Source organism: Nocardia sp. NPDC127606 (assembly GCF_042671725.1).
GTDB lineage: Bacteria > Actinomycetota > Actinomycetes > Mycobacteriales > Mycobacteriaceae > Nocardia.
On record NZ_JBHXWQ010000008.1, the window covers coordinates 225515 to 340857 of the forward strand.

Annotated in this window: 105 protein-coding genes (2 of these 105 running past the window's edge); 36 read left to right on the top strand and 69 right to left on the bottom strand. The window is 68.3% G+C overall.

Annotated features, from left to right (window positions below; translation table 11 throughout):
* Together ACFVJ5_RS29115 and ACFVJ5_RS29120 are read left to right on the top strand one after the other, a co-directional pair.
* Positions 1-521 carry the end of a hypothetical protein gene (locus tag ACFVJ5_RS29115; protein ID WP_379224936.1) on the top strand. The gene continues 808 nt to the left of window position 1, outside the view, so only the last 521 of its 1329 coding nucleotides appear in the window; the start codon falls outside the window, past its left edge; the stop codon is at positions 519-521.
* Positions 508-1278 (top strand): ESX secretion-associated protein EspG, encoded by a 771-nt coding sequence (locus ACFVJ5_RS29120; protein WP_379224938.1) that lies wholly within the window; start codon positions 508-510, stop codon positions 1276-1278. The genes ACFVJ5_RS29115 and ACFVJ5_RS29120 overlap by 14 nt, the downstream gene beginning before the upstream one ends.
* Before the next feature lie 82 nt (positions 1279-1360).
* Here the strand turns inward: ACFVJ5_RS29120 and ACFVJ5_RS29125 are convergent, their stop codons facing one another.
* Together ACFVJ5_RS29125 and ACFVJ5_RS29130 are read right to left on the bottom strand one after the other, a co-directional pair.
* Positions 1361-2326 carry a DUF1152 domain-containing protein gene (locus ACFVJ5_RS29125; RefSeq protein WP_379224940.1) on the bottom strand — a complete coding sequence of 322 codons (966 nt, stop codon included), beginning with the start codon at positions 2324-2326 and terminating at the stop codon, positions 1361-1363.
* An 81-nt stretch (positions 2327-2407) separates the two neighbouring features.
* Positions 2408-3382, bottom strand: coding sequence for a hypothetical protein (locus ACFVJ5_RS29130; protein WP_379224942.1), 975 nt, complete (start codon positions 3380-3382; stop codon positions 2408-2410).
* 103 nt (positions 3383-3485) lie between these two features.
* Between ACFVJ5_RS29130 and ACFVJ5_RS29135 the strand changes: the two genes are divergently transcribed.
* On the top strand, positions 3486-4094 hold the full coding sequence (locus ACFVJ5_RS29135; protein WP_379224944.1) for a TetR/AcrR family transcriptional regulator: 609 nt from the start codon (positions 3486-3488) through the stop codon (positions 4092-4094).
* A 110-nt stretch (positions 4095-4204) separates the two neighbouring features.
* Complete coding sequence (locus ACFVJ5_RS29140) at positions 4205-4957, top strand: LGFP repeat-containing protein (RefSeq protein ID WP_379224946.1); 753 nt, start codon at positions 4205-4207, stop codon at positions 4955-4957.
* Position 4958: 1 nt separating this feature from the next.
* Here the strand turns inward: ACFVJ5_RS29140 and ACFVJ5_RS29145 are convergent, their stop codons facing one another.
* The 9 genes from ACFVJ5_RS29145 to ACFVJ5_RS29185 form a co-directional block, all read right to left on the bottom strand.
* Entirely contained in the window at positions 4959-5564 is a 606-nt protein-coding gene (locus tag ACFVJ5_RS29145; protein ID WP_328660139.1) for a response regulator transcription factor, read from the bottom strand.
* Positions 5561-6724 (bottom strand): sensor histidine kinase, encoded by a 1164-nt coding sequence (locus ACFVJ5_RS29150; RefSeq protein WP_379224948.1) that lies wholly within the window; start codon positions 6722-6724, stop codon positions 5561-5563. The genes ACFVJ5_RS29145 and ACFVJ5_RS29150 overlap by 4 nt, the downstream gene beginning before the upstream one ends.
* Positions 6725-6816: 92 nt before the next feature.
* Entirely contained in the window at positions 6817-7602 is a 786-nt protein-coding gene (locus ACFVJ5_RS29155; RefSeq protein ID WP_379224950.1) for an ABC transporter permease, read from the bottom strand.
* A gap of 1 nt (position 7603) precedes the next feature.
* On the bottom strand, positions 7604-8527 hold the full coding sequence (locus ACFVJ5_RS29160) for an ABC transporter ATP-binding protein (RefSeq protein WP_379224952.1): 924 nt from the start codon (positions 8525-8527) through the stop codon (positions 7604-7606).
* Positions 8528-8602: 75 nt separating this feature from the next.
* Positions 8603-8956, bottom strand: a complete 354-nt coding sequence (locus ACFVJ5_RS29165) for a YbjN domain-containing protein (RefSeq protein ID WP_379225117.1) — start codon at positions 8954-8956, stop codon at positions 8603-8605.
* Between the two features lie 83 nt (positions 8957-9039).
* Positions 9040-9855 (bottom strand): isoprenyl transferase, encoded by an 816-nt coding sequence (locus tag ACFVJ5_RS29170; RefSeq protein ID WP_378637531.1) that lies wholly within the window; start codon positions 9853-9855, stop codon positions 9040-9042.
* 53 nt (positions 9856-9908) lie between these two features.
* Positions 9909-10691: a DNA repair protein RecO gene (recO, locus tag ACFVJ5_RS29175; protein WP_101463905.1), complete on the bottom strand. Its 783-nt coding sequence runs from the start codon at positions 10689-10691 to the stop codon at positions 9909-9911.
* Between the two features lie 47 nt (positions 10692-10738).
* On the bottom strand, positions 10739-11338 hold the full coding sequence (locus ACFVJ5_RS29180; protein ID WP_379224955.1) for a TetR/AcrR family transcriptional regulator: 600 nt from the start codon (positions 11336-11338) through the stop codon (positions 10739-10741).
* On the bottom strand, positions 11325-12191 hold the full coding sequence (locus ACFVJ5_RS29185) for an alpha/beta fold hydrolase (RefSeq protein WP_379224957.1): 867 nt from the start codon (positions 12189-12191) through the stop codon (positions 11325-11327). The genes ACFVJ5_RS29180 and ACFVJ5_RS29185 overlap by 14 nt, the downstream gene beginning before the upstream one ends.
* A 142-nt stretch (positions 12192-12333) precedes the next feature.
* Here ACFVJ5_RS29185 and ACFVJ5_RS29190 point away from each other — a divergent pair, with 142 nt between their 5' ends.
* Positions 12334-13761 carry an amidase gene (locus ACFVJ5_RS29190; RefSeq protein WP_379224959.1) on the top strand — a complete coding sequence of 476 codons (1428 nt, stop codon included), beginning with the start codon at positions 12334-12336 and terminating at the stop codon, positions 13759-13761.
* A gap of 6 nt (positions 13762-13767) precedes the next feature.
* On the opposite strand, the gene ACFVJ5_RS29195 is transcribed toward ACFVJ5_RS29190, so the two are convergent.
* The 9 genes from ACFVJ5_RS29195 to hrcA all read right to left on the bottom strand — a co-directional run bounded on the left by ACFVJ5_RS29195 (position 13768) and on the right by hrcA (position 24350).
* Positions 13768-16608: an ABC transporter substrate-binding protein gene (locus ACFVJ5_RS29195; protein WP_379224961.1), complete on the bottom strand. Its 2841-nt coding sequence runs from the start codon at positions 16606-16608 to the stop codon at positions 13768-13770.
* Between the two features lie 90 nt (positions 16609-16698).
* The gene (gene era, locus ACFVJ5_RS29200; RefSeq protein WP_358112172.1) at positions 16699-17610 is read right to left on the bottom strand and encodes a GTPase Era; all 912 of its coding nucleotides are present in this window, start codon (positions 17608-17610) and stop codon (positions 16699-16701) included.
* A complete protein-coding gene (locus tag ACFVJ5_RS29205) occupies positions 17603-17938 on the bottom strand; it encodes a cytidine deaminase (RefSeq protein WP_379224963.1) in 336 nt (111 codons plus the stop codon). Before ACFVJ5_RS29205 ends, era begins: the two co-directional genes overlap by 8 nt.
* Positions 17931-19301: a hemolysin family protein gene (locus ACFVJ5_RS29210; protein WP_379224965.1), complete on the bottom strand. Its 1371-nt coding sequence runs from the start codon at positions 19299-19301 to the stop codon at positions 17931-17933. The genes ACFVJ5_RS29205 and ACFVJ5_RS29210 overlap by 8 nt, the downstream gene beginning before the upstream one ends.
* Positions 19298-19846, bottom strand: a complete 549-nt coding sequence (gene ybeY, locus ACFVJ5_RS29215; RefSeq protein ID WP_364410399.1) for an rRNA maturation RNase YbeY — start codon at positions 19844-19846, stop codon at positions 19298-19300. The genes ACFVJ5_RS29210 and ybeY overlap by 4 nt, the downstream gene beginning before the upstream one ends.
* Before the next feature lie 182 nt (positions 19847-20028).
* Positions 20029-21093 (bottom strand): PhoH family protein, encoded by a 1065-nt coding sequence (locus ACFVJ5_RS29220; protein WP_379225119.1) that lies wholly within the window; start codon positions 21091-21093, stop codon positions 20029-20031.
* Between the two features lie 192 nt (positions 21094-21285).
* On the bottom strand, positions 21286-22026 hold the full coding sequence (locus ACFVJ5_RS29225; protein WP_379224967.1) for a 16S rRNA (uracil(1498)-N(3))-methyltransferase: 741 nt from the start codon (positions 22024-22026) through the stop codon (positions 21286-21288).
* A gap of 4 nt (positions 22027-22030) precedes the next feature.
* The gene (gene dnaJ / locus ACFVJ5_RS29230) at positions 22031-23185 is read right to left on the bottom strand and encodes a molecular chaperone DnaJ (RefSeq protein WP_378637506.1); all 1155 of its coding nucleotides are present in this window, start codon (positions 23183-23185) and stop codon (positions 22031-22033) included.
* 130 nt (positions 23186-23315) lie between these two features.
* Positions 23316-24350: a heat-inducible transcriptional repressor HrcA gene (gene hrcA / locus ACFVJ5_RS29235; protein WP_101463915.1), complete on the bottom strand. Its 1035-nt coding sequence runs from the start codon at positions 24348-24350 to the stop codon at positions 23316-23318.
* 357 nt (positions 24351-24707) lie between these two features.
* Here hrcA and ACFVJ5_RS29240 point away from each other — a divergent pair, with 357 nt between their 5' ends.
* Together ACFVJ5_RS29240 and ACFVJ5_RS29245 are read left to right on the top strand one after the other, a co-directional pair.
* Positions 24708-25121 carry a hypothetical protein gene (locus ACFVJ5_RS29240; protein ID WP_379224970.1) on the top strand — a complete coding sequence of 138 codons (414 nt, stop codon included), beginning with the start codon at positions 24708-24710 and terminating at the stop codon, positions 25119-25121.
* On the top strand, positions 25121-26566 hold the full coding sequence (locus tag ACFVJ5_RS29245; protein WP_379224972.1) for a hypothetical protein: 1446 nt from the start codon (positions 25121-25123) through the stop codon (positions 26564-26566). Before ACFVJ5_RS29240 ends, ACFVJ5_RS29245 begins: the two co-directional genes overlap by 1 nt.
* Before the next feature lie 66 nt (positions 26567-26632).
* Here ACFVJ5_RS29245 and ACFVJ5_RS29250 read toward each other — a convergent pair whose 3' ends face one another.
* The 3 genes from ACFVJ5_RS29250 to ACFVJ5_RS29260 all read right to left on the bottom strand — a co-directional run bounded on the left by ACFVJ5_RS29250 (position 26633) and on the right by ACFVJ5_RS29260 (position 28877).
* Positions 26633-26875 carry a hypothetical protein gene (locus ACFVJ5_RS29250; protein ID WP_067456243.1) on the bottom strand — a complete coding sequence of 81 codons (243 nt, stop codon included), beginning with the start codon at positions 26873-26875 and terminating at the stop codon, positions 26633-26635.
* A gap of 301 nt (positions 26876-27176) precedes the next feature.
* The gene (gene hemW / locus ACFVJ5_RS29255) at positions 27177-28397 is read right to left on the bottom strand and encodes a radical SAM family heme chaperone HemW (protein WP_379224975.1); all 1221 of its coding nucleotides are present in this window, start codon (positions 28395-28397) and stop codon (positions 27177-27179) included.
* A gap of 51 nt (positions 28398-28448) precedes the next feature.
* The gene (locus tag ACFVJ5_RS29260) at positions 28449-28877 is read right to left on the bottom strand and encodes an SgcJ/EcaC family oxidoreductase (RefSeq protein ID WP_379224976.1); all 429 of its coding nucleotides are present in this window, start codon (positions 28875-28877) and stop codon (positions 28449-28451) included.
* 436 nt (positions 28878-29313) lie between these two features.
* Between ACFVJ5_RS29260 and ACFVJ5_RS29265 the strand changes: the two genes are divergently transcribed.
* The 6 genes from ACFVJ5_RS29265 to ACFVJ5_RS29290 all read left to right on the top strand — a co-directional run bounded on the left by ACFVJ5_RS29265 (position 29314) and on the right by ACFVJ5_RS29290 (position 36415).
* Positions 29314-31098 (top strand): nitrite/sulfite reductase, encoded by a 1785-nt coding sequence (locus tag ACFVJ5_RS29265; RefSeq protein ID WP_379224977.1) that lies wholly within the window; start codon positions 29314-29316, stop codon positions 31096-31098.
* Between the two features lie 44 nt (positions 31099-31142).
* Positions 31143-31838, top strand: a complete 696-nt coding sequence (locus tag ACFVJ5_RS29270; protein ID WP_358112743.1) for a phosphoadenylyl-sulfate reductase — start codon at positions 31143-31145, stop codon at positions 31836-31838.
* Entirely contained in the window at positions 31835-32794 is a 960-nt protein-coding gene (gene cysD, locus ACFVJ5_RS29275) for a sulfate adenylyltransferase subunit CysD (RefSeq protein ID WP_379224979.1), read from the top strand. Before ACFVJ5_RS29270 ends, cysD begins: the two co-directional genes overlap by 4 nt.
* Before the next feature lie 115 nt (positions 32795-32909).
* Positions 32910-34205: a sulfate adenylyltransferase subunit 1 gene (locus tag ACFVJ5_RS29280; RefSeq protein WP_379224981.1), complete on the top strand. Its 1296-nt coding sequence runs from the start codon at positions 32910-32912 to the stop codon at positions 34203-34205.
* Positions 34206-34243: 38 nt separating this feature from the next.
* Positions 34244-35062, top strand: coding sequence for a sirohydrochlorin chelatase (locus ACFVJ5_RS29285; RefSeq protein WP_379224983.1), 819 nt, complete (start codon positions 34244-34246; stop codon positions 35060-35062).
* 339 nt (positions 35063-35401) lie between these two features.
* Positions 35402-36415 (top strand): hypothetical protein, encoded by a 1014-nt coding sequence (locus ACFVJ5_RS29290; RefSeq protein ID WP_379224985.1) that lies wholly within the window; start codon positions 35402-35404, stop codon positions 36413-36415.
* A gap of 100 nt (positions 36416-36515) precedes the next feature.
* On the opposite strand, the gene ACFVJ5_RS29295 is transcribed toward ACFVJ5_RS29290, so the two are convergent.
* Complete coding sequence (locus ACFVJ5_RS29295) at positions 36516-37139, bottom strand: TetR/AcrR family transcriptional regulator (RefSeq protein WP_379224987.1); 624 nt, start codon at positions 37137-37139, stop codon at positions 36516-36518.
* Positions 37140-37241: 102 nt separating this feature from the next.
* Here ACFVJ5_RS29295 and ACFVJ5_RS29300 point away from each other — a divergent pair, with 102 nt between their 5' ends.
* Entirely contained in the window at positions 37242-38660 is a 1419-nt protein-coding gene (locus ACFVJ5_RS29300) for an MFS transporter (protein ID WP_379224989.1), read from the top strand.
* Positions 38661-38675: 15 nt separating this feature from the next.
* On the top strand, positions 38676-39371 hold the full coding sequence (locus tag ACFVJ5_RS29305; protein WP_379224991.1) for an SGNH/GDSL hydrolase family protein: 696 nt from the start codon (positions 38676-38678) through the stop codon (positions 39369-39371).
* 71 nt (positions 39372-39442) lie between these two features.
* Here the strand turns inward: ACFVJ5_RS29305 and ACFVJ5_RS29310 are convergent, their stop codons facing one another.
* The gene (locus tag ACFVJ5_RS29310; RefSeq protein WP_379224993.1) at positions 39443-40381 is read right to left on the bottom strand and encodes a helix-turn-helix transcriptional regulator; all 939 of its coding nucleotides are present in this window, start codon (positions 40379-40381) and stop codon (positions 39443-39445) included.
* Positions 40382-40475: 94 nt separating this feature from the next.
* Here ACFVJ5_RS29310 and ACFVJ5_RS29315 point away from each other — a divergent pair, with 94 nt between their 5' ends.
* Positions 40476-40886: a VOC family protein gene (locus ACFVJ5_RS29315; RefSeq protein ID WP_379224995.1), complete on the top strand. Its 411-nt coding sequence runs from the start codon at positions 40476-40478 to the stop codon at positions 40884-40886.
* A 44-nt stretch (positions 40887-40930) separates the two neighbouring features.
* Here the strand turns inward: ACFVJ5_RS29315 and ACFVJ5_RS29320 are convergent, their stop codons facing one another.
* Both ACFVJ5_RS29320 and ACFVJ5_RS29325 read right to left on the bottom strand, forming a co-directional pair.
* On the bottom strand, positions 40931-41731 hold the full coding sequence (locus tag ACFVJ5_RS29320) for an HAD family hydrolase (RefSeq protein ID WP_379224997.1): 801 nt from the start codon (positions 41729-41731) through the stop codon (positions 40931-40933).
* A 158-nt stretch (positions 41732-41889) separates the two neighbouring features.
* Positions 41890-44148 carry an Hsp70 family protein gene (locus ACFVJ5_RS29325; RefSeq protein WP_379224999.1) on the bottom strand — a complete coding sequence of 753 codons (2259 nt, stop codon included), beginning with the start codon at positions 44146-44148 and terminating at the stop codon, positions 41890-41892.
* A gap of 524 nt (positions 44149-44672) precedes the next feature.
* On the opposite strand from ACFVJ5_RS29325, the gene ACFVJ5_RS29330 reads away from it, so the two are divergent.
* Positions 44673-45434, top strand: coding sequence for a glucose 1-dehydrogenase (locus ACFVJ5_RS29330; RefSeq protein WP_379225001.1), 762 nt, complete (start codon positions 44673-44675; stop codon positions 45432-45434).
* A 57-nt stretch (positions 45435-45491) separates the two neighbouring features.
* Here the strand turns inward: ACFVJ5_RS29330 and ACFVJ5_RS29335 are convergent, their stop codons facing one another.
* The 7 genes from ACFVJ5_RS29335 to ACFVJ5_RS29365 form a co-directional block, all read right to left on the bottom strand.
* On the bottom strand, positions 45492-47078 hold the full coding sequence (locus ACFVJ5_RS29335) for an FAD-dependent oxidoreductase (RefSeq protein ID WP_379225003.1): 1587 nt from the start codon (positions 47076-47078) through the stop codon (positions 45492-45494).
* A gap of 12 nt (positions 47079-47090) precedes the next feature.
* Positions 47091-48095, bottom strand: a complete 1005-nt coding sequence (locus ACFVJ5_RS29340; RefSeq protein WP_379225121.1) for a diiron oxygenase — start codon at positions 48093-48095, stop codon at positions 47091-47093.
* A 369-nt stretch (positions 48096-48464) separates the two neighbouring features.
* On the bottom strand, positions 48465-49460 hold the full coding sequence (locus ACFVJ5_RS29345; protein ID WP_379225005.1) for a sulfate/molybdate ABC transporter ATP-binding protein: 996 nt from the start codon (positions 49458-49460) through the stop codon (positions 48465-48467).
* A complete protein-coding gene (cysW, locus tag ACFVJ5_RS29350; protein ID WP_379225007.1) occupies positions 49457-50263 on the bottom strand; it encodes a sulfate ABC transporter permease subunit CysW in 807 nt (268 codons plus the stop codon). Before cysW ends, ACFVJ5_RS29345 begins: the two co-directional genes overlap by 4 nt.
* Positions 50260-51111, bottom strand: a complete 852-nt coding sequence (gene cysT, locus ACFVJ5_RS29355) for a sulfate ABC transporter permease subunit CysT (protein ID WP_379225123.1) — start codon at positions 51109-51111, stop codon at positions 50260-50262. The genes cysW and cysT overlap by 4 nt, the downstream gene beginning before the upstream one ends.
* A 92-nt stretch (positions 51112-51203) precedes the next feature.
* A complete protein-coding gene (locus tag ACFVJ5_RS29360; RefSeq protein WP_379225009.1) occupies positions 51204-52256 on the bottom strand; it encodes a sulfate ABC transporter substrate-binding protein in 1053 nt (350 codons plus the stop codon).
* Positions 52257-52466: 210 nt separating this feature from the next.
* Positions 52467-52556 (bottom strand): Ms4533A family Cys-rich leader peptide, encoded by a 90-nt coding sequence (locus ACFVJ5_RS29365; protein ID WP_019045829.1) that lies wholly within the window; start codon positions 52554-52556, stop codon positions 52467-52469.
* A gap of 74 nt (positions 52557-52630) precedes the next feature.
* Here ACFVJ5_RS29365 and ACFVJ5_RS29370 point away from each other — a divergent pair, with 74 nt between their 5' ends.
* Positions 52631-53680, top strand: coding sequence for a M48 family metallopeptidase (locus ACFVJ5_RS29370; RefSeq protein ID WP_378637452.1), 1050 nt, complete (start codon positions 52631-52633; stop codon positions 53678-53680).
* A gap of 111 nt (positions 53681-53791) precedes the next feature.
* Here the strand turns inward: ACFVJ5_RS29370 and ACFVJ5_RS29375 are convergent, their stop codons facing one another.
* Positions 53792-54028 carry a hypothetical protein gene (locus tag ACFVJ5_RS29375; RefSeq protein ID WP_379225011.1) on the bottom strand — a complete coding sequence of 79 codons (237 nt, stop codon included), beginning with the start codon at positions 54026-54028 and terminating at the stop codon, positions 53792-53794.
* Between the two features lie 140 nt (positions 54029-54168).
* Here ACFVJ5_RS29375 and ACFVJ5_RS29380 point away from each other — a divergent pair, with 140 nt between their 5' ends.
* Positions 54169-56136 (top strand): glycoside hydrolase family 15 protein, encoded by a 1968-nt coding sequence (locus ACFVJ5_RS29380; protein ID WP_379225013.1) that lies wholly within the window; start codon positions 54169-54171, stop codon positions 56134-56136.
* A gap of 4 nt (positions 56137-56140) precedes the next feature.
* Here ACFVJ5_RS29380 and ACFVJ5_RS29385 read toward each other — a convergent pair whose 3' ends face one another.
* Together ACFVJ5_RS29385 and ACFVJ5_RS29390 are read right to left on the bottom strand one after the other, a co-directional pair.
* Positions 56141-57943, bottom strand: a complete 1803-nt coding sequence (locus ACFVJ5_RS29385; protein WP_379225015.1) for a hypothetical protein — start codon at positions 57941-57943, stop codon at positions 56141-56143.
* A gap of 44 nt (positions 57944-57987) precedes the next feature.
* Positions 57988-60042 (bottom strand): hypothetical protein, encoded by a 2055-nt coding sequence (locus ACFVJ5_RS29390; RefSeq protein WP_379225017.1) that lies wholly within the window; start codon positions 60040-60042, stop codon positions 57988-57990.
* Positions 60043-60326: 284 nt separating this feature from the next.
* Between ACFVJ5_RS29390 and ACFVJ5_RS29395 the strand changes: the two genes are divergently transcribed.
* From ACFVJ5_RS29395 to ACFVJ5_RS29405, 3 genes are read left to right on the top strand one after another with little or no spacing between them, the layout of a single operon-like run.
* A complete protein-coding gene (locus ACFVJ5_RS29395; RefSeq protein WP_379225019.1) occupies positions 60327-60758 on the top strand; it encodes a hypothetical protein in 432 nt (143 codons plus the stop codon).
* 35 nt (positions 60759-60793) lie between these two features.
* On the top strand, positions 60794-61486 hold the full coding sequence (locus ACFVJ5_RS29400; protein ID WP_379225021.1) for a response regulator transcription factor: 693 nt from the start codon (positions 60794-60796) through the stop codon (positions 61484-61486).
* On the top strand, positions 61483-62769 hold the full coding sequence (locus ACFVJ5_RS29405) for an ATP-binding protein (RefSeq protein WP_379225023.1): 1287 nt from the start codon (positions 61483-61485) through the stop codon (positions 62767-62769). The genes ACFVJ5_RS29400 and ACFVJ5_RS29405 overlap by 4 nt, the downstream gene beginning before the upstream one ends.
* Before the next feature lie 19 nt (positions 62770-62788).
* On the opposite strand, the gene lepA is transcribed toward ACFVJ5_RS29405, so the two are convergent.
* Complete coding sequence (gene lepA, locus ACFVJ5_RS29410; RefSeq protein WP_379225025.1) at positions 62789-64663, bottom strand: translation elongation factor 4; 1875 nt, start codon at positions 64661-64663, stop codon at positions 62789-62791.
* Between the two features lie 125 nt (positions 64664-64788).
* Here lepA and ACFVJ5_RS29415 point away from each other — a divergent pair, with 125 nt between their 5' ends.
* The gene (locus ACFVJ5_RS29415; RefSeq protein ID WP_358187042.1) at positions 64789-65340 is read left to right on the top strand and encodes a type II toxin-antitoxin system PemK/MazF family toxin; all 552 of its coding nucleotides are present in this window, start codon (positions 64789-64791) and stop codon (positions 65338-65340) included.
* Positions 65341-65395: 55 nt separating this feature from the next.
* Here ACFVJ5_RS29415 and ACFVJ5_RS29420 read toward each other — a convergent pair whose 3' ends face one another.
* From ACFVJ5_RS29420 to ACFVJ5_RS29435, 4 genes are all read right to left on the bottom strand, one after another.
* Positions 65396-66172 (bottom strand): aquaporin, encoded by a 777-nt coding sequence (locus ACFVJ5_RS29420; RefSeq protein ID WP_379225028.1) that lies wholly within the window; start codon positions 66170-66172, stop codon positions 65396-65398.
* A gap of 66 nt (positions 66173-66238) precedes the next feature.
* Positions 66239-67081, bottom strand: coding sequence for a transglutaminase family protein (locus tag ACFVJ5_RS29425; RefSeq protein ID WP_101463948.1), 843 nt, complete (start codon positions 67079-67081; stop codon positions 66239-66241).
* Positions 67078-68055, bottom strand: a complete 978-nt coding sequence (locus tag ACFVJ5_RS29430; RefSeq protein ID WP_378952873.1) for an alpha-E domain-containing protein — start codon at positions 68053-68055, stop codon at positions 67078-67080. Before ACFVJ5_RS29430 ends, ACFVJ5_RS29425 begins: the two co-directional genes overlap by 4 nt.
* A gap of 4 nt (positions 68056-68059) precedes the next feature.
* Positions 68060-69685, bottom strand: a complete 1626-nt coding sequence (locus ACFVJ5_RS29435) for a circularly permuted type 2 ATP-grasp protein (RefSeq protein WP_379225125.1) — start codon at positions 69683-69685, stop codon at positions 68060-68062.
* Between the two features lie 308 nt (positions 69686-69993).
* On the opposite strand from ACFVJ5_RS29435, the gene rpsT reads away from it, so the two are divergent.
* Together rpsT and ACFVJ5_RS29445 are read left to right on the top strand one after the other, a co-directional pair.
* Positions 69994-70254: a 30S ribosomal protein S20 gene (gene rpsT, locus ACFVJ5_RS29440; RefSeq protein WP_056821462.1), complete on the top strand. Its 261-nt coding sequence runs from the start codon at positions 69994-69996 to the stop codon at positions 70252-70254.
* Between the two features lie 110 nt (positions 70255-70364).
* Complete coding sequence (locus tag ACFVJ5_RS29445; protein ID WP_378637424.1) at positions 70365-70619, top strand: hypothetical protein; 255 nt, start codon at positions 70365-70367, stop codon at positions 70617-70619.
* On the opposite strand, the gene ACFVJ5_RS29450 is transcribed toward ACFVJ5_RS29445, so the two are convergent.
* The 5 genes from ACFVJ5_RS29450 to ACFVJ5_RS29470 all read right to left on the bottom strand — a co-directional run bounded on the left by ACFVJ5_RS29450 (position 70620) and on the right by ACFVJ5_RS29470 (position 77847).
* Entirely contained in the window at positions 70620-71825 is a 1206-nt protein-coding gene (locus ACFVJ5_RS29450) for an LCP family protein (RefSeq protein WP_379225031.1), read from the bottom strand. It lies immediately after the preceding gene.
* 168 nt (positions 71826-71993) lie between these two features.
* Positions 71994-72404 carry a bleomycin resistance protein gene (locus ACFVJ5_RS29455; protein ID WP_379225033.1) on the bottom strand — a complete coding sequence of 137 codons (411 nt, stop codon included), beginning with the start codon at positions 72402-72404 and terminating at the stop codon, positions 71994-71996.
* A gap of 5 nt (positions 72405-72409) precedes the next feature.
* Entirely contained in the window at positions 72410-73381 is a 972-nt protein-coding gene (gene holA, locus ACFVJ5_RS29460; RefSeq protein WP_379225035.1) for a DNA polymerase III subunit delta, read from the bottom strand.
* Entirely contained in the window at positions 73378-76260 is a 2883-nt protein-coding gene (locus ACFVJ5_RS29465) for a ComEC/Rec2 family competence protein (protein ID WP_379225037.1), read from the bottom strand. The genes holA and ACFVJ5_RS29465 overlap by 4 nt, the downstream gene beginning before the upstream one ends.
* Before the next feature lie 558 nt (positions 76261-76818).
* Entirely contained in the window at positions 76819-77847 is a 1029-nt protein-coding gene (locus tag ACFVJ5_RS29470; protein ID WP_379225039.1) for a ComEA family DNA-binding protein, read from the bottom strand.
* Positions 77848-78026: 179 nt separating this feature from the next.
* Here ACFVJ5_RS29470 and ACFVJ5_RS29475 point away from each other — a divergent pair, with 179 nt between their 5' ends.
* Positions 78027-78989, top strand: a complete 963-nt coding sequence (locus tag ACFVJ5_RS29475) for a DUF2332 domain-containing protein (RefSeq protein ID WP_379225041.1) — start codon at positions 78027-78029, stop codon at positions 78987-78989.
* 5 nt (positions 78990-78994) lie between these two features.
* Here the strand turns inward: ACFVJ5_RS29475 and lexA are convergent, their stop codons facing one another.
* From lexA to ACFVJ5_RS29535, 12 genes are all read right to left on the bottom strand, one after another.
* On the bottom strand, positions 78995-79645 hold the full coding sequence (gene lexA / locus ACFVJ5_RS29480) for a transcriptional repressor LexA (RefSeq protein ID WP_379225043.1): 651 nt from the start codon (positions 79643-79645) through the stop codon (positions 78995-78997).
* Positions 79646-79678: 33 nt separating this feature from the next.
* On the bottom strand, positions 79679-80173 hold the full coding sequence (locus ACFVJ5_RS29485; RefSeq protein WP_379225045.1) for a GNAT family N-acetyltransferase: 495 nt from the start codon (positions 80171-80173) through the stop codon (positions 79679-79681).
* A gap of 72 nt (positions 80174-80245) precedes the next feature.
* Complete coding sequence (locus ACFVJ5_RS29490) at positions 80246-81088, bottom strand: DegV family protein (RefSeq protein WP_379225046.1); 843 nt, start codon at positions 81086-81088, stop codon at positions 80246-80248.
* 3 nt (positions 81089-81091) lie between these two features.
* Positions 81092-82801 (bottom strand): diglucosylglycerate octanoyltransferase, encoded by a 1710-nt coding sequence (gene octT, locus ACFVJ5_RS29495; protein WP_379225048.1) that lies wholly within the window; start codon positions 82799-82801, stop codon positions 81092-81094.
* Positions 82791-83450, bottom strand: a complete 660-nt coding sequence (locus tag ACFVJ5_RS29500) for a histidine phosphatase family protein (protein WP_358071894.1) — start codon at positions 83448-83450, stop codon at positions 82791-82793. Before ACFVJ5_RS29500 ends, octT begins: the two co-directional genes overlap by 11 nt.
* Positions 83447-83863: a ribosome silencing factor gene (gene rsfS / locus ACFVJ5_RS29505; protein WP_067456144.1), complete on the bottom strand. Its 417-nt coding sequence runs from the start codon at positions 83861-83863 to the stop codon at positions 83447-83449. Before rsfS ends, ACFVJ5_RS29500 begins: the two co-directional genes overlap by 4 nt.
* A gap of 46 nt (positions 83864-83909) precedes the next feature.
* On the bottom strand, positions 83910-84551 hold the full coding sequence (gene nadD / locus ACFVJ5_RS29510) for a nicotinate-nucleotide adenylyltransferase (protein ID WP_379225051.1): 642 nt from the start codon (positions 84549-84551) through the stop codon (positions 83910-83912).
* A gap of 44 nt (positions 84552-84595) precedes the next feature.
* On the bottom strand, positions 84596-85594 hold the full coding sequence (locus ACFVJ5_RS29515) for a hypothetical protein (protein WP_379225052.1): 999 nt from the start codon (positions 85592-85594) through the stop codon (positions 84596-84598).
* Between the two features lie 161 nt (positions 85595-85755).
* Positions 85756-86097 carry an MmcQ/YjbR family DNA-binding protein gene (locus tag ACFVJ5_RS29520; protein ID WP_379225054.1) on the bottom strand — a complete coding sequence of 114 codons (342 nt, stop codon included), beginning with the start codon at positions 86095-86097 and terminating at the stop codon, positions 85756-85758.
* A gap of 11 nt (positions 86098-86108) precedes the next feature.
* The gene (locus ACFVJ5_RS29525; RefSeq protein WP_379225056.1) at positions 86109-87500 is read right to left on the bottom strand and encodes a VWA domain-containing protein; all 1392 of its coding nucleotides are present in this window, start codon (positions 87498-87500) and stop codon (positions 86109-86111) included.
* 2 nt (positions 87501-87502) lie between these two features.
* The gene (locus tag ACFVJ5_RS29530; protein ID WP_358071885.1) at positions 87503-88381 is read right to left on the bottom strand and encodes a MoxR family ATPase; all 879 of its coding nucleotides are present in this window, start codon (positions 88379-88381) and stop codon (positions 87503-87505) included.
* Entirely contained in the window at positions 88378-89643 is a 1266-nt protein-coding gene (locus tag ACFVJ5_RS29535; RefSeq protein WP_379225058.1) for a glutamate-5-semialdehyde dehydrogenase, read from the bottom strand. The genes ACFVJ5_RS29530 and ACFVJ5_RS29535 overlap by 4 nt, the downstream gene beginning before the upstream one ends.
* A 154-nt stretch (positions 89644-89797) precedes the next feature.
* On the opposite strand from ACFVJ5_RS29535, the gene ACFVJ5_RS29540 reads away from it, so the two are divergent.
* The 10 genes from ACFVJ5_RS29540 (at position 89798) to ACFVJ5_RS29585 (ending at position 100955) form a co-directional block, all read left to right on the top strand.
* The gene (locus ACFVJ5_RS29540; protein ID WP_379225060.1) at positions 89798-90673 is read left to right on the top strand and encodes a ribokinase; all 876 of its coding nucleotides are present in this window, start codon (positions 89798-89800) and stop codon (positions 90671-90673) included.
* A gap of 81 nt (positions 90674-90754) precedes the next feature.
* The gene (locus tag ACFVJ5_RS29545) at positions 90755-91978 is read left to right on the top strand and encodes an RtcB family protein (RefSeq protein ID WP_379225062.1); all 1224 of its coding nucleotides are present in this window, start codon (positions 90755-90757) and stop codon (positions 91976-91978) included.
* A gap of 62 nt (positions 91979-92040) precedes the next feature.
* Positions 92041-94164, top strand: coding sequence for a RecQ family ATP-dependent DNA helicase (locus tag ACFVJ5_RS29550; protein ID WP_379225063.1), 2124 nt, complete (start codon positions 92041-92043; stop codon positions 94162-94164).
* An 83-nt stretch (positions 94165-94247) separates the two neighbouring features.
* Positions 94248-94637, top strand: coding sequence for a hypothetical protein (locus ACFVJ5_RS29555; RefSeq protein ID WP_378637387.1), 390 nt, complete (start codon positions 94248-94250; stop codon positions 94635-94637).
* Between the two features lie 216 nt (positions 94638-94853).
* A complete protein-coding gene (locus tag ACFVJ5_RS29560; protein WP_379225065.1) occupies positions 94854-95291 on the top strand; it encodes an EXLDI protein in 438 nt (145 codons plus the stop codon).
* Positions 95292-95319: 28 nt separating this feature from the next.
* A complete protein-coding gene (locus ACFVJ5_RS29565) occupies positions 95320-97494 on the top strand; it encodes an MMPL family transporter (RefSeq protein ID WP_379225067.1) in 2175 nt (724 codons plus the stop codon).
* A 63-nt stretch (positions 97495-97557) separates the two neighbouring features.
* A complete protein-coding gene (gene ligD / locus ACFVJ5_RS29570) occupies positions 97558-98517 on the top strand; it encodes a non-homologous end-joining DNA ligase (RefSeq protein WP_379225069.1) in 960 nt (319 codons plus the stop codon).
* A 152-nt stretch (positions 98518-98669) separates the two neighbouring features.
* Positions 98670-99620 carry a D-isomer specific 2-hydroxyacid dehydrogenase family protein gene (locus tag ACFVJ5_RS29575; protein ID WP_379225071.1) on the top strand — a complete coding sequence of 317 codons (951 nt, stop codon included), beginning with the start codon at positions 98670-98672 and terminating at the stop codon, positions 99618-99620.
* A 192-nt stretch (positions 99621-99812) separates the two neighbouring features.
* On the top strand, positions 99813-100544 hold the full coding sequence (locus ACFVJ5_RS29580; RefSeq protein ID WP_379225073.1) for an ESX secretion-associated protein EspG: 732 nt from the start codon (positions 99813-99815) through the stop codon (positions 100542-100544).
* A 36-nt stretch (positions 100545-100580) separates the two neighbouring features.
* Positions 100581-100955 carry a hypothetical protein gene (locus tag ACFVJ5_RS29585; RefSeq protein ID WP_379225075.1) on the top strand — a complete coding sequence of 125 codons (375 nt, stop codon included), beginning with the start codon at positions 100581-100583 and terminating at the stop codon, positions 100953-100955.
* A gap of 61 nt (positions 100956-101016) precedes the next feature.
* Here ACFVJ5_RS29585 and ACFVJ5_RS29590 read toward each other — a convergent pair whose 3' ends face one another.
* The 10 genes from ACFVJ5_RS29590 to ACFVJ5_RS29635 all read right to left on the bottom strand — a co-directional run.
* A complete protein-coding gene (locus ACFVJ5_RS29590) occupies positions 101017-101418 on the bottom strand; it encodes a hypothetical protein (RefSeq protein WP_379225077.1) in 402 nt (133 codons plus the stop codon).
* A 1674-nt stretch (positions 101419-103092) separates the two neighbouring features.
* Positions 103093-104208, bottom strand: coding sequence for a glutamate 5-kinase (gene proB, locus ACFVJ5_RS29595; protein WP_379225078.1), 1116 nt, complete (start codon positions 104206-104208; stop codon positions 103093-103095).
* 105 nt (positions 104209-104313) lie between these two features.
* Positions 104314-105777 carry a GTPase ObgE gene (gene obgE / locus ACFVJ5_RS29600; protein WP_379225079.1) on the bottom strand — a complete coding sequence of 488 codons (1464 nt, stop codon included), beginning with the start codon at positions 105775-105777 and terminating at the stop codon, positions 104314-104316.
* A 122-nt stretch (positions 105778-105899) separates the two neighbouring features.
* A complete protein-coding gene (rpmA, locus tag ACFVJ5_RS29605) occupies positions 105900-106166 on the bottom strand; it encodes a 50S ribosomal protein L27 (RefSeq protein WP_056821498.1) in 267 nt (88 codons plus the stop codon).
* A gap of 24 nt (positions 106167-106190) precedes the next feature.
* On the bottom strand, positions 106191-106502 hold the full coding sequence (gene rplU, locus ACFVJ5_RS29610; RefSeq protein WP_067456085.1) for a 50S ribosomal protein L21: 312 nt from the start codon (positions 106500-106502) through the stop codon (positions 106191-106193).
* A gap of 261 nt (positions 106503-106763) precedes the next feature.
* A complete protein-coding gene (locus ACFVJ5_RS29615) occupies positions 106764-109940 on the bottom strand; it encodes a translation initiation factor IF-2 N-terminal domain-containing protein (RefSeq protein WP_379225081.1) in 3177 nt (1058 codons plus the stop codon).
* Between the two features lie 533 nt (positions 109941-110473).
* Positions 110474-110890 (bottom strand): nucleoside-diphosphate kinase, encoded by a 417-nt coding sequence (ndk, locus tag ACFVJ5_RS29620; RefSeq protein WP_379225082.1) that lies wholly within the window; start codon positions 110888-110890, stop codon positions 110474-110476.
* A gap of 52 nt (positions 110891-110942) precedes the next feature.
* Positions 110943-111341 (bottom strand): DUF4233 domain-containing protein, encoded by a 399-nt coding sequence (locus tag ACFVJ5_RS29625; RefSeq protein ID WP_379225084.1) that lies wholly within the window; start codon positions 111339-111341, stop codon positions 110943-110945.
* Positions 111338-112708, bottom strand: a complete 1371-nt coding sequence (locus tag ACFVJ5_RS29630) for a bifunctional folylpolyglutamate synthase/dihydrofolate synthase (RefSeq protein WP_379225127.1) — start codon at positions 112706-112708, stop codon at positions 111338-111340. The genes ACFVJ5_RS29625 and ACFVJ5_RS29630 overlap by 4 nt, the downstream gene beginning before the upstream one ends.
* A gap of 107 nt (positions 112709-112815) precedes the next feature.
* Positions 112816-115343, bottom strand: the 3' portion of a protein-coding gene (locus ACFVJ5_RS29635) for a valine--tRNA ligase (RefSeq protein WP_379225086.1). The gene runs 151 nt beyond the window's last position; only the last 2528 of its 2679 coding nucleotides appear in the window; its start codon lies beyond the right edge, outside the window; the stop codon is at positions 112816-112818.

The following is a 115343-nucleotide window of genomic DNA, read 5'->3' on the forward strand; positions in this document are numbered from 1 at the left end:
CCTCCACCACAACCTCTTCGACCGATTCCGGCTCGACCACTCCCCAGAGCACCACCACCACACAGCAATCCGCCACCCCCACCACAACAGCTCCGAACACCACCGCGTCTTCCAGCCCTGGCGTAACCACGCCCGGCGTCGGCACACCCGGCGCCCCGGGCATCGGCGCCCCCGGCTCCGGCAGACCCACCGGCAACGGGTCCGGCGGGTCGAGTACCCCGCGCGGCAGTGGCACCCCGACCAGCTCCACTCCCGGCCGAAGCACCCCTGGTACCCCGTCCCCCGCTGCCGCGGCAACGACCGGAACCCGTGCGGGCACCTCCGCCGCCGGTCGCGGCGCAGCGGGCGTGGGCGGCATGGGCGCACCCGGCGCAGGTCGCGGCAACTCCGACGACGAACGAACCAAGGGCATCCCCGACTACTTGATCACTCAGGAAAACGGTGACCTCCTACTCGGCGCGGACCAGATCAGGACCGTGCCCCCGGTGATCGGCGGAGACGACGACAGTGCACCGCGCTGAATTCACCGGCATCGAATTCGAGATCCTGTGGTCCGGCTACGGCCGTGACCGTCTGCCGTACCCCCTCCAATACCGCACCGACATCGCCGAATTCGACGAGCTGAAGCAGCACCGGGAAGCCGCGGTGGACGCCCTCCTCCGCAAATACGACCCGGCGGTGGAACGCGCCCTCGCCGTCCTGCTCGACCCCGAGGCCAGGGTCGAATCCAAAGGCTATGTGGGCCAGGACAACGCGAATATCATCCGCTTCCACGGCGCGATCCGCGGCGCGATCGGCGCCACCCTGCACCAGGCGCCGGGCACCGCGGAAGACACCGGCGCCGACGTCACCCTCACCTACTGCACCCCCAGCCAGGTGGCAGCCCTGACGGTCGCGGCCCTCCCCCGCACGAAACCGGGCAAGAAGGCCCCGGTCGAGGTCCGCCGAGACCACCTGTCCGCCGAAGAAGACCATTTCGAATACCGCGCGGGCCGCCTCAGCTCGGCCGACCAACTCAACAGCATGTTCCACCGCCCCCGCCGAGCCTTCGGCGAAATATCGGCCCTCTCCGGCCCCGCCCTCGACTCGCGCCCCACTCCCGCCCGCACCTTCTGGTGGATGGACTACCCCGACGGCCGCTACTACGTGAAAACCGGCGACCCCATCGTCGCCGAACCCCTCCCCACCGACCGCATGATCGCCGGCATCTACCGCATGCTCACCCGAGCCCAGCGCTACCACCAGGAATTCGGCACCGACGACTACCGCACGGGCTAGTCGGCTCACAATGCACCGATTACGCGCCTATTCGCTTCAGATTTTGCAGCGAATAGGCGGTGGCGTCACCTGCTGCCCCGGCTCACACCGGGATTTCTCGCCACGGACGCAGTGGTATCTCGCTCCGGAAAGCCTCTATGGCGGCAGCGACTTCGAATGGGCTGGCGGCATGCTCGATGTGACTGCGATAGCGGACGCGCTGGGCGACAGCATCGAGATCGAATCCCCACACCATCGACATCAGCGGGTTGATGAAGAGTTCAGCGTCAACGGCCCGGGTGCGGTCGAGCGAATGATGGTCGCCGAACTCCCCGCGGGCCGCATCGGTGATCGACGCGCACACAATGCTCTCGCGGCCAGGTGTATGGCGCTGTACCCAGGAGACGACGTCGAGCCAAGCGTCCACAGCCGGAAGTCCAGGCGTCAGCGCGAACACCCCGTGGTAGGCACCGGCTTTGGCGAGAGCAGCTACGTTCTCCAGAAAGTGGGCATGGCAGACGCCATGGAAGGCGTCGACACCGAACCCGACGCAGACAGCGAGCTTGACCGGTATGTCGAGCGCTGAGGCAGCCAGCAGACTCGTGACATCTTCCACGGGCGTTCCGAGGCCCGCCTCGTCACCGGTCATCAGCAGATCGGTACCGCCGTCGACGAGCACGATGCCGTCGAGGTCCAGCTCGCGCGCCAGCCATGCGTAGGCGGCACGAACCGAGGCGGTGCCGCCTTTGCGAATCATGAACACCTTGTCGGGGTAACCATGGTCGGCAAGCCGAGTAGCAACATGCTTCTCAGGAAAATAATCCGATTGCCCTTCCGTGGCGGCATCCACCTCGAACAGACCCGGTGCGACCGCACGTGCCGTGGTGCGGGTCGCGGCGGTAAAGGTGAGATTCGCCAGGAACACGGTCTTCCCCCGCTCGCGGAGAGCGAACGCGATCGGCAGCCCACTGAGTAGATCGAACCCACCGCCTGCGCCGACCACGAGGACGCGTTCGGCATCAGCGAGTCGAATCAGTACTGAGGTGTCCAGCAGTGAAGGGGTGCGCATCCGCGTTCTTACCGCGTCGAACCCGTCATAGCCAAACGCTCCGCACGAGAGTTGTTCGTGCGGAGCGTTTCACGGAGATGGTCAGACGGGTACGGCCACCGGTTCGGGAGATGCGGTAGGAGTGGTCGCCGGGCGGGCGCGGAGGGCGCCGAGGCCGAGGAGAGCGACTCCTCCTGCGGCCCAGGCGAGGAGGACGGTGAGGGGGGCGAGGGCGTCGGCACCGTCGAAGTAGGCGACCGAGCGGAGGAGGGCGGCGGCGGCGCCCGGGGGAAGCAACTGGCCGAGAGTGCCCCAGGGCTGGGGCAGAAGTTCGGGGGCCGAGGTGGCGGCGGAGAACGGGTTGCCGACCAGCAGCATGGTGAGGGCGCCGAGGCCGATGCCGGGGCGGCCGATGGCGGCGGCCAGGCCGACGATGACGGCGGCGACGGTGAAGGAGGCCAGCCCCGCGATGGCGGCCAGTTCGAGGTAGGAGCCGGGCAGGATCGAGAGCCAGGTGTGGAAGATCAGGGTGCTCAGGAGCCCACCCGCGATACCGAACGCGGCCAGCCCGGCTAGCCGGGCCCCGAAGGCGGGGATCAGCAGAGTGAGCAGGACGCCCGCGGCCATGCCGGACATGACCAGTGGCAGGACCATCGAGCCGAAGCCCGCGCCGCGCTGGTCGTCGGGATCGATGGCGATCACGTCCTCGACGGGAGCGACGGGGATACCGCTGAGCTGTTGCGCGACGGCGGTGAGCTGCTGGGCGACAGCGGGCGAGGCGGCGGAGGCGACCAGGACCTGCGGTGCGCCGTTGCCGGTGACGATAGCGCCGTAGATCTCGTTGTCGGCCATCGCGTTTCGCGCCTGCTCCGCGTCGGCGACGGTGGTGATCTCGAAGGCCTCGGGATCGCGCTGCCGCAGTTGCTGGGCGACCTGGGCGGAGCCGGGACCCGCGACGGCGATCGGCAGATCACGCGGGCCGATATTGACGGCGGGCCAGGCGAAGGCGATGAGCATCAGGGCCTGGATCGCGGTGGCCGCGAGGCCGAGAGCTACTGCTCGGCGGGTGATCGTCATGCGGTTTCTCCCCTTAAAGCGAATGTTCGTTCTTTTTGATGTTCCTACCGTGACACCGCCCACCTCGCTTGTCAAGAACGGACATTCGTTTTACTTTTGACCCATGCCCCGAGTCAGCGAAGAACACCTGGAACGCCGCAGGCAGCAGATCCTCGACGCCGCGCAGCTGTGCTTCGCCAGGAAGGGCTTCCACGAGACCTCGATGCAGGACATATTCGCCGAATCGCAGATGTCGGCGGGTGCGGTCTACCGGTACTTCACCAGCAAGAACGAGATCATCGCCGCGCTCGTGCACCGCACGATGGGGCCGCTGCGCGAGCGGCTCGCCGAGATCATCCGCACCGAGACCCCACCTCCCCCGGCGGAGGTGATCCGACTGCTGACCACCGAGATCGTCAAACGCAGTGGGCCCGAGGGACCACTGCGGCTCGCTCCACAGGCGTGGGCGCTCGCGCTGGTCTCGGATGAGGCGGCCGTCCCGGTACGCGCGGCCATCGCGTCGATGCGCGCGCTGTGGTTCGAGTACGCGGACCGGTTGTGCGAGTCCGGCTGGCTGCCGCCGGGCACCGATTCCGACGCGATCGCCAAAACGCTCATCGGGCTGCTGCCCGGCTTCATCCTGCAGCATCTCCTGCTCGCCGACGTCGACCCGGAGGATTTCGCTCGCGGTCTCGAGGTCATGCTCCCGGGACCACCACACCATCCCAGGTGAGCAAGGACACTGTTGCCACTGCCGCCGAACGGGTAGGTTCGGGTGCGGCAACCGGAGGGGGTCCCGAGCGCCGGACATCGTCGAATACCGATCCGACCAGGGAGTTTCCTGTGACTTTGCACCGTCGAACCCTTCGATCACGCGGCCTGACCGCGCTGGCAGCCGTGACCGTCGCGGCCGCGCTGCCCGCGGCGATGGCAGGCACCGCGCAGGCCAGGATGATCGGCGGATTCGAGGTGGGCGGCGCGATCGAGGCCGAATACGACCAGGCGGGCGGCCCGTCGCTGGGCGAGCCCACCTCCCCGGAAGCCGACGCGGCGGCCGGCGGCAAGTACCAGACCTTCGCCAACAACGCGGCCATCTATTGGCATCCCGACACCAACGCCAACACCGTCGCGGGTCAGATCCGGGACAAGTTCGCCGAGACGGGCAACGAGTCGGGCAAGCTCGGCTACCCGACCACCCGCGAGCAGTCCACCCCGTCGGGCGGCGGCCGGTACAACCACTTCCAGAAGGGCTCGATCTACTGGTCCGTCGGCACCGGCGCGCACCAGATCAGCGGCCCGATCCGCGACAAGTGGGCGGCGTTGGGCTGGGAATCGAGCCCGCTGGGCTTCCCGCTCACCGACGTGTCCGCGGCGGGCAAGGGCGACGGCCAGTTCACCATGTTCCCGACCGGCGCCATCTACTGGACGTCGAAGACCGGCGCGCACGCGGTGTGGGGCAGCATCCAGGCCGACTGGATCCGCGCGGGCGGCGAAAACGGCCGCTACGGCTACCCCACCAGCGACGAATACGACTACCAGGGCGGCAAGGCCCAAGATTTCACGGGCGGCAAGATCACCTGGAAGCCCGAGCGCTGAGCTACAACCAGCCCTGACGTTGCGCCGCCAGGATCGCCTCCGCGCGGTTGCGGGTGCCGGTCTTGCCGATCGCGGCCGAAAGATGGTTGCGCACAGTCCCTTCCGAGAGGTGTAGACGCTGGGCGATGACCCCGGCCGCCGAACCGTCGGCGGCCGCGGCCAGCACTTGACGTTCCCTCGCCGTGAGCGGAGATGTTCCGGCGGTGAGGGTTTCGGTCGCCAGCGCGGGGTCCACGACGCGTAGCCCCAGGTGTACCCGGCGGACCGCGTCGGCCAGTTCCCGTGCGGGAGTGTCCTTCACGACGAAACCGCTCGCCCCGGCGTCGATAGCGCGGCGTAGGTAGCCGGGCCGCCCGAACGTGGTGACCATGAGGATCCGCACGCGCGGGTGCTCGGCGTGCAGGCGGGCGGCGACCTCGATGCCGTCCAGGCCGGGCATGTCGATGTCGAGCAGTGCCACGTCGGGGCTGGTGCGGGTCACCGCGGCCAGGACTTCGTCGCCGCGACCGACCTCGGCGACCACCTCGAGGTCGGATTCCAGACCGAGCAGGGCGACGAGCGCGCCGCGCACCAGTGCCTGGTCGTCGGCGAGCAGCAGCCGGATCATCGGAGACTCCCTTCCGAGGGCACCGTCGCCAGCAGACCGACGCCGCCGCCCGGTGGCGTGGACACGGTCAGCGTGCCACCGGCCGCGCGCAGTCGCTCGGCCAGCCCGCGCAAACCCGAGCCGGAGGGTGCGGTGACATCGAAGCCGCGGCCGTCGTCGGTGATCTCGATGCTGTTCTCGGTGACGACCACGGTGCAGTGTTCGGCCGCGCTGTGGCGCACGACGTTGGTCACCGCTTCGCGCAGTACCCAGCCGAACAGCTCGCTGTGCCGCGTGTCCGCCATCGTCGAATCAGGCAGTACTGCAACGATGTCGGCCGCGGTCAGCGCGGTGCGCGCGGTGGCGAGTTCTCGGCGCACACTCACCTCACGCAGACCACCGACGGTGTCGCGTACCCCGGCGAGCGCCTCGCGGGCCAGTCGTTCCACGTCGGCGAGTTCGGCCTTGGCGCGCGCCACGTCGACATCGATAAGGCGTTGCGCGAGTTCGGTTTTGATGGTGATGACCGTGAGGGAATGGCCGAGGATGTCGTGCACATCGCGGGCGACCCGATTGCGCTCGGCCTCGATCGCCAGGTCGGCGCGTTGACTGCGGGTGATCGCCTGTAGTCGCCTGCCGCGCAGGCCGATCTCTCTGGCGAGCCAGATCACCGGTGGAATCACCGCGAGCACCAGCGCCGTACCGCCGAGCCACCGACCCGGCGCGAACACGGGCATCGCCACCATCGTGGCCGATACCGCCACCACCACGGCCAACGAGAGCCGGGTGGGCAGCGAGAATATCGCGACCGCGGCGATGTAGAGAACGGTCGGGAGCGCGGCCGCGCCGAGCAGCGCCATCATCACCACCGACAACGCGGCCATGCCGGCCAGCAGCGGCCAGATCCACGGATCGACGGACCGCGGATCGTCCTGCTCGTCCCAATCGAGTCTGCGGAAGACGACGAACGCCGTCACGATCAGCCCGCCGAACGCCAGCACGGCTGCCGTCGCACCGACCGCCCGCACCGTGCCGTGCTCGACCCAGCTGTCGTAGATCTGCGGCACCAGGTACAGCAACCATCCCACCGCGAGCGCGGCACCGAACCACCCGCGGCGCATGCCGCTGGTATCGGTCGCCCCGGTGCCGAACACCCGGTCGACGAAGTCACCCGAACTCACGAGCAATCCCTTCTCACAGCACTCACGCAGCCACGCGGGCCGACCCGGCGAGTACCGACGGTACCCACGAATCGGCCCGCGTGATCGGTCGTTCAACGGGCGGTGTCCCGGCGGAACAGCGCGGCCGCGCCCACCACGAACACCGCGGTCCACGCGACGACATTCACCACGGCCAGCACGATGGTGCCCGTATCGGTGCCACCGAACGGGGTGCGCACCAGGGTGGCGACCCCGTTGGTCGGCAGCACCTTCGACACGGTGGCGAACCACCCGTGGATCGGGAAGAACAGCCCGCCCGCGAACGACAGCATCGCCAGTCCGGGGCCGAGCAGTTGCATGACGTTCTCCGAGGGCAACAGGTAGCCCATGAGCAGACCGAAGGCCGCGAACACCAGCGAGCAGACCCAGGCGAGCAGGAAGCAAGCCACCCACGCCACCGGCGTCAGAGCGGCACCGCAGAACGCGCCGACGACGAACACCGTCGTCACCGCCACCAGACCCAGCGACATCGCGACCGCGACCTTCGTCGCCACGTAGGCCACCGGCCGCAGCGGCGTCAGCCGTAGCTGGCGGGTCCAGCCGTGGGCCCGTTCGACCGCCACCATCGCGCCGCCGCTGGTGGTCGCGAGCAGGGCACCGTAGAGCGCCATCGACACCATGATGTAGCCGGTGATGTTGCCCGAACCGAAGGACTCGTCCCGGTTTCCGCCCTGTAGGCCGAAGATCACGAAGAAGACCGGCGGCATGATCAGGGTGAAGATCAGGGTGCGCCGGTTGCGGAGCATGCGGCGAAGTTCGAGCGAGAGAAAGGCCGGGCTGAAGCCGCCGAGGCGAGGTGTGCGCACCGGTTTCGTCGCGGTGCGGGTTGTCTCGATCATGTCAGCGCTCGCCTTCGGGTGCGGAGGTCAGCGCGAGGAACGCCGATTCCAGGTTGTGGGTGGTGATTTCGATGTCGTGGGCCGCGGTGCGGGTGAGCAGGAAACGGGCGATGTCATCGGAGTCTCTGGCCTGCACCAGGATTCGATCGCCGCGCAGCTCCACATGCTCGACACCGGGTAGCGCGGACAGGTGCGCCGGGTCGGCGCCGGGCAGGGTGGCCGCCACGGTGCGGCCGACAGCCAGGTTCTTGATCTGGGCGGCGCTGCCGTCGGCGACGACGCGACCGGCACGCACCAGCACGATCCGGTCGGCGTAGGCGTCGGCTTCGTCGAGGTAGTGGGTGGCGAACAGCACGGTGCGGCCGCTCCCGGCGTCCTCGCGCATGGCCGCCCAGAAATCGCGCCTGCCCGACACGTCCATGCCGGTGGTGGGTTCGTCCAGCACGATCAGGTCCGGGTCGGGCAGCAGGGCCAGCGCGAACCGCAGCCGCTGCTGCTGGCCGCCCGAGCACTTTCCGACGAGACGGTCGGCGATATCGGCGATGCCTGCCCGCTCGAGGACTTCCGGCACCGGCCGCGGCCGGGCGTGCAGGGCGGCGACCAGGCGAACGGTTTCGCCGACGGTGAGGTCGGGCAGCAGCCCACCCGACTGCAGCACCGCGGCCACCCGGCCGGTCCGCACGGCGTCCTCTGGCGCTTCGCCGAAAACCGCGACCGTGCCGGAGTCGGGCGTGGTCAGGCCGAGGAGCAGGTCGATGGTGGTCGACTTACCCGCGCCGTTGGGGCCGAGGAAGGCGACGATCTCCCCCGGCGCCACGGTCAGGTCGAGACCGTCGACGGCACGGACCGGATCCGTGGTTCCGGGAAAGGATTTGCGCAGGTCACGCAGCTCGATGGCCGCGCGGGTCGTTCGTGGTGAAGGCATGGTTCAAGATTCACGCGGACGAGGCCGCGAAACCTGAGCCGACTGTCACCGTTCGCCCATGACAGGTGTCACGGGCTAGGGCGCGAGCAAGCCCTGACGGGCTCGGCTCGCACCGGACAGCGCGAGCAGCAGCATGGTGGTGAGTGCCCCGTCGTCCAGGCCTTCGGCGGGGAAGGTGTAGCGCAGGATGACGTCGCCGAGTTGGCCACGGGCGATCAGCGTGACCGAACCGAACTGGATCTCGTTGTTGCGTTCGGCGACGCGCTTGTGCAGGGCCGTCTTGAGCGGACGATCCCACGCCAGCACGCTGGTCAGCGACAGCACGGTGAGGCCGGGCGCGAGGGTGACGGCGCGGATCGAGCACAGGGCGCCGTCGTATTCGAAACCGAGCGACCTGTCGGCGTCGACGCGGACTTCGATGTCCTGCATCTGCAAGCAGGCACCGGCCCGCGCCTGCAGGTCGAGTTCCGGGGTGAGTAGCGCATCCATGTCGGCTCCGTCTTGACTGTCGCTCATTTGGCGCCACCGAAGCGACGATCGCGCTTGGCGTATTCCAGGCACGCGTCCCACAGGTTACGCCGGTCGAAGTCGGGGAAAAGCGTGTCCTGGTAGACGAATTCGGCGTAGGCGGCCTGCCAGATCAGGAAGTTCGAGCTGCGGAACTCACCGGAGGGGCGAAGGAACAGGTCGACGTCGGGCATATCGGGTTCGTCGAGATATTTCGCGACGGTGGCCTCGTCGACCTTCTCCGGGTCGATCTCGCCCGCGGCCACCCGGCGCGCGATTTCCCTTGCGGCATCGGCGATTTCGGCACGACCACCGTAGTTGACGCACATGGTCAGCGTCATCACGTCGTTGTCCTTGGTGAGCTCTTCGGCCACCTCGAGTTCCTTGATCACGCTGCGCCACAGGCGAGGCCGGCGCCCGGCCCAGCGCACCCGCACACCCATCTCGTGCATCTCGTCGCGGCGGCGGCGGATCACGTCGCGGTTGAAGCCCATCAGGAAGCGCACCTCGTCGGGGCTGCGACGCCAGTTCTCGGTGGAGAAGGCGTAGGCCGAGAGCCACTTCACGCCGATCTCGATGCAGCCTTCGACGGAGTCCATGAGCACGGCCTCGCCGCGTTCGTGTCCAGCGGTGCGCGGCAGGCCACGCTCCTGGGCCCAGCGGCCGTTGCCGTCCATCACCAGCGCGACGTGGTTGGGGACGAGCTCGGGCGGGATCGCGGGCGGACGCGCGCCGGAAGGATGCTGGGACGGCGGCCGCACGGTGCGGGTGCCGTCCTTGCTCGCGGGAGAAGAGTCACGACGCAGGATCACGGCGTCCATCCTGCCTGATCGCCGGGTACGAGCTGCACGGGCTCCGGGTTCGCGCCGTTTGCTCAGCCGACCCGGCCCACGACCGCGGCGTCGGGCCGGTCCGCGGGTTCGATGCGGGATCGCTCGATCAGCGGCAGCGTGCGCAGCTGGCGCTCCAGGTGCCACTGCAGGTGGGCGGCGACGAGACCGCTGGCCTGGCGGCGGACGTTGTCGGGAACGCTGTCGATGTAGGCCCACTCCCCCTTCAACAGGGCGACGAGCAGATCGAGCACCCCGGTGATGGGCGTGCTCGCGCCCGGCGGACGACAGTGCACACAGACCGCGCCGCCCGCTGCCACATGGAAGGCACGGTGCGGGCCGGGAGTCGCGCAGCGGGCGCATTCGTCGAGCGCAGGCGCCCAACCGGCGAAACCCATGGCGCGCAACAGGTATGCGTCGAGGATCAGTTCGTGGGGTCGCTGTTTGGCGGCGATCGCGCGCAGGGCACCCGCGGTGAGTACGTGCAGTTTCGGGGCGGGTGCGCGTTCTTCGCCCGCGAGACGCTCGGCGGTTTCGAGGATCGCGCACGCGGTGGTGTAGCGGCCGTAGTCGTCGATGATGTCGGCGGCGAACGCCTCCACGGTGATGACCTGGGTGACGATGTCGAGTGTGCGACCCGGGTGCAACTGCACGTCGATGTAGGAGAACGGCTCCAGCCGCGCCCCGAACTTCGACTTGGTGCGGCGCACCCCCTTCGCCACCGCCCGGACGAGCCCGTGTTGCCTGGTCAGGAGCGTGACAATGCGATCGGCCTCGCCCAGCTTGTGCTGGCGAACCACCACCGCCTCATCCCGATACAACCGCACGCGCCCAGTCTTCCATGCGCGCCCGACACCGTGGCCACGGACACGGGTCAGGACTGGAGCAGGCCGGTGATGAGCAGCAGCAGCGATTGCTGGGTTTCGACGCGGGCGCGGTCGGGGTCGGCGGCGTGGGCGACGATGAGTGAGGCTTCGGTGATGGCGCTGAGCAGCAGTTGCGCGAGCACCGGGACGGGGGCGACCGGGATCAGGCCCGCGTCGGTGGCGCGTTGCAGTTCGGCGGTGATCAGGCCGAGGCCGTGGCGGGCTTCGAATTCGCGGAAGGCGGGCCAGCCGAGCACGGTCGGTGCGTCCATCAGCACCACCCGCACCATTTCCGGGCGGCCGCAGAGCTCCAGGAAACACACCAGACCCGCGGTCATGCCGCCGATCACGTCGGCGCGGTCGACAGCGGCGACGGCGCTCGCGATCTCCGCGGTGGCCTCGGTCTCGATCTGTTCGAGGACGGCGAGGAACAGTCCGCGCTTGTCGCCGTAGTGATGGTGCAGGGCGCCGCGGGTGACACCGGCGGCAGCCACCAATTGCTCGGCCGAGGTACCGGCGAAGCCGCGCTCGGCGAACAGGCGACGGCCTGCCTGCTCGAGCGCGGCTCGGGTGACGCGGGAGCGATCCTCCTGACTACGGCGCTGCATGCAGCCGAGTGAACTCCACGATCAGTTCGGTGAGCAACTCCGGCCGGTCCTCGGGGATGAATGTGTAGGAATTGTCGAGGGTGCGCAGGCTCGCCCGCGGTAGATCGGCGACCAGCCGTTCGGCCAGCGCCATCGGGAACAGTTTGTCCTCGGTCGACCAGACCACGAGCACCGGGATCTCGACCGTGCCGAAGCGTTCGGCGGCGGCCACGGTGCATCGCTTGTCGACACCGGCGGCGAAGCGGCGCAGGTCGTCGCGGATAGCGGCGTTGCGCCGGGCGGGCCCCAAATAGGACTGCGCGATCTCTTGCGGCAGTGCGTGTTTGGTGACCAGCCCGAATCCGAGGGGCAGTCGCTGCATGAGTTCGAAGCGCATCGGCGCCAGCAGCGGACGGATCACGCCGGGAATCTTCGCCACCTTCAGCAAGCCCGCGAAAGGCTGCGGCGGGAACACTTCGTAGCAGTCGACGGCGGCCAGGACGACGCGGCCGATTCGTTCCGGTCGGCGGGTCATCAGGATCTGGGTGAGCGCACCGCCGGTGTCGTTGGCGACGATCGTGACATCGGTGAGGTCGAGCGCGTCGAGGAACTCGGCGATCAGGTCCGCGATGCCGGTGGGGCTGAGGTCGGCGTCCGGCATCGGGATGGTGTGGGATCCGAGCGGCCAGTCCGGCGTGAGGCAGCGGTGGCCGGCGGCGGCGAGACCGGGCACGACCCCGCGCCAGATGTCGGCGTTGACGAGTAGTCCGTGGACGAAGACGACCGGCGATCCGGCGCCGGTGTCGTGGTAGCGGATGCGGCCGGATGACAGGGCGATCTCGCGTGCCGGGCCGAGTGCTGAGCTGATTCCCATGGGGTCCTCCCCTGGTCGAATGCTGGGCAGGTCCACTGTTACATACATCCCGTATGTATGTCTATACCCACCCTAGGGGATGTGGACGGGTGACCAGGTTCGCGTTACGGTCGAGCCACGTACCTGCAGAGACGGAGCTCATATGTCCGCGCCCGACCACATCGCGCCGAACTCCTCGGCCGATCTCGGCCTCACCGAGCTGTCCTCGGCCGTGGCCGACGGCAGCATTTCCTCGGTCGCCGCCGTCGCCGACGCGCTCGACCGGATCGAGGCGTCGCAGCCGACGCTCAACGCGTTCCGGGTCGTCCGTCGCGAGGCCGCGCTGCGGGAGGCGGCCGAGGCGGACGCGCGGTTGGCGGCGGGTGTGCGGCTGCCGCTGCTGGGTGTGCCGATCGCGGTCAAGGACGACACCGACATCAGCGGCGAGGTCACCGCTTTCGGATGCGGTGGGGAGTTCACGCCGAAGTCCGCGGACGCCGAATCGGTGCGCCGGTTGCGCGCGGCGGGTGCGGTGATCGTCGGCAAGGCCAATACCTGCGAGCTCGGACAGTTGCCGTTCACCAGCGGCGACGCGTTCGGCCACACCCGCAATCCGTGGGATCGGACGCGCACGCCGGGCGGGTCATCGGGTGGGTCCGCGGCGGCGGTCGCGGCCGGATTGGTCCCCGCCGCACTGGGTTCCGACGGCGCGGGGTCGGTGCGCATCCCGGCTTCGTGGACCAACCTGATCGGGATCAAGCCGCAGCGGGGGCGCATCTCCACCTGGCCGCTGGCGGAGGCGTTCAACGGGCTCACCGTCAACGGACCGCTGGCACGCACCGTGCGGGACGCGGCGCTGCTGCTCGACATCGCCGCCGGACCGCACGACGGCGACCGGCACAGGCCCGCGCCCATCGAGGCGAGCGCGGCCGCGGGGCGCGATCCCGGTAGGCTCAGAATCGCGCTCTCCCTGAGCATTCCGTACACCGCCACCAAGACCGCGCTAGATCCGCAGATCGCGGCAGCCGTGCACGCGCTGGCTGCCACCCTGCGCACACTCGGCCATACCGTCACCGTGACAGACCTGCACTACGGGTTGATGATCGGCGCGTCCTTCCTGCCGCGCTCGCTGGCGGGGATCAGCCGGGTGCACCGGGATATGCCGGGCGCGGTCGTCGATCCGAGAACCACCACCAATTCGCGCGTCGGCCGCGTGCTCAGCGGACCCGCGCTCACCGCGGCGCGACTGGCGGAACCCTTGCTGCACAAGCGCATCGGCTCGTTCTTCGACGACTACGACTTGGTGCTGGCGCCGACCACCGCGACCCCTCCCCCGCAGGTGGAAGAGATCGATGGCATCGGCTTCGGTGCGACGAACAATCTGATCACCGCCGCGTGCCCGTACACGTGGCCGTGGAACGTGCTCGGCTGGCCGAGCGTGAACGTGCCTGCCGGTTTCACCGAATCCGGGCTGCCGATCGGTGCGCAACTGATGGGCACCGCCGACAGCGAACCACTGCTGATCTCGCTCGCGGCCCAGCTGGAATCGGAACTGCACTGGGAACGTCACCGCCCCACGCAGTGGTGGTGACAGTTCCTATCGGCCCGGTTCCGTCCACCCTTCGAGGTCGCTCTTCGTACCCGACGGACAGCCGTCCTGGCCGGTCTGCCGGGGAAACATCATCAGGCAGCGCTGCGGTCCCGCGCCGCCGACCGCGGTAGTGACCAGAACCGCGATCGACGAACCGTCGGCCACACGGCTGGTCGAGAAGCCGAGGGTGCCGGTGACGCCGCGATAGTCGGACTCGCGCAACTGGACCGCGATGGCGGTTCGGTTCGGCGGGAGGTCGGCCAGCACGCCACGGCTGTTGCGCACCGCTTGCACGAACAGGCCGCTCACATCGAAGGCCAGACCGGTGCGGTCGCCTGCCCAGGTGGGCCGGTAGTCGGTGAGGTCGGGATAGCCACGCAGGTCTTCGATCAAGCCCGCCAGTTCGGTGCACAGCTGCTCGTGTTCGAACGGCACCGGCTGGTCGCCGAGCTTGCCGATGCCGCTGACACAATCGGCGCCGCCGAGCATCACCGGCGAGGCCTTGGACACGTACCGCACGGTGAGGTTGGCAGGGAGTGCGGCGGTGGCCTTCGGATCGGTGATCAGCCTGGTCACCGCGTCGTTGCCGAGGATCGCCGGGCCCGCGCCACTGAGGCAGCCGCGACTCACCGATTTGGCGAAGGTCGGGAAGTCGTCGTTGCGGCCCGCGAAGAACAGCAGGGTGCGGCGGTCGAATCCGGCGGTCTCGCACGGTGCGGGGAAACGGTAGAGCTGCTGCTGTTCACGCCAGCTCATACTCTGTTGCGCCACACCCCGTTTGGCGAGTTCCTTCTGCAGATCATCGACCAGGGTGGTCACGTACAGATCACCGGCGGCCTCGGGGTGATAGATCGCCACCTTGTCGTAGCGGGACGTGCCGTTGAGATCACGGGCGCCCTGCACATAGTCGGCGACGAGCCGGGCTTGCACCCTGTTGCTCGGTGCCGCTTGAAAATACAGCGGAGATGCTTCTTCCAGACCATCGGCCGACAGTGTCGTGGCTACCGCGGGAACCCCGAGTTCCCCGAGACGGGTGATGGCCCTGCGGGTTTCGTCGTTGCTGCGATCGATCCCGACGACGCCGAGCACGCTGGGATCGTCGGCCACGAGCTCGCGCAGCGCATTGTCGACCACCCACCCGGCCTGACGCATATCGGAACCACCGTTGGCGATGATGATGCGCAGCAACGGTTCCGACTCATCGGAGGCCAGCAACGCCCGACGCTGCTGCACCGCCAGCCCGGCCAGCTCCTCGACCTGCGCGTGCGGGTAACGCACGTTGGTGTCGGCGTAGCTGAGGCCGGCGAAGTACACCAGCGAGATCAGGGGTCGATTCGGGTTGTTCTCGCGCGCGTCGGCCGCGGCGGTGTTGAGCCGGAACACTTCTCGCTGCATCGCCGACAACTCGGGGTCGTCGGCGAAGGTCTGCCGGGGGTTGTCGCTGTAGCCGACACATTCACCGTCGCGCAAACTCACCGAGACACCGTCGGTCCACGGCCAGTGCGAACATTCGGCGCCACGCAGCGGCGGGAAGTAGACCAGCGTCGCGGCCACTGCCAGCACGATCGGGGTCAGGACACACAGACCGACGAACCAGCTGCGCGCGGCCAGCGGCGGCGCGGGCGGCAGTGCGAGACCACGGAATCGGGCATCGCTCACCCGCGGGGTGGTGTCGGGCGGCAGGATCGCGCGCAACGGCAGGAACCAGGCATCGGCCTGACGATGGGTGCGCCGGTTGTCGATCTCGCGCACCCACTCCTGCAGCGGATCGGGCGGCTGCGGGGTCGGCGCGGCGGCGAGGCTTTCCAGGGTGCGCAGCGGGCGCAGATCGCTGATGTGGGAGAGCTCGCCGACCTCACGGTTCGGCCCTTCGGCACGCAGCGCCACCACGACCAGCGGATCGAAAAGGCCGGTCTCGTTCCGGATTTCGTTGATCCAGGTGAGGATGCGCGCACCGTCGCTGCCCTCGGCCAGACCACCGAGCAAGGCCACCGGGTACGCGGTGCGACGCCAGCTCGACGGGCGCCAGATCCGGCGTCTGTAGGCATCGCGCAGGTCCTCGAGAAACGCATGTACGAGAAGCTTGCCGACCTGCTCTTCGTTCTCGTCGACCCGGTGCGACGCGGTGAGGCGGGACGCGAAACCGAGGAAGCTGCCCGACAATTCAGGCGCCAGGTAGCGCTGGTGCAGGAACCACCGCGTCACCTTCGACATGCCGGGAATGCGCCCCGACACCCACAGCCACAACCGCAGCACCGGCCACAGTGCCAGCACACCGAAGACCACCCGCGAAATCGTGTCGCCCGCAACACCTTCGGCGGTATCGGAGTGGCTCGTCGGCGAACCGCTGCGTAGCAGTTTGGGCAGTCTGCGGCGCAGCTCGTCGGGCGCCTCGGATTCGTCGGAGGTCACCCGCTGGCGGGTCAGCCAGTCGGCGGTGCGGTAGCGCGGGAACTTGATCGCGCCCATCGCGGTGTCGTCGGCGGCGAAACCCGCCACCAACTGCTGGACGATCGGCAGGCAGTGGCCGGGGATCTCCTGATCATTGGCGTGCGGGCCCGCGTCGATCGCGTTGAGGTCGGGGGTGAGCAGCGTGCGCGGCAGGTCGGGCGCGTGCAGGTCGATCTTGACGCGCGGCGTGGCCCGCCTGCCGCCGGATTCGCTGAGCCAACTGTAGATTTCGCCGACCAGCGCCGTATGCCCGGCAACGCCGACGACTTCGATGATCGGGCGGGGCAGCGTGCGCCGCCCGTGGACCAATGTGCGCAGCACCCGCGGGCGGGCATCGGGGATCTCGAGTGCCCGCAGCAGCTCCAGCAGCTTGCCGACATCATTGGCATCGGGCACTTCCACGGCCTCCCCCGGACGATCAGCGAACACGCCGAACGAACCGGCGTGTTCGCCGAACGATACCCCGAACCGCCGACAGTCAAACGGTCAAAAGCCCAGCTTCCCCAGCTGTTTCGGGTCGCGCTGCCAGTCCTTGGCTACCTTCACGTGCAGGTTCAGGTAGATGCGCGTGCCGAGAATGTGCTCGATCTGCTTGCGGGCATTCGTGCCGACCTCTTTGAGGCGGGCGCCGTTCTTGCCGATGATGATCGCCTTCTGACTGGGCCGTTCGACGTAGAGCAGGGCATGCACCTCGAGCATGTCCTCGTTCGCCTCGTACGGCTCGATGTCCTCGATCACCACGGCCAGCGAGTGCGGCAGTTCGTCGCGCACACCCTCGAGGGCAGCCTCGCGGATCAGCTCGGCCATGAGGGTTTCCTCCGGCTCGTCGGTGATCTCACCGTCGGGATAGAACGCCGGACCCTCTTGCATCTGCGAGGCGATCACGTCGACGAGCACCTCGACCTGTTCGCCCTTCACGGCCGAGACCGGCACGACCTCGGCTTCGGGGCCGAGCAGCTTCGACAGTGCCATCAGCTGGTGGGCGATCTCGTCGCGACCCACCTTGTCGATCTTGGTGACCACGCCGAGGATCTTGGTCTTGGGCGCCATCATCCTGATCTGCTCGACGATCCAGCGGTCACCGGGGCCGATCTTCTCGTCGGCGGGGATGCACAACGCGATCAGGTCGACCTCGGAATAGGTGTCGCGAACCAGGTCGTTGAGACGCTGGCCGAGCAGCGTGCGCGGACGGTGCAGGCCGGGGGTGTCGACCAGGATCAGCTGGGCGTTCTCGCGGTGCACGATGCCGCGGATGGTGTGGCGGGTGGTCTGCGGGCGCGAGGAGGTGATCGCGATCTTGGTGCCGACCAGTGCGTTGGTGAGCGTCGACTTGCCGGTGTTGGGGCGGCCGACGAAACAGACGAAGCCGGAACGGAATTCCTTGCCGGAATCAGCCACCGTGCACCTCGGTCAGCACGGCGCCGGTGCGGTCGGTGCGGATGACCGAAGCCGACGGCGAGACCTCGCGCACCGCGTCGACGCCCGCGTCCTCGGCGTCACCGCCGACGACGACCGCCGCCTCGAACCCCTCGGCACCGCTCGAGATCGCGGCGGCCACGGCGGCCTGCAACGCGGTCAGGCGCAGCGCGGTCAGCCCGACCTCGCCCGCGGCGTAGGTGCGGCCGTCGGTGTCGCGCACCGCGGCGCCGCTCGCGCCCCCGGTGCGGCCCAGCGCGCCACGCGCCAGTACGAGCAGTTTGTTGTCCTCGGCGTTCAGTTCACTCATGGTGTTCTCCGTTGTCGTCGGGCACGCGCACCGGATCGGTGTCGGCGGTTGCCTCGTCGGTCGTGCCCTTGCGGGGCTTGTCGGTCTTCTTCTCTGCCTTGTCGGACTTGTCCGCGGCTCGGCGCACCAGCACGGTGTTGACCCGCATGCGCCCGCGCGCGTCCGCGCCGCCCTCGCCGCGCAGCACCAGCCCGTAGACGGTCACCTTGGAGCCGGGCAGCGGGACGCGGCCCAGCTCGTGAGCGAGCAGCCCGCCCACCGTGTCCACATCGTCGTCCTCGATGTCGAGTCCGTACAGTTCCCCCAGGTCTTCCACCGACAGCCGCGACGAGACGCGGTAGCGCCCGTCGCCGAGGTCCTCCACGGGTGGGGTTTCGTCGGTGTCGTATTCGTCGGCGATCTCACCGACGATCTCCTCGAGCACGTCCTCGATGGTCACCAGCCCCGCGATACCGCCGTACTCGTCGACCAGCAGCGCCATGTGATTGCGGCGCCGCTGCATCTCGTCGAGCAGTTCGTCGAGCGGCTTGGAATCGGGGACGAAGATCGCGGGCCGCATGACCTCGCGCACCGACACCTTGCGGGCGCGATCGGCGTAGGGCACAAGGTCTTTCAGGTAGACCACGCCGCGGATGTCGTCGACGTTCTCGCCGATCACCGGGATCCGGGAATGGCCGGATCGCACAGCCAGTGACATCGCCTGGGCGGCGGTCTTGTCGTCCTCGATCCACACCATCTCGGTGCGCGGCACCATCACCGCGCGAGCCGGGGTGTCGCCGAGTTCGAAGACCGACTGGATCATCCGGCGTTCGTCGTCGGCCACCACGCCGCGCTCACGGGCCATGTCGACCACCTCGCGCAGCTCGATCTCGGAAGCGAAGGGGCCGTTGCGAAATCCCTTACCGGGAGTGATCGCGTTGCCGAGCAGAATCAGCAGGCGGCTGACCGGGCTGAGCACCGCGCCGATGATCTGCAGCGGCACAGCGGCGGCCAACGCGATCGAATAGGCGTGCTGACGGCCGAGGGTACGCGGGCCGACGCCGATCACGACGTAGGAGACAACGACCATCAGCGCGGCGGTGACCAGCAGCGCCGTGCTCTCGTTCCACAGGTCCAGCGTCGCCGCCGCCAGCAGCACCGTTGCGGTGATTTCGCACAGGATACGCAGCAGGACAACGAGATTCACATAGCGCGGACGGTCGTCGACGATCTTGCGCAATCGCGCGGCGCCGGAACGCTCCTCGCGGACCATGTCGTCGAGCCTGGCCCGTGACACCGTGTTCAGTGCCGAGTCCACACCCGCGAACACCCCGCCGATACCGATCAACACGATCGCCAGCGGGATCAGGGTCAGTGCTGTCACGCGGGGCCTTCACCGGGTGCGGTGAAACCTGCCTTGCCGAGTAGACGGTCGTCACGCTCGGCCAGCTCGGCGCGGCGCTGTTCCTCGCGCAGGCTCACGTACCACTCCTCGAGCAGCTGGGCCTGCAGCGCGAACATCTCCTTCTCCTCCTCCGGCTCGGCATGGTCGTAGCCGAGCAGGTGGAGCACGCCGTGCACGGTGAGCAGGGCCAGCTCGTGGTCGAGCGAATGGTCAGCCTTCTGCGCCTGACCCATCGCGAACTCCGGGCACAGCACGATGTCACCGAGCATCGACGGACCGGGCTCCGGGCTGTCGGGACGACCGCCGGGCTCGAGCTCGTCCATCGGGAACGACATCACGTCGGTGGGACCGGGCAGGTCCATCCAGCGCACGTGCAGGTCGGCCATGGTGTCGAGATCGACGAGCACCATCGACAGTTCGGCGGCAGGATGGACGTCCATCCGGCCGATCACGAAACGCGCGACGCTGACCAGGTCTTCTTCGGGAACGTCCATGCCCGATTCGTTGGCGATCTCGATGCTCACCTGTTCAGGGTACGGTGCTGGCCCGACGCCGCCGGGAGCGGCATCGGGCCAGCTCGATCGTGTCCCGCCCCGATTCTGGACTGACCAGAGGGTGCGACGAAGGAGTACCCGGCGGGAGGGAAGAATCGGGGCCCGCCAGGGACGCGATCGCCGACCCGGTCGGCACAGGGGCACTGCGCACGTCAGCGCCGGTCGCTGCGACCGGCTGCCCTGCGCTGGGCGCGATTGCCCGGGTAGTGCGGGCCCGGCACCGCGCGGGTCTCGGATTCGAAGCGGTCGTAGGCGTCGACGATGTCGGAGACCAGCCGGTGACGGACCACGTCGGCGCTGGTGAGCTCCGAGAAGTGGATGTCGTCGATATCGGTGAGGATCTCCGCGGCCGCTCGCAGGCCCGAGCGCTGCCCGTTGGGCAGGTCGACCTGCGAGATGTCACCGGTGACCACCATCCGCGAGCCGAAGCCGAGGCGGGTGAGGAACATCTTCATCTGCTCGGCCGTGGTGTTCTGCGCCTCGTCGAGAATGATGAACGAATCGTTGAGGCTGCGACCACGCATGTACGCCAGCGGCGCGACCTCGATGACACCGGACGCCATCAGCTTGGGAATGGCCTCGGGGTCCATCATGTCGTGCAGGGCGTCGTAGAGCGGGCGCAGGTACGGGTCGATCTTGTCGTTGAGGGTGCCGGGCAGGAAGCCGAGCCGCTCGCCCGCCTCGACCGCGGGCCTGGTCAGGATGATGCGGGTGACCTGCTTGGACTGCAGGGCCTGCACCGCCTTGGCCATGGCCAGGTAGGTCTTGCCGGTGCCGGCGGGACCGATGCCGAACACGATGGTGTTGTCATCGATCGCGTCGACATAGCGCTTCTGGTTCAGCGTCTTGGGGCGGATGATCTTGCCGCGCCGCGACAGGATGTCCAGGCTCAGCACCTCGGCGGGCGATTCGGACACGCCCTCGTCGGTGAGCATCGAGATGGTGTGACGGACCGCCTCGGGCGTGATCACCCGATTGCGGCCGGTCAGCGCCACGAGCTGCTCGACAACCCGCTCGGCCAGCGCCACATCGCCGGCCTTACCGGTGATGGTGACGGTGTTGCCGCGGACGTGGATGTCGGCCGGGAGGAGTTTCTCCAGCTGACGTAGGTTCTGGTCGGCCGAGCCGAGGAAACCGAAAACCGACTCCGGGGCGAGCTCGATGCTGGAACGCACGGTCCGCGCAGCGGGACCAGCATTGTTACCGCCTGCGCCGATGTCTGATACGGGATTGCCGATCTCGCCTGAGTTCTTCAAAAGTGGCTACAGCCTGCTTCCGGTTTCGACCTGGTGTTCGATGAGATCAGTTTACCGCCGGGCACTGACACCGCACAGTGGTTAAAAATGTGCCCGTGGTATGCCGTTCGCGACCCCGTCGGAATACCCGATTCCGGACGATCCACTCCCGCCTCACCAGCGCGAGGTCAACGCCCCCAGCGCACCGAGCGCGACGGCCGCCGCGGTGGAGGTGCGCAGGACGGTCGGGCCGAGGAGCACGACGTCGGCTCCGGCCTCCGCCAGCGCGGCCAGCTCGGCGTCGTCGAGGCCGCCTTCGGGGCCGACGATCAGCACCACTTCGCTCGCCTCGGCCAGCGGCAGTTCAGTGAATCTGCCCGCGCCGGATTCGTGCAGGGCCGCGACGATCGCGCCGTCCGCCTTGGCTTTTCGCACCAGTTCCACCAGGTCGCGGGTGCGGTGCAGGCCGGCGATCTCGGGGATGTAGGCGCGACGGGATTGGCGGGCCGCGGACTTCGCCGCCGCACGCCACTTCTCGATGCCCTTGGCGGCCTTGGCTTCCCAGTTCGCGACGCAGCGCGCGGCCTGCCAGGGGACGATCAGGTCCGCGCCTGCCTCGGTCATCAATTCGACGGCCAGCTCGGAGCGGTCCGACTTGGGCAGCGCCTGCACCACAGTCACCACCGGGGTGGGCGGCGCGGCGATCCGGCGATCACGCACCGCCAGTTCGAGCCGGTCCTTCTGGGCCGCAACGACTTCCGAGTCGGCCAGCACACCGTGCCCATCGGACAGGGTGATCGGTTCGCCGACCTTGATCCGGCGCACCGTCGCGGCATGGCGACCCTCTGGGCCGTCCAGCACCGCGACAGCGCCCGGCTCGGGGACCTCGTCGAGGTAGAAGACCGTCGCGGCCACGGGCTCAGCGCCCGCTGAACGACGCGCGCAGCCGGGCGAACAGACCGCTGTTGTGCTCGGACTGGGTCGACATCACCTCGGCGCGATCCTTGTCCCGCATGCCCTTGAACTTGCGCAGCAGATCGGTCTGCCTGCCGTCGAGCTTGTTCGGCACGACGATGTCGAGGTGAGCGAGCAGGTCGCCGCGCGCACCCGAACGCAGCCGCGGCATGCCGTGCGCCCGCAGCTGGATGACCTCGCCGGGCTGGGTGCCCGCCGCGATGGTGAGTTCGGTGGGGCCGTCGAGGATGGTGTCCACGACCACGGTGGTCCCGAGGATCGCGTCGACCATCGGCACCCGGACGGTGCAGTGCAGGTCGTCGCCGTCGCGCACGAAGGTGTCGTGCGGCTGCTCGACGACCTCGACATAGAGGTCACCGGCATGGCCGCCACCGGGGCCGACCTCGCCCTGCGCCGCCAGGCGAACCCGCATGCCGCTGGCGACACCGGCTGGGATGGGCGCGGCGATCTCGCGACGGGCGCGCACGCGGCCGTCGCCACCGCACTTGTTGCAGGGGTCGGGGATGGTCTCGCCCGCGCCACGGCAGGTCGGGCACGGACGCGAGGTGAGCACCTGGCCGAGGAACGAGCGCTGCACCGACTGCACCTCGCCCGCGCCGTCACAGGTCTCGCAGCGCACCGGCTTGGAGTTGCCGTTGGTGCCCGAACCCACGCAGACATCGCAGAGGATCGCGGTGTCGACGGTCAGGTGCTTGGTGACGCCGACCGCGCATTCGGCCAGGCTCAGCCGGGTGCGGATCAGCGAGTCGGCGCCGGGCTGCACGCGGCCGCGCGGCTTGCGCTGGCCACCGCCCTGGCCGCTCATGCCGCCGAAGAACGCCTCGAAGACGTCGCCGAGGCCGCCGAAGCCCGCACCGTTGAATCCTGCTCCGCCGCCGCCGTTTTCGAGCGGGTCACCACCGAGGTCGACGATCCGGCGCTTCTCGGGGTCGGTCAGCACCTCGTAGGCGGTGGAGACTTCCTTGAAGCGGGCCTGCGCGCCCTCGTCCGGGTTCACATCGGGGTGCAGTTCGCGGGCCAGCTTGCGGTAAGCGCGCTTGAGCTCCTGGTCGGTGGCATTCTTGCCGACGCCGAGCAGTCCGTAGTAATCCCGTGCCACGTGAGTTCTCTAGTCCTTGGTCGGTGTGGGCCGGCCGAGCGCCGGGCGCATCCTTTAGTCGAATCCACTCAACTTTACCGGCCGAAGTATCGACCTTAACAGTCCGGTTGTCGTGGTTCCCGAGCTGGCATCACCTTTCGGCGAGTACCTCGCCGATGTAGCGGGCGACCGTCGCGACGGATGCCATGGTGCCGGGGTAGTCCATGCGGGTCGGGCCGAGCACACCCATGCCGCCCAGCACGGCGCCCGCCGCACCGTAGCCGGTGGAGACAACGGAGGTGCCGCGCATCTGCTCGACCTGGGTCTCCTCGCCGATCTGCACCATCACCTGGCCCGGCTGCTGCGCGGCGGCGAGCAGTTTGAGCACGATGACCTGTTCTTCCAGGGCTTCCAGCACGGTGCGCAGGGAGCCGGGGAAGCCGAAATCGGCGACATTGCGGGTGAGATTGGCCGTGCCGCCCAGAACCAGGCGTTCTTCGGGGTGCTCGACCAGCGTCTCCACCAGGACGGTCGAGACCCGGACCAGCACATCGCGGATCTTGGCGGGCGCGCGTTCGGGCACGCCGGCTACCGACGCGCTGGCCACCGACAGCAGCTTGCCGTCCATGGCCCCGCCCAGCAGGCCGCGCACGGCGGCCAGGTCCTCGTCGGAGATCACCGCGCCCAGGTCGACGATGCGCTGGTCGACGCGGCCGGTGTCGGTGATCACGACGAGCAACAGCCGGGCCGGGTTGAGCGCGACGACCTCGATGTGGCGCACGATCGAGGCCGAGACGGTGGGGTACTGCACCACAGCGACCTGGCGGGTGAGCTGGGCCAGCAGGCGCACGCCGCGGCGCAGGACATCGTCGAGATCGACACCGGATTCGAGAAATTCCATGATCGCCCGGCGTTCGGCGCCCGAGAGCGGTTTCACCTCGGCGATCCGGTCGACGAACTCGCGGTAGCCCTTGTCGGTGGGGATGCGGCCCGAGCTCGTGTGCGGCTGGGTGATGTAGCCCTCGGCCTCGAGCACCGCCATGTCGTTGCGGATGGTGGCGCTGGAAACGCCGAGGTTGTGCCGTTCCACGAGAGACTTGGAACCGATCGGTTCCTTGGTGGCGACGTAGTCCGCGACGATCGCTCGCAAGACCTCGAAACGTCGATCCTCGGTGCTCGACGCCATCGACCCCACCTTCCTCGCTCGTGCCCGGTACCTCACGCCTACCCGTGCTGCGTTCGCACAGGGTCGCACGCCGACGCTCGCAGCGTCTTGTTGTCCAGTCTAATTGTCTTGTTGCCGATCCCTGGATCGCACGGCTGTCCCGGCATCGAACTGTCATGCGGGGCGATATCCGGCTTCGGGGCGGTGTTAGACCTGTTCAGCTCGGCCGGGCCCGGTGGCAGGTTATCCACAGGCCCGAGTTGTCCACAGTTGCGGTTTCGGGGGTTGTCGGGCTCGGGCGCCGGGCGTAGGTTCGGACTGAATCAGGGGGTCTACCAGCTATTTTCAGCTGACTACAGTGTGCACGGGGAGGGAACTGTGAGGTATCCGGATAGGGCCGGCGTAACGGGGCGAGTCGGGTCGAGCGCGGTCGCGGTGCGGCCCGCGGAGTTCGCCCGGATCGACAGTGCGTGTGCGGAATTTCTGCGGGCGATCGCGCGGGTGCGGGCACTTGCCGTGGAAATCGGCGATCAGGAGCGCTGGGGGCTGGGCGAGGGACAAGCGCGATTGATATCCGGTCGCACATTGGTAGCGCGATTGCGTTCCGCGGCGGCGGCGAACGAGAACAGCGTCACTGCCGTATTGGATGCGCATTCACAGATCGTGGACGACATTCGGCAATCTTTCCGGGCTGCGCGCGATCTGATGGTGGTTGCTGACGAAGAGTGGGCTGATCGACTTCGATTGTCGGAAACCGCTGCAGGGCAACCTATTTCCACGGAGTCAGCGTGATGGGCAGCGCGCCGAGCGGGTTTCGCGGCGAGCACGCATATCCGGACTATTCGAGCGGGGCCGCGGAATCGGGTGTTCCCGGCGGCGGGGAGAACACGCATTCTTGGCGACATCGGGAGATCGTCGCGGCATTCCGGGCGCTCGAGGTGACCGACGCATTGGTGCAAGCGGACAGGTTCGAGCAGATCGCGCGGTGGTGGGACGACGGTCTCCGCACATTCCGGCACGCGGTGAATGGGTCGCTGGCGTCGGCGTGGTCGGGCGTGGGCGCCGCCGCGGCCGGATTCGCGGTCGACGACTATGTCGCGCGAGCGCACGATCTGACTGTCGCGCTGGAGGCGTTGCCGGGCGTGGTTCGAGCGGCTGCCGAGGCGATCGTGGCGACCAAGTACGCGGTCGGGTCGCCGGTTGTCGAGGGAACCGGTGCTGCGGCGTGGTCGGCGAGTGGGGCGGTCCACGCCATGGGCTCGGCATCGGCGCATGGTGCGGCTTCGGCCGCGGAGGAGGACGCGCGAGCGGCGATGCGGCAGCGGTACGTCTTGCCGTTCGGGGAGTTGGTCGCTCGCATTCCGGTGCTACCCGTGCCGGTTGGGTCGTTCGACTCCGGCGGGTCGAACGACCGGCAATCGCTGATCGGCACCGCGGGGCAAACGCGAGGCGAGCGGGGTGCGCTGTCGCCGGAGGAGGTTTCCGCTGGTCGCGGGCAGAACTTGTCCGGCGCGTCCGGGGAGAGTTCGGCTCTGCACGGGGCGATCGGCGACTCGGAGAAGGTGGGGCGCGATGGTCGCGGATCAGGAGTTCCGATCGACGGGCCGGATCTGCTCGACGGCAGATCGGTGGAATCCGATGGCCGGGCGGCACACTCGGGCGGCACTCCGACGGTGGCCTCGGCGTCGGCGGGTGTCACCGGCACGGCACCGACGAGCAGTGCGGCTGCGGTGACGACACCTGTCAGCGCAGGGTTGGTCACAGCGCCCACAGGGACTTCTGCCGCGGCTGTGGAACCCGCGGTCGTTTCGGCGGGGCGCGGTCCCGCTGTCGGCTCGGTGGCTGGGCGGATGGGGGCGAGCGTCAGCACGAGCGGAGGCGGTGACAGGACATGGGGTGGCGCATCGGGGTACCGACCGCACGGTCAGCACGACGCGTCGAGGCCGGGTATCGGGCACAGCATTCCCGGATCGACGGGTGCGGCCATCGGCGCCAACCCGCCGACAGGGCATGCCACGACCAGATCGGTCGATCGCTACTTCCATTGCGGCGGAGCACCGCCGGCGGCGCCCGCGCCGGGCGTGGACGCCGTGCGCGGACTGCCGGAGTACTTGATCACGCTCGCGAACACCGCGGAACTACTCGGTGAGCCACGACCGGCGATAGCCGGTGGGGTGATCGGTGGTGGCGATGACTTCTCGCCGGTCGAGCAGCGCTCAACGGCGACTCCGGGCTGACGGCGATGTCAGCGAGTCGACGAAGGCGTCGGCAGTGGCCGCCCGGGCCGGGCGGCCGGTGCCGGATCAGACTCGGGCAGCAGCGCCGCAGCGAGCGGCGGAGTCGGGGGCGCCGACCTGCTTGCCCGCGAGGGCGTCGAGACCCAACATCGCCAGCAGCGACGTGCAATCTTCGGCGTCGTTCGAGTGCGAAGCGACCGTCCGCGCGGCGACCGCGCATTGACGAGCGTTCTCCGCCTTCTCAGCCGAGCGCGCTTCAGCGAATTCGCTCTGCTCGTGGACGAGGGTGATGTGCCGTTCGGTGGACATATAACTCCCTAGGATCGAGCCGAAGCCTACGCCCCTAATCGTTATCTTCCACCCCGAACCCACCGAACATACCCTTAGAGCACCCCACTGCCGCGGGCCTCCCACCAGGTGTGCATTGGTGGATTACCCCAGGATGACCGGGCAATCTTTGGATGCGATCCCAAGCCTGAGAAATCTCGAAATTCAGATCACGATGACATCACCGCTCGCGCGATTCTCCGACGGGTTCAGCAGCTCCGCGAGGCCGCGGACAACACCACCGCCGATCAGCCGAGACCGGCTCCTGCGAGCACTTCAGCGGTCAGGTGAGGAGGTCGCGGACGATGCCGTCGGCGAGGAGGCGGCCACGGTCGGTGAGGACCAGGTTCTCGCCGGTGACGCGGGCCAGGCCGTCGGCCAGGATGCGGTCCAGAGCCGAGCTTGCCGAGGGGGCTAGATCCGCGAGGGGCAGGCCGGTGCGGAGGCGGACGGTGAGCATGAGGTGTTCGGTGTAGCGCTCGTCGTCGGTGAGGGCCTCCCAGCCCGCGGCGGGGAGACCACCGAGGGCGACGCGGTCGGCGTAGCGGGCGGGGTGTTTGACGTTCCACCAGCGAACGCCGCCGACGTGGCTGTGCGCGCCGGGGCCGGCGCCGAGCCAGTCACCACCGTCCCAGTAACCGAGGTTGTGCTGACAGCGGGCGGCATCGTTCGCGGCCCAGTTGGAGACCTCGTACCACGTCAGACCGGCGTCGGCGAGGCGGGCATCGATGCGTTCGTAGCGGGCGGCGAGGACATCGTCGTCGGGTGCGGGCAGTTCACCACGGCGGACCTTGCGGGCCAGCGCGGTTCCGTCCTCGACGATCAGGGAGTAGGCGGAAACATGATCGACACCGGCGGCCAGCACCGCGTCCAGACTCAGATCCAGATCGGCATCGGTCTCGCCGGGGGTGCCATAGATCAGGTCGAGGTTCACGTGATCGAACCCGGCCGCGCGCGCTTCCTTCGCCGCGGCGACCGCGCGGCCCGGCGTGTGCGTGCGGTCGAGCACCTTCAGCACGTGCTGTGCTGCGGACTGCATGCCGAGCGAGATCCGGGTGTAGCCCGCCGCACGAAGCCGCTCGAAGAACTCGGGCGAGGTGGATTCCGGGTTGGATTCGGTGGTCACCTCGGCGTCGGCGGCCAGGGTGAAGTTCGCCCGCACGGCATCGAGAACCGACGCCAGCCCGTCACCGCCGAGCAGCGACGGTGTCCCGCCGCCGACGAAGATCGTCGACACCGCGGGCGTCGCGCTCGGCAGGGCACCGAACTCGGCCGCGGCGGTCGCGAGCTCGCCGCGCAACGCCTCCAGCCACGACTGCGGCGACGCCGAAGTACCCAGCTCCCCCGCCGTATAGGTGTTGAAGTCGCAGTACCCGCAGCGCGTGGCGCAGAAGGGCACGTGCACGTACACCCCGAACGCGCCGCTTCCGAAATCGCGCAGCACCGGCCGATCGGCATCGGCCGGTGTCACGCCGGGAGCCCCGGAAGCAGCGCTGGTAGTCACCCCTCCAGTCTGCCGGGCCCTGCGAGCGCGCCCCGCCCGGCCCCTCGCACGTCAGTCCGTCACGACGGGCGTGTTCTGGTTGGCGGTGAGCACCCAGGCGCCGTCTTCCTTGGTCATCACGTACATCGGCGTGCCCTGACCGGACAGTTCGCCGTCGAGGGTGAAGTAGCTCTGGCGGATCTTGACGGCGGCGACATCGGGCCGCAGGAACAGCACGTGCTCGACCTCGTAGGTCGTGCTGCCGTGCGTCGTGGCTCCCGGTAGCACCTGCGCCGTGAACTCGGCGATGGCGGGGCGCCCGAACAGCCGCTTGCCGTGACCGGTGGTCCAGATCGCGTCCTCCCGGAAGACGGCGACGAACTCCTCGGCCAGTTCGTTGGCCTGGGCGTGCGCGATGGTGTCGACGACGGCGCGGATGGCCGCGAGTTCGGTGTCGAGATCGGCGGGGGTCTGACCGGCGGCGGTGGCGTCATTGCTCATGGCACTACTGTGCAACCTCGAGCGCGATCCAGGTCAACCGCGCTGTGCGGCACCGCACACCTGCCCGCACGGGCGTATCACAGGTCGGTTCCGGACGGTGGGCTATGACCCCCGTCACAGAACAGGACGGCCGTCCAGGGAATTTCCCCCAAAAGTGCGGGAAATATCTCCTTGCGGTCGGAACGACCAGGCTGACGTGGCACAATAGGCACATGCACGCAACTGGAGTACGACTCGTGGCCCGTCGCCACGTCGACTTCCAGCGTGTCTGCAGCGCCTGTTGTCGGCCCGGTTTCCACCGGTAGCGCAGCGGCGTCCACGCCCGGGTATCCCCCGGTGCCTTCGACTTTCATCGGCCCGCTGACTCCCCTGACGCGAGCCAGCCCCTCGCGCCTTCAGCACGGATGTCCCAACACCCCCGCAGGAGCGACCACCCATGACGTCGAGCACCGACGCCGGTTCGACCGAACAGTCGACGGCGCAGGCCCGCACTGAGCGTTCAGCCGCCCAGCGCCCGGCCCGCCCGAGCACCGATGCCCCGGTCGCGCCGCGCGCCCGCACCGGCAAGCCGGTCCGCCGCCGGTCCGAAGGCCAGTGGGCCCTCGGCTACCGCGAGCCGCTGAACCCGAACGAACAGTCCAAGAAGGACGACAACCCGCTCAACGTGCGTTCGCGCATCGAGAACATCTACGCCAAGGGCGGCTTCGACTCGATCGACAAAGCCGACCTGCGTGGCCGTTTCCGCTGGTGGGGTCTCTACACCCAGCGTGAAGAGGGCTACGACGGCACCTTCACCGACGACGACAACATCGACCTGCTCGAAGCCGAATACTTCATGATGCGGGTGCGGTGCGACGGCGGTGCGCTCTCCGCCGCCCAGCTGCGCACGGTCGGCCAGATCTCCACCGAGTTCGGCCGCGACACCGCCGACCTGTCCGACCGCGAGAACGTCCAGTACCACTGGATCGAGGTCGAGAACGTCCCGGAGATCTGGCGTCGGCTCGAGTCGGTCGGTCTGCACACCACCGAGGCGTGCGGCGACTGCCCGCGCGTGGTGCTCGGTTCGCCGCTCGCCGGTGAGTCCCTCGACGAGATCATCGACCCCACCTGGGCGATCGACGAGATCGTCAAGCGCTACATCGGGAAGAAGGAGTACTCGAACCTTCCCCGCAAGTTCAAGACCGCGATCTCGGGCCAGCAGGACGTGGTGCACGAGATCAACGACATCGCCTTCGTCGGCGTGAACCACCCCGAACACGGCCCCGGCCTCGATCTCTGGGTCGGCGGCGGTCTGTCCACCAACCCGATGCTGGCTCAGCGCGTGGGCGCGTTCGTGCCCCTCGAAGAGGTCCCCGATGTGTGGGAAGCGGTCGTCTCGCTCTACCGCGACTACGGCTACCGCCGCCTGCGTACCAAGGCCCGCCTGAAGTTCCTGATCAAGGACTGGGGCATCGAGAAGTTCCGTCAGGTACTCGAGGACGAGTACCTGAAGCGCAAGCTCATCGACGGTCCCGCGCCCGCGCAACCGGCCAAGCCCATCGACCACGTCGGTGTGCAGAAGCTGCGCAACGGCCTGAACTCCGTCGGCTTCTCCCCCATCGCCGGTCGCGTCTCGGGCACCATCCTGAGCAAGGTCGCCGACGCCGCCGAGAAGTACGGCTCGGATCGTATCCGCTTCACCCCGTACCAGAAGCTGATCGTCCTCGACATCCCCGACGACCAGGTCGACGCGCTGATCGACGAACTCGAACCACTCGGCCTGCAGGCCCGGCCCTCGGTCTGGCGCCGAAACCTGCTGGCGTGCAGTGGCATCGAGTTCTGCAAGCTCTCCTTCGTCGAGACCCGTAAGCGCTCGCAGGTGCTGGCGCCCGAGCTCGAGCAGCGCCTGGCCGACATCAACGCCGAACTCGACGTGCCGATCACCATCAACATCAACGGCTGCCCGAACTCCTGCGGCCGGTCCCAGATCGCCGACATCGGCTTCAAGGGCCAGCTCGTCGACGACGGCACCGGGAATCAGGTGGAGGGTTTCCAGGTTCATCTCGGTGGCAGCCTCGGCCTGGACAGCGCGTTCGGCCGGAAGTTGCGTCAGCACAAGGTGACCAGCGTCGAGCTCGGTGACTACATCGATCGCGTCGTCCGCAACTTCGTCAAGAACCGGGAATCCGGGGAACGCTTCGCGGTGTGGGCTGTGCGCGCCGACGAGGCCGACCTCCGATAGTCGATGAGGAGATCCCCACTGTGACAACCAATCTCGCGGCAAAAATGTCCGAAGAAGAACTGCGCACCCTCGCCGAGCAGGGCGCGGCCGAGCTGGGCCCCGATGCCTCGCCCGCCGACCTGATCGCCTGGACCGACCGCAACTTCGGCAACGGCTACATCGTCGCGTCGAACATGCAGGACGGCGTGCTGGTTCATTTGGCCGCGCAGACCCGTCCCGGTGTGGACGTTCTCTTCCTCGACACCGGCTACCACTTCGCCGAGACCATCGGCACCCGCGACGCGGTCGAGGCCGTGTACGGGGTGAACGTGGTGAACGTGCGCCCGGAGGCGAGCGTCGCCGAGCAGGACGAACTGCTCGGCAAGGATCTGTTCGCCCGCGACGCCGCCGAATGCTGCCGGCTGCGCAAAGTGGTCCCGCTGAAGAAGTCGCTGAGCGGCTACAACGCGTGGATCACCGGCATCCGCCGCGTCGAGGCGCCCACCCGCGCCAACGCGCCGCTGATCTCGTTCGACGAAGCCTTCGGCCTGGTGAAGATCAACCCGATCGCACCGTGGTCCGACGACGAGATGCAGGCCTACATCGAGGCCAACGGCATTCTCGTCAATCCCCTGGTGGAGGAGGGTTACCCGTCCATCGGCTGCGCGCCGTGCACGCGCAAGCCCGAGCCGGGGTCCGATCCGCGCAGCGGCCGCTGGGCCGGTATCGCCAAGACCGAATGCGGATTGCACCAATCATGACCATCACCACCACTGGGAGTGAGCCTGTGAGTACCAACACCACCGAACGCGAACTCGGCCTGACCGAGTTCGACACCCTCGCGGCGCTGGAATCCGAGGCGATCCACATCTTCCGTGAGGTCGCGGGCGAATTCGAGCGCCCCGTGATCCTGTTCTCCGGCGGCAAGGACTCCACCGTCCTGCTGCACCTGGCGCTCAAGGCCTTCTGGCCCGCGCCACTGCCGTTCACGCTGCTGCACGTGGACACCGGGCACAACCTCGACGAGGTGCTCGAGTTCCGCGACAAGGTGGTCGAGCGCTACAGCCTTCGCCTGCACGTGGCCTCGGTCGAGGAGTACCTGGCCGACGGCCGCCTGACCGAGCGCCCCGACGGCATCCGCAACCCGCTGCAGACCGTGCCGCTGCTCGACGCCATCACCGAACACCGCTTCGACGCGGTCTTCGGCGGCGGTCGTCGCGACGAGGAGCGTTCGCGCGCGAAGGAGCGGATCTTCTCGCTGCGCAATGCCTTCGGCCAGTGGGACCCGAAGCGTCAGCGTCCCGAGCTGTGGAACCTCTACAACGGCAAGCACGCGCCGGGTGAGCACGTGCGGGTGTTCCCGCTGAGCAACTGGACCGAGCTCGATATCTGGCGCTACATCGCCCGCGAGGATATCGACCTGGCATCGATCTACTACGCGCACGAGCGTCCGGTGTACTCCCGCGACGGCATGTGGATGACGCCCGGCGTGTGGGGCGGCCCGAACGAGAACGAGGTCCTCGAGACCCGTTCGGTGCGCTACCGCACCGTCGGCGACGGTTCCACCACCGGCGCCATCATCTCCGACGCCGCCGACAACCAGGCCATCCTGGCCGAGGTCGCGGCGTCACGACTGACCGAACGTGGTGCTACTCGCGGCGACGATCGTGTGTCCGAAGCCGCCATGGAAGACCGCAAGCGCGAAGGCTATTTCTGATGCGTTCGGAGCTACTCACCAGACCGAACGTGGCGCGCAGTGTCCACTTCGAGGCGAGCGACGACCGTGTGTCCGAAGCTGCCATGGAAGACCGCAAGCGAGAGGGTTATTTCTGATGTCCGACCTATTGAGGCTGGCCACCGCCGGTTCTGTCGACGATGGCAAGTCCACGCTGGTCGGACGGCTGCTCTACGACACGAAGTCCGTGCTGGCCGATCAGATCGACGCGGTCACCCGCGCCTCGGTCGACCGCGGACTGTCCACGCCGGACCTGTCGCTGCTCGTCGACGGCCTGCGCGCCGAGCGTGAGCAGGGCATCACCATCGACGTGGCGTACCGCTACTTCGCCACGCCCAAGCGGTCTTTCGTGCTGGCCGATACGCCGGGGCACGTGCAGTACACCCGCAACACGGTGTCGGGCGCGTCCACCGCGCAGCTGGTGATCCTGCTGACCGACGCGCGCAAGGGCGTCATCGAGCAGACCCGTCGCCACGCGGCCGTGCTGGCACTGCTCGGTGTGCCGCGTCTGGTGCTCGCGGTGAACAAGATCGACCTCGTCGACAACCCGGCCGAGGTGTTCGCCGAGATCTCCGCCGAGTTCAACGAGCTCACCTCGAAGCTGGGCTGGGCCGCCGAGGACGTCATCGAGATCCCGGTCTCGGCGCTGCACGGCGACAATATCGCCAGCCGCTCCGAGAACACCCCGTACTACAACGGCCCGTCGCTGATCGAGCACCTGGAATCCGTTCCGGTGGACGCTGATTCGACCGGCACGCACGCGCTGGGTCTGCGTTTTCCCGTGCAGTACGTGATCCGTCCGCGCACCGCCGAATACCCCGACTACCGGGGTTACGCGGGTCAGATCGCGGCCGGTTCGGTGTCGCCCGGCGACGAGATCGTGGTGCTGCCCTCGGGCAAGAAGACCACCGTCGAGCGCATCGACACCCCGGACGGTGAACTGGCCGTCGCACAGGTCGGGCGCAGTGTGACGCTGATCCTGGCCGACGAGGTCGACATCTCGCGCGGCGACATCATCGCCTCCGTGCACGACGCGCCGGAGTCGATCGATACCTTCGACGCGACCGTGTGCTGGCTCGGTGACAAGGGTCTGCGTCCCGGCGCCCGGCTGCTGCTCAAGCACGGCGCCAAGACCACCCAGGCCATCGTCGGCGCGCTCGTGGAGCGGTTCGACGAGCAGACGCTCACCGCACAGCCGAGCCCGGAGTCGTTGGAGCTCAACGACATCGGTCGTGTCTCGCTGCGCTTGGCCGAGCCGATCCCGGCCGACGACTACCGCACCAACCGGCACACCGGGTCGTTCCTGCTGATCGACCCCGCCGGTGGCAACACGCTCGCGGCCGGCCTGGTCGGCGACGTGCTGGCCTCGGTCGAGGTCGGTACCTCGGTCTGATGTATCGCCTGCCCGCCCCGCCGCGTGGTGCCGTTCCGGTGCCGCGCGGTGCAGGCGGGCCCGCGTTGATCGCGGTTGCGCACGGCAGCCGTGACCCGCGTTCGGCGGCGACCATGGCGGCCGTCGTCGCCGAAGTCGCCGCGGCCCGGCCCGATATCCCGGTCCGGCTGGCTTTTCTGGATCTCAGCACCCCCTCGGTGGACGAGGTGGTCGACGACCTCGCCGCCCGGGGCCACACCGACGTGATCGTCGTTCCGCTCTTGCTGGGCAACGCATTTCACGCGCGGGTCGACCTTCCGGCCCTGCTGGCCGAGGCCGGCCGCCGTCACCCCCGGCTACAACTCACCCAGGCCGCGGTACTCGGCCCCGACCCGCTGCTCATCGCCGCGGTGGCCGACCGAGTCGCACTCTCGTGCCGCCTTCCCCTGCTTGCCACCCGGGTCACACCGTTGGTCGCGGCCTTACCGGCTGCGCTCACAGCCGCAACCGATCCGTTGAGCGATGCTCCGGTCGGAATCGCCGTGGCCGCAGTCGGTTCGCGCGATGCCGCGGCCAATCGGCGGACTGCGGTCGTGGCTCGACGACTGGCGGCTGTGACCGGGCGCCCTACTGAAATGTGTTTCGCGACAGTCGAACCCGGTATCGAGCGGGCGGTGGATCAACTGCGGGCGCGCGGAGCCGAACGCATCGTCGTCGCGCCGTGGTTCCTGGCGCCGGGGCTGCTCACCGACCGGCTGGTCGCCGCCGCACCCGAGGTCGTGCATGCCGACGTGATCGGAGCGCACTCCGCGCTGGTCGATGTGATCTGGGCTCGATACGACACCTCCGTCGCCACCGAGCTCGTGCTCTCCGCCTGATCCCAGCGGATCCGGGCCGCTTGGTCTCGCCCCGAACAGGTAACTCGTGGCGCTGCCTTGATTCGGCCCGAGCCCACTCCGCCCGATTCGGGACATGAGCGCGAGGTTCGCGCTGTCCACATCCGCTCCCGCGACAACCCTCGGTTTCACCCCCCGAATCGACGTCACCACCACCTCCACGGCCACGAAGTTCGCCTGCATCGCGTCCAGTGGTACGGCTCTCGACACAACCGGACTCGGCATCCACGGTGGCGCAGCTCACATGCCCCCCTCTTTACTGCATACCCCCCAGGGGTATATGTTCGTATCAACGCACAGCGAACTGAGAGAGGCGAAACGATGACTACCAACGCCCACGCCGGACACGTCAACACCGCAGCCCAGCCCGGTCACGCCGAACAGGGCACCGCACACGGCGCACATGCGGAACACGGCGGCGATGCGCACGCCCCGCACAACGGTCACGCAGCGCAAGGTGGCGCCCATGAAGCACACGACGCCCACGCTGAGCACGGCGGTGGCGCACACGCCGACCACAACGCACACACAGCCGGACACGACGCGGGTTTGCCCGGCGGCCTGCGGATTACGCAGGACGGGTACACCCTCGATCTCGACACCACGATCGCCGAGCCCGGCAAGATCGACTTCCGATTCCGGATTCTCGGCCCGGACGGGTCGGCCGTGACCGAGTTCGACGCGATTCACGATCGGGAACTGCACCTGATCGTGGCGCGCCGCGAGCTGACCGGGTTCTGGCATGTACACCCGCGGCGGGAAGCGGATGGCACCTGGGTGATTCAGCTGGATCTACCCGAAGCCGGGGCTTATCGGGTGTTCACCGATATCGCACCGCGCGCACACGGCCGCACCATCACCCTCGGCGCCGATCTGGCGATCGCGGGACACTATGCGCCGCAGCCGGTTCCGGCGGTGAACCGCACCACCGAGGTCGACGGCTACGAGGTGACCGTAGACGGTGAGTTGCGCGCCGAGGGCGATCTGCTGACGCTCACCGTGCGCGAGAACGGCGAGCCGGTGGCGGATCTGCAGCCGTACCTGGCGGCATTCGGCCACCTCGTCATCCTGCGCGCAGGAGACCTCGCGTATGTCCACGTCCACCCCAACGGCGAACCCGGCGACGGAATCACGCCCTCGGGCCCCGAAGTCACCTTCCACACGGCGGTTCCGGGCCCCGGGACCTACCGCTTGTTCCTGGACTTCAAGCACAACGATGTCGTCCGGACCGCCGCATTCACCCTCACCGCTGTTCCGCCCCTCCGCGCATTCGAGTCAGGCTCAGGCATCACACCAGCAGCGTTGGCGACCGACGGTGCAGCGCGGGGTAAGTGAGCCCTTCCCGGCGAGTTACCCATGTGCCCTGGAAATCACGGTCCCCTGACACGGCGGTTCTTGCCGTGTCAGGCCGGCGCATATCCGCGGACCCGGCCGGCTAAGTTCGGCTCGACGCGTCCGACAACAAGCGGGTCGCGATGGTGCGAGCCGCCTCGACACGAGCCGAATCACCGGTCTGGCGAGCGATATTGGCGGCGCTCACGATCGCGTCCAGTTCGAAGACCAGCAGCTCGGGGTCGACGTCGGCGAGTTCGCCCATGGCCTGAGCCTTCCGGACCTCGTCGGCCAGGAAAGACAGCCAGTTGTCGTGGTCGGCGACGACGGCGTCGCGCACAGGGCCGGGCTTGCTGCTGAATTCGGTGAGGGTGGCCACCCGGAAGCAGCCGCCGGGGAAGGGGGGATTCTCGATGTGGGCGAACCAGCCGTCGATCATCGCGCGAACCCGGGTTCCGCCCCGCGGCGCGCGCAGGCCGGGCGCGATGACCCGTTCGATGAAGATGTCGCGGCCCGCCTGGACGGCGGCGAGCTGGAGGGCCTCTTTCGTGCCGAAGAGGGTGGCGATGCCGCTCTTGCTGATGCCGAGGTCGGTGGCGAGTCGGCCGATGCTGAGGCCGTCGAGACCCTCGACGGAGGCGAGTTCGGCGGCGCGCCGGGCGATGGTGGCGCGCGCACGGGCGCCCTTGGCCAGCCGCTGATCGCTCGGTTCCGTCAACTGGGTCATAGGCATCATTGTTCCACCGCGGGGTTGCGAAGGCGAACGATCGGTCGTACTTTTATTTACGAACGATCGTACGTTCTTATTTCTCCCCCCAAAGGACTCCGCATGACCGACGTGTCAGCTCGGCCCGAAGATCCGCTCAGCACCGCTACTCCTGACACCAGCGCCGCGGGCCGCACCCTCGCGGTCGCCTCGGGCGCGGCATTCATCGCCTTCCTCGACCTCTCCGTCGTCAATATCGCGTTCCCGACGATCGCCCTGAGCTATCCCGGCACCCCCACCGGCACGCTGACCTGGATCGTCAGCGGCTACGCGATCGCATTCGCGGCGCTGCTCACCCCGGCCGGGCGCATCGCCGACGCACTCGGTCGCCGTCGCCTGTTCGCGCTGGCACTGGCCGGATTCGCCATCACCTCGCTGCTGTGCGGGCTGGCGCCCGGCGCGGACTTGCTCATCGCCGGACGTGTTCTGCAGGGCATCGCGGCGGCGTTCATGGTGCCCGCCGCACTCGGGCTGGTCCTGGAAGCCACGCCACGGGCCAAGATCGGCGCCGCCATCGGCGCCTGGTCGGCCGCCGGTGGATTCGCGGCGGTGGTCGGTCCGGCGCTGGGTGGCGCGTTGGTCGAGGTGTTCGGCTGGCGTGCGGTCTTCCTGATCAATGTGCCGATCGCGTTGGCGCTGATCATGCCGGGACTGCGGCTGCCCGGCGGCGACCAGGGCTCCCGCGAGACGACGCTGCCCGATCCGCTCGGCACGCTCGCCGTCGCGATCGGGCTCGGTGCGATCGTCGCGGCCGTCACCGAAGGGCAGTCCTGGGGTTGGACCGCACCCGGCACACTCGTCGCGTTGCTCGGTGGTCTCGCGCTGACGGCGTTCGCGCTGATTCGCTCCCGTCGGCACGCCAATCCCGCTGTCGCCGTGGCACTGTGGCGTGATCGGCAATTCGCCGTGGCGAATGCGGGTTCGTTCCTGTTCGGCGCCTCGATGTTCGCGTGGCTGCTGGCCGGCCCGCTGTTCCTCAACGCGATCTGGGGCTACTCCGTACTCGAATCGGCGGCGGCGCTGACCGTCGGCGCGGTGGCTTCGATGGTGACCGCCGTTGTCACCGGGCGGATTACGACACCGACCGGCCAACGGTGGATAGGCGTGCTCGGTGCGCTGATGTCGACCGCGGCGCTGGTCTGGATGAGCACCGACGCATTCGGGCCCGAACCCGCGCTGTGGACGGCGTGGATTCCGGCGGGCGTGCTCGGCGGCGGCGGGATCGGCATCGTCGTCACGGTGTTCGGCACCGCGGCAGCGAGTTCTGTGCCACCGCAACAGTTCGCGGCGGGAATCGGGATGAACGTCACCGCCCGGCAGGTGGGCGGAGCACTCGGCATCGCCGTACTGGCGGCCATCTTCTCGGCGACTTCCGACGACCCCCTTCGCGGCTTCCACCTGCTGTTCGCCGTGTGCGCGGCCATCAACCTCGCCGTCGCCCTGCTGCTCGCCGTGCCAACGCGGGCTCGTTCGACCAACTGAACCGAGGAGATCGACATGTCTTCCAGCACACCACTCTCCGTGCAGTTCTCCGCCGAGGCCGATGACCCGCTGGTGCTGGCGCCGGAGCAGGCCGCCACTCTGCTCGCGGGGGCGCCATGGCAGCGTTTCGCGGTGCTCGGCGATTCGATCGCCGCGGGGACAGGTGACCCGAGTCCCGGATACGCTCCCACCGGCTGGGCCGATCGGGTCGCGGCACACCTCACTTCGGCCAATCCCACACTGTCCTACCGCAATACGGGCCGGATCGGCGCGACCAGCGCTCAGGTCATCGACCGGCAGCTCGCCGAAATCCTGGAGTTCGCGCCGGACCTCGCGCACGTCAGCTGCGGCGGCAACGACCTGTTCACCGCAGGGGGTGATGTCGATCAACTGCACACCAATCTGTCGACGATCCTCACCGCGCTGGCCGCCACGGGGGCACAACTGTCGATTTTCACCGTGGCCGACGCGTGGTCCGTCGAGCGAATGGCCCCGATGCGAGCCATGCGGCCGCAGATGATCGCGTTCAACGAGGTGGTGCGGGCGGTGGCCGCCGAATTCGATGCGGTGCTCACCGAATTCTGGAACCATCCGCTGCAGTCTCGACCCGAGTTGATGAGCGCGGATCTCATCCACTTCACCACGAGTGGGCACGCGGTGGTGGCCGGTGAGGTGGTCAGATCGCTGGCCTCGCTCATCAACAGGTCGTAATGGAGGCGGGGCGGTCGAAGCAGGATCGCCCCGCAGCTCAGTCGGCAACGGCGTGTCCGCCGCTGCGGCGCTCACCTGTTGTCGTGCACCAACCGAGTGCCGAGTGCGACCAGTTCGGATCTCACCTCGGCAGGACCGATCACCTCCACGTCGCCGCCCCAGCCCGCCAGCTGCCGGGCGACCATTTTCGCGGTGTCGGCGGTGATCTGTGCTCGCACCCGACCGTCGGGGGCTGGGCCGAGCAGAATGCAGTTACGGCCCTGCTGGTCGGCCAGGATGGGGGCGAGCTCGGTGGAGACGAGAACCGTCGCGGACACTGCGGCGCGACGCCCCTCCATCTGCTCGACGATGTGAGCCCACTCCGCGTGGAGATCGAAATCCGCTGGTCGGTCGGCTGTTTCGTCGAGAGTGCTGACCCCGGCGATACGGTCAAGGCGGAACGTTCGCTGCCCGCGGTCGGTGCCCGCGATGAGGTACCAGACCGTTTCCTTCTCGACCAGGCCCCACGGATCGATCGTGCGGACCGTGCGTTCACCCTTGCGCAGGTATTCGATGCGCACGCGACGCCGATCCACCACCGCGCGCCGCAGCGTATCGAGCACCGCGGGTGCTTGCGGATCGGGGCGACCCCACCGCGCCGGATCGACCACCACCGCGTCGGCCGCGGCGGCCGCATCGGCGCGGAAAGTGTGCGGCAGGGCGCGAACCAGTTTGCGAAGAGCCGACTTCAGTTCGGGGGCGGCCTGGGCCGCCGGACCCGCGAGCAAGAACAGCGCCCTGGTCTCCCCCGCCGTCAGTCCGGACAGGTCGGTGCGGGCGCCGCCGATCAGCGACCAACCGCCCCCGCGACCCGATTGCGGATAGACCGGGATGCCTGCGGCCGACAAGGCCTCCAGATCACGCCGGGCCGTCGCCACCGAGACTTCGAGCTCGGCCGCGACCTCGGCGGCCGTCACCCGTCCGCGCGCCTGCATCAACAACAGGGTGGCTACCAATCTGTCTGCTCGCATACTCGGTAATTCTGCCGAACAAAGTGCTCATTCAGTGAGCACTTTGGCTGGCAGAGTCGTTGTCACACCGAAGCGACAACCGAATGGAGCAGACATGCTGCGCGGAATGGCCACCACCACCTATTACGCCGACGACCTCACCGCCGCCAAGGACTGGTACAGCGAATTCCTCGGCATCGCACCGTATTACGAGGTTCCCGGCGGGTACTACGAGTTCCGGCTCGGACCGTTGCAGGCCGAGCTGGGAATCATCAACCGCGCGTATGCCCCGGCAGGCGCGCGCAATGCCCCGGGCGGGGGCGGAGTGGTGTTCTGGCAGGTCGACGACCTCGCGGCCACCTTCGCCCGACTGCTCGAGCTCGGCGCCACCGAGTACGAGCCGATCACCGAACGCGGCGAGGGCGCCGGCTTCGCGACCGCGGCGGTGCTGGATCCGTTCGGCAATGTGCTCGGGATCATGGCGAACCCCCACTATGTGGCGATGACCGCGTCGGTCTCGACCTAGGGCCCACGTTCAGGCTGTGGCGCCGGTGGCGACAACTGCGGCCCTCAGACGAACCAGCGCTCGAGGACGGTGGCCACGCCGTCCTCGCTGACGTCGCCGGTCACCTCGTCGGCGAGGGCGAGCACCGCGTCGGGCGAGCCTGCCATCGCTACCGAATGTGCCGCCCAGCGCAACATCTCACGGTCGTTGAAGCCGTCGCCGATAGCCAGGGTCGCGTCGGCCTCGACGCCGAGGAGGAGCCGGAGTTGTTCCAGCGCCCAGCCTTTGGACACGCCGCGGCGGGAAACCGTGAGCCATGGGCCGTACTCGCCGTGCACCCAGGACGCGTCGGGCACATCGAATTCTTGTAGTAGGCGCAGCATTTCGTCAGGGCTGCCGTCGGGCCACCAGCCGTTGAGGCGCGGGGTCGGGACACTGCTCAGTGTGCGGTGGTCGACGAGTTGGAAGTCGCCGATCGAGAACTCCTCCCCCGGCCCGTGGCCCGTCGCCCAGGTACCCACGCCCACCTGTTCCGCGGCGAAGACCATCGCTGGGAACAGTGCGCTCAGCGCGAGCACGGCAGGTCCCGGATCGAACGACTGGACCGCGACCGGCTCGCCACGCGCCACATCGATGTGCACAGCGCCGTTGGAGCACAACGCATGTCCCTCGGCGAGGCCGAGCGCGCTCAGCACCGGACGCGTGGTGAGCAATGTTCGCCCGGTGGTCACCACCACATGCGCGCCCGCCGACACCGCCGCCGACACCGCCGCCCCCACCCGCGCGCTGATATCGACCCCCTTCGACAGCAGGGTCCCATCCACATCGAGCGCAATCAGCTTCGGCGCTCCCCCAGCTAAACCCACCGTCCCATTGTGCCCGCACCCACCGACACCCACCTCGGTTTCAGTACCAGCGCTCCGGCCGGACCGAACGCACCGCCGTGGCCGCGGACGGCGAGACCGACTCCCGTGGCAAGACCCGCTGATGACGCGGCGGGCTGCAACAGGGGCGTGGCCGATGGTCAGCGGCGTGAGCCGCCACCCCCGCCACCGCCGCCGCCACCCCCGCCTCCGGCGGATCCACCTGCCGATGCGCCACCTTTGGAGCCTCCCGAGGAAGCACCGCTGGAGGACGCACCCCCCGATGACGCACCACCCGCGGACGCACCACCGGCGGACGCACCACCGGATGACGCGCCACCGGCGGACGCACCGCTGTCGGATCCGCCACCGGAGGATGCACCACCCGATGCGCCGCCGCTTGACGCACCACCACCGGAAGCACCACCACCCGACGCACCACCGGTTGACGCACCACCACCGGACGCGCCGCCACCCGACGCACCACTGTCAGATCCACCACCGGACGCGCCGCCGCCTGACGCGCCGCCACCCGACGCACCACCACTGGAAGCACCACCGGAAGCACCACTGTCAGATCCACCGCCAGACGCACCACCACCGCCGGTGCTGCCGCCGTTCGATGCACCGCCATCGGACGTGCCACCACCGGTCGAGCCACCGGAAGTGCCTGTGCCGCTGGACGTTCCACCACCGGTCGAGCCGCCTGCGGAACCTCCGTCGGTCGTACCGCCGGTCGGCGTCTCGCCCGAGGTGCCGCCGGCAGTCCCGCCGGTCGAGGTGCCGGGGCTGGAAGGTGTTGTGCCGGTGTCGGTTCCACCGGCCGGGGCCGATCCACCGACGTCGATCGTGACGCCGCCCGTGCTCGGCGCGGATGTGCCACCGGTCGGTGTGGAGGTCCCGTCCGTCGGTGCGGTGCCCGGCGACGGCGCGGTGCCTACCGCTGGAACAGTGCCGGGCGAGGTCGGCGTCCCCGGTGCTTCTGGAGTGCCGGGGGTCGAGACCGGGCCGCCGTGGGGCAGTTCGGGAGCGCCGGGGTTGGTCGGCGTGTTCTGGGGATGGGCGGCCTGTTGACCGAAGGGTAAGGGGTTGATGAAGCGGGCCGGGTCGCCGTAGGTGGTGCGGGCGAGGACCGGCGACTTGCAGTCGTTGCGGACGTCCTGGTGGCCGGGCCCGCCTCGGTCGGCGCTCCCGCCGGGGCGCGATTTGCCGCCGGGCGCGGTCGCGGGGGCGATGAAGTTCTCGTAGGCGCTGCGAGCCGCGGCTACGCTCGCCACCCGGATGCGGCCGTTGACCGGGTCGACATCGCTGACCAGACCTGCGGTTCGGGCGGCGAGGAGGTCGGCGCTCATGTCGTAGAGCAACGCGTCGGCGGGAACACCCAGCACCGGGAACCGGTCGAGGACCGGCATCAGGCCGGGATCGAAGGGACTGCCGAACACGGTCATCGCCGACATGGCGAGCGCGGAAACGACTGCCGCGCTGGAGAACACCGCAACATGCGGCACGGGGCCACCGGTCTGCTGCTCCGGCGCGAAGGTGCGAGCCGCCAAACCCGCCGCGCCCGAGGCGATCACCTGGCCGGGGTCGGCGACGGTGACGAGCGGAACGCCGAGTTCGGCGAGGGTGCGGGCGACTTCGGGCGGGCGCGAGGCACCGCCGACCACGAGGATGCGCGACAGGTCCGCGAGCCGCAGCCCCGCCGCGGACACGCTCTTGCTGACCAGCGGGAAGGTGTCGCGGATGTGTTCGGCGCGCAGCGCGTCGATGTTCACCATGGAGGTGAGGGTCTGAGTCGCGCGGCCCGGACCCGGGTCGCCCGCGTAGCGAGCGACCATCTCGCCGAGCGGCTTGCCACCGAAATCGGTGGACCGCGTGGGAGTTCCGACCATCGGGTGGTGCGGCCAGTCGGGACCGACGCGTAGCACGGTGAGGTCGAGGCTGGTGGCGCCCAGGTCGTAGACGAGCACGAAGCCCGGTTCCAATGGGCCGCGATCGACCTCGAGCCATTCCGCGGCGGCGACCGGTTCCGGCACCAACAGGACCTCACCGGCGCCCGCGAGATGCAGCGCCTGGCCGAGTAACGAGACCTGTTTGTCGGTGTAGACCGCCGGATAGGTCAATACGATCCCGGCGGGCGGTTCGGCCAGCTCGATCAGACCGGTGACCACCGCGGCGATCAGGTTGGTCGCCGAGTAGAACCGTCCACCCATCACCATCGGCTCGGGCTCGCGGGTCAGATCCGCGAAATCCGTGATCGCCGAGGCGAATTCGTTGATCGCGCCGATACGGGGCCTGCCCGCGTCGTCGAATGTCAGTGCGGTGCGTCGTGTGCGCACCGCCGGTTTGGCCGGATCGTCGGCGACTACCGCCGAAATCGCATTGACCGCACCGATACTCAAGCCCAGACCTCTGGTCATGTTTTTGCTATCCCGTCAACGCACCGTGACCACGTCCAGCACGCGAGCGCACCATGTGGCCGCGGTCGTCTTCCAAACAGCTCGCCTAGATTAACTGGCACGTCCGCGAATTGCTGCCGGATTGATACGGAATCGGCAACCATGTGCCACCACAAGACTATTCATGCAGGTGAGATCGTTGGAGATTAAATATCCACCCCCCTGAACACTCTCCCGGCGATGTACAGACTCCGAGAAGCAGCTACCTGCGAGTAATCGGACAGAGCGCCCACTGAATACATTCTTCGAGTTTGTTATCCCGGCCATTCAGCACACTTACCGGCCGGTAACCAATTCATTTACTACCGACGCGATTTCACTGGTGGCGAATTACATTCCCCCATTTCGAAGTTGGCCCGATTTCAGTGACGCGTCAACGCGGCGACCGAATCCCGCCAGCACGGCCCTGTGCGCGCCGGTTGACTGAAAGGGCGGGCAGACACCGACCGGATGTTCGAAACACCAAGGGAAAGAAGGCACTACGCATGTCCACTCGATTCGCCGACCAGGTCGTACTCATCACCGGCGCCGGCTCCGGCATCGGCAAGGCGGTCGCACTGCGAGTCGCGTCCGAAGGGGCCGCCGTGGTTCTCGGCTCCCGCGGCAAGGACCAGGGCGAGCAGGTCGCCGAGCAGATCAGGGCGGCGGGCGGCCGCGCGCTGTTCGTCGCGACCGATGTCACCGTCGACGCCGATGTCGAACGACTCACCCAGGCCGCGCTCACCGAATACGGCCGCCTCGACGCGGCTTTCAACAACGCGGGCGCGGTGAACGCCTTCGGGCCGATCGCCGAGATCGACACCGCGTCCTGGCGCGCCGACCTGGATCTGAACCTCGACGGCGTCTTCTACGGTCTGCGCCACCAGGTTCCGGCCATCACCGCCTCCGGCGGCGGCGCGATCCTGAACAACGCCTCCAACCTCGGCGTGGTCGGCATGGCGCACGTGGCACCCTATGTGGCCGCCAAGCACGCCGTCGTCGGGCTCACCCGGTCGGTGGCGCTCGAGACCGCGGCGGCGGGCGTGCGGGTCAACGCGCTGATCTCCGGCGCGGTCGACACCCCGGCGTTCCGGGCCTCGATGGGCGCGACGCCCGAGGGCGAGGCGGCCATCGCGGCGCTGCACCCGATGGGCCGGATCTCCCAGCCCGACGAGGCCGCCGCGGTGTGCGCCTTCCTGCTCAGCAGCGAGGCATCGTTCGTCACCGGTGCGGCCATCGCCGCGGACGGCGGCTTCACCGCGCAGTAGGCGCACAGAAAAAGCCCGCAACGTCTCCCAGTGACGTTGCGGGCCTTTACTTTTCGATCAGCTGCGAGCGAACAGCCGCTTCACCGAACGTTCCCTCGGCACCGCGGCGCCGCGGGCGACCGCCTGCGGGCGACGGGCGCGCACGAGACGGTCGAACTCGGACGCGTCACGGGTGGGCTCACGCAGCTTGCCGCCGTTGAAATCATCGGCGAGCTGCTGCACGGTCTCCTGCGCACACGACTTGTTGGTCCCGATGAAACCGGTCGGGCCGCGCTTGATCCAGCCGGTCACATACGTGCCGGGGAAGACCTCGCCACCGGGCGCGGTGAGCACCCGGCCCGCGTCGTTCGGGATCACCGCACGAGCGTCGTCGAACGGCAGATCCACGGTCGGCACGCCTCGGTAACCGACCGAGGTGAGCACGACACCGGCTTCGAGCAGCGTCGTATCACCGGTCGGCGTGGCGGCCACCCGACCGTCGGCATCGGCGACGAGCTCGTTGCGCTCCACCCGCACCCCGGTCACCGTGTCGGTGCCGACGATCTCCACCGGGGAGGACAGGTAACGGAACACGATGCGCTTGCGCGCACCGAACGGGCGCTTCGCGACGCTGTGCAGCAGGCGCAGCTTCTGCTCGACCTTGTAGGGCAGATCCGGTGTGATCGCGGGCAGCTCGCCGTCGATCGCGATGTCGATATCGGCGGCCAGCAGGCCGACGAACTCGGGCACCGTGAACGCCGACTCGGCCGGACCACGACGACCCAGGATCACGACCTCTTCGATCTTGCTCTCGCGCAATGCCTTCAGCGCGTACGGCGCGATGTCGGTGTCGGCGAGCAGCGCCGGGTTCACGGTCAGGATGCGGGCGACGTCGAGCGCGACGTTGCCGTTGCCGACGATGACGACCCGCTTCTGGTTCAGATCGAACCGGTCCTCGACGTGGTCGGGATGGCCGTTGTACCAGGCGACGAAGTCGGTGGCCGACACATTGCCCGCCAGGCCTTCGCCCGGAATGCCCAGCTTGCGATCCGAGGACGCGCCGACGGCGTAGATCACGCCGTGGAAGTGCTCGAGCAGCTCGGCATGGCTGATGTGCTTGCCGATCTCGACATCGAGGTAGGTACCGAAGTCGTCCTGCTTCGACATGATGTCGAACAGGTCGGCGACCTTACGCGTGTGCTTGTGATCGGGCGCGACACCGAGGCGGGCCAGACCGTAGGCCTGCGGCAGGCGGTCGAACATCGTGACCGCGACACCGGGCTGGGTGAGCAGCTCGTCGGCGGCGTACATCGCCGAGGGACCCGATCCCACGATGGCGACCCGCAGCGGGGAACGCTGCGTGTCGATCGCGGGCGGCATCACCGGCGCGGCCAACGTCGGCCGATCCCGTTGCACGCGGTAGAAGTCGGCGTTGATCTCGATGAACGGCTTCTGCTCGTCGGTCAGCTTCTTCGACGAGGTGATGGCATCGACGGGGCATGCGGTGGCACAGGCACCACAGTCCACGCAGGCCGCCGGATCGACGTACAGCATTTCCGCGGTACGGAAATCCGGCTCATCCGGGGTGGGATGAATGCAGTTGACCGGGCACGCATAGACGCACGAGGCGTCACTACAGCATGACTGGGTGACAACGTATGGCATATCGCTATCGTCTCAGGCAGCGTGCTTCGCGGAGCGCTTGGGCTCCGAGCGGTACCGGCTGGACGGGCCGTCGATACCGAGCAGCTTCCACACCTTGCGGGCGACCGGGTTCATCAGACCGATCTCCTCGGCCAGCGCGCGCACGTCGACGTAGTAGTCGGCGAAGGTCCGCTTCGATTCCTTGGAACCGTAGAACAGGTCCTTGCGGACTTCGGCGGGCATGTCGAACTGCTTGAAGAAGGTCTTCGGCGGCGTCGCGATGGCGCGGCCGAGGATGAACATCACGATCGGCATGGCGATCGAGAGCACAGCCTTGTTGAGCGCGGGCTGGGCGGGAACGTTCTTCTTCAGGAACTCGTGGGCGAAGGAGATGTGGCGAGCTTCCTCGGCCACGTGGATCGCCATCACGCCGCGCATGATCGGGTGGATGTCGTCACCCGAGCGCAGGATGTCCTTCTGGATGTGGTCGATCGGCTCTTCGCCGGCGAGCACGGCCATGAAGAAGAAGTTCGGGAACAGCGCACCGGCCGGGGCGGCCAGGTGACGCAGCTGACGCACGAGCGGGTTCATGCCCGGCACGTCGGCGACGCGGTTCACCATCTCCTGGAACATCAGAGTGTGGTTGTGCTCTTCGATCATCTCGTGCGAGCAGTACCGGAACTCCGGGTCGTTGTTCTTCAGGTTGAAGATGTGCTGCATCATGCCGATGATCAGGATCGCCTCGAACTGCAGGCCGACCTTGGCCACATTGGCCTGACGGACCTTGCCGATCTCGATCTTCTGATCCAGCGGCAGCGCCTGGTACCAGGGGTGGCGACCGATGGGGTCGGCCGAGGTCACCAGGACCCAGCGCTCGGGCTTGCAGTTCGGGTCGAAGTCGGGGGCGTCCCAGTCGATGTCCTCGAACGGGTCGAAGTGGCGATCGACCGATGCCTCGGACAGCATCAGCAACTTCTCGGCGTACGCCTGAGCCTCCGCGACTACAGGATCGACGTCAGGGGTGGTGGGCGCAGACATCGTCGTCACTGCCTCTCCTCTAGGGACGTTTACTGTTTCCAATGGTTACACCTACACCGAGTCACGTCAACTCCATGCCCTGCCGAATTTCGCGTGTTCGGCGTGGCGAAAGCCCTGCTGAGGAAGCTACTCGCCAGTAAAAGCGCTTCTACCTGTGACACTGCGTCATGCACAGTCTTCGAGGGTCCGCGGTGAGACACGAAAAATAGTTGTCCGGCGAGCGCGTCGAACCTGCCGACGGACCGCCGGTACCGGTTAACCTGCGCCGATTCGCGTCCGTCGGACGCTCGCGTACCGCCGGCGAACACCTCGGCAACGCGCCGGGGCCCCGCGACAGGTGTCGCGGGGCCCCGGTCGTCGCTGGGTGGATCAGGACAGGGGAAGGTCCGGGATCCGGGTGGCACGGGCGTACACCGTCTCACCCTCGGTCAGGTGCAGCGCCGCGGCATCACCGCGGGTGACCTGGGCGGCGAACTGGTCACCGGTCGCGGCATTGCGCAGTTCCAAGCGCACCTCGAAACCGAGACGCACGATCCGCTCGACCGTGGCCCTGGTGACGCCCGCCGATTCGGCGGTGCCCTCGTGTTCGGCCATCGCCATGCTCGGATCGCGCCCGACGCGGATGTCGTGCGGGCGGACCAGGTGGCCGTTGAGCCGGGCGACCGCGCCGAGGAACGACATCACGAACTCGTTGGCGGGCCGGTCGTAGACCTCCTCGGGCGAACCGACCTGCTCGATGCGGCCCTTGTTCATCACCGCGATCCGGTCGGCCACATCCAGGGCCTCCTCCTGGTCGTGGGTGACCAGGACGGTGGTCACGTGGACCTCGTCGTGCAACCTGCGCAGCCACTGCCGCAGATCGGTGCGCACCTTCGCGTCGAGCGCGCCGAACGGCTCGTCCAGGAGCAGCACCTGCGGGTCGACGGCCAGTGCGCGGGCCAGTGCCATGCGCTGACGCTGACCGCCCGAGAGCTGCGCCGGGTAACGGTGCTGGAACCCGTCGAGGCCGACGATGCCGAGCAACTCGTCGACGCGCTTGTCGATCTCCTTCTTCGGCCGCTTGCGGATGGTCAGGCCGAAGGCGACGTTGTCGCGCACGGTCATGTGCTTGAACGCGGCGTAGTGCTGGAACACGAAGCCGATATCGCGCTTCTGCGGCGCCACGTGGGTGACGTCGTTGCCCGCGATCACCACCACGCCCGAGTCGAGGGACTCGAGGCCGGCGATCGAGCGCAGCAGCGTCGACTTGCCCGAACCCGACGGGCCGAGCAGGGCGGTGAGCTGGCCTGCGGGGATATCGATGCTGACATCGTCGAGGGCGGCGAAGGAACCGTAGTTCTTGCGCGCGTTGGTCACGGTGATCATTCGGTGCCCCGCTTGCGTTCGAGGAGAGTCATCAGGAGAAGGACGATCAGCGCCATACCCATCAGCAGGGTGGCCGCGCTGTAGGCGCCGAAGGTGTTGTGGTCGTTGATGTAGCGGCCGTGCACCAGCAGGGTGAGCGTCTGGGATTTGCCGGGCAGCGCGGTGGAGACCATGATCACCGCGCCGAATTCGCCCAGCGCGCGGGCCACGGTGAGCACGACGCCGTAGGTCAGGCCCCAGCGGATGGCGGGCAGGGTGATGCGCCAGAAGGTCTGCCAGCGCGAGGCGCCGAGGGTGGCCGCGGCCTGCTCCTGATCGTCACCGATCTCGTGCAGCACCGGCTCCACCTCACGCACCACGAACGGCAGCGTGACGAAGATGGTCGCGATCACCATGCCGGGCAGGCTGAAGATCACCTTGAAGCCGAGCGATTCCAGCCCGCCGAACCAGCCGCCCGCGCCCCACAGCAGGATCAGCGATACACCGACGACCACCGGCGACACCGCGAACGGCAGGTCGACGATGCCCTGCATGAGGCTGCGGCCGGGGAACTTGCTCCGGACCAGCGCCAATGCGGTGACCACACCGAAGACCACGTTCAGCGGCACCACGATGAGCACGATGATCATCGACAGCTGGAACGCCGAGATGGCCGCGGGCGTGGTGATCGAGTCGATGAACGCGCCGATCCCCCGCTCGAACGTGCGCAGCAGGATGATCACCAGCGGCAGCACCAGCAGGATCAGCAGGTAGGCCAGCGCGATGGTGCGCAGCGAGATCCTGGTGAACGCGGACAGTTTCATCGGGCCGCCTCTTCTTTGCGCGAGGTGCGTTCGGCGAGGATCCGCAGCACGAGCAGGCTGACGAACGAGATCACCAGCAGCGCCACCGACACCGCGGCCGCGTTGACCGGCCGGTCGACCTCGATCTGCTGCTGGATGTACTGCGAGGTCATCTGCGTCTCACGCGGGATGTTGCCGCCGATCAGCACCACCGACCCGTACTCACCGATCGCCCTGGCGAAGGCGAGGCCGCCGCCGGAGATGATCGCCGGAGCCAGGGTGGGCAGCACGATGCGCCGGAAGGTGATCCAGTTGCTCGCGCCCAGCGACAGCGACGCCTGCTCCACTTCCTTGTCGACCTCGATCAGCACCGGCTGCACCGAGCGCACCACGAACGGCAGCGTGACGAAGGCCAGCGCCACCACCAGACCGGGCTGGGTGGCGTTGAGGTGGATGTCGACCGGGCTGTTCGGGCCGTAGAGCGAGAGCAGCACGATCGAGGCGACGATCGTGGGCAGCGCGAACGGGAGGTCGATCAGCGCGTTGACGATGCCCTTGCCGCGGAACTCGTCACGCACCAGCACCCAGGCGATCAGGGTGCCCATCACGACATTGATCACGGCGACGATCACCGAGACGCCGATCGTCACCTTCAGCGAATCGAGCGCCGAGGGCGCGGTGACCGCGTCCCAGAAGCCCGACCAGCCGTCTTCGAAGGAGCTGACGGTGAGCGCCGCCAGCGGCAGCAGCACGATGATGCTGAGCCACAGCACGGCGACGCCGATGCCGAACGGGCCCACCGACCCGGTGACGCGCAGCCAGGCCCAGCGAGGTCCGCGCGAGGTCGGCGGCTTCTTGTCCAGTTTCACGGCGCCGCCGGGATCGGAGGTATCCCCGGTCCCGGCGGGCCCACTGCTGTCAGTCACAGTTGTCCAGTATCGCGTGTGAGCCGGGTCACGGCTTACTTGGTGGCCTTGTCGTAGATGACCGCGACCTTGCCGGTGCCCTGCGCGAACAGATCCTTGTCGACAGCCTTCCAGCCACCGAGGTCATCGATGGTCCACAGCTTGGCCGGGGTCGGGAAGTCCTTGGCGAACTCGGCGGCGACCTTCGGGTCGACCGGACGGAAGCCGGCCTGCGCCCACGCCTTCTGGCCCTCGGCGGTGAAGAGGAAGTCGCGGAACGCGGTGGCCTTGGCCAGGTTCTTGGAGTTCTTCAGCACCGCGACCGGGTTCTCGATCTTGAAGGTGGTGGGCGGGTTGATGTGCTCGATCGGGTCGCCGTTGCGCTCGGAGAAGATGGCCTCGTTCTCGTAGCTCAGCAGCACGTCACCGGTGCCCTGCAGGAAGGTCTCGGTGGCTTCACGGCCCGACTTGGGCTGCACCTTCACGTGCTCGGGCGAGACCAGCTGCGACAGGTAGTCCAGACCGGCCTGCTGGTTCTTGCCGCCGTCGCTCTTGGCGGCGTAGGGCGCGAGCAGGTTCCACTTGGCCGAGCCCGAGCTGAACGGGTTCGGGGTGACGACCTCGACGCCCGGCTTCAGCAGGTCGTCCCAGTCCTTGATGCCCTTGGGGTTGCCCTTGCGCACCACCAGGGTGACGACCGAACCGAAGGGGATGCCCTTGGTGGCGTCGGCGTTCCAGGTGGACTCGACCAGACCGGCGTCGACCAGGCGGGTGATGTCGGGTTCCACGGAGAAGTTCACGACGTCGGCCTCGGCGCCGTCCTTGACCTTGCGCGACTGGTCGCCCGAGGCGCCGTAGGAGGCCTGGATCTGCACGCCCTTGCCCGCGTCGGTCTTGTTGAACTCGGGCACGACCTTGTCGAAGCCCGGCTTCGGGACGGCGTAGGCGTAGAGGTTGAGGGTGCCCCCGCTGCCGTCGGCCACGGTAGCGCCGCCGTCGGTCGAGTCGCTGGCGCCACCGCCGCAGGCGGTCAGGGCGACCGCGGCGACAGCAGTGACAGCGATGGCGGCGGCGCGGCGGCGCGAGCCGATCCAGGTGTTGCGAGACATCGGGGTGAACCTTTCGGGAAAGGACCTGCGGCGCAACGACTATCGTGGCGGCAGGGAAACTCGTGTCGATCGGTAGACCTGCCGTACGTGGATATACGGCAGTTGGCGCGACTCGGGCCCAATGGCCCCCGGAGTTACGGACTACGACTGCGAAAGGAAAGCGCGCGCCAGTCTACTGGGCAAGAACGCGCAGACGAGTCCGGTGGCCGATCATCGACAGAGAATGTCCGCGACCGCGAGGTTGCCGACAGCGATCAACGCCAACTCATGGCGGATCTGCGGGGCGACACTCGACGACACAGGCAGACTGTAGCAGATTACGACATGATGATCGCAATCGACGAGAGTTCTCTAACCAGGGGGGATTTCATCCTATGACCATGGCTCCAGACCGGGTTCGCACGCGTTTTCCGGAGATCAGCACGCGCGCTTGGGAACACCCGGCCGACCGCACCGCGCTCGTGGCGCTGCGCTCGCTGAGCGGCTTCGACACGGTCCTGCGCGCGCTGTCGGGATTGCTGCGGGAGCGCCAGCACCGGTTGATGTATCTGGCGACCGCCGTGCGGGTCGACGATCGGCAGTTCCGCACCCTGCACCAGTTGCGCGCGGACTGCGTCGGCGTGCTCGACGCCCAGTCCACGCCGGAGATGTTCGTGCTCCAGGACCCGTCGGTGAACGCGTTCACCATCGGCATGGACAAGCCGTTCATCGTGCTCACCACCGGCCTGCTCGAACTGATGGACACCGAGGAACTGCGGTTCGTGGTCGGCCACGAACTCGGCCACGCGCTGTCCGGGCACGCGGTGTACCGCACGATGCTCATGCACCTGATGCGGCTGTCGGCCTCGGTCGGCTGGATGCCGGTGGGCGGCTGGGCGCTGCGCGCGATCGTGGCGGCGCTGATGGAGTGGAGCCGCAAGTCGGAGCTGTCCGGCGACCGGGCGGGGCTGCTGTGCTGCCAGGACGTGGAGGCTTCGGTGCGCGTGCACATGAAGACCGCGGGCGGCGCGTGGCTGCACGAGATGAACCACGGCGCGTTCCTCGACCAGGCCGACGACTACATGCGCTCGGGTGACCTGCGCGACGGCGTACTCAAGCTGCTCAACCTGGAACTGCAGTCGCACCCGTTCTCGGTGCTGCGTGCGGCCGAGCTGCGCCGCTGGATCCAGTCCGGTGAGTACGAGCGGGTGCTCGGCGGCAGCTACCCGCGTCGCGAGCAGGACAAGAACGCGCGCATCAGCGACGAGGTCAAGGAGGCGACCCGGCACTACCGCGAGTCGTTCGACCAGTCCGAGGACCTGCTGGTCCGCACGGTGCGCGACCTGGGCCGCGACGTGGGCTCGGCGGTGAACACGGTCGGCCAGGAAGTCGGTCGCACGGTCTCCGACCTGGGCAAACGCTTCGACGATTGGCGCAAGAACTAGCTGCTGTGTCGGCGCGGGCCGGTGCCCGCGCCGACTACCGCGTGAAGAACCACGCGATGACGACCAGGAATAGCAGGGCGATGAGCGCGAGCTGGACGCGAGAACGTGGCATCAGCGGGCACCGCTGCCGACAGTCGGGCGCTCGGCGAGGGTGACCGGCACGGGCGGTTCGGTGCGATCGTCGCGGCGCAGCACCCGGAAGGCCATGCGCAGGCTGCGGTCGAGCAGGAAGGCGATGGCGAAGCTGATCGGGACCATGCCGACCAGCACCACGAGAAACTGCGGAATGAAGGGCAGCCCGGCTACCCAGAGTTCGAAGCCGTCCCACCAACCTGCGATGCGTTGCACGCCGTCCAGCCTAGTCGGTCACCGTGAACACCCTCGCCGTCCGCATGGTCGCGGGCGAATTCCCGGCCACGACCGGCGGATCCGCCGAGATCGCCGCCCGCAGCGGTGGACGCGCGCCCGCACCGCCGTGATGATGGGGTATGGAGTCTTCCAGCGCTGACAGCCTGCCGATTCTGAGTCCGGTGTCCTCCAGCGGCCGTCGCGGCGCGTTTCCCCCGATCGACGACTACGCCTTCCTGTCCGACTGTGAGACCAGCTGCCTGATCGCCAGCAGCGGTTCGGTGGAGTGGATGTGCGTGCCACGCCCCGACTCCCCCAGCGTTTTCGGCGCGATCCTGGACCGCAGCGCCGGGCATTTCCGGATCGGCCCCTACGGAACGAACGTGCCCGCGGCGCGGCGCTACCTGCCGGGCGGAATGATCCTGGAAACCACCTGGCAGACCGAAACCGGCTGGCTGATCGTGCGCGACACGCTGGTACTCGGCCCGTGGCACAACAACATCGCCCGGTCCAAGACCCACCGGCGCACTCCGATGGACTGGGACGCCGAACACATCCTGTTGCGCACGGTCAAATGTGTGAGCGGCACCGTCGAACTCGAAATGAGTTGCCAGCCCTCGTTCGACTATCACCAGGGCGGAGCCAAGTGGGAGTACACCGGCAAGGTCTACGAGCAGGCGACCGCCCGGGCGTCGAGCGATCCCGACAGTGCGCCGTCGCTGATTCTCACCACCGATCTGCGCCTCGGCCTGGAGGGCAGGGAGGCACGCGCCCGCACCAGGATGGCCGAGGGCGACCAGGTGTTCGTCGCGCTCACCTGGTCGGAACTGCCCGCGCCCGCCACCTACGACGAGGCCGCGCAGAAGATGTGGGCGACCACCGAGTGCTGGCGGCGCTGGATCACCCAGGGTGATTTCCCCGACCATCCGTGGCGCAGCTACTTGCAGCGCAGCGCACTCACCCTCAAGGGGCTCACCTACGCGCCGACGGGTGCGCTCCTCGCCGCCTCCACCACCTCACTGCCGGAGACCCCTGGTGGACACCGCAACTGGGACTATCGCTACACCTGGGTGCGGGACGCGAGTTTCGCGCTGTGGGGCCTGTACACCCTCGGGCTCGACCGCGAGGCCAACGACTTCTTCGCCTTCCTCAACGACGTCACCACCGGTGAGAACGGGGACGCGGTCCCCCTGCAGGTGCTCTACGGAATCGGCGGCGAACGGCAGATCACCGAATACGAGCTGCCGAATCTGTCCGGCTACGACGGCGCGCGACCGGTCCGCGTCGGCAACGCCGCCTACGACCAGGACCAGCACGACATCTGGGGCACCATGCTCGACGCGGTGTACCTGCACGTGAAGTCGCGCGGGCAGGTGCCGGAATCGCTGTGGCCGCTGCTCGAACGCACCGTGCACGCGGCGATCGCGAACTGGCGCAAACCAGATCGCGGGATCTGGGAGGTCCGCGGCGAACCGCAGGACTTCACCTCGTCGAAGGTGATGTGCTGGGTGGCACTGGATCGCGGTGCCCGCCTGGCGGAGTTGCACGGCCAGCACGAGCGCGCGGCCGAATGGTTCGAGATCGCCGAGGAGATCCGCGACGACGTCCTCGAATTCGGCGTCAGCGCGCAGGGCGTGTTCACCCAGACCTACGGCGGCGACACACTCGATGCCTCGCTGCTGCTGGTGGTGCTGACCCGTTTCCTGCCGCCCGACGATCCGCGCATCCGCGCGACGGTGCTCGCCATCGCCGACCACCTCACCGTCAACGGACTGGTGCTGCGCTACCGCACCGACACCACCGACGACGGACTGGAAGGCGAGGAGGGCACGTTCACGATCTGTTCGTTCTGGCTGGTCTCGGCGCTGGTGGAGATCGGCGAACTCGAACGGGCCACCGATCTGTGCGAGCGGCTGCTCGGACTGGCCAGCCCGCTGCGCCTCTACGCCGAGGAGATCGACTCACGCACCGGACGTCACCTGGGCAACTTCCCGCAGGCCTTCACCCACTTGGCGTTGATCAACGCCGTGACCCACGTGATCCGGGCCGAGGACCAGCGCAACGCGGGTCAGTTCCAACCGGCGCACACCCCGGCCAACCGTTCCTGAGGGGTCAATACGCGAGATGTTCGGCGCGGGCTCTGATGCCGGCCACCGTGCGCAGGCCCTCGTCGATCTCGGTGATACGCAGTTCGCGATGGTCGCCGTAGCGCAGGCCCGTCTCCTCGGCGGCGCGCAGGGCCTCGTCGGCGGTGCGGCCCACTTCGGCGGCGATCTCGGTGTAGTGGTCGCGCAGCACACGTTGCAGGGAGCGCAGGCGGTTCCGCGATTCCTTGCCCACCTGGAAGATCACGTCGTCGGCCAGGCGGGCGACCGCTACCTTGGCCTCGGCCTGCCTGCGGTGTTTGCGGTTCTTGCGATCGTCCCACAGCGCGTTCACGCCGAGCAGCACACCCGCGCCGGCGGAATACCAGTTCACCAGCGACATGCCGAGCAGGCTGGTGGCCAGACCGACCATCAGGATGCCGCCGTAGGAGCCACGCAGCGCGGTGAGCAGCTGCTGTCCCACACCGGCTTTGGCGCTTTCGAGAGGTTCCAGCGGCTGCACCGGCTCCAGGACCTCGCCGGGGTTGGTCAGCCGCAGTTCGGGCAGCGGCGGGGTTCGGTTGTCGGGCGGGAACTTCGAGGCCACCTGCTCGGTGAGCTCGACGGCGCGGTAGTGCGCCATCACGAAGTTCTCCTCGACCGCCTCACAGATCCGCGCGTCCAGTTCGGAGGCGAAATCGGACCACTTGCGGGCAGGGTCGGTGCGGGTGATCTCGGCCTCGGCCTCACGGACCAGCGTGCGCAGCCGGTGCCGCAGATCGTGTTCGATGTCGGCGCTGAGCTCGGAACTGCCGTCGACGAGGGTGACCTGCCAGGTGGCGGTGCGCTGTCGCAGCTGATCGGCGGTGGTACGCGCGGCGGCGAGGCGCTGGGTGATCTCGGCGCGTCTGCGCGGGTCGCGCAGCGTGTCCGACTCGGCCCGCAGAGTGACGGTGAGCTGGTCGGTGATCAGCGCGATATCGCGCACCGCGGCCGCCACGGCCACCGAATCAGCCTGGGCGACAACATATTCCCGCAGGTGATCGATGAGCTGGGGCACGCCCGACTCGGCGTCACGCTGCTGGTCGCCGCGCTCGGCGGCCTCTCGATGCAGCAGACCCGAGACGGGAGCCACCGCGAAGTTCAGCCCGGCGCCGTCGAGCAGCGCGCGATTGCGCCGCTGGGTGAGCGACCACTGCGGGTTGCGGTCGATCTTGGTGAGTACGCAGACCACCGACGGGCACACCTGCTCGACCCGGCGCAGGTAGTCGAGCTGCGCCTCGGTGAGTTCGGCGGCGGAGTCGGCGGCGTAGAGGACGACATCGGCGGCGGCGATCATCGACCAGGCGGCCGCCTCGTGCGCGGTCGAGCCGGGCGCGTCCATCACGACGAGACCGTCGGCCAGCAGCCCACTCGGCTCGGCGAACTCGGCGCGCAACACACCGAGCGCGGTCAGGGCGGGAAGAGGATTCAGCGGGTCGACGGGCACCCGTTCGACCCGGCCACCCGGCGCCGATTTCACCAGCGTCGCCTTCGGCGCCTGGCCGTATTCGACGATCACCGGAACGCTCGGCTTGCCCTCGGTGGCACTGACCGGGGACCCGACCATGCTGTTGACCAGCGTGCTCATCCCCGCCTGCGGTTCACCGACGACGACGATCCGGACCCGCGGATCGCTGAGCCTGGCCCGCACCATGCCGAGACGGGCATCGAGGTCGTTGCGGCCGCCCGAGCGGACCAGTTCCCGCAGTTCGTCGACCAGCGCGACAACGGGAGCCATCACATCCGGATGCTTCACCGTCGCGGTCTGCAGTCCGGCTGCGGCAGACACCTGTTCCTCACTCTCGTCGCATCGACACGGCCGAAATCGTCGTGTCAGACCACGAAGTCATACCCATGGTGCTCGATGGGAAACGCGGCGGCGTGCAAATCGCCGCCACCCAAGCCCGTATCGAACAATCCGGCCGAAACGCCATGGTAACCGCTGTCGTGCTGGTCGAACTCGGCGGCGATCGGCTTGGTCTCGATGACCGGGGGTTTTACCGGCGCGACGGTCGGCTGCACGGTGACCGGCGGCGGGGCGACCACCGTCGGCGGGTCGATGTCGACGGTCGGCTGCTTGGTGGGCGGATCGATGGTCGGCTGCTTCGTCGGCGCCGTCGGCTGCTGGGTGGGCACCGACGCGCTCGTGTGCGGGGTGGTCTGGCTGGGCACATCGACGGTCGGAGTACTCCCACCGGTGGAGGGGGTCGTCGCGCCGCCGGTGCCGGTACCCGGCTTGGTGGTGAAGTCGTCGTCGGGAGTGGTCGGCTTGGTCGGGACGGTCGAGCCGGTGTGGCCGGTCGGCGGCACAGTGATCGGCACCTTGGTGACGTCGGGCACAGTCGGGGTCGTGACCGTCGGCACCTTCACCGTCGTCGGGGTGTCGAGGTCGACCGTCGGGACCTTGGAGGGAACCGTCACCGGCACGGTCGTCGAGGTGTGGCTGCCACCGGAGACTTCGGGCAGCACAACGGGTTTCGTCGGCGTGGCCGGGGTGAACAACGCGGGCACCGAGGCCGCGGGCGCGGTCAGCGGCGACACGGCTTGATGGCCGAACACATTCGCGATCGGGGTGGAGGCCGCGTCGGGCTGGATGGTGGTCTGCAACGGCGTGCTGACCACGGGGTTGACCGCGACCGGCGCGGGCGCGACAGGGGCGACCGGCGCGGGCACGGGGGCGATCGGGGCCGGCGCGTGCGCGGGAGCCGCGGCGAACGGCGTCGCCGGGGCGGGCGCAGGCGCCGCGATGGCCGGGGCGGGGGCCGCGAGCGCCGGAGCGGGCGCCGTGGTGCCGGGCAGACCGATGCCCGACGAGGACGAACCGGGCAGGCCGGGAGCCCCCGACGACGAGTTGCCCAGACCGGTTCCGCCGGACGAGGAGGTGCCGAGGCCGGACCCGGGCGCTGTGGCGCCTGCGGTGTCGCCGGGAACCTTCAGCCCGTTACCGAGCCACTGGCCGTAGTCGTCGAGCTGATCGCCGACCTGGCCGACCTGCACGTCGACCTTCATCTGCGAGGTGGCCCACACGCCGTCGAGCCCGACGTGGACGTCGACCTGCCAGTCGGTGGTCACCATCGCGCCGACACCGTCGAACATGCCGCCGATACCGTCGAACGCACCGTCGAGGTTGCCGATCCCGTCGAACATGCCGCCGGCGGAATCGCCACCGGGCAAACCGACGCTGTCGTAGCCGGGGATGCCGAACCCGTTGCCGGGCAGACCGTCATAGCCCGGAATGCCGATGCCACCGCCCGGCAGACCGTCGAAACCGGGCAGGCCGTTGCCGACGCCGGGAAGGTCGAAACCGGGCAGATCGCCATGACCTGGCAGACCGTCGAAACCGGGCAGATCGAAGCCGGGGTCCGGGGTGGTGCCGGGTAGCGGGTTCGGGGTGTCGTGGTACCCCGGCCCGGCCGGTGTGTGCCCGTAGCCCGGTATGCCGATGCCGCTGGACGGCTCGTCACTGCCGGGTATCCGGAATTCACGATCACCGTCGGAGCCGGGAATCTCTGGGCGCCGGGCGGATTCGTTCGTCGCCGCGACCATCGTGACGCCGGAGTTCGGCGGCGCGGCGAACGGCGTGTGCGGTACTACGGGGGCGGGCGTGGGCTCGACGGCCAAGTCGGGGAAGGTCACGATGGGGCTCGGTGCGTCCGGGCTCGGATCGGTGGGGACGGTCTGCTGCGACCAGCCCGCGTACCGGCTGTCGGCATTGCTGGTGCCCGGCTCGCGCGTGGTCCCGTTGGCCGCGACCAACGCGCCACCGGTGACATAGGCGCCGGCCCTGGCCACCCGGGCTACGCCGTTGGCGATCCGGTAGGCCGTGTCCGACCCCTCCGACCCCTCTGCGCGCGCGGCACCGTCGTCGAAAGGCAGATCACGCGTCATCAAAGCTCCAACACTCGCATCTCTGTGGTTCCCCACCACAAACAGCGGCGAAGTGAGGCCCATCCAACACTATTTCCCGGACGTCGGCCTGTCATTTCGTGCAGGCCGGTTGGTACCCGCTCACCTTATGGCGAGCAACATCTTTCGGCGAGCCCGGGGAATCAGGGGCGCGCACGATCCCAAGAGAACTCTAACGATTGCTCAACGGAGCGTGAAGATCGGAACCCTAGCGTCAGTGCGGTCGACCGAGAAGGTCGGTGAAACGCATAGTCAGGAGCCCGATCATGACCGCACTCTCCACCCGTCACCGCGTCAAGGCCGCCGCACTGCTCGGCGGTGCCGCCGTGATCACCGCCACTGTGACGGGCGTCGCGTCCGCCGATCCGGGCGAGCGCCCCGACGACGGCCGGGCAACCACGATCATCTGCACCGCGCCGGGCGGCGGGGACGTTCCCGGACTGCCCCCGCTGCCCGCCGAGCCCGGAGTCCGTGTCGAACGCGCCGTTCCCGGTGAGCCCGGCCAGGAATACGGCCGGATCCACATCGAGCGCGCGGCCCCGGGCACCCCCGCCCCGTCGGTGGACGGTCCCGTGGAATGTCAGCGGATCCACCCCGATGGTGAGCGCACCATCGTCCCCGCACCCGGCGGCTTCGCCGATGTCGTCCCGGCGCCGGAGACCGGTTCTGCCGACACCCAGCCCGCACGACCGTTCTGACCAGCGTAAACAACGGAAAACACTAGGGTGAGTGCATGACGGGACAGCAGATCTTGGTCGTCGACGACGAGGTCCGCGTGCTCGCGTCGCTGCGGCGCGGCCTGGAGCTCTCCGGCTTCGAGGTGATCACCGCGCCCGACGGCGCGCGCGCACTCTCCCTGGTGGGAACCGCTGCCCCCGACGCCATGGTGCTCGACGTGAACATGCCCGAACTCGACGGCGTCGGGGTGGTCACCGCCCTGCGCGCGATGGGCAACGACATCCCCATCTGTGTACTCAGCGCGCGCAGCGCGGTCACCGACCGGATCGCCGCGCTCGAGCGTGGTGCCGACGACTATCTGACCAAGCCGTTCGACCTGGGCGAGCTGGTCGCGCGGCTGCACGCGCTGTTGCGACGCAGACCGGTCACCGCTGCCTCGTCGGCAGACACGATCCAGGTCGGCGAGGTCGTGATCGATCTGACCGGGCATCGGGTGCACGCGGGTTCGGCGCCGGTCGACCTCACCAAACGGGAGTTCGAGCTGCTCGCGATGCTGGCGCGCAATGCCGGGATCGTGCTCGGGCGCGAGCAGATCCTGTCGACCGTCTGGGGTTACGACTTCAGCACCGACACCAATGTGGTCGATGTGTTCGTCTCGTATCTGCGGCGCAAATTGGAGGCAGGCGGTGTCGCGCGGGTGGTGCACACCGTGCGCGGGGTCGGGTTCGTGCTGCGGGATCAGCCGTGAGGGCCTCGTGGTCGTTGCGGGTCCGGGTCGCGTTGGTGTCGGCGGCGGTGGCCGCGCTGGTCGCGGTCACCCTCGGACTGACCTACGCCGCGCTGCTGAAGGTGACGGGCACGAGCCAGCTCGATCAGACCGTGTCCAGCATGCGGGTGCAGATCGCGCAGCGCTACGACGGCGCGCCCGCGGAGCCACCCGAACTTCAGGAGCCCTTGGCCCCGGTTCCGTTGCCCACCAACGGGATACCGCGTGAGCGCACCATCGTGGTCCCCGGCGCCCCACCCGATGAGGCGCTCGCCCAGGTCCAGGGCGCCCCGGGGTTGCTGGTGCGGCTCGATCCCGATCGCGAACTCGTCGACGCCGCCATCACCCGCAGCCAGCTGATCGGCCTCGGCATCGGGGTGGCCGGGGTGATCGTCGCCGCCGTATTGGGGTGGGTGCTGGCCGGATTCGCCGCCCGCCCGCTGCGCAGACTCGCCACCGCCACCCACGAGATCGACACCCTCGACGAGTTGCCGCCGCTATCGGGACGCGGCGCCAAGGAGGCCGAGGAACTCTCCGACGCGATCAACCGGATGCTGGCACGTCTCGAGACCGCACACGGCGAGACCCGCCAGGCACTGGCCAGCGCTCGCGACTTCGCTGCCGTCTGCGCCCACGAACTCCGCACTCCGCTCACCGCCATGCGCACCGACCTGCAGGTGCTGTCCGGCACCGAACTGCCCGCCGATCAGCGCGGCGCCGTCCTCGCCGATGTGCTGGCCGCCGAGGGCCAGATCGAGCGCACCCTCACCGATCTGGAGCGTCTCGCCGTCGGCGAGCTCACCGATCACGGCGCGTTCGAACCGTTCGAACTGTGCGAGACCCTCGACCGCGCGGTGCAGAACGCCCGCCGCGCGAATCCCGGCGTCGACGTCACCCTCACCGCCTGCGATCCGGTCCCGGTACACGGGCTACCCGGCGGGATCATGCTGATCGTGACCAACGCGGTCGCCAACGCGGTCCTGCACGGCCGGGCCACCGAGGTCACCGTCGCCGCACGAGCCACCGCCGACGGCGCCGAGATCACCATCGACGACAACGGCACGGGCATACCGGAACACCTGTCCCCCACCGCTTTCGACCGCTTCGCCAAACGCCCCGGCTCTCCCGGCTCCGGTCTCGGCCTCGCACTGGTTCGCCAGCAGGCCGCATTGCATTCCGGCACCGCCGAACTCGCCCACAGCCCGCTCGGCGGCGTCCGCCTGCGGGTGGAAATAGCTCAGGCGCCGGTGAGCACCGGCGCCTGAGCATCGTTCTGGGGCTTGTCTACTTCTTGGGCTTGTCCGAATCCGAGGACAGTGCCGCCACGAAGGCTTCCTGGGGGACCTCCACGCGACCGATGGTCTTCATGCGCTTCTTGCCCTCCTTCTGCTTCTCGAGGAGCTTGCGCTTACGGCTGATATCGCCGCCGTAGCACTTGGCGAGGACGTCCTTGCGGATCGCCCGAATGTTCTCGCGGGCAATGATCTTCGCGCCGATCGCGGCCTGGATCGGCACCTCGAACTGCTGACGCGGGATCAGTTCGCGCAGCTTGGTCGTCATCTTGTGGCCGTAGGCCTGTGCGGCGTCGCGGTGCACGATCGCGCTGAACGCGTCGACGGCCTCACCCTGCAGCAGGATGTCGACCTTCACCAGATCGGCTTCCTGTTCGCCCGCCTCTTCGTAGTCGAGGCTGGCGTAGCCGCGGGTGCGCGACTTCAGCAGGTCGAAGAAGTCGAAGATGATCTCGGCCATCGGCATGGTGTAGCGCAGCTCGACGCGGGTCTCGGACAGGTAGTCCATGCCGCCCAGCTCGCCGCGACGCTGCTGGCACAGCTCCATGATCGAGCCGATGAACTCACTCGGCGAGATGACGGTGCACTTCACGATGGGTTCGTACACGTGCCGAGACTTGCCCTCCGGCCAGTACGACGGGTTGGTGACGACGTGTTCGGTGCCATCCTCCATCTCCACCCGGTACACCACGTTGGGCGCGGTGGAGATGAGCTCCAGGCCGAACTCGCGCTGCAACCGCTCGCGGGTGATCTCCATGTGCAGCAGACCGAGGAAGCCGCAGCGGAAACCGAAGCCCAGCGCCACCGAGGTCTCCGGCTCGTAGGTGAGCGCGGCATCGTTGAGCTGCAGCTTGTCCAGCGCGTCGCGCAGATCCGGGTAATCGGAGCCGTCGACCGGGTACAGACCGGAGTAGACCATCGGGCGCGGCTCGCGGTAGCCGGTGAGGGCCTCGGTGGCGCCGTTGCGGGCGCTGGTGACGGTATCGCCGACCTTCGACTGGCGCACGTCCTTCACGCCGGTGATCAGGTAGCCGACCTCGCCGACGCCGAGGCCCTGGGTGGGCTTGGGTTCGGGCGAGACGATGCCGACCTCGAGCAACTCGTGGGTCGCGCCGGTCGACATCATCTTGATCTTCTCGCGCGGGGAGATCTTGCCGTCGACCACGCGGATGTAGGTCACAACGCCCCGGTAGGTGTCGTAGACCGAGTCGAAGATCATCGCGCGGGCGGGTGCGTCGGCGTCGCCCACGGGGGCGGGGACGGCCTCGATCACCTTGTCCAGCAGTTCGGTCACGCCGACGCCGGTCTTGCCCGAGACGCGCAGCACGTCGCCCGGCTCGCAGCCGACGATGTGGGCCAGCTCGGCGGCGTAGCGATCGGGATCCGCGGCGGGCAGGTCGATCTTGTTCAGCACGGGAATGATCGTGAGATCCTTCTCCAGCGCCAGATACAGGTTCGCCAGCGTCTGCGCCTCGATGCCCTGGGCGGCGTCGACCAGCAGGATCGCGCCTTCACAAGCCTCGAGCGCGCGGGAGACCTCGTAGGTGAAGTCGACGTGGCCCGGGGTATCGATCAGGTGCAGGACATAGTCGGTGCCGTCGACCTGCCACGGCAACCGCACGTTCTGCGCCTTGATCGTGATGCCGCGCTCACGCTCGATATCCATCCGGTCCAGGTACTGGGCGCGCATGGCCCGCTCCTCGACCACACCGGTCAGCTGCAACATCCGATCGGCCAGGGTCGACTTGCCATGGTCGATGTGGGCGATGATGCAGAAGTTCCGGATCCGGGACGGATCGGTGAACGTCGTATCGGCAAAACTGGAAGCCACTCCACTCCTCGCGGGGTATAGGCGAACTGCGCCCATCGTCCCATGCGCCCAGCTACACCACTCGCACCGGTGCACCCGACCGTGAGTAGACCTGTTCATTCCGCCGAACCCCGGCCCTGTCACCGGTGCACCGAAGTGCGAGTCGGCGTTATATTTCACAGATGGCCAGCAGTTGGAACAGTCTCGGCAAGCAGCTCGGCGTCATCGCCAAGGAGCAGGGGCCCAAAATCGTGCGCAAGCAGGGGCCGCGACTGCTCGAGAAGCTGGTGGACGCACTGGCGACCAAGCCGGGACCCGCCGTCGCGGTCCGCCCGACGGCCTCGACCCCCGTGCCGACGGCGCATCGCGCCCGCCAGATCGTCTACTGCCCGCAGCTCGACGGGCGCGCCGACCCCGGCGAGATCGTGTGGACCTGGGTGCCGTTCGAGGAAGACCCGACCAACGGCAAGGACCGGCCGGTGCTGGTGGTCGGACGCGACCGCAAGACCCTGCTCGGACTGATGCTGTCGTCCAAGGCCGACCGCGCCCACGACCGCAACTGGGTGGGCATCGGCACCGGGCCGTGGGATCACGACGGCAGGCCGAGCTGGGTGCGGCTGGACCGGGTACTCGACGTGCCGGAGGACGGCATCCGACGCGAGGGCGCGATCGTCGAGCGCAAGACCTTCGACCTGGTCGCGCACCGGTTGGTGGCCGAATACAGCTGGAGCTGAACGACAATCGAACCCCGACCCGGATCCGTCCGGGTCGGGGTTCGATGGTTCGAAGCTAGGAGTGCACGTCCTTGGACCGGCCGAAGATCAGGCCGTAGAGCAGTGCGCCCAGTGCCCCGCCGATCAGCGGGAAGACGATGAACGCCCATATCTGCCCCATCGCCCCGTCCTGATACGGCGCGACGCCCAGGCTGCGCGCCGGGTTCACCGAGGTGTTGTCGATCGGCAGCGAGACCAGGTAGATCACTGTGAGCGTGACGCCGATCGAGAGCCCGGCCAGCGGCACGTCGGAGATCTGATCGGTCGAGGCCAGCACCACGAACACCAGCAGCGCGGTGAGCATCACCTCGATGATGATGGTGGCCGCCAAGCCGTACCCGTTCTGCACCACCACCTCACCGAGTGGACCGGTCACCGCCGACGGGCTGTGCGCGCCCCAGCCGTTGGCGCCGAGACCGTCGACCGGACGGTCGTAGGCGGGCAGGTTGTTGGCCAACGCGAACAGCACGAGTCCGGCAAGGAACGCGCCGACCAGTTGGGCGATCACATAGCCCACCGCGCCGATCGCGCTGATCCGCCCGAGCAACATGTGCCCGAGCGTGACAGCCGGGTTGACATGGCAGCCCGAGATCGGCCCGATCGCGTAGACCAGAAACATCAGCGACAGCCCGAAAGCGAAGGCGACACCGAGCGGGCCCACCCGATCACCCGCCAGCACCATCGTGCCGACGCCACAGATCACGAGGATGAAAGTGCCGAGCCCCTCGGCCGCCCACTTCTTCGGCTCCGGGACGACTTCGATTTCGACGAGTTCCTGTGCAGTGGGAGACATCGGCCGCCACCTCTCCGGGAGGAATCAACCCCGCGGCGAGCGGGGTCCGCACGAGCCTCTCGGACACTACGCGAGCCGGGTGACCTCCACAACGACCTCCAGGTCTGTCGAGCCGCCGCCGGAGAACACGCCTTTCAGCGGCGGCACATCGGCGTAGTCCCGACCGACGCCGACCGACACGTGCTGCTCGTTGACGGCGAGATTGTTGGTCGGGTCGTAGCCCCACCACTGCCCGGTCCACGCCTCGATCCACGCGTGCGACTGGCCCGCCACCGTTTCGCCGATCGCCGCGCCCGGCTTCGGATGCAGATAGCCGGACACATAGCGACTGGGAATTCCCATGCTGCGCAACAACACCAGCGTCAGGTGGGCGTAGTCCTGGCACACGCCGCGACGTTCGGCGAAGGCCTGCAGTGCCGAGGTGTGCACCGAGGTCGTGCCGGCGATGTAGTCCATCTCCTTGTGCACCCACTCGGCCGCGCGCACCACCGCCTTGGCCGGCTCCTCACCGCGCGAGAGCTGACGCGCCACGGTCGACAGTTTGCGATCGCGCGGCACATAGGCGGTGGGACTGAGCATTTCGTCGAACCGGTCGATGACCCGCCCGCCCTGCAGTTCGTCCCAGCTCAGTTCCTCGGTGGGTTCGGCGAACGGTTCGGTCTCGACCACCGAGGACCCGGTCACCTCGAGTTCGGTGTGCGGTGCGTGCAGGTCGAAGGCCGTGACCGCGGTGCCCCAGTAGTCGGTGTAGCGATAAGCCCTTGTGGCGGGCACGGTTTCGACGCGATTGAGGATCACGTTCTGCCTGCTGTCGGCGCGCGGGGTGAGCCTGGCCTCGTTGAACGAGCGCGTCACCGGCGCGTCGTAGACATAACCGGTGGTGTGCACCACCCTGATCCGCCAACTCATAGCTCTCCCTCAACCTGCACGCGGCCGTCCTGCTTGCTGCGCACGTCGGTCCACGCCACCCACGGGGCGGCATGGAAGTACTGGCGTGACACGGCTTCACTGAGCTCACGGCACGATTTCTGCAGGGCGAGCAAGCGGCTCTGCAGATCTTCCAACAACACTCCCGGCGGCAGGAACTCGAGTTCGCTGCGCGCGCGCCCGAGCACCCGTTGCGCCTCGTGCCGCGCGCCGACGCGACTGCCCGGCCGCTGATCGAGCTCGGTCAGGCAGGCTTCGGCAACGCGCAGCGTGTGGAACACCGAACGCGGGAACAGACGGTCGATCAGGATGAACTCGGCGACCCTGGCGGCGTCGAGGGCGCCGCGATGGGTGCGCAGGTAGGTGTCGTGCGCGCCCGCCGAGCGCAACACCGTCACCCAGGCGGGCGAGGAGGTCTTGTCACCGGCGCGCGAGAGCAGCAGGCGCACCATCATGTCCACGCGTTCGATGGACCGCCCGAGCAGCAGGAAGCGGTAGCCGTCGTCGCGACTCAGGGTCGAGTCGGTCAGTCCGGTGAACATCGCCGCCCTGCCCTTGATGTAGGAGAAGAACTCGTGCGGGCCCAGACCACGCGCCGCCCGCTCGGCCGCGGCCATGCCGTTGTAGGTGGCATTGAGGCACTCCCACATCTCGCTCGAGGTGACTTCGCGTGCGCCGCGGGCGTTCTCGCGGGCTTTGGTGATGGAGTCACTGATCGAGACGCCGTGGTCGTGGCTGTAGGCGACGAGATCGGTGACCGACCACACGTCCAGGCGCAGGCCCTCGGGCGGTTCGATGCCGAGCACCTTCAGCAGCACGCGGGATGTGCGGTCCGCGTCGACGGTGGCGTCTTCGAGCAGTTGGTGTACTGCCACGTCCAGGATGCGCGCTGTATCGTCGGCGCGCTCGACGTATCGGCCGATCCAGTAGAGGGATTCGGCGTTTCGAGCAAGCATGTCTCTATTCCCCGATCAACCGCTGTGTCTGCTGTTGTTGCTGCTGTTGCTGATTGGCCTGCGGCGTGCTGAGTTCGCGGCCGAGCTCGAACGAATCCGCCTGCGGCGGTTCACTGACCAGTTCGGGTCCGGCCAGCTCCCGGTCGACCGAACCCGCGCGCCCGGCCAGCACCCAGGTGTCCTTGCTGCCGCCGCCCTGACTCGAGTTCACCACCAGCGAGCCCTCCGGCAGCGCGACCCGGGTGAGACCGCCGGGCAGCACCCAGATGTCCTCCCCGTCGTTGACGGCGAACGGGCGCAGGTCCACGTGGCGGGGCGCGAGATCGTCGCCGATCTTGGTCGGCACCGTCGAGAGCTGCACCACCGGCTGGGCGATCCAGCCACGCGGGTCGGCCTTGATCTTGCGCTTGATCGCCTCCAGCTCGCGCGGCGAGGCGTCCGGCCCGATCACGATGCCGTAGCCACCGGAACCCTCGACCGGTTTCACCACCAGTTCACCGACCCGGTCGAGCACCTCCTCGCGTTCGTCGTCCAGCCAGCAGCGGAAGGTGTCGACATTGGGCAGGATCGGCTTCTCGCCGAGGTAGTACTCGATGATCTTGGGCACGTAGGTGTAGATGAGCTTGTCGTCGCCGACACCGTTGCCGACCGCGCTCGAGATCACCACATTGCCCGCGCGGGCGGCGTTGAGCACGCCGGCGACGCCGAGCACGGAGTCGGGGCGGAAGTGCATCGGGTCGAGGAACGTGTCGTCGATGCGCCGGTAGATCACATCGACCTGACGCTCCCCCGCCGTCGTGCGCATGTAGACGACATTGTCGCGGCAGAACAGGTCGCGCCCCTCCACCAGCTCGACACCCATCTGCCGGGCCAGCAGCGAATGCTCGAAGTAGGCGGAGTTGTGCACGCCCGGCGTGAGCACCACCACGGTCGGGTCGACCTCGTTGGGCGCCGCGGAGGCCCGCAGCGCCCGCAGCAGGTGGCCCGGATAGTCGCCCACCGCGCGCACCCGGTGCGAGGAGAACAGGTCGGGGAAGACCCGGGCCATCGTGCGCCGGTTCTCCATCACATAGGACACCCCCGACGGCGAGCGCAGGTTGTCCTCCAGCACCCGGAAGTCGCCCTTCTCGTCGCGGACCAGGTCGATACCGGACACGTGGATGCGCACGCCGTTGGGCGGGACCAGCCCGGCGGCCTCGCGGTGGAAGTGCTCACACGAGGTGACCAGACGCTTGGGAATCACCTGATCACGCAGGATGTTCTGCTCGCCGTAGACGTCGGCCAGGAACAGCTCCATCGCGGTGACCCGCTGTTTGATCCCGCGTTCGAGCTTGGCCCACTCCGCGGCGGCGATCACCCGCGGCACCAGATCCAGCGGGAACGGGCGCTCCTGGCCCGACAGCGAGAAGGTGATGCCCTGGTCGATGAACGCGCGGTCCAGCGCGTCCGATCGTTTGGCCAGGTCATCGACATCATTAGCGGCCATCGCGGCGTGGATGCCCTTATAGGGCGCCCGTACCTTTCCCGACGCGTCGAACATCTCGTCGAACGCGTCGGCGAAGCGGCCCGGGCCATATCCCTCGAACAAACCGGTGTGGGTGGCTGCCGGATGGCCGTTCGTTCTCACCATCGCCGGTGATGCAGATCGAGCCGTACTCGGCGCAGTGGTGGAGGTCATGACAAAAACTGTGCATCACCGGGCAGCAGGGTCGTGTGTGACACAGGTAAATTCTTTGCATCACCTGAAACGGGTGAAATCGGCGTCGACTCCCCGGTCGACCGGATGAGGGCCGATTTCGCCGGGGGATGGCGAGCTGGTAACCTCGATCTTCGGCGCGGTGTTACCCGTAGTTCAGCACCATCTGCTGCATCGTGGGCGCGCGCCCGACGAGCTTTCAAGGAATACCACCCAGCGACAGGAAACCAGAGGATACAGGCGTGGCCAACATCAAGTCCCAGATGAAGCGGATCCGTACCAACGAGGAAGCGCGCAAGCGCAACCAGTCGGTCAAGTCCGCGCTGCGCACCGCGATCCGCAACTTCCGTGAAGCTGCCTCCAGCGGTGACAAGGAAAAGGCTGCCGAGCAGCTGCAGTTCGCGAGCCGCAAGCTCGACAAGGCCGCGTCCAAGGGCGTCATCCACGCCAACCAGGCGGCCAACAAGAAGTCCGCGCTCGCGCTGGCTCTGAACAAGATCTGATCAACGGCGGGCCTGGTGCTCGCTGGCAATACTTCGCAAGACGCAGCCGCCGTGGCCTCGATGACCACGGCGGCTTTTGTCGTTCCCTTCCACCGGCTACCATTCGCGCCATGTTGACGGTGTACGCGAATCAGACGGTGGTACGAGGCGATGACCTGGCCGAGGTGATCCGCGCGGCGGAGATCCTGGGTATCGGTCTCAAGGTCGAAAATGTGATGGTGCCCGACGAGGACGGTGGCTACGGCGCCGCGTGGATCGTCACCCGTGAGGACGAGGTTCCCCTCTACGACGAGTGGGAGGGACGCTACGACGACCTCGACGACGACGAGGATGTGGACGTCTCGCTGGTCGTCGCCGGCGAGTAGTCAGTTCACGCAGGACACCTGCCCCGAGGTGATGTCGCTGCGGACCGGCTTGCCCGCGTCGGGAGTCTCCGTCTCCGATGTGGTCGTGCTGGTCTGCCAAGCGCCCGCGGTCGACTCCGACGACCAGGCGGCAGGTGGTTCCGTGCGTTGTCCGGTGCGCTTGGCCGTGGTGGAGGTCGGTACCGGCATACCGAAGGCCGCGGCCATCTCACGGCGGATCGCGGACCGGTCGACGATGTTGACGTCCTGGCCGTTGATCACGTCGTAGCGCAGCACCGGCAGGGTGCGGAACTCGACCTCGGGATCGTCGGCGGCGCCCAGCGTGCGGACGAATTCGGTCATGCTCCAGCCGTCCGACAGCACGATATTGCGATGCGCCACATCCATCAGCGCCGAGAGCTTGCCCGGGTCGGTGAGGGTGCCCGCGCTGCGGAGCTGGCGGGCCACCGAGGTCAGGAATGCCTGCTGCCGGTGGGTTCGGTCCAGGTCGCCGTTCTCCAGCCCGTGTCGTTGCCGGACGAACGCCAGCGCCTGTGCGGGACTCAGCTGCTGGCGGCCCGCGGGGAAATCGGCGCCGGAGAACTCGAAGTCCTGCACCGGCTTGTTCAAACACACTTCCACGCCACCCAGCGCGGCGGCCAGATCGTAGAAGCCCGCCAGGGTCACCTCGGCGAACCTGTCGATCGGCACACCTGTCAGATCCCGGACCGCGGCGACGGTCGAGGCCCGCCCCGCCTCCCGGCCCGCCTGTTCCAGCTTTCGCTGATCGGTGACGCCCCGCGCGATCAGCTGATCCTGCACGGCCGCCTTCTTCAACCCGTACGCCTCCTTGATCTTGGCGTGGGTGTAACCCGGGATCCCGGTGACCGGCACATAGTCGTCGCGGGGTATCGACACCGCGACGATCTTGTTCATCGCGGCCGGAATGTGCACCAGGATCAGGGTATTGGCGTTGTATCCGCCTTCGTCACCGTCGCCCGCGTGCAATTGATCGAGGACCTCGGCGGGTAGCTCGTTGCCGTTCTGATCACGCCGGGTATCCAGTCCGATCAGCAGGATGTTGAGATCGCCCCCGAGTGAATGCGGGGCGTCGTCACCGATCGCCCGCGACCGCAGGAACCCCGCATCGAAACTCCCCGCCGTCGACCACCCATACGCCGTGACCACCACCACCGCGGCCGACAACACCGCCGCGACCACCTTCACCACCCGCCGCGCTACCCGCCCCGCCGATCCCCGACCGCGTCGACCGCGCCCGCCTCGTCCATCCCGGCTACCACTCGGCTCAACCATCTCATGATCAACTGTGCCAGCCGCGAGAGCGACCGGACATCGCGATTGGATCCCGATTGGATGGCGGTGCGGCGCGCCTGTTCAGTGGGGGCGAGTACCCAGGTCCTGCGAAATCCGCAGCAGATAGCCGTCCGGGTCCTGCACGGCGAACTGGCGCACCCCGACCTCGTCGGTGGCCCGCCGGTACCAGCGTTCCTCCAGTGCGAGGTAGAGGTCTCGGCCGGTCGATGTGAGCGCGGCGTGCAATTCGGCCACGTCGTCGACGTCGATGGTCAGGTTGATCCCTCGCCCGTACGGATGCTCGAGCGAGGCACGCGGGTAGAGCCGGTCGTGGTCGGTCGGCTGTTCGAGCATGAGATCGACGCCGTCACGCTCGAGATAGGCGAATCGCTCTTCGGGGCGCTCGTACCGGATCCGGAATCCGAGCAGTCGATAGAAGGCCACGCTGGACTGGAGGTCCGAGCAAATGAGTTCGGGGATCAGTCGCGGCACCAGGGTCAGCCGGCAGCGCGGAGGTCGAGGATGCGGGCGAGGGCGTGTTCCACGGCGTAGGTGGCGTCGGCGGCGCCACCTTTGACGTCGGCGTTGAGAGTGGCTACCACCTGTAGGGCGGTGCCGATGGTGGTGGGGTTCCAGCCGCGGGCTTGGGCTTGGGCTTTTTTGATCTTCCAGGGGGGCATGCCGAGTTTCTGGGCCAGGGCGAACGGGTCGCCGCGGCCTGCCGAGCCGACTTTGGCGATGGTGTGGACCGAGTCGGCGAGCGCGTCGGCGAGCAGGACGTGGGGCACTCCGCGGTCGGTGGCCCAGCGCAGGGCTTCCATCGCACCGGGGCGGTCGCCGGCGACCGCGAGGTCGGCGACGTCGAAGCCGGTGACCTCGGCTCGGCCGGAGTAGTAGCGGCGGACCGCGTTCGCGTCGACCTTGCCACCGGTGTCGGACACCAATTGTGAACAGGCGGCGGCCAATTCACGCAGCTCCGAACCGACGGATTCGAGCAGGGCCTGCACGACTTCGGTCGACACCTTGACCCCGAGGGCCCGGAACTCGCCCCGCACGAACTCCACGCGCTCGGCGCCCTTGTTGAGTTTCGTGCACTCGTGGACCGTCGCGCCCTTCTTCTGTAGCGCGGGTGCCAGCGCCTTGGCCCGTCCGCCGCCCGAGTGCAGAACCATCAGCACCACACCGTCGGGCGGGTCGGCCGCGGCCTCGGTGATCACCGCGACCGCGTCCTTGCCCGCTTCCGCGGCCGACTCGAGCACGATCACCCGGTCTTCGGCGAACAGCGAGGGGCTGAGCAACTCGGCCAGTTCAGCGGTGCTCGCGTCACCGGCGCGCAATCGATCGACGGGCACCGAATCCGGATCGGGCGCACAGGCCCGCACCTGCGCGGTCACCATCGCAACCGCACGTTCGACCAGCAGTTCCTCGTCGCCGAGGACCAGATGCACCGAGGCAGGGCGTTCGCTCACCAGGCGATCCTACGTACGCCCACCGACATCCCTCGGCGCCGACCTCGTGCATGTTGCCCAGCACCGACGTTCCGCTGCGCCCCCAGTCGACTTCGACCGGATCGAGATCCTCGACGCCATCGAGGCGCGGGTCGGTGCCGCGCAGGCGGTGCGCGTCGACGAGAAGTGACAGTCCTCAGATCGGCGGCCGTACCCACGATCACGACGTCCCCGTCCAGGTCGGTCCGCGCGACGGTGGTGCCGAGCGCGGCCAGGGTCGTGGTCACCATGGGATGCGGATGACCGAAGGTGTTGTCCGACCCGGCGCTGACCAATGCCAGGCGTGGGCCGACGGCACGCAGGAATTCCGTGGTGGTGGTGCGTGATCCGTGATGGGGCACCTTGAGAATGTCCGCCCGGACGTCGTCACCGCGCATGATCCGGCCCTGCGCCTCGCCTTCGATGTCACCGGTGAACAGGATCGTTCCGGCCGGAGTGCGTGCTCGCATCACCAGCGACCGATCGTTGGCCTCATCGGCCGCCAGTGACGTCGGCATGTCCCGGCTCGGTGCCAGGACCCGAAATCCGACTGCGCCGAAGGTTATTTCGTGCCCCGCGTGGAGTTCCATCAACGGAATACCAGCCGCACCAGCCAGTTCCGCCACCCGCTCGACTCCAGCGGTGTCGTCACCGTGACCATGCGATTCTCGGTGGGAAACAGTGTGTTCCGCTGGCCGGCTGTCGCCCGTCACCAGCCTCTCCCCCGGCGTCCCACGCGGACACACGTGCTCACCTCCCGTCGTCCTCACATCAGCGCCGACCGTCGACGCTCGGTCCTGCGGATATGAGGTTGCCGTCGGCTGTTTTTCCTCCGGCACGGCCGGTGTCGCCGAGTGCGGCTGCGTTCCGCCCGAGTCGTCCAGCCGTAACGGTGGGACAGCCGCATCCGCTGAGGGCACCTGCGCGGCGACCACACCCTGTGCGCGCGGTGACGATTCCGCTGGGTGTGATGGGTCTCCCGCGACTTCTGTTGGATGCGACGGAGTTCTGGTCGGCGGTGTGAGGTTCGGCGATATCGGCACTGTGACCGGCGTCGGCCCAGTGGCGCGGTCTGCGGCGGCACAGGTTTCAGCGATCGCTGAGCGGAGTTCGCCCGGAGCGGTGGCTATGGCATCGACAGTGCGACCGCGGAGAGCGCCGGCGAGTCCGTTGATGTGATCGGCATGGGGGTGAGTGAGGACAAGTAGCGGGATGTGGGTGATTTCCAGGCGGTCCAGGCAGGCCCGGATCGGGCGTGGGTCCGGGCCGACGTCCACGACGACCGCCGCACCGGGGGCAACCGACAGAGCCAAGCCGTCGCCCTGTCCAACGTCACACATCGCGAGCACCCAGCCCGATGGCGGCCACCCTGGCTGCGAGAAGCGCACCGGGAGCAGCACAATCGACACTCCCAGCACCACCACCGCCAGGAGCCGGCGGGTGTGCGACCAGCGCAGTGCCGCCACGACCACGACGACGATCACTGTCGCGACCGATCCCGCGACCGCGCCATACGGCACCGTGATCGTCGCGCCCGGCACCGCGGCCGCACGATCCGCGACGCCGAGCAACCACCACATCGGTGGCCGCGCGCACCACAGCACCCATACCGCGCCATCACCCCAGACGCAGGCCACGACCGCGCCCACCGCGCCGATCACCGTGATCAGCCCGACCACCGGTGCGACGAGCGCGTTCGCCACGATCGCCACCAGGCTCACCCGCCCCGACAGGGCAACCATCAGCGGCACGGTGACGACGAACGCGGCCGCCGACACCGCGACGATCTCCGCGGGTGCGCGCCACCAACCGTGCGCCCGCAACCAGTCCGCCCAGCTGGGCGCGAGCAAGATCAGCCCCGCGGTCGCGAGCACCGACAGCGCGAATCCCGCGCTCACCGCCAATTGTGGTGCAACGGCCAGCAATCCGATCACCGCCGCACACAGCGCCGGTAGCGCCTGCTTGCGTCTGCCGGTGAGCAGGGCGAGCACTGTCACCGAGCCCATCGCTGCCGCGCGCAGCACACTCGGGTCGGGGCGGGCGATGACGACGAACAGTACGACAACCCCCGCCGCCGCAGCAGCACTGGTCCGCGGGCCCACCGTGAGCAGGCGGGTGAGCGCCAACAGGGCCGTCAACACGATGGTGAAATTGGCTCCGCTGACCACACAGAGGTGCTGCAAACCGGCGATTTCGAACGCGTCACGCACTTGTTCCGGCAGCGCGGCGGTGTCACCGACAACGAGCGCGGGCAGCAACCCCGCGGCGGCAGGTGGCAGTGCCTTGCCGGACGCGTCCACCAGATCCGTTCGCACGCTCGCCGCGAGCCGCTGCCACCACGGCGGCTCACCGATCCGCTTCGGTGCGTCGGCGGCGTGCAGGGTGGCGACGGTCAGGTCCGCACGGTTCGGCTCGCTGACCTCGGCCCGGAATCGCACCAATTGCCCAGGCGACAGCTCAGCCCACCCACTACCCTGCGCGAGCACCACAATCGAACCACCGGCCTGCGTCCACGCCAGGCCCTGACCGAACTCGCGCAGACTCGCACGAACAATCCACCGCCGCTCACCACCGAACCCACCGGCGCGCACGGGTTTCGCGTCATCGGTGACCACCGCGAGCACGTTCACCGACCGACCGAACGACTCTCGCAGCGGGTGTGCCTGGACATGATGCTCCTGCCAAGCACCGGCCGCCGCGAACCCCGCACCGAGCAGCATCGTCGCCAACCCGGTCACCGCGACAATCCGCCACCGCTCCCGCCGATGCGCCATCGCCCACAGCAGCACCACCCACAACCCGATCGCCACCACGACTGACGCAACCGCCAGCACCAACCCCGCGACCCATCCCACAGTCACCGCGACAATCGTCGCCACCCAGCACCCGAGCGCCGCGGGAACCAACCGCATATCGAGGACCTGTTGCTCCGGTTCCCCTTCTCCCCGTTGACCCACGCCGAACCGGCGGCCGGGCCCCCACCCCACCCTCTCCCGGATCTCGGCCGCTCGCGGCCGTCGACGCCGACCCGACCGTTCCTGCGAAGCACCATCACGTTCAGTCGCTCCCGGCCGCCCACGCCGGTCCGAACCTCCCGGCATCGCCCCCACGTGCTGGACGACTCTCGTTCGCCGGCGCTGCTCCTCCCGAACCACTCCATGGCCCGGCGCGTGCCTCATCCGCCTGCCGTGTCGTCAGATCGGGGCGTACCGCTGCCCAGGTCAACCACACCATCCACAGCACAGGGGTTTTCGCCCAATCCGCGTGGACACGCGAGCCGGCGGAGATCGCCTGATCCCGGCGCGCGGTCCTCCACTGTTTCGGTGGCCTGATCTGTGGTGGGCCCGGTGACGAGCCGTGCGCACGGCCACACCGGGCAGGTCACGCGATCACATCCACGCAGTGTGTCTTCGGGTGGATCATGTCGTCACCAGGTCACGGAGTCGAGCCAGCCGGGCCGGACCGATGCCGTCCACCTCGCCGAGTTGAGCGACGTCGGTGAAGCGGCCGTTGGTGGTACGCCACGCGAGGATGGCCTTGGCGGTGACCGGGCCTACGCCGGGCAGTGCGTCCAGCTCGGCTTCGGTCGCGGTGTTCACATCGATGCGGGAACTGCCGGGCGAGACACCGGCACTGAGGCCGGCGGTGCTCGAGCCCACTGTGCTCGAGCTGCTTTGCTTCGAGTTCGCGGTGTTCGAGCTGCCGGTACCGGGCGGGATCACAGGTGCGCGACCAGCGCCGATCATGATGCTGCCGAGGCGTGGTTGACCGGATTGAGGATCCGTCGCTCCGACGATGACCTGGTCCCCGTCCGCCAGTCGTTGAGCCAGGTTCAGGCCTGCCAGGTCGGCACCTTCCCGAATACCTCCTGCCTTCTCCAAGGCGTCGGCGATCCGAGAACCATCCGGCAATCGGTGCAGCCCGGCTCGTTCGACCAAACCGACCACGCTGACGACGACATCGACGCTCGGGGCGTGGTCTTGACCGGACACAGCCGCGGCGACCACGGCGGTCGAGCCGGGCTGTACGGCGACATTTTCCGCCCGCAGTACAGGCACCGGCGGAACCGCCCGCGCCACCGGCTGATCCCGCAGCACCATCACACCGGTGAGCACCACGGCGATGACCCCGACCAGCCCGAGTACCAGCGCGCCGCGACGACCCGGATCCAGCCGTGCGTCCCGAAAGCGCTCTGGCACCAGGCGGTTTCGCCGACCTGATCCACCATCGTCGAGCCACCCGGGTGTCCCCACTGTGCCTGCCTGTCCGGCAGACGGTGCGAGTTCGTCATCGTCCCAATGTCCTTCGCCGTCGTCAGGGCGCGCAGCACTGTTCCCAGGCTCCATCCCGGACGCGCGCAGCGGCTGACTACTCGGACGTGCTCGCTCGCGGACCGCCAGCCCACCCAGCCGCTGCCGTACTCGCTCGTGCTCTTCGTGTCGTGGCATGGCAGCGACGCTAGGCCGACGCCGACCTGGCATACCCCCGCCGACCTGGGCTTCGAAGAAGTCTGTGGATAACTCCGAACCTGTGGACAACTCACCCGACAGCCGGTTTCGCACCCAGAATCTCGCCTGCCCGAGTAGATACCGTGCGCTCATGGCCGATTCGAAGTACTCAGGAACCCATGGAACTCGCACAACGATTCCGCGACTTCGCACTCCTCGAAGCGCGCGGAAATTCCCCGCTCTATCACCGACGAGCGCTGGATATCAGCGTGGACGCGGAGGTGCTGGCGCTGATCGCCCAATTGCCCACGGACAAGCAGCAACCCAATCTGATCCTGGCTGCCGCGCGAGTGCACGGCGCGACCGCGGTTGCCTACAGCGAGTTCCGCGACCAGCTGCGCGAGAACTGGTCGGCGATCTCCGCGACCGCACTGCGCAGACGTACACAGACGAACGAGGCGGGCCGGGCGGCCACCCTGCTGCCGGTACTGGCCCGCCTGCCAGGGCCGCTGTCACTGATCGAGGTCGGCGCCTCGGCCGGACTGTGCCTGTACCCGGACCGTTTCAGCTATCGCTACAACACCGCCGCGCTGGATCCGGCCGACGGTCCGTCACCGGTTGTGTTGACCTGCAAGACAACCGGAGCGGTACCGATCCCGGACCGGCTCCCCCGGGTCGTTCATCGGGCGGGAGTAGATCTGAACCCGCTCGATGCCGGCAACAGCGACGATCGACAGTGGTTGTCCGCGCTCGTCTGGCCGGGTCAGGACGAGCGGCTGTCGCGCTTGCGTTCGGCCTGCGCGATCGCCGCAGCGGATCCACCGGCCATCGTCACCGGCGACCTGAACGAGCAGGTTACCGAGCTGGTACACGCGGCACCACGCGACAGCACGGTGGTGGTGTTCCACAGCGCTGTGCTCAGCTACCTCTCGCCTCAGGCGCGGGCGGACTTCCGGGCAACGGTGCGGGACCTGCCCTGCCACTGGGTTTCGCAAGAGGGCACCGGGGTTCTCAGCTCGCTGGCCGATCAGCTGCCCCCACGCGAGAGCACGGCGGCCCGGTTGGTTCTCGCCCTGGACGACGAGCCGTTGGCTTTCGCCGGGCCGCACGGCCAGTCGCTGGACTGGTTCGGCCCGGCGTAGCGACGTCAGAGTCGGCGCATCACCGATACAACGCGGCCCAGGATGACCGCTTCGTCACCGTCGATCACGGAGTAGGCGGGGTTGCGCGGTTCGAGATGGACGTGGCCGTTGCGGCGGCGGTACACCTTGACCGTGGCTTCCTCGCCGATCATCGCCGCGACGATGTCGCCGGAGTTGGCCTCGCGCTGACTGCGGACCACCACGAGGTCGCCATCGCAGATCGCGGCATCGATCATCGAGTCACCGCGCACCCGCAAGCCGAAAACCTCACCACGACCGACCAGCTCACGCGGGAGGGTCATGACGTCGTCGGGATTGTGCTCGGCCAGGATCGGAGCGCCCGCCGCGATGTCGCCGACGACGGGCACCGACACCGAGGCGTCGGAGTCGGCGGCGGGCGCGCCACGCAGGAACAGGCGCACGTCGATGGGTCGGGTCATGGTGGCGGCACGGCGAAGGAACCCGTCTTCCTCCAACGCCTTCAGGTGTTGGGAGACCGTGGATGTGGAGCGCAGGCCCACCGCGTCGGCGATCTCCCGCGTGCTCGGCGCGTAGCCGTGGGCGAGCACCGAATCCCTGATCACGGCGAGGATGTGTTGCCTGCGGGGAGGCAGGCTCGCGGCGTCGAGGTGGTCGAAGTCGTCGTATCCGGTCATCGGGGAATCGTAGATCCCCCCGCGATCACCACTTCAGTCCAGGTTCCTCGCGAAACAGTTCGACTGCGGCAGGACGTGATACGGCGCGAACAGCGGAATCCGGTGATACCCACTGCGCTCGTAGAAGCGCACCGCTTCCGGCTGCAGATGCCCGGTCTGCAGGATCATCCGAGGCCGACCGGCCGCGCGCACGGATGCTTCGGCGGCGTGCAACAGGGCGGTCGCGGTTCCGGTGCCACGGTAGGCGGGGCGCACGAACATCCGCTTGAGTTCGAGGTCACCGGCGTTCCAGCGCACCGCGGCGTGCCCGACAGGCTCCGCGCCCACATATGCGACGAACGTCTGGTGCACGGTCACGCGGTCGACCGAGATCGGCGAGGGACCGCGCAGGGTGAGCTCGAGGTCGGCGTAGCGGGGACCTACCTCCGCCGACATCTCCGCGCGCAGCGTCTCGGCATCCGGGTCGTCCCACTCGACCACGAGTACTCGTGGCGAAACGTCGGTCTGTGGAGAAGTGTTGCCAACCATGACAACCACGGTAGGCACCGGATCATCGTCACCGGACTGTTTGCCCTCAGCGAGATTCTGAACCGGCAGCGATCAAACACATCCGCCCGGCAACACCGCGACGCCGAGTGCGCCCACCCCGAGGTGCACACCGAGCGCGGGACCGAACTCGGCGACGTAGAGCTCTTGCACCTCCGGCAGCTGCTCACGCAGTTGTGCCGCGATGTTCTCGGCGGCCTCGGGGGCACCGAGATGCTGGATGCCGAGCGCCGCACCGTCGGCTGCGGCCGCATCCACCGCGGCAGCCACCAGCTTGGCGTAGGCGCGCGATCGGGTTCGCACCTTCTCGCGCATTTCGAGCTTGCCCTCCACCAGCTGCAGCAGTGGCTTCGTCACCAGTTCGCTGCCGAAGAACGCGGCGGCGCTGCTCAGCCTGCCGCCCTTGCGGAGTTGCTCGGTGCGGTTGACCAGGATGAACGTGCGCGAACGGGTCGCGGCCGACACCGCGCGCTCGTAGACATCGTTCAACGCCTCGCCTGCCCTCGCCCTACGGGCGGCGGCCAGCACAGGCAGACCGGTCGCCAGGCCGGCACCGAGTGAATCGACAACGCGCACACGATCTTCGGCGCCCATGTCGCGCACCGCCTGGCGGCCCGATTCCCAGGTCGCCGACAACCGGCGCGACAGATGGACGGCCACGACACCGTCGCCGTCACTGTGGCTCAGCGCGCGTTCGTAGGCTTCGCGCAGTTCGCCGGGCGAAGCGGCCGACGTGGTGACCGAGTCGGCGGTGTAGTCGATCTCGATCGGGTCGACGCCCTCCCGGATCTCCCGCTCACCGACGAGCACATGCAACGGCACCACTTCGATACCGAGCTCGGCGACGAGATCGACGGACAACCCCGCCGCCGAATCGGTGACCACCACAACGGCCACGGACTACCGGACCTCCTGCAGCGCCTTCGTCATCGCCGTCGCCACCGCCGCGTGCCCGGCCCAGCCCCAGTGGATGCCATCCGGGTTCGCCGATCCCGACTCGATGTCGTCGCGCACGGCCTCGCCGAGGTCGACGAGCGGCACCGAGGTGCGGCCCGACCACGCCTGCAATGCCTTGACCGCCCGCGCTCTGCCCCGGTGGACCCGCCCGTAGGCGTCGCACTTGTGTACCGACGGCAGCACCGCCACGACAGGCAGCTCCGGACGCAGATGGTTCAGCGCGGTCCGCGACTGCTCCAGGTAGTCCACGCTCACCTTCGGCGGAAGGGCAACCGGGCGACCGAGTTTCGACAGCTTCGGCTGCAACCAGTTGTAGGACGCCCGCACGCCACGGCGCAGACGCGGCGGACGGATGTAGCGAATCATCTCCCGCAGCGCGGTGGGCAGCGGGGACGGCAGCGTGTCCATGCCGCCGACGGCGAACACGACCGCCCCGGCGCGCGGCACCGTGGCCCACACCCGAGGATCACCGATCAGCGCCCAGTAGGCGTCGCGACAGGTCCAGCCGATCCGAGCGATCAGCTCGACATCCCAATCCAGTTCCGCGGCGACCATATTCGGCCAGATCCGTGGATCGTCGGCGGGCAGCCCGCCCTTCGGCCCGTAGTAGGCGAGCGAGTCGGCGATCACGAGCAGCACTGGGCGCGGTGCGGCCGACTCCACCGGCCGGGGTGACACGGCTTCCTCGACGAGCAGCGAACCGGCCGTCTTCGCAACGACCGATTCACCGTGCGAGACAGCAGGGTTCGTGGACGCCTCGACGGCGAGATCCGCGGCAGGGGCAGCCGAGGATGTCAGCAAGCTGTCCGCGGTATCGAGGTCCACGTCCGGGAGTGCGGCGGGAGGATCGACCTGCGCATCAGCAGAACCGGTGTCGACGGCGGCCGTCACCTCAGCCGAAGAAACTTCGGACGAGGTAGTGGCGTCGGACTGGACCGAATCAGTTGCTTCTGGCCGGAGCGGTTGCGGCGCAGCCAGATCCGACGATCCGGCGGCATCCACGATCGACTCGGCGACTGCCGGGTCATCGACGGACTGCTCCGTGGACTTTTCGCTGCCGGCAGCCGAGGCCGCATCCGCAGCAGCCGTGGCGATATCCGCAGCGGACTCGGCGGTATCGGTCTGTACAGCACCGGAATCCGCATCGCCGAGTTCGTCTGTCGAACCGTCATCTGCGACAACGTCCACCGATGCCGCGGCACCGGAAGTCTCGCCGTCTGCTTCCTGCACAGCGGAATCGGATGCGATGTCGACAGCGCCGTGTGCACCCTCGGCATCGTCACCGATCGAGGTCACCGCGCTGTCGCCGTCGACACTGCCGTCCGGGGATACCTCGGCGACAGAGGGCCCGGAATCCGCTGTCCCCGAGCCGGACTCGACGGCGTCTGCCGCCGAGTCGACCGGCTCGGGTTCCGCGACGACCGGTGGGGGCAGCGGGCCGAACAGGGCATCGGGCAGCGATCGTGCACTGCGCGCGGTGACCTGCTTGAAGAGTTCGTCCGGTACCGAACGGATCGGCTCCTCGCGCTCTGCGCGCGCGGGCCGAGCGGGTGGCGGGCCGAATAGCGCGTCCGGCAATTGCCGTCCGGCTTTGGCCGTCACCTGCTGGAACATCTCATCAGGTACTGATCGGTCGGGCTCTTCATTGGACATCGGGAGCTACCTTCGCCGCTGCGTTCCAAACATCGAGGCGCCAGCCGGGTCGATCGACGTCCGGGCCGTGACTGGAAAGCTGCACCCAGCTGGTATTGGCCAGCCCGCCGAGGGCGGGCCAGTTCTCCGGTGGCAGTTCCAGCAACGCGGCCGTCAGAGCAGCGATCAGCCCGCCGTGCGCAACCAGGATGATAGTCCGACCGGGCCAATCCTGCCGCTCGTTGTACAGTTCGCGCACCACAGGCAGGGACCGGGCACCGACCTCGAGCTTGCTCTCGCCGCCGGGCGGTGTGTAGGTGGCGTCGAGACGCCACTGCACGCGCGCACCGGGGTAATCGGCGTCGACTTCGAGGTGGGTCAGGCCTTCCCAGTCGCCCAGGTTGGTCTCGCGCAGCCGCGGATCGGTGATGACCGGCAGATCGCTGATGTCACCGAGTGCCTGGGCGGTTTCCTTGGCGCGACGCAGATCGGAGGCGTGGATCGCGATGGCGTTGCGTGAACCCAGTTCGCGCGCAGCCTCTTTGGCCTGCTGGCGACCGAGTTCGGTGAGATCGGTGTCGATCTGACCCTGCATCCGGTCGGCCGCGTTCCATTCGGTCTGCCCGTGCCGCAACAGGATCAGGTTGCGCACATGGGCGTACTTGCTCACTCGTCGATTCCCTCTACCTGCGCGTCGTCGTCCGCGGCCGGAGTCGGGAGTGCGGCGATGCCTTCGACGGGAACCGCCGGGCAGTCACGCCACAGGCGCTCGAGTGCGTAGAAGTTGCGCTCGTCGTTGTGCTGGACGTGCACGACGATATCGACGTAGTCGAGCAGCGCCCAGCGACCCTCACGGGTGCCTTCGCGACGGACCGGCTTGTGGCCGGCTTCGCGCAGCTTGTCCTCGATGTTGTCGACGATCGCGTTGACCTGGCGCTCGTTGGGCGCTGACGCGATGACGAAGCAGTCGGTGATCACCAGCTGCTCGGAGACGTCGAGGACGACGACATCGGTGGCGAGCTTGTCGTCGGCGGCGAGTGCGGCGACCGTGGCCATCTCGATCGCTTCGGTAGAGGCACTCATACGGTCTCCTCCTGCGTGGTCAGACCCTCGCTCATGTGGCTCAACGTCAGCTACCTTCCGTTCCTGCGGGCACATAGAGGTGCCGCTTCGATATGTACTGCACCACGCCATCGGGGACGAGGTACCAGACCGGCCGACCCTCCGCGGCGCGGCGGCGGCACTCGCTCGACGAGATGGCCAGCGCGGGGATCTCGACCATCGTCACGGCGTCGGCGGGAAGGTCCCGCAGATGCTCCTCGAGATGATCGGTGTTCAGTTCGTAACCCGGCCGGCTCACCCCGACGAACTTCGCCAGTTCGAACAGTTCGGTCCAATCCTGCCATGTCAGGATGTTGGCCAGCGCGTCCGCACCAGTGATGAAGTACAGCTCCGCGTCGGGATGCGCGTTTTGCATCTCGCGCAGGGTGTCCACCGTGTAGGTGACCTTGTTGCGTTCGATGTCGGCCCGGCTGACGGAGAACCTGGGATTGGACGCGGTGGCGATGACCGTCATCAGATAACGATCCTCGGCGGGGCTGACCTGCTTGTTGACCTTCTGCCACGGCTGGCCGGTCGGCACGAAGATCACCTCGTCGAGCTCGAACCGGTTCGCGACCTCGCTCGCCGCGACCAGGTGGCCGTGGTGGATCGGGTCGAAGGTGCCGCCCATGACGCCGAGCTTGCGGCGCGGCCGAGCTGATTCGTGCATGAGGTCTGAGCTTAATCCGGCCCATGGGATCGGGGCGGACCGGACTACTCCGCGCCATCGCGGCGCTCGCGAGGTCCCGACGCCTGCGCGCACATCTGGGCGAACTGGGCGCGGGTGCGTTTCAGCTCTTCGACGAGGTGCGCGGCCGGCTCGGCGGCTACCCGGCGATCCAGCTCGGTCAACAACACATCGATCGTCACCCACCACGGCCCGCGCACGCGCCCCCGCGGTCCGCGCAGTTGCAACCAGGCGGCGGCACGCAGGCAGCGGGCCCGCGGCACGATCTTGTCCTGTTCGCCCCACAGCCCTGCGGCGCGCAGGTAGCCGCCGAGCGCCTCGGACTCCTGCCCACAGCACTCGCGGGCGACCGCGGCCGACCAGACCAGATCGGCATGGCGGCGGCGCAACGCGGGCGTATCGGCGATCAGCCGCGCCGCCTCGGTGAACTGCCAGGCGGCCTGGCGGTAGCGACCGACGTGGTTCAGCGATTCGGCGAACTGGGCGCGCACCAGCGCGAGCTCGGCGGGTGGGTAGCCGACGGGGCCGGTGAGCAGTGGACGGTCGAAGGCGACCACCGCTTCGCCGTGCCGACCCGCACGATGCCAGGCACGACCCGCGACCAGCCACAGGTGGACCGAGTCCGCCCGCGAGATCGCCTGCCAGCACGCGGCGGCCGAGGCGGCGGCGCGGGCCACGTCGCGGTCACGGTCCGGCTGTGCGGCGACCGCGGTCACCAGCTGAGTACGCATCGCGGCGAGTTCACGCCCGGCCAGTTCGCCCGCGCCGACGACCAGGGCCCGACGCAGTTGCTCCTCCGCCGCCGCGGGAGCGTCCGCCAGTCGGGCGGCGGCGATACCGGCCAATCGCCGCGCGGCCCGCGCCCCTGAACCCGGACCGAGAGGGCGGGCATCCGCACCCGACGACCCTGCCGCGAGCGCCGTGGCCTGCCCTGCTCCGGCCGAACCCGCCTCGAGGCCACCGGCACGCGGAAGGTGAGGTTCTTCTCGGGGCGAATCGTTCTCGTTCGCGAACGCATCGTTCACCGGGCGGAGCTCGCCGACCGCGCGAGCGCACAACCCGGCAGCACCATCACTACATCCGATATCCGTCGATCGGATCGCTCGTCGTCGCGCGACGCCCCTGCCAGCATGGGCGTGATCTTGGTAGCTGTGCCATGTGAGGCGCTTAACGTCGGCTGAAGTGCTCAGGCGGTGGGGCGCTTCGACTTCGGAAGCTTGGCGACGACCGCGTCGTAGGAGGCGTCGATCAGTTCGCGTAGTTCGTCGTCGGGCACCGCGCCGCCGACGCGGATGCTGTTCCAGCCGTAGCGACCGATATAGGCCGACACGGTGACATCGTCGGGGTAGATGTTAACCAACTCGTCGGCTTCGGTACGGTCGCGGCCGCATTTGAGGCCGATCGACGTGCCCGCACCGAGGAACGCGAACACCTTGTCACCGACCTTGGCGACGGTGTCGCCCTCCCACGGCTCGTCTTCCCAGGCACCCGGTTTGGCCAGGCAATAGGCCAAGACGTCAACGCTCATCGTCAGCTCCTTCAGACGGGCAACAACCTGGAGACCACCTCGGTCAGCTGCCGAGCTGATCGGCATTCGTGCATCTCGATCACCGAACCGTAGTCGCGAGCCGCCGAATCCCCTGTCCCCCAGAGATTCTTGGGTTCGGGATTGAGCCAGTGCGCGTGCCGGGCGGTACCGACCAGTTCGCGCAGCGTGTCCAGTTGCGGGTTGCGATAGTTGGTGCGGCCGTCGCCGAGAACCAGCAGCGAGCTGCGGCTGGTGACGGCTTCACCGAAGTTCTCGGCGAAGCTGGTCAGCGCGTAGCCGTAGTCGGAGTGCCCGTCGGCGTCGATGATGCGCGACTCGGTGAAGATCCGGGTCATCACATCGTCGAGACCCGCATACGGCTCGAAAAAGCTCGTGACCTCGTCGGTGCGGTCGACGAACGCGAAGATCCGCACCCGTGAGAACTGCTCCCGCAGCGCGCTCACCAGCAACAGGGTGAAGTTGCTGAACCCGGCCACCGAGCCCGAGATATCGCACAGCAGCACCAGTTCCGGTCGACCGGGGCGCGGCTTGCGGTTCACCAGGTCGATCGGCACGCCACCGGTGGACATCGAGGCACGCAGGGTCTTGCGCAGATCGATTTCGCCGCGCCGAGCTCGTTTGCGCCGCACCGCCAGCCGGGAGGCCAGGATCCGGGCCAGCCGCTGGGTGCCGCGCCGCAGTTCGGTGAGCTCGCGTTCGGAGGCGCGCAGGAAGTCGGCGTCCTCGGCCTGGCGCGCGACACCGTAGGTCGCGACGCGTTCGCGACCGATCTGCTCTGCCACGCGGCGATTGGTCTCGGCTTCCACGCTGGCCCGGAACCCCGCGATGCGTTCCCGTGCGACGCGGCGGGCCACCTCGGTGTCGCGCTCGCTCGCGTCCGGCGGGAGAGCGAGACCCGCGAGCACCTTGGCCAGCAGAGACTGGGGCGCGAGATCTTTGAGGGCCTGGTACGCGGAGAACGACGGTCCGCGCGCGGACTGGTACTGCCCGAGCTGCTCGACCACCTGTCCGGCCAGCATCTGCAACTGCTCGCCACCGTCCTCGGCGGCGAGCATTTCGGCGAGCTGCTCGCGGAGAGCGGCCAGGTCGATCTGCCCGTCGGGGGTGCGTGGCAGGTCCGCGGCCTCGGCGGTGCGATCACCGACGGCAACGGGGAACCACAGATCGAACAGGCCGTCGAAGGTGGCGCGATGGGTGGGTCTGCGCAGCAGTGCACAGGCCAGCCCCTCGCGCACCGCTTCGCGGTCGAGCAGATCCAGCACGGTCAGTACCCGGCCCGCGTCGACAGTTTCCGAGGGTCCGACCGGCACGCCACGGGCGCGGAGCGCACCGACGAAACCGGCGACGTGGCCGCCGATTCCGTGGGGTGCTGGCGCGGTCACGATCAGGCCAGTTTCAGCTCGGCCAGCGCACGCTGGTGATCGCTGCGGTGCTTGAGCACCACACCGAGCGTGGCGCGCACGGTCGCGTCATCGAGGTCGGCGGCGCCGAGCGCGAGCAAGGTGTTGCCCCAGTCGATCGTTTCGGCGACCGAGGGCAGCTTCTTGAGTTGCATGCCGCGCAGCACGTGCACGACCCGCACCAGTTGTTCGGCCACGGTGCTCGGGAGTTCCGGCACGCGGCTGGCCAGGATGCGGCGCTCGAGGTCTTCGTCGGGGAAGTCCAGGTGCAGGTACAGGCAGCGGCGTTTGAGCGCCTCCGACAGTTCCCTGGTGGCGTTCGAGGTGAGCACCACGAACGGCTTGCGGGTGGCGGTGATGGTGCCCAGTTCGGGCACGGTGACCGCGAAATCGCTGAGCACTTCGAGCAGCAGACCCTCGATCTCGACATCGGCCTTGTCGGTCTCGTCGATCAGCAGCACTGTCGGCTCGGTGCGGCGAATGGCGGTGAGCAACGGGCGCGAGAGCAGGAACTCCTCGGTGAAGACGTCGGCTTTGGTTTCGGCCCAATCGTTTTCACTCGACGCCTGGATCCGCAGGATCTGCTTGGCGTGGTTCCACTCGTAGAGCGCGCGAGCCTCGTCGACGCCTTCGTAGCACTGCAGGCGGACCAGTTCGGCATCGGCGACCTGGGCTACCGCCCGCGAGAGTTCGGTCTTGCCGACACCGGCCGGGCCCTCGATGAGCAGCGGTTTGCCCAGCCGATCGGCAAGGAAGACCGAGGTGGCTGTTGCCTTGTCGGCCAGGTAGCCGGTGGTGGCGAGCCGGGAGATGACATCGTCTACCGACGTGAAGATCGGTTCCTGTACGAGAGTCACGATCACACCGGCCGAGTCTGGCCGTCGCCCCACACGATCCACTTCGTGGAGGTGAGTTCGGGCAGTGCCATCGGGCCGCGGGCGTGCAGCTTCTGGGTGGAGATGCCGATTTCGGCGCCGAAACCGAACTGCTCACCGTCGGTGAACGCGGTGGACGCGTTCACCATCACGGCGGCGGCGTCCACGCGGGCGGTGAACTCGCGAGCGGCGGCCAGATCGGCGGTGACGATGGCCTCGGTGTGGCCGGTCCCCCAGGTGTTGATGTGGTCGACGGCGGCATCGAGGTCGTCGACCACCTTCAGCGCGATATCGAGGGTGAGGTACTCCTCACCCCAGTCGGCATCGGTGGCCGGGACCTGACCGGGCAGGTCGCCGTGGATGGTGACGCCCGCGTCTTCGAGCGCCTTGCCGATGCGGGGCAGCGCGGTGTCGGCGACGGCGGCGTCGATGAGTACGGTCTCGGCGGCGTTGCAGACGCTGGGGCGGCGGGTCTTGGCATTGAGCACGATGGCCTCGGCCATGTCCAGGTCGGCAGCCGAGTGCACGTAGACGTGGCAGTTGCCGGTGCCGGTCTCGATGGTGGGCACCTGCGCGTCGCGGACGACGGCGTTGATCAGGCCCGCACCGCCGCGCGGGATCACCACGTCGACGAGGCCGCGGGCCTGGATCAGGTGGGTGACGCTGGAGCGGTCGTTGCTCGGCAGCAGCTGCACGGCGTCGGCCGGAACACCCTGGGCGACAAGGGCTTCACGCAACACCTCGACCAGTGCGGCGTTGGAGTTCGCCGCCGAGGACGACCCGCGCAGCAGCGCCGCGTTGCCCGATTTGAGAGCGAGGCCGAACGCGTCGACGGTGACATTGGGCCGCGCCTCGTAGACCATGCCGACCACGCCGAGCGGGACCCGGGTCTGACGGATCTCGAGGCCGTTGGGCAGCGTGGAACCGCGCACGATGACTCCTACCGGGTCGGGCAGGGTGGCGACCTGCCGCAGCCCCGAGGCGATGCCATCGATGCGGGCCTTGGTGAGCCGCAGCCGGTCGAGCAGATTCTCCTCGGTACCGGCGGCCTGCGCGGTCGCGATGTCCTCGGCGTTGGCCGCGAGCACGCGATCGGCTGCGGCGAGCAGGGCGTCGGCCGCCGCGTGCAGGGCGTCGTTCTTCTGCGCCGTGGTCAGCTGAGCCAGCACACGGGACGCGACGCGAGCCCTGCGGGCGGCGTCGTGCACCGCTGCGCGGATGTCCAGCTCGGGGGTCACTTCTACCGTCATGGACATCAGCCTACGCAGTCCGCCTCGCGCACTCGACGCCACCCAGGACCCGGAATAGCCCTCCGACCGGCACCGGGACCGAGTTGTCCACAGGTTCGGTGACGCCGTCGACAAAGTTGTCCACAAGGACCCCGTCGCCGCTAGATTCGGCGTCATGGATCGCACCGATTCGCCGACCGTCGTCGTGCTCGGCAGCGTCAATATGGACCTGGTGACAACGGTCCCGCGCCGGCCCGCACCGGGTGAGACGGTGCTCGGGAGCGACTTCGCGACGGTGCCCGGCGGTAAGGGGGCGAACCAGGCGATCGCGGCGGCGCGATCCGGTGCGCGGGTACGGTTTCTGGGCGCGATCGGCGACGACGCGTTCGGGTCGGAACTGGCTGCCACGCTGTCACGGGCCGATGTCGACATCTCCTTGCTACGCAGGGTCGATGGTGCCAGCGGGATCGCCTCGATCGTCGTCGACGAGACAGGCGAGAACAGCATCATCGTGGTGGCGGGGGCCAACGGGCGGGTGACCGATCTGACGGCAGCCGAACTCGCCGCGATCGCGCAAGCCGACATCCTGTTGTGCCAGTTGGAGATTCCGATCCACACGGTGCTCGCCGCAGCACAGCACGCCCGCGCGTCGGGCACCGTCGTCGCGCTCAATCCGTCCCCGTTTCAGCCGCTACCCGAGGAACTATGGGCGGCCGTCGACGTCGCGATCGTGAATTCCCTGGAGTCCGAGCAGTATTCGGGCAAGCTGACGCACGTCGCGCATCTCGTGCGCACGCTCGGTGGGGACGGCGCGGTTTATCGCGGAACCGACGGAAACGAGCGATCCGTCGGCGGTCGCACCGTCGAGGTTCTCGACACGACAGGCGCGGGCGACGCGTTCACCGGCGCGCTGGTCGCAACCTGGAATCGGGGCATTTCTACCGCGCTGAACTGGGCGAACACCGCCGGAGCTCTGACGACCACCCGGCTCGGCGCGAGCTCGGCGATCCCCGGACGCGACCGGATCGCGGCGGCCCTCACCGCCGACTGACCTGTCGGGCGCGCCGAAAATCAGGTGCGCCACCTCCATCCCATCCCTACCGTTGGTCCTTCATCAAGGAGAGGACCGACCATGTTTCCCGTCGAGCTGCGCGGTACGCGAGCGCAGACGCTCATGTGGGCCAACGAGCACGAGATCGAGCAGTCAGCGCTGCGCCAGCTTCGCAATATCGCGAACCTGGAATGGGTGCATGGACTGCGCGTGATGCCCGATGTGCACCTGGGCAAAGGGGCGACGGTCGGGTCCGTGATCGCGATGCGTGATGCGGTGGCGCCTGCCGCGGTCGGGGTGGATATCGGGTGCGGGATGGAGAGCGTGAAGACCGATCTCACCGCCGCCGACCTGCCGGGTGACCTGCGCGCGTTGCGCAGCCGGATCGAGAGCGCGGTACCGGTCGGCTTCCAGGCGCACAAGGACGCGGTGAACGTCACGAAGCTGGGTGCGGAGTTCGCGGGGTCGCATGGGCAGGCCGCGTTGCGGGCCAACAGCTGGGAGCGGTTCTGGCGTTCGTTCGGCGAGCTGCATCCCGGGGTCTCCCAGCTGGAGTCCAAGGCGCACAAGCAGATCGGATCGCTCGGGTCGGGCAATCACTTCATCGAGGTCTGCCTCGACCAGGACGACGCCGTCTGGATTCTGCTGCACTCCGGTTCGCGCAATATCGGCAAGGAACTCGCCGAGCGGCACATGGCGGTGGCCCGCGCGCTGCCGCACAACCAGTCGCTGCCGGATCGCGATCTGGCCGTCTTCGTCTCCGGGACAGCGGAAATGGACGCCTACCGGCGCGACCTCACCTGGGCGCAGGAATACGCCGCGCGTAATCGTGCGGTGATGCTGTCGCTGGTGTGCCGTGCGGTACGCGATGAATTCGCCGGGCGCGAGGTGCGTTTCGACGAGCCCATTTCCTGTCATCACAACTATGTGGCCGAGGAGATCATCGACGGTGAGCCGATGCTGGTGACCCGCAAGGGCGCGGTGCGGGCCGGATACGGTGAACTCGCGTTGATTCCGGGTTCGATGGGGACGCGGTCGTATGTGGTGCGGGGCAAGGGGAATCCGGCGTCGTTCCAGTCGGCCTCGCACGGTGCGGGTCGGCGATTGAGCCGGTCGGCGGCCAAGCGGCAGTTCACGGTCGCGGATCTGGTCGCACAGACCGAGGGTGTGGAATCACGCAAGGACGCGGGCGTGGTCGACGAGATCCCGGCCGCGTACAAGGACATCGATCAGGTGATCGCGGCGCAGGCCGATCTAGTCGATGTGGTGGCGACGCTGCGTCAGGTGCTCTGTGTGAAGGGCTGATGCATCGTCGGCTGTCTGTGTTGCCCATCGAACCTGTCGGAGGTGTACGGCACGATAGGCGCATGACCTCACCCGCAGGCAACGATGTGCTCGACCTGACGGCTCCTGACCTGCGCGAACGAGCCGAACAGCTGCTTCGTGAGCTCGCCGGAGCCGATGCGCGGTTGCGGGAGGATCAGTGGATCGCGATCGAAGCGCTGGTGGTGCAGCGCAGGCGGGCGCTGGTCGTGCAACGGACCGGGTGGGGCAAGTCGGCGGTGTATTTCATCGCGGCCAAGTTGCTGCGCGGAGCGGGGCGTGGGCCGACGGTGATCGTGTCGCCGCTGCTGGCGTTGATGCGCAACCAGGTGGCGGCCGCCGAGCGGGCCGGGGTGGTGGCGGCCACGATCAACTCGGGCAATGTCACCGAGTGGGACGAGATCCATCAGCGGGTGGCCGACGGTGCGGTCGACGTGCTGCTGGTGAGCCCGGAACGGTTGAACAACCCCGACTTTCGCGATCAGGTGCTGCCGCGTCTGGCTGCGGATGCCGGGCTCGTCGTCATCGACGAGGCGCACTGTGTGTCGGACTGGGGCCACGATTTCCGGCCCGATTACCGCCGCATCCGCACGTTGATCGCCGACCTCGGATCGGAGGTGCCGGTCCTGGCGACCACCGCGACCGCCAACGACCGGGTGGTCACCGACGTGGCCGGGCAGATCGGCACCGACACGCTGGTGTTGCGCGGCACGCTGGATCGCGAATCACTACACCTGTCGGTGGTGCGGTTCGACGACGCGGTGCAGCGCACGGCGTGGCTGGGTGAACAGCTGCATCGGATGCCGGGCTCGGGCATCATCTACTGCCTCACGGTCGCGGCGGCCAATGATCTGGCCGACCTGCTGAATTCACACGGCCACACCGTCGCCGCCTATACCGGCCAGACCGACCCGGCCGAACGCGAGGTGCTCGAGGCCGCGCTGCTGAACAACGAGGTCAAGGCGTTGATCGCGACGTCGGCGCTGGGCATGGGTTTCGACAAGCCGGATCTCGGATTCGTCGTGCACGTCGGTGCGCCGTCCTCGCCGATCGCCTACTACCAGCAGGTCGGCCGTGCGGGGCGCGGTACCGAACGCGCCGAGGTCGTCCTGTTGCCCGGCCCCGAGGACGCGCGGATCTGGAGCTACTTCGCCTCCGTGGCCTTCCCGCGTGAACACATCGTGCGCTCGGTGCTCGCCGCGCTGGACACCGATCGGGCGATGTCGACGGTGGCGCTCGAACCGCTCGTCGAGCTGAACCGGTCGCGTCTCGAGATGGTGCTGAAGGTGCTCGACGTCGACGGCGCCGTGCGCCGGGTGCGCGGCGGGTGGCTCTCGACCGGCCAGGACTGGACCTACGACACCGAGCGCTACGAGGGCCTGGCCGCGGCACGCGACGCCGAACAACAGGCGATGATCGATTATCAGTCGACGCCTTCGTGCCGGATGACCTTCCTGCGCCGCCAACTCGACGACCCCGGCCTGGACGGGCTCGCGACCGCGGATCTCGATTGCGGCCGCTGCGACAACTGCACCGGCACCCGTGCCGACACCACCGTCGACGACGCCGCGATCGCCGCCACCCGAGCCCGTCTCGACCGTCCGGGCCTCGACCTGGCCCCCCGCAAACAGTGGCCGAGCGGCATGGCGAAATTGGGCATCCCGTTGTCGGGCAAGATCTCCGGCGGTGCCGAGACCGGCCGTGTGCTCGGCCGACTCACCGACCTGGGCTGGGGCATGCGGCTGCGCGCCCTGCTCGACGCCCCCGACGCACCGGTCCCCGACGCGGTCTTCGACGCCTGCATCGCGGTACTGCGTGACTGGACCTGGGCCACCCGTCCCACCTCGGTGCTGGCTCTCGAATCCCCCCGCTACCCCCAGCTCACCACCAGCCTCGCCGAACGCCTGGCCCAGATCGGCCGCCTCGACAACCTCGGCACCCTCCACACCAGACCCGACCGGCCCCCGGTCTCCGCGGCGAACTCCGCTCACCGAGTGGCCGGGCTGTTCGACTCCTGGGAGGTCCCCGATCTGTCCGGGGTCGACGGACCGATCTTGCTCGTCGACACCCTCACCGACACCGGCTGGACAATGACCGTCGCCGCCCACGCCCTGCGCGCCAGTGGCGCCGACGCGGTCCTTCCCTTCGCGCTTGCCACCCCTACCTGACCCAGCCCCGGCACGCCGAAAACACAGCCCAACACGCCGCCCAGATTGTGTGCACCCATCACCACCAGTGCTTGAATGCGCCTATGACCAGGACCACATTTGCTCGAACCCTGATGGCCGTTGCCGCGGGCTGTGCGGCCGGATTCACCCTCTTGACCGTTCCCGCCCAGGCGTCGAACGAGAACCCGCTCGACTGCGCCGGCGTCCCCGGCGCCCAGGCTGCCGCCGACCGCGAGAGCGCGATCCGCGGCATCGCCATCACGCCGCTGTGCTTCAGCGGCGGGCTCTACAGCGGCGTCCACGCCGGCATCCCCCTGGCGGTGCTCAATCCGTTGACCATGCCGGGCACCGCGAGCGTGTGCGTGGCCGAACGCGAAACCGTCGAGGCGGCAGCGAGATTCGAATGGACAGACCGGGTCCACGTGATGCCGATGTGCATCCAGAATCGGGCGTTCGGCGTGTACGAGCTGTAGTTCGCCCAGCACGGAGCGGTCCGCACGGAGTCGATCCGTGCGGACTTTTTTTGCCTCTTGCTCTATACGTATACTTCTACTTATAGTGAGTCGGACGGAACGAGTACCGCTACCGCACAACTGAACACAGACCCACGACGACGGCCCGAAACACAGGGCACGCCGCTCGTACACCCATGCCCACATGCGCACTGCCTTATCGAATCGGAGCAATCGATGACCATCGAACCCGCGTACGACACTGCCGTAGACACCACCGAGCTGAACACCGACAACGACGGGTTCGCCCCGATCCTCGTCAAGGTCGGTCCCGGTGGCGGCCGCACCCAGCGCTTCACCGGCCGACAGGTCGGCCAGTCACGCCGGGTAACCCGCAAGGCCATCGAGACAATCCGCGTCTACCTCACCCGTAAGGGCAACTTCCTGGTGCACAAGCAGACCTCCGCGTGGTCGGACTACAACGAGCTCGGCGACTGGACCGTGGACTGGAAGAACTGGCGATCGATCCTCGGCAAGGGCGAGCAGAGCTGGGGCGACTACACCACCGAGGTGGTCGATTCGCTCGACGCGCTGCGCCCACTGGTCTCCCCGAAGGTCCACCTGATGATCGTCGACCGCGTCCAGCACCCGCGCAACCACGACCTCGATATCTGACCAGCCAGGCCGGAAAGGACCTACCACTATGTTCGCCAGACTGGGACGCGTCGTCGTCCACCATCCCTGGAAAGTGATCGGGCTGTGGGTGCTCGCGATCGTCGCCGTGTTGTCGACGGCGCCGACGCTCACCGCGACGACCGACCAATCCGAGTTCCTGCCTTCACATTACGAGTCGATCCAGGCGATGAAGTTGCAGGAGCAGGCATTTCCGCAGCATGCCGCGCCCGCCGCGCTCATCGTGATGGTCCGCGCGGACGGTACGGCGCTGACCGACGACGACTCGGCTGCGGTCAACGCGGCCGCGGCAGCGCTCACCGCACGCAACATCAAGGGGGTCACCGGCATTCAGGTGACACCACCGTCGGAGAATCGCCTGGTCCAGGTCGTCGCGGTGCAGATGACCAAGCTCACCGACGCCGCCGACAAGACGCAGGGCGAGGCGGTGAAGAGCCTGCGCGAACAGCTGAAGGAACAGGTGCGTGACACCGGGTTGAAGGCGGGCATCACCGGCACGGCGGCACAGACCCTCGATCAGACCGAGGAGGGCGAGAAGGGCATGGCGATCATCGGCATCGCCACCATCGTCCTGATCCTGCTGCTGCTGCTGATCATCTTCCGCAGCCCGGTCATCGCCCTGCTGCCGGTGATCACCATCGGCGCGATCTCGAGCACCGTCAGCGGCCTGATCGCCATGGCGGCCAAGGCATTCGACCTCGACATCGACACCTCGATCAGCGCCATCCTGCTGGTCGTGCTGTTCGGCGTCGGCACCGACTACATCCTGTTCCTGATGTTCCGCTACCGGGAACGGCTGCGAGCGGGCGACGATCCGAAGACCGCGATGATCAACGCCGTGGCCCGCGTCGGCGAGGCCATCACCTCGGCGGCGGCCGCCGTGATCATCGCGTTCATGGCGCTGACCCTGTCGAGCCTCGGCATGTTCCGGGCGATGGGCCCCGCGCTGGCGATCGCCGTCGCGGTGGCGCTGCTGGCCGGTCTCACGCTGGTACCCGCGATCGTCTCCCTGCTGGGCACCAAGGTGTTCTGGCCGTCGAAGGCGTGGCAGGTCGAGCCGAGGGGCGCGCGGTTCGGCGCGATCGGTGCGGCGATGGGCAGGCGGCCCGGCGTGTTCGCCGTCGCCTCCGGCGGTGTGCTGGTGGCGCTCGGGGTGTTCGCGGTCGGCTTCAACCCGACCTTCGATCTGAGCTCGGGTTCCACCTCCGACGCCTCCGAGTCGGTGGCCTTCACCACCGAGCTGCTCAAGGGAATGCCCGCGGGCGCCACCCAGCCCTCCGATGTGCTGCTGCACTCGCCCGGCGCAGCGCTGAGCGAGGACCAGCTCACGACCTACCGCACGGCGTTGACCCAGGTCGAGGGCGTCGGGCAGGTCGGGCAGGCGCAGCTGTCACCGGACCGCACGATCGCGAACTTCCAGGTGACGCTGGCCAACGCACCGGAATCCGATGCCGCGCTCGACACGGTGGCCGGTCCGCTGCGTGATGTCGCGCATCAGGCGGCGCCCGCGGGGGCCACGGCGGCGGTCGGCGGCATGACCGCGGTGTTCGTGGACTTCAAGGACGCGATGAACCACGACTACGCGATCGTTTTCCCGGTGGCCGCGATCCTGATCATGCTCGTGCTGGCGCTGCTGCTGCGCAGTCTCGTCGCACCCTGGTATCTGATGGCCTCGGTGTTCCTCGGCTTCGCCGCGACCCTGGGTGCCACGGTGCTGGTGTTCCAGCAGATCCAGGGTGAGAACGGCCTGATCTTCACGCTGCCGGTGATCATGTACCTGTTCGTCGTCGCGCTGGGCACCGACTACAACATCCTGATGGTCGCCCGGTTGCGAGAGGAAGCCCGCGAGGGGCACACGCCACGGGAAGCAGCGGCGCTGGCCGTGCGGCACACCGGGCCGACCGTCGCGGCGGCCGGACTCATCCTGGCGGGCACCTTCGCCTCGATGATGTTGGCGGGCAACAGCACCCTGTCGCAGATGGGCTTCGCCATCTCCGTGGGCATCGCGATCGCCGCGTTCGTGATGGCGCTGTTCTTCACTCCCGCGGTGACCGCGCTGCTCGGGCGGCGCGCGTGGTGGCCGGGCCACGGTGGTGACAGCGACGCGGACGCGAAGTCGCGCTGGGCGGAGCACTCCTACGCCGAGAGCTACTACACCCCGCCGGCGGAGCACAGCCGCTGGTAACGGCCACACCGACGCAGGCTCGCTCCCCCGCGGGGGCGGGCCTGCTCGTCTATCGTTGGGCGGGTGGCCAAGTCTGCGGCGCCTGCGGTCGAACTACCGGTGGGTGAGCACACGGTGCGGGTCAGCAATCCCGACCGGGTGTATTTTCCCGAGCTCGGCGTGACCAAGCTCGACCTGGCGCGGTACTACCTGAGCGTCGGGGACGGGATCGTCAACGCCCTGCGAGATCGGCCCTGCATGTTGCACCGATTTCCCAAGGGTCTGCCGGGCGGAAAGGTGCACCAGAAGCGCGTGCCCGCGGGTGCGCCGGACTGGATCCCGACCGTGCGCGTGTATTTTCCGCGCTACGGCAGGCATGCCGACGAGCTCTGCGTGCACGAGCTCGCCGACGTGATCTGGGCTGTGCAGATGTCCACGGTGGAGTTCCATCCCTGGAATTCGCGGGCATCCGATACCGAGTCACCCGACGAATGGCGCATCGACCTCGATCCGATGCCCGACTGCCCGTGGTCGCGGGTGCAGCGAGTGGCCGGGGTGGTGCACGAGGTGCTCGACGAGCTCGGAGCGGTCGGCTGGCCGAAGACCTCCGGTGGGTCCGGACTGCACGTGTACGTGCGGATCGCGCCGGAGTACGGGTTCCAGGATGTCCGACGGGCCGCGCTCGCGTTCGCGCAGGAGATCGAACGGCGTGCGCCCGAGGATGTCACGACGGCCTGGTGGCGCAAGGACCGCGATCCCGCGCAACTGTTCGTCGACTACAACCAGAACGCGCGCGACCACACCATCGCCGCCGCCTACTCCGTGCGCGGCGTACCGGAAGCCACCGTGTCGACGCCGGTTCGCTGGACCGAGATCGACGACATCGTGCCCCGCGACTTCACCATCAAGACCGTGCCTGCCCGCTACGCCGAACTCGGCGACCTACAGGCCGACATGGACAACGCCGTCTTCGACATCGCGCCCCTGCTGGAACTGGCCGACCGGCACGGCGTCGAGGAACTCGTCGACCTCGACGAACAGTGAGCAGTCCTGGACGACTTCGCGAGACCGGGGAGGGTGCGGGGGCGCTGTCGACAGCGACCAGGAAGAATCACAGTGCGGGACCGCGTGCGGTGCCGAGGACAGCGCTCGAGCCGCAGTGCGGCACAGGCAGCCGATCGACCCAGGAGGTCTCTGTGCAGGAATCCGCGACCACGATCGCGATCGCCCCGGACCAGCCGGCGCCGCGCTTGCTCGAGAAAGCGGTCGTCGGAGCGGGCGCTCGGGTCGGTGAGCTAGCGGAGGCCGACGCACTGATCTGGACCGGCAAGCCCGGTGATTTTCCGGCGACCCTGCCGTCGTCGGTGCGCTGGGCGCAGTTGCCCGCCGCGGGGATCGAGGACTTCTTCGACGCGGGCGTGTTCACCGCGCATCCGGAGGTGGTGTTCACCTCCGCGGCCGGGGCGTTCTCGCACAGTGTCGCCGAACACGCGCTGATGCTGTTGCTGGCCGGGGTGCGGTACCTGCCCGAACAGTTGCGGGCGACGTCGTGGCAGCAGCGGGAGTTCTTCCCGCACGTCGGATCGTTGCGCGGCAAGACCGTGACGATCGTCGGCGCCGGCGGGATCGGTCGCGCGTTGATCCCGATGCTGGCTCCGCTGGGCGCCCATGTGATCGCGGTGAACCGGTCGGGACGTCCGGTGACCGGCACCGGCATTCCCGCCGATGTCGAGACGGTGCCGACCGATCAGCTCGCGCGGGTGTGGTCGCACACCGATCATGTGGTGGTCGCGGCACCGGCCACGGCGCAGACCCGCCACCTCATCGGCGCCGACGAACTGTCCAGGCTCAAGCCGTCGTCGTGGGTGATCAATGTGGCCCGTGGCAGCCTGATCGACACCGACGCGCTGGTCGACGCGCTGACCGGCGGGTTGATCGGAGGCGCCGGACTCGACGTCACCGACCCGGAACCGCTGCCCGACGGGCACCCGCTGTGGACATTGCCGAACGCGATCATCACCCCGCACGATTCGAACCCACCGCAGTTGCGGTTGGCGGCGTTCGCCGATCATGTCGGCGCGAATGTGGCGCGGTTCGTCGCGGGCGAGCCGTTGGACGCGATCATCGATACCGCGCGCGGTTACTGAGCGGTCCGGCCGCTCACCCAGGCGGCGATCGTAGAAGGGTTCGCCGACCTCAGCGTCCACCGAAATACTCAGCCGAGGTACTCAGCGCGGGAAAAGATTCCGTTCGGAGGTATGAGGCTCGATCGGCACGCCGGAATCGGACAGCGCGGGTTAGGCTGTCCTCGTCCTGGTTCGGTAAGGATGGGATCGGCAATGGGATGGACCTTCACCGCTGACGAATTCGCGCACGTCTGGCGGGAATCGGGTCAGGATCGCATGCCCTTTCCGCTGCGCGTGCTCGAGTCGCCGCGCACCGAGAACGACGCGGCCCGATTACGCGCGGGACTCGACGACCGACTACGCGGGGGCGACCCCGACCTCGCCGCCTGTCTGCGGATCATCGCCGAACCGCACGCCAGGATCGTGCTGGTCGGCGGCGCCCATACTCCCGGCAGCGAAATCCGGCTGCTGGCCTGCGCGGTCTACGACCACGCGGTCCTGGTAGTGCAGGAACCCAGTACCCGGCCCGATTACGGTGGCAGCGTGCGTGTTTCGATCGGGCACACCGCGGGGATCGGCGCACGCGTCACCGCCTGCCTGCCCGATACCCCACCCGGACGCGAACCCGCGCGCGAGGCCGCGACCGATGCGGTGCGCGACGAGGAAACCGTGCTCGCGACCCATCCCGCCGTGCCGCGCATCCAGCGATTATTGCGCAGGCCGCACACCGCCGAGGGCCACATCCGCATCGAAACCGGGCTCGACCGTCCGGTGCCGAGCCCACCGGTGCACTATAGCTGGATCGACGTGGCCAACGACGGCCGCTACCTGCTGCGAGCGGGCGAAACCGTGCACGTGGTGCCCGCGTCCACTGGGCAACTGGCCGCGCAATTACAGCGCAGATTGGTGCCGGCGCACAGTTCGCACAGCAGAAGGTCCGGCTAACCTGGACTCCACCGCATCATCTGGAGGGGAGACGCGATGACGATCGAGAGCAGCAGAGCCGAGATCTCCCGGTTCCGCAGCGCCGCCGCGGCGGGGACACTGACGTTCGACCCCGATGCCGCGCGCCGGTGCGCCGACCTCTACGAACAGCAGGCCGAGCATCTCGCCCAGCTGCGGCAGGGGCTCGAGAACGCTTCCGAGGCAGAGGGATTCGGCGGATTCGTCTCCGCCCAGCAGCTACAGGCGGGCTTCGCGCACAAGGCACGCGACGCCGCCGAACTGCTCGATCGCTACATCGAGGCGGCCTACCGGATGAAAGAGGCGTTCCTGCTCAGCGCGGGCCTCTACGAGGAAGCCGACGCCGCAGCGGCCGCCGCCCTGCGCGCCGTCGATACGAGGGTGCGCGGATGAGCACCGACCCCACCTACATCAGTGCGATGGAACATTTCGAATCCATGCCGCACGAACAGATCTACACGCGCGCCCAGCAGATCGACGCCGGTGCCATCCTCGGCGCGTCGATGACCTGGCTGGAGACCGCCGCCACCCTCACCACCTCGATGCCGCTGACCAAATCCAGCGCCGACCGGGTGATCAACGACACCGGCTGGTCCGGCGCCGCAGCCGATGCCGCCGCCGCGAGCACCCGCAGCTTCGCCGCCTCCATCGACGAACTGGCCGTGGTGATGGCCGAAGTCGGCGCCCGCCTCGGCGGTGTCGCCGCGGCCGCCGAAGCCGTGAAGCTGGCCGTTGTGGCGCCGGGCGGTTCGGGCCCGATCGGAGCGATCGCCCGACTGCTGGAGAGCGCGCAGGTGATCGACGCGCAGATGGCGGCCGAGGCGTTGCGCCAGGAAGCCGTGCTGGCGATGAACATGATCTACAAACCGGCGTATTCGCTTGCCGGAACCGGTGTCCCAGCGCTGCCCACCGCACCAGGGGAGACAGAATCGCCTTCGGGCCGAGGTGGTTCCCCGTCGCCGGGCAACGGGTCGACCCCCAGGCCCGGCACGAGTCCCTCCGCGCCACAAGGCAATTCGCCCGATTCTCCCCAGGAACCCGAACCCGGCGCGACGCCCGGTGATGCACCGGCACCTGGCGACACTGTGACACCAGGCAAAAACCCCGCACCATCGGAAAGCCCTGCACCCCAAGGCCAGAGCGCCACTCCACAATCGCCGACATCCGATCCTACTGCCCCCACCACCGAAGCGCCGGCACCGTCTACTGAAGCGCCCGCACCCACCGCAGAGCCGCCAGCGCCGCCTACCGAAGCGCCCGCACCCACCACCGAAGCTCCAGCACCATCTTCCGAAGCGCCCGCACCCACCACCGAAGCGCCCGCACCCACCACCGAACCGCCAGCACCGCCCACCCAAGCACCGGCGCCGACTACTGAAGCGCCCGCACCTACCACCGAAGCTCCAGCACCATCTTCCGAAGCACCTGCACCCACCACCGAACCGCCAGCACCGCCCACCCAAGCACCGGCGCCGACTGAAGCGCCCGCACCCACTACCGAAGCGCCGGCGCCGTCCACCGAACGGCCCGCTCCACCGAGCCAGGGCCCAACCATTCCGCCGACGAGCTCGCCCAGCGAGGCACCCGCTCCCCCGCCCACGCAGCCGAACCAGCTACCAACACAGCAGGATTCGAACCCGCCGGCACCGAAGCCCCCGACCGGAGAGACCCCCCGGCCGACCGAAGCCCCCGCACCGACATCGGAACAACCGGCCTCACCGGCACCCCCCGGTCGCCAAGCGCCACAACCACTTCCGCTGCCAGGCATGCCCGACATGTCCGACCCAGGCGGCCAGCCCGGCGTCACCGGCCCGGTTCCCGGGTCCGACGTGTCACCGTCACAGCCCGCCACACCCAAGGCACCGCCGCCCGAGACCGACCAGCCAGGAGTAGTCCCTCAGCGGTAGATCACCGACACCGGTACGTCAACGAGCCCTTCTGCGAAGTACCCGGACCTCCCATCCACACCCACAAACCCCAGGCCAGCCATCCCCGCACACCAGCCACACCCAGAGGCCGGCCACCCACATCACCAACCACACCCACATGCCTTGGGCCGGCCACCCGCACTACCAGCCACCGTCAAACCCTGGGCCGACCACCCCGCGCCACCAGCCACACCGTCAAAGCTTGGGCCGGCCATACCACCACCCACACGGTCAAACCCTGGGCCGACCACTCGCACCACCAGCCACACGGTCAAACCCTGGGCCCACCACCCGCGCCACTCAGCCACACCGTCAATCCTCGAATCCGCCATGACCGCACTCCCAGCCCCGCCCCCGCGACCCCTAGGGAGCGGCGGCCACGAAGTGGCCGGTCCGCGGCCGGGCCGCCGGTTAGCCGCCGGTGCGTAGGCGACGAAGGAGCAAGCACCGGCGGCTAACCGGCGGCCCCTCAGGGCCGCGGACACGCGCGCGCCAGCGCGCCAACAAACAGCCAGTGCTTCCCGGACTACTCAAACCCAGGTCATCTCTTCGCAGACGCGGCCGTCAACCACATAAGCAGCCCGAACAAACAGAAGTCCTGTTCAGACCTTGACCAGATCGTCCGCATGAATCACCGGACGTTGCATCGTCTCCGGAAGATCAGTAGTGGAACGGCCGAGCATAGAGCTGAGCTCAGCACTGTCATATTCGATAACCCCCCGAGCGACAACCTCGTCTTCAGGACTGACCAGATCGACCACATCCCCCCCGAAGAACCGTCCACGAATACCGGTGATGCCCGCCGCCAACAACGAGTGTCGTTGAGCCACCGCATCAACCGCCCCCGCATCGAGCAGAACCGCGCCACGAGGATCAGCGGCATGGCGAACCCAGAACTTACGACCGGAGAGCCGAATCGGGCGAGCAGCGAACGCCGTACCCACCGTGCCGCCGGTGAGGGCAACCGAGGCGTCAGCGGCCGAGGCCAGCAGAACAGGGATGCCCGCATCGGCGGCGAGCCGGGCGGCAGAGAGCTTGGAGGCCATGCCACCGGTCCCGAGCGCGCCACCGCTACCCGCGATAACGCCGTCGAGGTCGGCACTGCTGCGCACCTCGGGAATGAAATTGGCGGCGCCCTTGCGCGGATCGCCGTCGTAGAGCCCGGCCACGTCCGACAGCAAGATCAGAGCGTCGGCGCCCACCAGGTGCGCCACCAGGGCGGCGAGGCGGTCGTTGTCGCCGAAGCGGATCTCCTCGGTAGCGACCGTATCGTTCTCGTTCACCACCGCGATCGCACCGAGCGAACGCAACCGGTCCAGCGTGCGCTGGGCATTGCGGTGATGCTCACGCCGGGCGAAATCATCGGCGGAGAGCAGGATCTGGCCGACGGTGCGGTCATAGCGGGCGAACGACGTTCCCCACGCGTGGGCGAGAGCCAGCTGACCGACACTGGCCGCGGCCTGCTTGGTCGCCAGATCCTTGGGCCGCTTCGACAGACCGAGCGGAGCGATTCCCGCGCCGATCGCGCCCGAGGACACGACCACCACGTCCGAACCGGCCCGCATCCGCGCCTCGACCGCGTCGGCCAGCAGATCGAGGCGCGCGGTGTCGAGGCCACCTTCGAGGCTGGTCAACGCCGACGAGCCGATCTTCACCACCACGGTGCGCGCCGACACGATCGCCGCGCGTCCCTGACTCAGCTCCGAACCCACCTGCATCGTTCAACTCCCTGCACCACGATCACCGAGCTACCTCGTCAACCATCGCAGTATGCCGATCCAACGGTCGCGCCCGACAGCCGATTTCGCCGGGCGCGACTCACCTCACTCTTTGCGTTCGCCGTTTTCGTCGAGCAGACCACGCCGCGCCTGCGAGGCGAGCTTGCGCTCGGCCGCACCGATACGATCGTTGGTCTCGAGCCGGAGGTCGGTTCCGCGGCCGGTCGGCTGCATGTCGACACCCGCCGAGATCATCGGCTCCCATTCGAAGGTCACGCCGGCGATGGTGACCGGGCAGCCCGGCTGCGCACCCTGCTTGACCAGCTCGGCTTCGACACCGAGGCGAGCCAACCGGTCGGCCAGGTAGCCGACGGCCTCGTCGTTGTTGAAGTCGGTCTGGCGAATCCAGCGCTCGGGGCGAGTGCCGCGCACGATGAAACCACCCGCCTCCTCCGGGTCGGCGATGACGCTGAAACCGGTCTCGTCGGTCGCGATCGGGCGGATGATCGTGCGCTTGGGCGCGGCCTTGGGGTGATCTTCGCGATACTGACGAACCATGTCGGCCAGCGCGAAAGTCAACGGGCGCAGGCCCGCGCGGCTCACGGCGGAGATCTCGAACACCGGCCAGCCACGCTCGGCGAACTCAGCGGACACCATTTCGGCCAGCTCGGCCGCATCGGGCACGTCGGTCTTGTTGAGGATGACCACGCGCGGGCGGTCGGCCAGGTCACCGAGGCCGGCGTCACCTGACAAGGCGGGCTTGTAGGCAGCGAGCTCGGCCTCGAGTGCATCGACGTCGGAGACCGGGTCGCGGCCGGGTTCCAGGGTCGCGCAGTCGACGACGTGGGCGAGCACCGCGCAGCGTTCGATGTGGCGCAGAAAGTCCAGGCCGAGGCCGCGGCCTTCGCTGGCACCGGGGATCAGGCCGGGCACGTCGGCGATGGTGAAGGTCGTGTCACCGGACAGCACGACGCCCAAGTTGGGGACCAGCGTGGTGAACGGGTAATCGGCGATCTTCGGCTTGGCCGCGGACAGCACCGAGACCAGCGACGACTTGCCCGCGGACGGGAAGCCGACAAGTCCGACGTCGGCGACCGACTTCAGCTCGAGTACGACGTCGACCTCGTCGCCCTCTTCACCGAGCAGCGCGAAACCGGGCGCCTTGCGTGCCTTGGACGCCAGCGAGGCGTTGCCGAGGCCACCGCGGCCGCCACGGGCGATGATGAATCGGTTGCCCGCGCCGACGAGGTCGCAGACCACCTTGCCGTCGTCATCGACGACGACCGTGCCGTCGGGGACCTGCAGCACCAGATCGGCGCCGTTCTTGCCCTCTCGGTTGCTGCCCTCGCCCGGCTTGCCGTTGCCGGCCTTGGCGTTGGGGTGGAAGTGGAAATCGAGCAGGGTGTGGACGTTGGCGTCGACCTCGAGGATCACGTCGCCACCGCTGCCGCCGTTGCCGCCGTCGGGCCCGCCGAGCGGCTTGAACTTCTCACGATGCACCGAGGCGCAACCGTGTCCACCTCTACCGGCACGAACATGCAGCACGACGCGGTCGATGAATTTGGACATGGGTTGATCCTCCTCCTTCTGACTAGTCGTTTGCGGTAAGGGGTGGGGAGAACACGACAGAGCGGGTCAGGGAATCAACCCTGACCCGCTCTGGTGTCTGTGGGGAGCGAAGCTCCAGGCGGTCAGGCCTGGACCGGCTCCGGTACGACGATGTTGACGGTCTTGCGGCCACGCTTGGTGCCGAACTCGACCGCGCCCGCCTCGAGGGCGAACAGCGTGTCGTCGCCACCACGGCCGACGTTCACGCCCGGGTGGAAGTGAGTTCCACGCTGACGGACCAGGATCTCGCCCGCGCTGACCTTCTGGCCGCCGAAACGCTTCACGCCGAGGCGCTGGGCGTTCGAATCGCGGCCGTTCCGGGAGCTGGATGCGCCCTTCTTATGTGCCATTGCTTCGTCTCCTCGGGAAAATTCTTACTTGATGCCGGTGACCTTGATGACCGTCAGCGGCTGACGGTGACCCTGGCGCTTGTGGTAGCCGGTCTTGTTCTTGAACTTGTGGATCCGGATCTTCGGGCCCTTGGTCTGGTCGATGACCTCAGCGGCCACGGAGATCTTGGCCAGCTTGTCGGCGTCGGTGGTCAGATCGGTGCCGTCGACGACGAGAACCGGGGTCAGCGCCACGGCGGTGCCGACCGCGCCCTCGATCTTCTCGACCTTCACCAGGTCACCGACCGCGACCTTGTACTGCTTTCCGCCGGTCTTGACGATTGCGTACGCTGCCATCGGTCGGCTTCCTCCACTCACATTGGTCCTGCACATGTCCACGCCGCAGCTGCGACGCGTATTCCTGGGCTCATCCCCGCACGAGCGGGGGAAGAACGTTTGCTGCCTGCGGTATCACCCGGCCTGCTCGGCTGGATGCTCAATCACTGGGCAGCGACCGACCTAGGTTACCAGAATGGTATCCACTCCCCCAATTCGGCCGGTCAGGGGCCGAATCGAGGGCTTGCGTGCGAGGAGCGATCCGCGCACGCAAGCATCGGGCTACTTCGATTCGGCGGCCGGCGCGCCCGCGGGACGACCCACGGCGCGACGACGCGGCTTGCGCTCCGGGACGACCACGGGCTCCGCCGCGAAGTCCACGACGGCGGCCGCGGGCGGCTGCTCGTTCGCCGACAGGACGAACACGGCGCCCGCGCTGTCCGGTGCTGGCGCTGCCGTCGACCGGGCTACGCGACGCCTACGAGGCGCCCGCGGTGCGGGTTCCTCGGCGGCGGCAGCCGGTTCGGGCTCGACGACCGGAGCCGGTTCCGGCTGCGGGGTCTCGACGACCGGCGTCTCGACGACAGCGGCGGTCTCGGCCGGGGCCGAGATCACTACCTCTTCCTCTTCCTCGACCTCGACGGCCTCGGGCTCGGCCTCGCCGGAGATGACCCCGGTGAGCGGACCCTCGGTGCTCTGCTCGGTGTTCGCCGCGGCGACGCCACGACCCGAACGACGCGACCGCGAACGCGACCGCGACCTGGTGGGCTCGGCGGGCGCTTCCTCGACGACCTCGGTGTGCTCGTCGCCGTGCTCGTCGTCGTGATGACCTGCCATCGCGAGCACCACCGGGTGGGCCCGCTTGACCGCGATGTCCTCTTCGGCGTGCTCGGCGGCCGGTGCGGTGCCGTTGGTCGCCGGCGCCGCGGTGGCGGCGGGCTTGTCGCGATCCTTGCCGCGACGACGGCGCGAACCGCCCTCCTTCGAACGCGGCTCCTCCACTCCGGACCCGGAATCCACCGGGTAGGAGTGCACGAGAATGCCGCGACCGTGGCAGTGCTCACAGGTGGTCGAGAAGGCCTCGACCAGTCCGGTGCCCAGCTTCTTGCGGGTCATCTGGACCAGGCCCAGCGAGGTGACTTCCGACACCTGGTGGCGGGTGCGGTCACGTCCGAGCGCCTCGGTGAGACGACGCAGCACCAGGTCACGGTTGGATTCGAGGACCATGTCGATGAAGTCGACGACGATCATGCCGCCGATATCGCGCAGCCGCATCTGGCGCACGATCTCTTCGGCCGCTTCCAGGTTGTTCTTGGTGACGGTCTCTTCGAGGTTCGACGAGCCCGACCCGGTGAACTTGCCGGTGTTGACGTCGACGACGGTCATCGCCTCGGTGCGGTCGATCACGAGGGTGCCGCCCGAGGGCAGCCACACCTTGCGATCGAGCGCCTTGGCCAGCTGCTCGTCGATCCGGAAGGCGTCGAACACGTCGACACCGTTGTTCTCGTGCCGGTTGACCCGCCCCAGCAGGTCGGGCGCCACGGTGCGGACGTAGGTCTCGACGGTGCTCCACGCGCGGTCACCTTCGATGACCAGCTTGGCGAAGTCCTCGTTGAACAGGTCACGGATGACCTTGACCAGCATGTCGGGCTCTTCGTAGAGGGCCTTCGGTGCGTTGGTCTCCTTGGCGGCGGCCTCTTCGATGGTGCGCCAGGCGGCCTGCAGCCGCTCGACGTCGCGAGCCAGTTCGGGCTCGCTGACACCCTCGGACGCGGTCCGGATGATCACCCCGGCGTCGGACGGGACGATCTCGCGCAGGATCTCCTTGAGACGCTTGCGCTCGGTGTCGGGCAGCTTGCGGCTGATCCCGGTGGAGGTGCCACCCGGCACGTACACCAAGAAGCGACCCGCGAGGGAGATCTGGGTGGTGAGGCGGGCGCCTTTGTGCCCGACCGGGTCCTTGGACACCTGCACCAGCACCTGATCACCGGGCTTGAGCGCCTGCTCGATCTTGCGCTCGCGACCGCCGAGACCGGCGGCTTCCCAGTTCACCTCACCGGCGTAGAGCACACCGTTGCGGCCGCGGCCGATGTCGATGAACGCCGCCTCCATGCTGGGCAGCACGTTCTGCACCTTGCCGAGGTAGACATTGCCCACCATCGACGCCTGACCGGAACTGGTCACGAAGTGCTCGACGAGGATGTTGTCCTCGAGGACCGCCACCTGGGTGGTGGTCTGGTGACCCGGCGCGTGCTCAGCGGGGTCGAACGCCTTCTCGCGCACGACCATCACCCGGTCGACCGCCTCGCGGCGGGCCAGGAACTCCGACTCGGTCAGGATCGGCGGACGGCGACGCCCGGCTTCCCGGCCGTCACGGCGACGCTGACGCTTGGCTTCCAGGCGGGTGGAGCCGGAGATGCCCTGCACTTCGTCGGGGTTGTTCGCACTGGAACGTTCGCGACGCTTGTTGCGGGGTTCGCGCTCGTGCACGACGGTGTTCGGCGGATCGTCTTCGGTGGCCGCCTCGGCGTCGCCGGACTCACCACCGACCTTGCGACGGCGACGACGACGGCGACGACGGCTCGCGCCATCGGAGGAGCCGTCTTCGTCATCGGTGTCGGACTCGGTGTCCTCGGCCTGCTCGGCCTCGGCGGTGACCTGCTCGGCCGGCTGCTCGGCCTCGTCGGTGTCGTCGTCATCGGCGTCGGACTCGGTGTCGTCGCCGTCGGCGGACTGCTCGCCACGACCACGGCCCCGGCCACGGCGGCCACGACGGCGGCGGCGCGGCTGGCCGTCGGCGTCGTTCTCACCGGACTGATCGGCGTCCTCGGCCTCGGCCTCGGCGTCGAGCTCCTCGGCCTTGGGCGCGACGGTTTCCTCCACCGGCGGCGCGGCGGGCTCTTCGGTCTTCTTGGGGGCCCGCTCGGCGCGACGGCGCTTACGGGTCTCCTCGGCGGCGGTGGCGTCCGGCGGGAGGAACAACGGCATATCCACCGAGGCGGGCGCCTCGAAGGTCACCGGCTCGGCCCGCACGGGGGATTCCGACGCCCGGTGGGTGAACAGATCCGTGTGCGCGTCCTCGCGCATCGCGGCGAACACCTCGTCGGTGCGCGCGACGTGGGGCGCGGAGAACAGCGACGCGGGCGCCGCTGACGTGTCGGCCGGCTGCTCGGCGACGGGGGTGGACGCGGCGCTCTTTTTCGCGCGCGTCGCGGGTGCGGGTGCTGAAGGTTCGCCGGGTTCGGCGTCCGCGGCGGCGATCGCGTCGCGCACCGTTTCGGCGACCGAACGGTCGACATTGGATTGAACGCTGCGCGCCTCGGCGCCCAACTCGGCCAGTTTGGCCAGGATGCGTTTGCTGGTCACTCCCAACCGTTTGGCCAGTGCATGAACTCGAATTCGCTCCGGCAATTGATCGGCATCCTGTTGTGTTGTGTCCAGCGGCTCTTTTTCGGCCACGAAGTCTCCTCGGGCCCCCGGGCGCGTCCTTCCCCGGTACGGGAGTGACGCGGCCGACGCGGGGGCATCGTCCGTGCACCTCGTACCCGATGGTACGAGGGTCATCTGGTCTCGCCCCGCGTGTCCGGTCGCACCTTGATCGATCATCTGGCGGGCCAACCGGTCACACGGCGCCTGGCTGTACGGCGTGGCACCGCGCTTTCGAGCGCTCATCCAGCGTGCCTGCGCGGGCAACCCCAGCAACAGGGCCGTCCGTGGCAGCGATGATCGGCATCAACCGCGGTGTCATCCGGTCATGTCCGACACCGCGTCACGTACCTGCGCGACAGGTCGGCGTCGAACACATCCGTAATCAGTATCCCATACGGTTCGCGCGGGGATCGCCATCGGCGCAACTCACGCGAACTCCGCCCTGCTCACGGCCGTGGTATCACCCGGTGGATCCGGCAAGCGAGGGCGCCCCGGCCGAGCGGAGTTCGATGCCGCCTGACCGGGTGTCCTTCTCCCTTTGCTGCGCTGCTGACCGCTGCGGGTCAGGCGGGAAATTCGGGGAACCAGAGCGCGATCTCGCGCTTGGCGGACTCGGGCGAGTCGGATCCGTGGACCAGGTTGCACTGGGTCTCCAGGCCGAAGTCGCCGCGGATGGTGCCGGGCACGGCCTTCTCCACCGGGTCGGTGCCACCGGCGAGCTGACGGAACGCCGCGATCGCGCGCGGGCCTTCGAGCACGGCCGCGACGACCGGGCCGGAGGTGATGAATTCGATGAGCGAGCCGAAGAAGGGCCGCTCGGCATGTTCGGCGTAGTGCTCGGCCGCGAGTTCCGCGGACACGTTCTTCAGCTCCAGCGCCTGGAAAGTGAGGCCCTTGCGCTCGATACGCGCGAGGATCTCGCCGGTGAGGCCTCGGGAGACACCGTCCGGCTTGATGAGTACCAACGTCTGCTCAGTCACGGGGTAACCCTAGCGTCGGCCGTGTCAGCACGCCGATCGGGCCCTCGAGCGGTCAGGACTTGGTGCCCATCCGCTGGCTGGGGAGCAGTCCCGCGTCCATACGGCGCTGGACGTCCGAGCGCAGCACGAGAATGAACGCCCAGACCGCGATGAACACCACCGCGATCACGCCGATCGAGAGGTGGATGAAGGCGCCCGCGAGCAGCAGCACCTGCAGGCCCAGGTTGAACGGGATCGCCCACGGCTTCCGCTGTACACCCGCGCCCAGGATCATCAGCAACGAGAGCACCACGAGATAGGTTCCGGAGAACCACGTGACACCGCCGCCGACGTCGGCGACCACCGGCAGCGCCAGCAGCACCACGATCGCCTCGAGGATCAACGTCCCCGCCATGACACCGCGCAGACCCTTCCACGGATCGTTGGCGGGAGGAGGCACTTCTTCACTCATGCCGGAGCCTTTCCGAACAGGGCGCGCGCGGCACCCGCGGTGACGACCGACCCGGTGACCACCACGCCGGCACCGGAGATCACATCGCCCTCGTCGCCCGCCTGCTCGGCCAGCGCGATCGCCGACTCCAGCGCGTCGGGCAGGGTCTCGGCGGTGATCACTCGTTCGTCGCCGAACCGCTGCACGGCCAGGTCGGCCAGTGCGTCCACGTCCATGGCCCGCGGGGAGCCGTTGCTGGTGACGACGATTTCGTCGAAGACCGGTTCGAGCGCGTCGAGAATCCCGGCCGCGTCCTTGTCGGCGAGCACCGCGACCACCCCGACCAGCTTGCGGAAGTCGAACTCGCCGGTGAGCGTCGCGGCCAGCGCCTGCGCACCCGCCGGGTTGTGGGCGGCGTCGACGAAGATGGTCGGCGCGTTGCGCATCCGTTCCATCCGCCCCGGGCTCGCCACCGTCGCGAAGCCGGCGCGCACAGCGTCGATATCGAGCTGACGATCCGCGCCCGCCCCGAAGAACGCCTCCACCGCGGCCAGCGCCAGCGCCGCGTTGCGGGCCTGGTGCTCGCCGTGCAGTGGCAGGAAGATCTCGTCGTAGACGCCGCCGAGCCCCTGCAGGGTGAGCAGCTGTCCACCGACGGCGACGCCCCGTTCCAGCACCCGGAACTCCGCGCCCTCGCGGGCCACCGCGGCGTCCTCGGCGACGGCCCGGCGCAGCAGCACGTCCATCACCTCGGGCTCCTGCTCGGCGATCACCGCGACGGTGTCGGTCGGGATCAGCGCCTCGGGTGCGCGCTTGATGATCCCGGCCTTCTCCTTGGCGATCGACTCGAGGTCGGGACCGAGGTAGTCGGTGTGGTCGAGGCCGATCGGGGTGATCACCGCGACCTGCGCGTGGATCACATTGGTGGCGTCCCAGGTACCGCCCATCCCGGTTTCCACGACGGCCACGTCGACCGGCGCCTCGGCGAACGCCGCGTAGGCCATGCCGGTGAGCACCTCGAACTTGCTCATCGCCGGGCCGTCGGATTCGGCGGAACGCTGGTCGATCATGCCGATATAGGGCGCGAGCTCGTGATAGGTCGCCACATAGTCGGCCGGGGAGATCGGCGCGTTGTCGATGCTGATCCGCTCGGTCGCCAGCTGCAGGTGCGGGCTGGTGATCCGGCCGGTGCGCCGATGCAGCGCGGTGAGCAGGGCGTCGATCATCCGGGTCACCGAGGTCTTGCCGTTGGTGCCCGCCACGTGGATCGCCGGATAGTTGTTCTGCGGGTTGCCCAGCAGATCCATCAGGGTGGCGATCCTGGTGAGCGACGGTTCGATCTTGGTTTCGGGCCAGCGCTTGTCGAGCTCGGCCTCTACCAGCGCCATCTCGGCGAGGTCGACCGGCGACGGCCCGGTGCTGCGCTGGGCCGCGCTGTAGTCGCTGCCACCGAAGTCGGCGTCTTCGGGGTCGAGGTCACCGGGGCCCATGTCGCTCACTTGGCGCTCAGCTCCGCCAGGCGGGCGCCGATGCGCGTGACTTCGGCCGCGGCCACATCACGTCGACCGGTGATCTTGTCGACGACCGGCTGCGGCGCCTTGGCCAGGAAGGCCTCGTTGCCGAGCTTGGCCGTGGTGGTGTCGAGGTCCTTCTGCGCGGCCGCGAGATCCTTCTCCAACCGGCGACGCTCGGCGTCGAGGTCGATCGCGCCGGAAGTGTCGAGCTGCACGGTGACGGTGCCGCCGGACAGTCGCACCTCCACCTCGGCGGTGGTGGCGAAGTCCTCGCCCGGTTCGGTGAGTCGGGCCAGGTTGGCCACCGAGTCGGCGAAACCGCCGAGCCCGACCTGCTCGATCCCGACGAGGGTGGCCTTCACCTTCTGCTTGTCGGCCAGGCCCTGATCGCCGCGGAACCGGCGGATCTCGGTGATCAATCGCTGCGTATCGGCCACTCGCTGCGCGGCGAGTTCGTCGGTCGCGACGCCACTGGCCTGCGGCCACGCGGCGATCACCACCGATTCGCCGCCGGTGAGCGCCTTCCACAGGGTCTCGGTGACGAACGGGATCACCGGGTGCAGCAGGCGAAGCACCGCGTCGAGCACAGTGCCGAGCACCACCGCGGTGCTCTCGGCGCGCGCGTCGGATTCGGCGAACTGCACCTTGGACAGCTCCAGGTACCAGTCGCACAGCTCGTCCCACGCGAAGTGATAGAGCGCCTCGCAGGCCTTGCCGAATTCGTAGGCGTCGAAGGCGGTGTCGACCTCGGCGCGAACGGCGTCGAGCCGGTCGATGATCCAGCGGTCGGCGTCGGTGAGGGACTCGCGCGGCGGCAGTTCGCCCGTGCGCGCGCCGTTCATCAGGGCGAACTTGGTGGCGTTGAACAGCTTGGTGACGAAGCTGCGCGAGGCCAGCGCGTGCGCGTCGCCGACGGACAGATCACCGCCGGGTTGGGCGCCGCGGGCCAGGGTGAAGCGCAACGCGTCGGCGCCGTAGGAGTTGATCCAGTCGAGCGGGTCGATGCCGTTGCCGCGCGACTTCGACATCTTCTTGCCGTGCTGGTCGCGGATCAGGCCGTGCAGGAACACGTCTTCGAACGGGACCTGCTTCTGGCCGCCCTTGCCCGCGGTGAGCACCGGATCGTCGCTCACGTACATGCCGAACATCATCATCCGGGCCACCCAGAAGAACAGGATGTCGTAACCGGTGACGAGGACGCTGGTCGGATAGAACTTCGATAGCTCCGGGGTCGAGTCGGGCCAGCCCATCGTGGAGAACGGCCACAGACCCGAGGAGAACCAGGTGTCGAGCACATCGGGGTCCTGCACCCAGCCCTCGGGCGCTTCCTCGCCGGGGCCGAGGCACACGACCTCGCCTTCGGGGCCGTACCAGATCGGGATGCGGTGACCCCACCACAGCTGACGCGAGATGCACCAGTCGTGCATGTTGTCGACCCAGTCGAACCAGCGCGGTTCCTGGCTGGCCGGGTGGATCTTCACGTCGCCTTCGCGCACGGCGTCGCCCGCGGCCTTGGCCAGCGTGTCGACCTTGACCCACCACTGCATCGACAGGCGCGGCTCGATCGGCTCGCCGGAGCGCTCCGAGTGACCGACCTGGTGCTTGTAGGGGAACTTGCGGCCGACGATGCGGCCTTCGGATTCGAGCCGTTCGCGGATCTTGACGCGGGCTTCGAACCGGTCCATGCCGTCGAATTCGGTGCCGCTGTCGGCGATCCGGCCCGTCTTGTCCATGATCGTCGGCATCGGCAGCCCGTGGCGCAGGCCGAGTTCGAAGTCGTTGGGGTCGTGCGCCGGGGTGATCTTCACTGCGCCGGAACCGAATTCGGGATCGACGTAGTCGTCGGCGACGATCAAGATCTGGCGGCCGGTGATCGGGTGGTACAGCGTGGTGCCGATCAGCGCCTTGTACCGCTCGTCGTCCGGGTGCACCGCGACGGCGGTGTCACCGAGCATCGTCTCCACGCGGGTGGTGGCCACGATCACGTGCGGTTCGTCGTCGTTCAGCGAGCCGAACCGCATGCTCACGAGCTCGCCGTCGACCTCCTTGTGGTCGACCTCGAGGTCGGAGATGCCGGTCTGCAGCACCGGCGACCAGTTCACCAGGCGCTCGGCACGGTAGATCAGGCCCGAGTCGTAGAGCCGCTTGAAGATCGTCTGGACGGCGCGCGAGAGACCGTCGTCCATGGTGAAGCGGTCGCGGCTCCAGTCGACGCCGTCGCCGAGGCGACGCATCTGCCCTTGGATCTGCCCGCCGGACTCACGCTTCCAGTCCCACACCTTGTCGATGAACAGCTCACGGCCGAAGTCTTCTTTGGACTTGCCGTCGACGGCGAGCTGCTTCTCCACCACCGTCTGCGTCGCGATGCCCGCGTGGTCCATGCCCGGCAGCCACAGCACCTCGTAGCCCTGCATCCGCTTGCGGCGGGTGAGCAGGTCCATGATCGTGTGGTCGAGCGCGTGGCCCATGTGCAGGGTGCCGGTGACGTTCGGCGGCGGCAGCACGATCG

Excerpts from the sequence above, each read along its gene's own strand:
- ACFVJ5_RS29125 (WP_379224940.1), bottom strand. The coding sequence starts at position 2,326 with ATGCGCACCCCTTCACTGCTGGACACCTCAGTACTGATTCGACTCGCT.
- ACFVJ5_RS29130 (WP_379224942.1), bottom strand. The coding sequence starts at position 3,382 with ATGACGATCACCCGCCGAGCAGTAGCTCTCGGCCTCGCGGCCACCGCG.
- ACFVJ5_RS29135 (WP_379224944.1), top strand. The coding sequence starts at position 3,486 with ATGCCCCGAGTCAGCGAAGAACACCTGGAACGCCGCAGGCAGCAGATC.
- ACFVJ5_RS29145 (WP_328660139.1), bottom strand. The coding sequence starts at position 5,564 with ATGATCCGGCTGCTGCTCGCCGACGACCAGGCACTGGTGCGCGGCGCG.
- ACFVJ5_RS29155 (WP_379224950.1), bottom strand. The coding sequence starts at position 7,602 with ATGATCGAGACAACCCGCACCGCGACGAAACCGGTGCGCACACCTCGC.
- ACFVJ5_RS29160 (WP_379224952.1), bottom strand. The coding sequence starts at position 8,527 with ATGCCTTCACCACGAACGACCCGCGCGGCCATCGAGCTGCGTGACCTG.
- ACFVJ5_RS29165 (WP_379225117.1), bottom strand. The coding sequence starts at position 8,956 with ATGCAGGACATCGAAGTCCGCGTCGACGCCGACAGGTCGCTCGGTTTC.
- ACFVJ5_RS29170 (WP_378637531.1), bottom strand. The coding sequence starts at position 9,855 with ATGGACGCCGTGATCCTGCGTCGTGACTCTTCTCCCGCGAGCAAGGAC.
- ACFVJ5_RS29180 (WP_379224955.1), bottom strand. The coding sequence starts at position 11,338 with ATGCAGCGCCGTAGTCAGGAGGATCGCTCCCGCGTCACCCGAGCCGCG.
- ACFVJ5_RS29185 (WP_379224957.1), bottom strand. The coding sequence starts at position 12,191 with ATGGGAATCAGCTCAGCACTCGGCCCGGCACGCGAGATCGCCCTGTCA.
- ACFVJ5_RS29190 (WP_379224959.1), top strand. The coding sequence starts at position 12,334 with ATGTCCGCGCCCGACCACATCGCGCCGAACTCCTCGGCCGATCTCGGC.
- ACFVJ5_RS29205 (WP_379224963.1), bottom strand. The coding sequence starts at position 17,938 with ATGAGTGAACTGAACGCCGAGGACAACAAACTGCTCGTACTGGCGCGT.
- hrcA (WP_101463915.1), bottom strand. The coding sequence starts at position 24,350 with ATGGCGTCGAGCACCGAGGATCGACGTTTCGAGGTCTTGCGAGCGATC.
- ACFVJ5_RS29245 (WP_379224972.1), top strand. The coding sequence starts at position 25,121 with ATGGGCAGCGCGCCGAGCGGGTTTCGCGGCGAGCACGCATATCCGGAC.
- ACFVJ5_RS29250 (WP_067456243.1), bottom strand. The coding sequence starts at position 26,875 with ATGTCCACCGAACGGCACATCACCCTCGTCCACGAGCAGAGCGAATTC.
- ACFVJ5_RS29260 (WP_379224976.1), bottom strand. The coding sequence starts at position 28,877 with ATGAGCAATGACGCCACCGCCGCCGGTCAGACCCCCGCCGATCTCGAC.
- ACFVJ5_RS29265 (WP_379224977.1), top strand. The coding sequence starts at position 29,314 with ATGACGTCGAGCACCGACGCCGGTTCGACCGAACAGTCGACGGCGCAG.
- ACFVJ5_RS29270 (WP_358112743.1), top strand. The coding sequence starts at position 31,143 with ATGTCCGAAGAAGAACTGCGCACCCTCGCCGAGCAGGGCGCGGCCGAG.
- cysD (WP_379224979.1), top strand. The coding sequence starts at position 31,835 with ATGACCATCACCACCACTGGGAGTGAGCCTGTGAGTACCAACACCACC.
- ACFVJ5_RS29280 (WP_379224981.1), top strand. The coding sequence starts at position 32,910 with ATGTCCGACCTATTGAGGCTGGCCACCGCCGGTTCTGTCGACGATGGC.
- ACFVJ5_RS29290 (WP_379224985.1), top strand. The coding sequence starts at position 35,402 with ATGACTACCAACGCCCACGCCGGACACGTCAACACCGCAGCCCAGCCC.
- ACFVJ5_RS29295 (WP_379224987.1), bottom strand. The coding sequence starts at position 37,139 with ATGACCCAGTTGACGGAACCGAGCGATCAGCGGCTGGCCAAGGGCGCC.
- ACFVJ5_RS29300 (WP_379224989.1), top strand. The coding sequence starts at position 37,242 with ATGACCGACGTGTCAGCTCGGCCCGAAGATCCGCTCAGCACCGCTACT.
- ACFVJ5_RS29305 (WP_379224991.1), top strand. The coding sequence starts at position 38,676 with ATGTCTTCCAGCACACCACTCTCCGTGCAGTTCTCCGCCGAGGCCGAT.
- ACFVJ5_RS29310 (WP_379224993.1), bottom strand. The coding sequence starts at position 40,381 with ATGCGAGCAGACAGATTGGTAGCCACCCTGTTGTTGATGCAGGCGCGC.
- ACFVJ5_RS29315 (WP_379224995.1), top strand. The coding sequence starts at position 40,476 with ATGCTGCGCGGAATGGCCACCACCACCTATTACGCCGACGACCTCACC.
- ACFVJ5_RS29325 (WP_379224999.1), bottom strand. The coding sequence starts at position 44,148 with ATGACCAGAGGTCTGGGCTTGAGTATCGGTGCGGTCAATGCGATTTCG.
- ACFVJ5_RS29330 (WP_379225001.1), top strand. The coding sequence starts at position 44,673 with ATGTCCACTCGATTCGCCGACCAGGTCGTACTCATCACCGGCGCCGGC.
- ACFVJ5_RS29335 (WP_379225003.1), bottom strand. The coding sequence starts at position 47,078 with ATGCCATACGTTGTCACCCAGTCATGCTGTAGTGACGCCTCGTGCGTC.
- ACFVJ5_RS29340 (WP_379225121.1), bottom strand. The coding sequence starts at position 48,095 with ATGTCTGCGCCCACCACCCCTGACGTCGATCCTGTAGTCGCGGAGGCT.
- ACFVJ5_RS29345 (WP_379225005.1), bottom strand. The coding sequence starts at position 49,460 with ATGATCACCGTGACCAACGCGCGCAAGAACTACGGTTCCTTCGCCGCC.
- cysW (WP_379225007.1), bottom strand. The coding sequence starts at position 50,263 with ATGAAACTGTCCGCGTTCACCAGGATCTCGCTGCGCACCATCGCGCTG.
- ACFVJ5_RS29360 (WP_379225009.1), bottom strand. The coding sequence starts at position 52,256 with ATGTCTCGCAACACCTGGATCGGCTCGCGCCGCCGCGCCGCCGCCATC.
- ACFVJ5_RS29370 (WP_378637452.1), top strand. The coding sequence starts at position 52,631 with ATGACCATGGCTCCAGACCGGGTTCGCACGCGTTTTCCGGAGATCAGC.
- ACFVJ5_RS29380 (WP_379225013.1), top strand. The coding sequence starts at position 54,169 with ATGGAGTCTTCCAGCGCTGACAGCCTGCCGATTCTGAGTCCGGTGTCC.
- ACFVJ5_RS29390 (WP_379225017.1), bottom strand. The coding sequence starts at position 60,042 with ATGACGCGTGATCTGCCTTTCGACGACGGTGCCGCGCGCGCAGAGGGG.
- ACFVJ5_RS29395 (WP_379225019.1), top strand. The coding sequence starts at position 60,327 with ATGACCGCACTCTCCACCCGTCACCGCGTCAAGGCCGCCGCACTGCTC.
- ACFVJ5_RS29400 (WP_379225021.1), top strand. The coding sequence starts at position 60,794 with ATGACGGGACAGCAGATCTTGGTCGTCGACGACGAGGTCCGCGTGCTC.
- lepA (WP_379225025.1), bottom strand. The coding sequence starts at position 64,663 with ATGGGCGCAGTTCGCCTATACCCCGCGAGGAGTGGAGTGGCTTCCAGT.
- ACFVJ5_RS29415 (WP_358187042.1), top strand. The coding sequence starts at position 64,789 with ATGGCCAGCAGTTGGAACAGTCTCGGCAAGCAGCTCGGCGTCATCGCC.
- ACFVJ5_RS29420 (WP_379225028.1), bottom strand. The coding sequence starts at position 66,172 with ATGTCTCCCACTGCACAGGAACTCGTCGAAATCGAAGTCGTCCCGGAG.
- ACFVJ5_RS29425 (WP_101463948.1), bottom strand. The coding sequence starts at position 67,081 with ATGAGTTGGCGGATCAGGGTGGTGCACACCACCGGTTATGTCTACGAC.
- ACFVJ5_RS29430 (WP_378952873.1), bottom strand. The coding sequence starts at position 68,055 with ATGCTTGCTCGAAACGCCGAATCCCTCTACTGGATCGGCCGATACGTC.
- ACFVJ5_RS29435 (WP_379225125.1), bottom strand. The coding sequence starts at position 69,685 with ATGGTGAGAACGAACGGCCATCCGGCAGCCACCCACACCGGTTTGTTC.
- ACFVJ5_RS29445 (WP_378637424.1), top strand. The coding sequence starts at position 70,365 with ATGTTGACGGTGTACGCGAATCAGACGGTGGTACGAGGCGATGACCTG.
- ACFVJ5_RS29470 (WP_379225039.1), bottom strand. The coding sequence starts at position 77,847 with ATGCCACGACACGAAGAGCACGAGCGAGTACGGCAGCGGCTGGGTGGG.
- ACFVJ5_RS29475 (WP_379225041.1), top strand. The coding sequence starts at position 78,027 with ATGGAACTCGCACAACGATTCCGCGACTTCGCACTCCTCGAAGCGCGC.
- lexA (WP_379225043.1), bottom strand. The coding sequence starts at position 79,645 with ATGACCGGATACGACGACTTCGACCACCTCGACGCCGCGAGCCTGCCT.
- ACFVJ5_RS29485 (WP_379225045.1), bottom strand. The coding sequence starts at position 80,173 with ATGGTTGGCAACACTTCTCCACAGACCGACGTTTCGCCACGAGTACTC.
- octT (WP_379225048.1), bottom strand. The coding sequence starts at position 82,801 with ATGTCCAATGAAGAGCCCGACCGATCAGTACCTGATGAGATGTTCCAG.
- rsfS (WP_067456144.1), bottom strand. The coding sequence starts at position 83,863 with ATGAGTGCCTCTACCGAAGCGATCGAGATGGCCACGGTCGCCGCACTC.
- nadD (WP_379225051.1), bottom strand. The coding sequence starts at position 84,551 with ATGCACGAATCAGCTCGGCCGCGCCGCAAGCTCGGCGTCATGGGCGGC.
- ACFVJ5_RS29520 (WP_379225054.1), bottom strand. The coding sequence starts at position 86,097 with ATGAGCGTTGACGTCTTGGCCTATTGCCTGGCCAAACCGGGTGCCTGG.
- ACFVJ5_RS29535 (WP_379225058.1), bottom strand. The coding sequence starts at position 89,643 with ATGACGGTAGAAGTGACCCCCGAGCTGGACATCCGCGCAGCGGTGCAC.
- ACFVJ5_RS29540 (WP_379225060.1), top strand. The coding sequence starts at position 89,798 with ATGGATCGCACCGATTCGCCGACCGTCGTCGTGCTCGGCAGCGTCAAT.
- ACFVJ5_RS29545 (WP_379225062.1), top strand. The coding sequence starts at position 90,755 with ATGTTTCCCGTCGAGCTGCGCGGTACGCGAGCGCAGACGCTCATGTGG.
- ACFVJ5_RS29550 (WP_379225063.1), top strand. The coding sequence starts at position 92,041 with ATGACCTCACCCGCAGGCAACGATGTGCTCGACCTGACGGCTCCTGAC.
- ACFVJ5_RS29555 (WP_378637387.1), top strand. The coding sequence starts at position 94,248 with ATGACCAGGACCACATTTGCTCGAACCCTGATGGCCGTTGCCGCGGGC.
- ACFVJ5_RS29560 (WP_379225065.1), top strand. The coding sequence starts at position 94,854 with ATGACCATCGAACCCGCGTACGACACTGCCGTAGACACCACCGAGCTG.
- ACFVJ5_RS29565 (WP_379225067.1), top strand. The coding sequence starts at position 95,320 with ATGTTCGCCAGACTGGGACGCGTCGTCGTCCACCATCCCTGGAAAGTG.
- ACFVJ5_RS29580 (WP_379225073.1), top strand. The coding sequence starts at position 99,813 with ATGGGATGGACCTTCACCGCTGACGAATTCGCGCACGTCTGGCGGGAA.
- ACFVJ5_RS29585 (WP_379225075.1), top strand. The coding sequence starts at position 100,581 with ATGACGATCGAGAGCAGCAGAGCCGAGATCTCCCGGTTCCGCAGCGCC.
- ACFVJ5_RS29590 (WP_379225077.1), bottom strand. The coding sequence starts at position 101,418 with ATGTTCATCGCCAGCACGGCTTCCTGGCGCAACGCCTCGGCCGCCATC.
- proB (WP_379225078.1), bottom strand. The coding sequence starts at position 104,208 with ATGCAGGTGGGTTCGGAGCTGAGTCAGGGACGCGCGGCGATCGTGTCG.
- obgE (WP_379225079.1), bottom strand. The coding sequence starts at position 105,777 with ATGTCCAAATTCATCGACCGCGTCGTGCTGCATGTTCGTGCCGGTAGA.
- rpmA (WP_056821498.1), bottom strand. The coding sequence starts at position 106,166 with ATGGCACATAAGAAGGGCGCATCCAGCTCCCGGAACGGCCGCGATTCG.
- rplU (WP_067456085.1), bottom strand. The coding sequence starts at position 106,502 with ATGGCAGCGTACGCAATCGTCAAGACCGGCGGAAAGCAGTACAAGGTC.
- ACFVJ5_RS29625 (WP_379225084.1), bottom strand. The coding sequence starts at position 111,341 with ATGAGTGAAGAAGTGCCTCCTCCCGCCAACGATCCGTGGAAGGGTCTG.
- ACFVJ5_RS29630 (WP_379225127.1), bottom strand. The coding sequence starts at position 112,708 with ATGGCGCTGGTAGAGGCCGAGCTCGACAAGCGCTGGCCCGAAACCAAG.